This window comes from Flavobacterium selenitireducens (genome assembly GCF_014748335.1).
GTDB classification, from domain to species: Bacteria; Bacteroidota; Bacteroidia; order Flavobacteriales; family Flavobacteriaceae; genus Flavobacterium; species Flavobacterium selenitireducens.
The window spans coordinates 1-115,343 of sequence record NZ_JAAVIY010000007.1 but is presented as its reverse complement, the minus strand read 5'-3'; the positions used below and the strand labels follow the sequence as shown (position 1 = coordinate 115,343).

90 protein-coding genes and 2 tRNA genes (1 of these 92 running past the window's edge) are annotated in these 115,343 nt (G+C 48.1%); 57 read left to right on the top strand and 35 right to left on the bottom strand.

Going from position 1 to position 115,343, the window contains the following annotated elements; all coding sequences use genetic code 11:
* The 8 genes from HC229_RS11755 to HC229_RS11720 form a co-directional block, all read right to left on the bottom strand.
* On the bottom strand, window positions 1-538 hold the 5' end (the start) of the coding sequence (locus HC229_RS11755) for a zinc-dependent metalloprotease (RefSeq protein ID WP_191020686.1). Its footprint begins 2,726 nt before the window's first position; 538 of the gene's 3,264 nt are visible here — the first part of the coding sequence; its start codon is at window positions 536-538; its stop codon lies off the left edge, out of view.
* A 121-nt stretch (window positions 539-659) separates the two neighbouring features.
* A complete protein-coding gene (locus HC229_RS11750; protein ID WP_191020685.1) occupies window positions 660-3,062 on the bottom strand; it encodes a sodium-translocating pyrophosphatase in 2,403 nt (800 codons plus the stop codon).
* A 111-nt stretch (window positions 3,063-3,173) separates the two neighbouring features.
* A complete protein-coding gene (locus HC229_RS11745) occupies window positions 3,174-3,767 on the bottom strand; it encodes a DNA-3-methyladenine glycosylase family protein (RefSeq protein ID WP_191020684.1) in 594 nt (197 codons plus the stop codon).
* 122 nt (window positions 3,768-3,889) lie between these two features.
* Complete coding sequence (locus tag HC229_RS11740; RefSeq protein WP_191020683.1) at window positions 3,890-6,394, bottom strand: DUF5686 and carboxypeptidase-like regulatory domain-containing protein; 2,505 nt, start codon at window positions 6,392-6,394, stop codon at window positions 3,890-3,892.
* A gap of 54 nt (window positions 6,395-6,448) precedes the next feature.
* Window positions 6,449-7,567: a pyruvate dehydrogenase complex E1 component subunit beta gene (locus tag HC229_RS11735; RefSeq protein ID WP_255508182.1), complete on the bottom strand. Its 1,119-nt coding sequence runs from the start codon at window positions 7,565-7,567 to the stop codon at window positions 6,449-6,451.
* On the bottom strand, window positions 7,536-8,846 hold the full coding sequence (locus tag HC229_RS11730; RefSeq protein WP_191020681.1) for a GAF domain-containing sensor histidine kinase: 1,311 nt from the start codon (window positions 8,844-8,846) through the stop codon (window positions 7,536-7,538). The genes HC229_RS11735 and HC229_RS11730 overlap by 32 nt, the downstream gene beginning before the upstream one ends.
* A gap of 119 nt (window positions 8,847-8,965) precedes the next feature.
* Entirely contained in the window at window positions 8,966-9,157 is a 192-nt protein-coding gene (locus HC229_RS11725) for a cold-shock protein (protein ID WP_191020680.1), read from the bottom strand.
* A 55-nt stretch (window positions 9,158-9,212) separates the two neighbouring features.
* On the bottom strand, window positions 9,213-10,007 hold the full coding sequence (locus HC229_RS11720; RefSeq protein WP_191020679.1) for an NYN domain-containing protein: 795 nt from the start codon (window positions 10,005-10,007) through the stop codon (window positions 9,213-9,215).
* A gap of 205 nt (window positions 10,008-10,212) precedes the next feature.
* Between HC229_RS11720 and HC229_RS11715 the strand changes: the two genes are divergently transcribed.
* The 11 genes from HC229_RS11715 to HC229_RS11665 all read left to right on the top strand — a co-directional run bounded on the left by HC229_RS11715 (window position 10,213) and on the right by HC229_RS11665 (window position 18,936).
* Window positions 10,213-11,304 carry a fatty acid desaturase family protein gene (locus HC229_RS11715; RefSeq protein WP_191020678.1) on the top strand — a complete coding sequence of 364 codons (1,092 nt, stop codon included), beginning with the start codon at window positions 10,213-10,215 and terminating at the stop codon, window positions 11,302-11,304.
* A 244-nt stretch (window positions 11,305-11,548) separates the two neighbouring features.
* Window positions 11,549-12,295: an electron transfer flavoprotein subunit beta/FixA family protein gene (locus HC229_RS11710; protein ID WP_191020677.1), complete on the top strand. Its 747-nt coding sequence runs from the start codon at window positions 11,549-11,551 to the stop codon at window positions 12,293-12,295.
* Window positions 12,296-12,424: 129 nt separating this feature from the next.
* On the top strand, window positions 12,425-13,393 hold the full coding sequence (locus tag HC229_RS11705) for an electron transfer flavoprotein subunit alpha/FixB family protein (RefSeq protein WP_191020676.1): 969 nt from the start codon (window positions 12,425-12,427) through the stop codon (window positions 13,391-13,393).
* 529 nt (window positions 13,394-13,922) lie between these two features.
* Window positions 13,923-14,537, top strand: a complete 615-nt coding sequence (locus tag HC229_RS11700; RefSeq protein ID WP_191020675.1) for a bifunctional nuclease domain-containing protein — start codon at window positions 13,923-13,925, stop codon at window positions 14,535-14,537.
* Window positions 14,538-14,918: 381 nt separating this feature from the next.
* Window positions 14,919-15,743 carry a thymidylate synthase gene (locus tag HC229_RS11695; protein WP_191020674.1) on the top strand — a complete coding sequence of 275 codons (825 nt, stop codon included), beginning with the start codon at window positions 14,919-14,921 and terminating at the stop codon, window positions 15,741-15,743.
* Between the two features lies 1 nt (window position 15,744).
* Window positions 15,745-16,698: an energy transducer TonB gene (locus tag HC229_RS11690; RefSeq protein WP_191020673.1), complete on the top strand. Its 954-nt coding sequence runs from the start codon at window positions 15,745-15,747 to the stop codon at window positions 16,696-16,698.
* A gap of 117 nt (window positions 16,699-16,815) precedes the next feature.
* Window positions 16,816-17,223: a VOC family protein gene (locus tag HC229_RS11685; protein ID WP_191020672.1), complete on the top strand. Its 408-nt coding sequence runs from the start codon at window positions 16,816-16,818 to the stop codon at window positions 17,221-17,223.
* 39 nt (window positions 17,224-17,262) lie between these two features.
* Window positions 17,263-17,874, top strand: a complete 612-nt coding sequence (locus tag HC229_RS11680; protein WP_223845594.1) for a VOC family protein — start codon at window positions 17,263-17,265, stop codon at window positions 17,872-17,874.
* Window positions 17,875-17,917: 43 nt separating this feature from the next.
* Window positions 17,918-18,292: a DoxX family protein gene (locus tag HC229_RS11675; protein ID WP_191020671.1), complete on the top strand. Its 375-nt coding sequence runs from the start codon at window positions 17,918-17,920 to the stop codon at window positions 18,290-18,292.
* Between the two features lies 1 nt (window position 18,293).
* Entirely contained in the window at window positions 18,294-18,503 is a 210-nt protein-coding gene (locus HC229_RS11670; protein WP_191020670.1) for a hypothetical protein, read from the top strand.
* A gap of 37 nt (window positions 18,504-18,540) precedes the next feature.
* Entirely contained in the window at window positions 18,541-18,936 is a 396-nt protein-coding gene (locus tag HC229_RS11665; RefSeq protein WP_191020669.1) for a DoxX family protein, read from the top strand.
* A 36-nt stretch (window positions 18,937-18,972) separates the two neighbouring features.
* Here HC229_RS11665 and HC229_RS11660 read toward each other — a convergent pair whose 3' ends face one another.
* Window positions 18,973-19,269 carry an isoamylase early set domain-containing protein gene (locus HC229_RS11660; protein ID WP_191020668.1) on the bottom strand — a complete coding sequence of 99 codons (297 nt, stop codon included), beginning with the start codon at window positions 19,267-19,269 and terminating at the stop codon, window positions 18,973-18,975.
* A 237-nt stretch (window positions 19,270-19,506) separates the two neighbouring features.
* On the opposite strand from HC229_RS11660, the gene HC229_RS11655 reads away from it, so the two are divergent.
* The 3 genes from HC229_RS11655 to porT all read left to right on the top strand — a co-directional run bounded on the left by HC229_RS11655 (window position 19,507) and on the right by porT (window position 22,171).
* The gene (locus tag HC229_RS11655; protein WP_191020667.1) at window positions 19,507-19,989 is read left to right on the top strand and encodes a dihydrofolate reductase; all 483 of its coding nucleotides are present in this window, start codon (window positions 19,507-19,509) and stop codon (window positions 19,987-19,989) included.
* Between the two features lie 735 nt (window positions 19,990-20,724).
* Complete coding sequence (gene ubiE, locus HC229_RS11650) at window positions 20,725-21,462, top strand: bifunctional demethylmenaquinone methyltransferase/2-methoxy-6-polyprenyl-1,4-benzoquinol methylase UbiE (protein WP_191020666.1); 738 nt, start codon at window positions 20,725-20,727, stop codon at window positions 21,460-21,462.
* 1 nt (window position 21,463) lies between these two features.
* The gene (gene porT / locus HC229_RS11645; protein WP_191020665.1) at window positions 21,464-22,171 is read left to right on the top strand and encodes a type IX secretion/gliding motility protein PorT/SprT; all 708 of its coding nucleotides are present in this window, start codon (window positions 21,464-21,466) and stop codon (window positions 22,169-22,171) included.
* Between the two features lie 419 nt (window positions 22,172-22,590).
* On the opposite strand, the gene HC229_RS11640 is transcribed toward porT, so the two are convergent.
* The gene (locus tag HC229_RS11640) at window positions 22,591-23,325 is read right to left on the bottom strand and encodes a TrmH family RNA methyltransferase (protein ID WP_191020664.1); all 735 of its coding nucleotides are present in this window, start codon (window positions 23,323-23,325) and stop codon (window positions 22,591-22,593) included.
* Window positions 23,326-23,360: 35 nt separating this feature from the next.
* Here HC229_RS11640 and tamL point away from each other — a divergent pair, with 35 nt between their 5' ends.
* The 3 genes from tamL (at window position 23,361) to accD (ending at window position 27,976) form a co-directional block, all read left to right on the top strand.
* Complete coding sequence (tamL, locus tag HC229_RS11635) at window positions 23,361-25,922, top strand: translocation and assembly module lipoprotein TamL (RefSeq protein WP_191020663.1); 2,562 nt, start codon at window positions 23,361-23,363, stop codon at window positions 25,920-25,922.
* Window positions 25,923-25,969: 47 nt separating this feature from the next.
* Window positions 25,970-27,037, top strand: coding sequence for a class II fructose-bisphosphate aldolase (gene fbaA / locus HC229_RS11630; protein WP_191020662.1), 1,068 nt, complete (start codon window positions 25,970-25,972; stop codon window positions 27,035-27,037).
* A gap of 84 nt (window positions 27,038-27,121) precedes the next feature.
* On the top strand, window positions 27,122-27,976 hold the full coding sequence (gene accD / locus HC229_RS11625; RefSeq protein WP_191020661.1) for an acetyl-CoA carboxylase, carboxyltransferase subunit beta: 855 nt from the start codon (window positions 27,122-27,124) through the stop codon (window positions 27,974-27,976).
* 553 nt (window positions 27,977-28,529) lie between these two features.
* Here accD and HC229_RS11620 read toward each other — a convergent pair.
* Window positions 28,530-29,780, bottom strand: a complete 1,251-nt coding sequence (locus HC229_RS11620; RefSeq protein WP_191020660.1) for an ABC transporter permease — start codon at window positions 29,778-29,780, stop codon at window positions 28,530-28,532.
* 276 nt (window positions 29,781-30,056) lie between these two features.
* On the opposite strand from HC229_RS11620, the gene purH reads away from it, so the two are divergent.
* The 7 genes from purH to HC229_RS11585 all read left to right on the top strand — a co-directional run bounded on the left by purH (window position 30,057) and on the right by HC229_RS11585 (window position 38,035).
* Window positions 30,057-31,583, top strand: a complete 1,527-nt coding sequence (purH, locus tag HC229_RS11615; RefSeq protein WP_191020659.1) for a bifunctional phosphoribosylaminoimidazolecarboxamide formyltransferase/IMP cyclohydrolase — start codon at window positions 30,057-30,059, stop codon at window positions 31,581-31,583.
* A 175-nt stretch (window positions 31,584-31,758) separates the two neighbouring features.
* A complete protein-coding gene (locus HC229_RS11610; protein WP_191020658.1) occupies window positions 31,759-32,787 on the top strand; it encodes a rod shape-determining protein in 1,029 nt (342 codons plus the stop codon).
* Between the two features lie 186 nt (window positions 32,788-32,973).
* Complete coding sequence (gene mreC, locus HC229_RS11605) at window positions 32,974-33,801, top strand: rod shape-determining protein MreC (protein WP_191020657.1); 828 nt, start codon at window positions 32,974-32,976, stop codon at window positions 33,799-33,801.
* Window positions 33,794-34,300 (top strand): rod shape-determining protein MreD, encoded by a 507-nt coding sequence (locus HC229_RS11600; RefSeq protein WP_191020656.1) that lies wholly within the window; start codon window positions 33,794-33,796, stop codon window positions 34,298-34,300. The genes mreC and HC229_RS11600 overlap by 8 nt, the downstream gene beginning before the upstream one ends.
* A complete protein-coding gene (mrdA, locus tag HC229_RS11595) occupies window positions 34,297-36,234 on the top strand; it encodes a penicillin-binding protein 2 (RefSeq protein ID WP_191020655.1) in 1,938 nt (645 codons plus the stop codon). Before HC229_RS11600 ends, mrdA begins: the two co-directional genes overlap by 4 nt.
* A complete protein-coding gene (gene rodA / locus HC229_RS11590; protein WP_191020654.1) occupies window positions 36,234-37,487 on the top strand; it encodes a rod shape-determining protein RodA in 1,254 nt (417 codons plus the stop codon). The genes mrdA and rodA overlap by 1 nt, the downstream gene beginning before the upstream one ends.
* Window positions 37,488-37,609: 122 nt before the next feature.
* On the top strand, window positions 37,610-38,035 hold the full coding sequence (locus tag HC229_RS11585) for a response regulator (protein ID WP_332871648.1): 426 nt from the start codon (window positions 37,610-37,612) through the stop codon (window positions 38,033-38,035).
* A gap of 53 nt (window positions 38,036-38,088) precedes the next feature.
* Here HC229_RS11585 and HC229_RS11580 read toward each other — a convergent pair whose 3' ends face one another.
* Window positions 38,089-40,323 (bottom strand): carboxy terminal-processing peptidase, encoded by a 2,235-nt coding sequence (locus tag HC229_RS11580; protein WP_191020653.1) that lies wholly within the window; start codon window positions 40,321-40,323, stop codon window positions 38,089-38,091.
* A gap of 346 nt (window positions 40,324-40,669) precedes the next feature.
* Between HC229_RS11580 and surE the strand changes: the two genes are divergently transcribed.
* The 5 genes from surE (at window position 40,670) to HC229_RS11555 (ending at window position 46,041) form a co-directional block, all read left to right on the top strand.
* The gene (gene surE, locus HC229_RS11575) at window positions 40,670-41,440 is read left to right on the top strand and encodes a 5'/3'-nucleotidase SurE (RefSeq protein WP_191020738.1); all 771 of its coding nucleotides are present in this window, start codon (window positions 40,670-40,672) and stop codon (window positions 41,438-41,440) included.
* Window positions 41,433-41,714, top strand: a complete 282-nt coding sequence (locus HC229_RS11570; RefSeq protein WP_191020652.1) for a hypothetical protein — start codon at window positions 41,433-41,435, stop codon at window positions 41,712-41,714. The genes surE and HC229_RS11570 overlap by 8 nt, the downstream gene beginning before the upstream one ends.
* On the top strand, window positions 41,711-42,838 hold the full coding sequence (gene lpxB / locus HC229_RS11565; protein WP_191020651.1) for a lipid-A-disaccharide synthase: 1,128 nt from the start codon (window positions 41,711-41,713) through the stop codon (window positions 42,836-42,838). The genes HC229_RS11570 and lpxB overlap by 4 nt, the downstream gene beginning before the upstream one ends.
* Before the next feature lie 247 nt (window positions 42,839-43,085).
* Window positions 43,086-43,826, top strand: coding sequence for a C40 family peptidase (locus HC229_RS11560; RefSeq protein ID WP_191020650.1), 741 nt, complete (start codon window positions 43,086-43,088; stop codon window positions 43,824-43,826).
* Window positions 43,827-44,034: 208 nt separating this feature from the next.
* A complete protein-coding gene (locus HC229_RS11555) occupies window positions 44,035-46,041 on the top strand; it encodes a ComEC/Rec2 family competence protein (protein ID WP_191020649.1) in 2,007 nt (668 codons plus the stop codon).
* Here HC229_RS11555 and HC229_RS11550 read toward each other — a convergent pair.
* The 5 genes from HC229_RS11550 to HC229_RS11530 are packed head-to-tail and all read right to left on the bottom strand — an operon-like array spanning window position 46,038 to window position 53,825.
* Window positions 46,038-46,502 (bottom strand): thioredoxin family protein, encoded by a 465-nt coding sequence (locus tag HC229_RS11550; protein WP_191020648.1) that lies wholly within the window; start codon window positions 46,500-46,502, stop codon window positions 46,038-46,040. The genes HC229_RS11555 and HC229_RS11550 overlap by 4 nt on opposite strands.
* Before the next feature lie 52 nt (window positions 46,503-46,554).
* Window positions 46,555-48,078: a peptide MFS transporter gene (locus HC229_RS11545; RefSeq protein WP_191020647.1), complete on the bottom strand. Its 1,524-nt coding sequence runs from the start codon at window positions 48,076-48,078 to the stop codon at window positions 46,555-46,557.
* Window positions 48,078-49,736: a peptide MFS transporter gene (locus HC229_RS11540; RefSeq protein ID WP_191020646.1), complete on the bottom strand. Its 1,659-nt coding sequence runs from the start codon at window positions 49,734-49,736 to the stop codon at window positions 48,078-48,080. The genes HC229_RS11545 and HC229_RS11540 overlap by 1 nt, the downstream gene beginning before the upstream one ends.
* 10 nt (window positions 49,737-49,746) lie before the next feature.
* A complete protein-coding gene (locus HC229_RS11535) occupies window positions 49,747-51,630 on the bottom strand; it encodes a peptide MFS transporter (protein ID WP_223845593.1) in 1,884 nt (627 codons plus the stop codon).
* Between the two features lie 23 nt (window positions 51,631-51,653).
* On the bottom strand, window positions 51,654-53,825 hold the full coding sequence (locus HC229_RS11530) for a S9 family peptidase (protein WP_191020645.1): 2,172 nt from the start codon (window positions 53,823-53,825) through the stop codon (window positions 51,654-51,656).
* 191 nt (window positions 53,826-54,016) lie between these two features.
* Between HC229_RS11530 and HC229_RS11525 the strand changes: the two genes are divergently transcribed.
* A complete protein-coding gene (locus HC229_RS11525; protein ID WP_191020644.1) occupies window positions 54,017-54,367 on the top strand; it encodes a DUF2200 domain-containing protein in 351 nt (116 codons plus the stop codon).
* 27 nt (window positions 54,368-54,394) lie between these two features.
* Here the strand turns inward: HC229_RS11525 and HC229_RS11520 are convergent, their stop codons facing one another.
* Window positions 54,395-55,477: a PA0069 family radical SAM protein gene (locus HC229_RS11520; RefSeq protein ID WP_191020643.1), complete on the bottom strand. Its 1,083-nt coding sequence runs from the start codon at window positions 55,475-55,477 to the stop codon at window positions 54,395-54,397.
* A gap of 138 nt (window positions 55,478-55,615) precedes the next feature.
* On the opposite strand from HC229_RS11520, the gene HC229_RS11515 reads away from it, so the two are divergent.
* The gene (locus tag HC229_RS11515) at window positions 55,616-56,935 is read left to right on the top strand and encodes a hydroxymethylglutaryl-CoA reductase, degradative (RefSeq protein WP_191020642.1); all 1,320 of its coding nucleotides are present in this window, start codon (window positions 55,616-55,618) and stop codon (window positions 56,933-56,935) included.
* 45 nt (window positions 56,936-56,980) lie between these two features.
* A complete protein-coding gene (locus tag HC229_RS11510) occupies window positions 56,981-57,898 on the top strand; it encodes a GYDIA family GHMP kinase (protein ID WP_191020641.1) in 918 nt (305 codons plus the stop codon).
* Window positions 57,899-57,973: 75 nt separating this feature from the next.
* Here HC229_RS11510 and HC229_RS11505 read toward each other — a convergent pair whose 3' ends face one another.
* The 7 genes from HC229_RS11505 to HC229_RS11475 form a co-directional block, all read right to left on the bottom strand.
* On the bottom strand, window positions 57,974-60,037 hold the full coding sequence (locus HC229_RS11505) for a peptidylprolyl isomerase (RefSeq protein ID WP_191020640.1): 2,064 nt from the start codon (window positions 60,035-60,037) through the stop codon (window positions 57,974-57,976).
* A gap of 399 nt (window positions 60,038-60,436) precedes the next feature.
* The gene (locus tag HC229_RS11500) at window positions 60,437-61,687 is read right to left on the bottom strand and encodes a hemolysin family protein (RefSeq protein ID WP_191020639.1); all 1,251 of its coding nucleotides are present in this window, start codon (window positions 61,685-61,687) and stop codon (window positions 60,437-60,439) included.
* A gap of 3 nt (window positions 61,688-61,690) precedes the next feature.
* On the bottom strand, window positions 61,691-61,888 hold the full coding sequence (locus HC229_RS11495; RefSeq protein WP_191020638.1) for a hypothetical protein: 198 nt from the start codon (window positions 61,886-61,888) through the stop codon (window positions 61,691-61,693).
* A 1-nt stretch (window position 61,889) separates the two neighbouring features.
* Window positions 61,890-62,444 carry an LPS export ABC transporter periplasmic protein LptC gene (gene lptC / locus HC229_RS11490; RefSeq protein WP_191020637.1) on the bottom strand — a complete coding sequence of 185 codons (555 nt, stop codon included), beginning with the start codon at window positions 62,442-62,444 and terminating at the stop codon, window positions 61,890-61,892.
* A gap of 3 nt (window positions 62,445-62,447) precedes the next feature.
* Entirely contained in the window at window positions 62,448-63,734 is a 1,287-nt protein-coding gene (locus tag HC229_RS11485) for a tetratricopeptide repeat protein (RefSeq protein WP_191020636.1), read from the bottom strand.
* Between the two features lie 19 nt (window positions 63,735-63,753).
* A complete protein-coding gene (locus HC229_RS11480) occupies window positions 63,754-65,019 on the bottom strand; it encodes a hypothetical protein (protein WP_191020635.1) in 1,266 nt (421 codons plus the stop codon).
* Window positions 65,009-65,743, bottom strand: coding sequence for a type III pantothenate kinase (locus HC229_RS11475; protein ID WP_191020634.1), 735 nt, complete (start codon window positions 65,741-65,743; stop codon window positions 65,009-65,011). The genes HC229_RS11480 and HC229_RS11475 overlap by 11 nt, the downstream gene beginning before the upstream one ends.
* A gap of 88 nt (window positions 65,744-65,831) precedes the next feature.
* On the opposite strand from HC229_RS11475, the gene HC229_RS11470 reads away from it, so the two are divergent.
* Window positions 65,832-65,904 (top strand) — tRNA-Phe (locus HC229_RS11470).
* A gap of 386 nt (window positions 65,905-66,290) precedes the next feature.
* Window positions 66,291-68,921: a hypothetical protein gene (locus tag HC229_RS11465; protein WP_191020633.1), complete on the top strand. Its 2,631-nt coding sequence runs from the start codon at window positions 66,291-66,293 to the stop codon at window positions 68,919-68,921.
* 10 nt (window positions 68,922-68,931) lie between these two features.
* Here the strand turns inward: HC229_RS11465 and HC229_RS11460 are convergent, their stop codons facing one another.
* Window positions 68,932-69,246 carry a hypothetical protein gene (locus HC229_RS11460; RefSeq protein ID WP_191020632.1) on the bottom strand — a complete coding sequence of 105 codons (315 nt, stop codon included), beginning with the start codon at window positions 69,244-69,246 and terminating at the stop codon, window positions 68,932-68,934.
* A 381-nt stretch (window positions 69,247-69,627) separates the two neighbouring features.
* Between HC229_RS11460 and HC229_RS11455 the strand changes: the two genes are divergently transcribed.
* The gene (locus HC229_RS11455; RefSeq protein WP_191020631.1) at window positions 69,628-71,196 is read left to right on the top strand and encodes a hypothetical protein; all 1,569 of its coding nucleotides are present in this window, start codon (window positions 69,628-69,630) and stop codon (window positions 71,194-71,196) included.
* Window positions 71,197-71,302: 106 nt separating this feature from the next.
* Here HC229_RS11455 and HC229_RS11450 read toward each other — a convergent pair whose 3' ends face one another.
* The 5 genes from HC229_RS11450 to HC229_RS11430 form a co-directional block, all read right to left on the bottom strand.
* Window positions 71,303-74,311 carry an AsmA family protein gene (locus tag HC229_RS11450; protein WP_191020630.1) on the bottom strand — a complete coding sequence of 1,003 codons (3,009 nt, stop codon included), beginning with the start codon at window positions 74,309-74,311 and terminating at the stop codon, window positions 71,303-71,305.
* A gap of 202 nt (window positions 74,312-74,513) precedes the next feature.
* A complete protein-coding gene (locus tag HC229_RS11445) occupies window positions 74,514-77,402 on the bottom strand; it encodes an alpha-amylase family glycosyl hydrolase (protein WP_191020629.1) in 2,889 nt (962 codons plus the stop codon).
* Between the two features lie 61 nt (window positions 77,403-77,463).
* On the bottom strand, window positions 77,464-78,570 hold the full coding sequence (locus HC229_RS11440) for a SusE domain-containing protein (protein ID WP_191020628.1): 1,107 nt from the start codon (window positions 78,568-78,570) through the stop codon (window positions 77,464-77,466).
* A gap of 29 nt (window positions 78,571-78,599) precedes the next feature.
* Window positions 78,600-80,183, bottom strand: a complete 1,584-nt coding sequence (locus HC229_RS11435) for a RagB/SusD family nutrient uptake outer membrane protein (protein WP_191020627.1) — start codon at window positions 80,181-80,183, stop codon at window positions 78,600-78,602.
* Between the two features lie 10 nt (window positions 80,184-80,193).
* The gene (locus HC229_RS11430) at window positions 80,194-83,151 is read right to left on the bottom strand and encodes a SusC/RagA family TonB-linked outer membrane protein (protein ID WP_191020626.1); all 2,958 of its coding nucleotides are present in this window, start codon (window positions 83,149-83,151) and stop codon (window positions 80,194-80,196) included.
* 227 nt (window positions 83,152-83,378) lie between these two features.
* Here HC229_RS11430 and HC229_RS11425 point away from each other — a divergent pair, with 227 nt between their 5' ends.
* The 10 genes from HC229_RS11425 to HC229_RS11380 all read left to right on the top strand — a co-directional run bounded on the left by HC229_RS11425 (window position 83,379) and on the right by HC229_RS11380 (window position 95,873).
* The gene (locus HC229_RS11425) at window positions 83,379-84,428 is read left to right on the top strand and encodes a LacI family DNA-binding transcriptional regulator (protein WP_191020625.1); all 1,050 of its coding nucleotides are present in this window, start codon (window positions 83,379-83,381) and stop codon (window positions 84,426-84,428) included.
* A 233-nt stretch (window positions 84,429-84,661) separates the two neighbouring features.
* Window positions 84,662-86,038, top strand: coding sequence for an MFS transporter (locus HC229_RS11420; protein WP_191020624.1), 1,377 nt, complete (start codon window positions 84,662-84,664; stop codon window positions 86,036-86,038).
* Window positions 86,039-86,695: a beta-phosphoglucomutase gene (gene pgmB / locus HC229_RS11415; protein ID WP_191020623.1), complete on the top strand. Its 657-nt coding sequence runs from the start codon at window positions 86,039-86,041 to the stop codon at window positions 86,693-86,695.
* 193 nt (window positions 86,696-86,888) lie between these two features.
* Window positions 86,889-89,189: a glycoside hydrolase family 65 protein gene (locus HC229_RS11410; protein WP_191020622.1), complete on the top strand. Its 2,301-nt coding sequence runs from the start codon at window positions 86,889-86,891 to the stop codon at window positions 89,187-89,189.
* A gap of 77 nt (window positions 89,190-89,266) precedes the next feature.
* Window positions 89,267-89,701, top strand: a complete 435-nt coding sequence (locus HC229_RS11405; RefSeq protein ID WP_332871647.1) for a GxxExxY protein — start codon at window positions 89,267-89,269, stop codon at window positions 89,699-89,701.
* A 143-nt stretch (window positions 89,702-89,844) separates the two neighbouring features.
* A complete protein-coding gene (locus HC229_RS11400) occupies window positions 89,845-91,674 on the top strand; it encodes a glycoside hydrolase family 13 protein (protein ID WP_191020620.1) in 1,830 nt (609 codons plus the stop codon).
* 165 nt (window positions 91,675-91,839) lie between these two features.
* Window positions 91,840-92,229, top strand: coding sequence for a DUF1398 domain-containing protein (locus HC229_RS11395; RefSeq protein WP_191020619.1), 390 nt, complete (start codon window positions 91,840-91,842; stop codon window positions 92,227-92,229).
* 114 nt (window positions 92,230-92,343) lie between these two features.
* Window positions 92,344-94,008, top strand: a complete 1,665-nt coding sequence (locus HC229_RS11390; RefSeq protein WP_191020618.1) for an alpha-amylase family glycosyl hydrolase — start codon at window positions 92,344-92,346, stop codon at window positions 94,006-94,008.
* An 11-nt stretch (window positions 94,009-94,019) separates the two neighbouring features.
* The gene (locus HC229_RS11385; protein WP_223845592.1) at window positions 94,020-95,492 is read left to right on the top strand and encodes an FAD-binding oxidoreductase; all 1,473 of its coding nucleotides are present in this window, start codon (window positions 94,020-94,022) and stop codon (window positions 95,490-95,492) included.
* Window positions 95,493-95,510: 18 nt separating this feature from the next.
* Window positions 95,511-95,873 (top strand): DUF4180 domain-containing protein, encoded by a 363-nt coding sequence (locus HC229_RS11380; RefSeq protein WP_191020616.1) that lies wholly within the window; start codon window positions 95,511-95,513, stop codon window positions 95,871-95,873.
* Between the two features lie 3 nt (window positions 95,874-95,876).
* Here HC229_RS11380 and HC229_RS11375 read toward each other — a convergent pair whose 3' ends face one another.
* Window positions 95,877-96,149 (bottom strand): hypothetical protein, encoded by a 273-nt coding sequence (locus HC229_RS11375; RefSeq protein WP_191020615.1) that lies wholly within the window; start codon window positions 96,147-96,149, stop codon window positions 95,877-95,879.
* A 159-nt stretch (window positions 96,150-96,308) separates the two neighbouring features.
* On the opposite strand from HC229_RS11375, the gene HC229_RS11370 reads away from it, so the two are divergent.
* The 4 genes from HC229_RS11370 (at window position 96,309) to HC229_RS11355 (ending at window position 104,091) form a co-directional block, all read left to right on the top strand.
* The gene (locus HC229_RS11370) at window positions 96,309-96,986 is read left to right on the top strand and encodes a glycerophosphodiester phosphodiesterase (protein ID WP_191020614.1); all 678 of its coding nucleotides are present in this window, start codon (window positions 96,309-96,311) and stop codon (window positions 96,984-96,986) included.
* Window positions 96,983-98,191 carry a BaiN/RdsA family NAD(P)/FAD-dependent oxidoreductase gene (locus tag HC229_RS11365; RefSeq protein ID WP_191020613.1) on the top strand — a complete coding sequence of 403 codons (1,209 nt, stop codon included), beginning with the start codon at window positions 96,983-96,985 and terminating at the stop codon, window positions 98,189-98,191. The genes HC229_RS11370 and HC229_RS11365 overlap by 4 nt, the downstream gene beginning before the upstream one ends.
* Before the next feature lie 46 nt (window positions 98,192-98,237).
* Entirely contained in the window at window positions 98,238-101,117 is a 2,880-nt protein-coding gene (locus tag HC229_RS11360) for a DUF7619 domain-containing protein (RefSeq protein ID WP_191020612.1), read from the top strand.
* Between the two features lie 121 nt (window positions 101,118-101,238).
* Window positions 101,239-104,091, top strand: coding sequence for a choice-of-anchor L domain-containing protein (locus HC229_RS11355; RefSeq protein ID WP_191020611.1), 2,853 nt, complete (start codon window positions 101,239-101,241; stop codon window positions 104,089-104,091).
* Window positions 104,092-104,314: 223 nt separating this feature from the next.
* Here HC229_RS11355 and HC229_RS11350 read toward each other — a convergent pair whose 3' ends face one another.
* Window positions 104,315-104,791 carry a TspO/MBR family protein gene (locus tag HC229_RS11350; protein ID WP_191020610.1) on the bottom strand — a complete coding sequence of 159 codons (477 nt, stop codon included), beginning with the start codon at window positions 104,789-104,791 and terminating at the stop codon, window positions 104,315-104,317.
* 120 nt (window positions 104,792-104,911) lie between these two features.
* Here HC229_RS11350 and HC229_RS11345 point away from each other — a divergent pair, with 120 nt between their 5' ends.
* The 7 genes from HC229_RS11345 (at window position 104,912) to HC229_RS11315 (ending at window position 112,184) form a co-directional block, all read left to right on the top strand.
* Entirely contained in the window at window positions 104,912-105,994 is a 1,083-nt protein-coding gene (locus HC229_RS11345) for a diphosphomevalonate/mevalonate 3,5-bisphosphate decarboxylase family protein (RefSeq protein WP_191020609.1), read from the top strand.
* Between the two features lie 76 nt (window positions 105,995-106,070).
* Window positions 106,071-107,009 carry a mevalonate kinase family protein gene (locus HC229_RS11340; RefSeq protein WP_191020608.1) on the top strand — a complete coding sequence of 313 codons (939 nt, stop codon included), beginning with the start codon at window positions 106,071-106,073 and terminating at the stop codon, window positions 107,007-107,009.
* Between the two features lie 54 nt (window positions 107,010-107,063).
* On the top strand, window positions 107,064-108,020 hold the full coding sequence (locus HC229_RS11335; RefSeq protein WP_191020607.1) for a geranylgeranylglycerol-phosphate geranylgeranyltransferase: 957 nt from the start codon (window positions 107,064-107,066) through the stop codon (window positions 108,018-108,020).
* Window positions 108,021-108,646: 626 nt separating this feature from the next.
* Window positions 108,647-109,552 carry a pseudouridine synthase gene (locus HC229_RS11330; RefSeq protein ID WP_191020606.1) on the top strand — a complete coding sequence of 302 codons (906 nt, stop codon included), beginning with the start codon at window positions 108,647-108,649 and terminating at the stop codon, window positions 109,550-109,552.
* A gap of 162 nt (window positions 109,553-109,714) precedes the next feature.
* Entirely contained in the window at window positions 109,715-110,017 is a 303-nt protein-coding gene (locus tag HC229_RS11325) for a GIY-YIG nuclease family protein (protein ID WP_191020605.1), read from the top strand.
* 39 nt (window positions 110,018-110,056) lie between these two features.
* A complete protein-coding gene (locus tag HC229_RS11320) occupies window positions 110,057-110,410 on the top strand; it encodes a nuclear transport factor 2 family protein (RefSeq protein WP_191020604.1) in 354 nt (117 codons plus the stop codon).
* A 1-nt stretch (window position 110,411) separates the two neighbouring features.
* Window positions 110,412-112,184, top strand: coding sequence for a DUF885 domain-containing protein (locus HC229_RS11315; RefSeq protein WP_191020603.1), 1,773 nt, complete (start codon window positions 110,412-110,414; stop codon window positions 112,182-112,184).
* A gap of 712 nt (window positions 112,185-112,896) precedes the next feature.
* Here the strand turns inward: HC229_RS11315 and HC229_RS11310 are convergent.
* Together HC229_RS11310 and HC229_RS11305 are read right to left on the bottom strand one after the other, a co-directional pair.
* Window positions 112,897-113,193 (bottom strand): hypothetical protein, encoded by a 297-nt coding sequence (locus HC229_RS11310; RefSeq protein ID WP_191020602.1) that lies wholly within the window; start codon window positions 113,191-113,193, stop codon window positions 112,897-112,899.
* Between the two features lie 340 nt (window positions 113,194-113,533).
* A tRNA-Leu gene (locus tag HC229_RS11305) sits at window positions 113,534-113,615 on the bottom strand.
* A gap of 133 nt (window positions 113,616-113,748) precedes the next feature.
* Here HC229_RS11305 and HC229_RS11300 point away from each other — a divergent pair.
* Window positions 113,749-115,137 carry a dipeptidase gene (locus HC229_RS11300; protein ID WP_191020601.1) on the top strand — a complete coding sequence of 463 codons (1,389 nt, stop codon included), beginning with the start codon at window positions 113,749-113,751 and terminating at the stop codon, window positions 115,135-115,137.
* Window positions 115,138-115,343: the final 206 nt, after the last annotated feature.

Genomic DNA, 115,343 nt, shown 5'->3' with positions numbered 1-115,343 from the left:
CCTGGTCTTCAGTTCCGCACGTCCAAGGCAAGGCACCTTTATTTCGTGAGGAATGGAAAACGGCATAAACGCTTCCATCTTCGGAATAATTTTCAAGGAATTCGGTGCGATTTCCCACGCGCATTACCATGCCGCTGAAACCGTTCGTGTCCGAACTCAACCGAAGTGTAGCCGATTTATCGTCGATTCCAGTCCCGACGTAGGCCCGGATTTCCGGGAATTGGGCCTGTAAAGCATCGTCAAAGTTGGACGCTTCCAACACCTCGAAACGCTCGACTCCGCCGTTTGCATTCGGCAGGGAAATCACAACTCCGGCGCGTCTTTGGGAAAGATCGCGTTTGGGAGCCGTCTGTAAAACCTGGCGCAGTTCCGAACCCTGAAGCTGGAAAAGCTTGAATTCCGTAGGGAAAGATTGCCGTGTAGCGTTCTTGGCTACCTTTCCGCTTAAAGTAGTAACCGCCTTCCACGACCGATCCGTTTGGGAATACCCGGAAAGGAAGCAGCCCGAGAAGATCAAGGCGAATAAAATTCTTTTCATAATTATGGTATTGGGTTAAGCCGTAAATATAAAGCAATGATAGCGATCGCAACGATGACATTTAGTTAAATAAAAAGGCGCCCATTGTCGTGGACGCCTCTATTTTTTATCGGATCGGAATTTACTTCCTGATCGAGTCCAGCTTGGCCTGGATTTCGGCTTCTGTTCCTTTGAACGTAACTTCTGAAGTTACCGGAGCCTCATCTCCTACTGAACTTGTCGTTTTCACAACAGCAGTTACCGTACCATCTACAGCTTGTGTCTTTTCGATGGAGACTTCCTTGCTTGTGTTTCCTGTAGCAGGAGCCACAACCTCGATCGCTTTGGTTTCGACGATTTCCTCAGATGTGCTGTGGCCGCCCAAAATCGGAGCGATGACAAGACCTACAAGACACGTCAATTTGATCAGGATGTTCATAGACGGTCCTGAAGTATCCTTGAATGGATCTCCAACCGTATCTCCGGTCACGGCCGCTTTGTGAGCATCCGAACCTTTATATGTCATTTCCCCGTTGATCATGACACCTGCCTCGAACGATTTCTTGGCGTTGTCCCAAGCACCACCGGCGTTATTCTGGAAAACCGCCCAAAGAACACCGGAAACGGTAACTCCGGCCATGTAGCCTCCAAGCATTTCGGCAACGAGTTGGTTGTTGTCTGAATAGATCAATTTGCCAAGCAACACGATCGCGATAGGGAAACCGATAGTCAAAACACCCGGCAACATCATTTCGCGCAAAGCGGCTTTAGTGGAAATCTCGACGCATTTTCCGTATTCAGGTTTTCCTGTTCCGGCCATAATGCCCGGGATTTCGCGGAACTGACGACGTACTTCGTACACCATGTCCATTGCGGCTTTACCTACAGAGTTCATCGCCAAAGCAGAGAAAACCACCGGGATCATACCTCCGACGAAAAGCATCGCCAAAACAGGAGCTTTAAAAATGTTGATTCCGTCGATATCTGTAAACGTAACGTAAGCGGCGAAAAGTGCCAGTGACGTCAAGGCTGCAGAAGCGATCGCAAAACCTTTTCCTGTAGCGGCCGTCGTGTTACCGACTGAATCCAAGATATCGGTTCTTGTACGTACTTCTTTCGGAAGCTCACTCATTTCGGCGATACCACCGGCGTTGTCAGAAATCGGCCCGAAAGCATCGATCGCCAACTGCATAGCCGTCGTGGCCATCATTGCAGAAGCCGCCAAAGCAACTCCGTAGAAACCTGCCAAGGCATATGATCCCCAGATCGCGCCTGCGAAAAGCAAAACGGTAGGGAAAGTTGAGATCATACCTGTCGCCAAACCAGCGATTACGTTGGTTCCTGCTCCGGTTGATGATTTTTGGACGATGGCCAAGACCGGCTTCGTCCCTAGACCTGTGTAGTATTCCGTAACCGATGAAATCACACCGCCCACGATCAAACCTACGATCGTCGCACCGAAAACACGGATAGACGAAATGTCTTTCAGTCCTTCTCCGAAGAAGCTCATCTTCATCGTTTCAGGCAACATATATTTTACAAGGAAGAAACAAGAGATCGCCGTCAACACGATAGAAACCCAGTTTCCGATGTTCAAAGCGCCTTGTACTTCTTTTTCTTTTGCGTTGTTGTCCTTGATTTTCACCAACATCGTTCCGATGATAGAAAAAAGGATTCCGAAACCGGCGATGGTCATCGGCAACAAGATCGGACCGATTCCGCCGAAAGCGTCGTCAATGTTTCCGCCCATGTCTTTGATGACATAGTTACCCAAAACCATGGCAGCCAAAACCGTCGCAACGTAAGAACCGAACAAATCGGCACCCATTCCGGCAACGTCACCCACGTTATCACCAACGTTATCGGCAATCGTGGCTGGGTTACGCGGATCGTCTTCCGGGATTCCGGCTTCTACTTTTCCGACAAGGTCAGCGCCAACATCGGCCGCTTTTGTATAGATACCACCACCAACGCGGGCGAACAACGCGATAGATTCCGCTCCAAGCGAGAATCCGGCTAGCGTTTCGAGCACGATGGTCATGTCGGCAGTGGATGTCCAGGTGCCGTGCATGAAATAGTGGAAGAAGAAGATAAAGAATGCGGTAAGACCTAAAACGGCCAAACCGGCAACGCCCAATCCCATTACGGTTCCGCCTCCGAAAGAAACTTTCAGCGCCTGCGGAAGGCTCGTACGGGCGGCTTGTGTAGTCCTTACGTTGGTTTTGGTGGCGATTTTCATACCCATGTTTCCAGCCAAAGCCGAAAAGATAGCACCAAAAATAAACGCGACCACGATCAGGATGTGTGTCGTTGGCACAATGAAAGAAATCCCTGCAAGAGCGACGCTCGCTCCGAGGACAAAAAATGCGAGTAATCTATATTCAGCTTTTAGGAAAGCAAGCGCGCCTTCGTAGATATAATCTGAAATTTCTTTCATCTTACCGTCACCGGCGTCTTGTTTCAGGACCCATGAGCGCTTTGCGGACATGAACAGGAGCCCAATCAAAGCCATGGCAATCGGCACATAAATTATAAATTCTTCCATAAATCTAGTTATTTATATCTTTTTTAACGGCTGCAAAAATAGGAAATTTTTAAGAACGGAAAGCCTACTTTACAAATTAGTGGGAAACAAATTTTAAGAAAATGGAAAAGCTTACAGCCTATTGCGTTTGGCAAGGTAATGATGCCACAGGATATAAGAGGCAAGCGTGCGGTGAGGCGCCCAGTTTTGGGCCAGTTCGGACATTTCATCGACGTCTCGGATGCCATACAATTCCTGAATGGCTTTGCGGATCGCGATGTCGCCGAACGGGATGATATCTGGCGATTGCAGGCAAAACATAAGATAAACTTCCACCGTCCACATTCCGACGCCTTTTATCGCGAGCAATTCGGAGGTGACGTCTTCTACCGTTTTCCCAGGGAACGATGCAAAATCGAGCGTGCCGGATTCTACGCGGGACGCCATGTCTTTTATATAGGACGTTTTTTGACGGGAAACGCCAAGGGCCCGAAATTCCTCGTTGGAAGCGGACAGCATCTCTGACGGAATCAGCTCCCCGAAGTGATCCTGCATTTTGCGATAAGTGGCTTTTGCCGACGAGATCGAAACCTGCTGTTCCAAAATAATGTGAACCATCGCGGCAAACCCTTGTTCGCGTAATTGTACGACAGGACTTCCGTAGGTTTCAATTACAGATTTGAGGATCGGGTCCTTGTTGCACAGCAGATTGAGAATGTCTTTCATGCCGGGGTTGGAGAGCGTTGCTAGGTTTTAAGAAAATGTACAATTTTTCTGTAAGGAGGATATGGTGTCTCGCGGTAAATTTAGGGTGGGTGGTGGGGGCTTTTTAAACCATCCACAAAAATTTAGAAATAGAAACCAAATGAACCCTTGATCGCAAACCGTCTTGCATCCGGCAAATCCAAATAATTTCCTCTCCATGAAAAATCAAGTCGGAAGACCTTGAAAATATTGCCGATACCGAAACCGTATTCGTAATAAACATTCTCCGGGGCGCGATAGATCAAACCACTGGCATTGATGGCTTTATTTTCGTCCGAAATCGTCCCGTACACCGCGCGGACACCGACGATCTCGCGCCAGTTGAGTTTGCGCAGAGCCGGAACCCGAGCGAAAAGCTTGCCCTGGAAATTGTGCTCCCAATGCATCGTCACATATTCGTCAGCGAGGAATTCGTAGAAATTAAGGTTGGCGAACGTGTTGTCGATTTGCCACCAGGTTTGGTTTCCGGGCACGACGTTCGTCAGGCCAAGCGGAACCGTTCCGTAGGTCTTCCCGACTTCGGTGGTGATGAACGAACGTCCGATGGCGCCAATAATGATAGGCTGACGATAGTACAGTTGCAGTTTCTGGTATTCGAAATCGCTGTCCAACATGCCTTCGATACCCGAACTGACTCGGAAGAAAATGCGGCTGTACGGATTGTCGACGATGTCGCGTTCGACGCCGTAACCGATGGTTTGCCGCTTTGGCGTCCAGTCGACCTCGAATTGAAGTTCGGATTGTCGCACCTCGCTCGCGACGACGCCCGGCGTGTTCTGGGTTGGCAAGGTCGTGTAATAATCGAGGCTGAATTCGTCCGAATTGTTGGCCGAGCGCAACGTGCGGTACGACATCCCGGTTTTGACACGGAAGTTTTTGACAGGTTCGAATTCTATCGCGGCCGTCGCGAGCTGGATGTTCGTGAGTTTCCCGTTGCTTCCCGATGCAAAAACCGAAGACGAAGCGTTGCTGCGGCCCAGGACGTCGTTCGTGGACGTCAAATCAGCGCCGATTTGCTCGACATCGCGACGATAACCACCCGAGACGATGACGCGGCTTTTCTTGTCGATCATCCATTTTCCGGATAAACCGAACTTGAACTTGTCGTCACCGAATCCGTAAGCCGTGTAGCCTTCGAGTCGCCACGGATCGTTCGGACCAAAATAAGTACGTCCGCCGGCGCGCAGTCGGAACTTTTCGACTTCGTTATATCCGAAAGACGAATAGATCGGGCCGTAATCGAACCAGTCGTAATTCACGTAGCCACTCGCCAGAATTTCGACGCCCGTGTACAAACGCCGGAATTTCTTGACGGTCTTCAGCGTGTCGAGCATGCTGTAAACGCCTTGTTCGTCTTTGTTAAGTTCCTCGAAGCGGTTCTTTCGCCAATATTCCTCGTCCTTCTGGTAAATCGAGGTGTCTAGGAAATTGACATCCTGTTTATAGAATTCCTCAGGCTTTTTGAGGTTGAATTTGTGATTGCGGTAATACGTCGTCCGTTTGCCGTAAACACCTTTTGACTCATCCTTTTTGCTGAAGGAAAAATCAGACATCATATAATCTTTGGTCAGCAAAAACACGGAATCGTTGACGACCTCGAATTCCTGCTCGATGTAAATATCCTTGACCCAGTTGATGTTGGCCGACTTCGTGACCGCCATATTGATCGATTTGATCGCCCACGTCGTATCGGCTACCCAAAAATCACCTTTGAACGTAAGCTCGCTCTTGCGCCTCGGATAGAACACGATGTTGTAACAGGTTTTGTTGTCGATGACGGCCGTGTCGCGCAACACATAGTTGTAAACGTCGATACCGGTGCGCGAAAGCGGGCTCGTGAAGCTCTTGTCGAAAAACAGGAGATAGTTGTCGTAGATGTTGTATTCGGCATACAAATCCTTGATAAATGCCTGGATCTGCTGGTTGCCGGTGAATCCGGAATTCTTTGTGGCCTTTACGACTTCTTTCTTTTTGCTTTTGTCGTTGTCGCCGTAAACGTCAGAAAGTTGTTCGTTGATAAAAATCGGCAGATAGGTTTTCCCGGTAATATCCGATGTATCGACGTGCTGGAAGATGAATTCCATGCCTTTCCAGATTTTGCGCTTCATGAACGCGCTGTCGATGGTGTTCATGTCGAATTCGACTTTTTCGTACTTCTCCATTTGATATTGGTCGAACATATACAAGCCGTTCTTGCGCTTGCGTTCCCATATCTTGCGGAGAATGTCGAGCGCCGGATTGTTCTTCTTGGACGTTTTCCCGGTATAGATCGTCACTTCGCTGAGTTGGTTGTCCGGAAGCAGCGTGATCGAAAAATCGTAATTGACGGACTTGGCCAATTCGACTTCCTTGGTTTTGTATCCCATAAACGAGACCACGAGCGTCTTATAAGTGTTGGGCGATTCGAGATAGAATTTCCCGTCTTCGTTCGTGACCGCAGATTGGGTCGTGCCCTTGAACTGCACGTTGGCGTAAGGAACCGGGAGTTTCGTATCGTCAATAACGATTCCGCTAACCTTGGTCTGGCCAAAGGCAGTCGTCAAAAACAGTAAAAGGAAAAGGCTGAAAACCGAATGTTTGTTGCTCATCGAAAAAAAAACTTCACCGTAAAAGGTGAAGTTCAAATATAACGGTTATTTCGTTTATTTCTTGTACAAGACTTTTTTCACGGCCTTGACCACATCCTGAGCGTTTGGCAACCATTCTTTCAACAATGTCGGAGAATATGGAGCCGGCGTATCGGCAGTCGTGATGCGTTGGATAGGCGCGTCGAGATAATCGAATGCACGTTCCTGGACAATGTACGTAATTTCAGACGCAACCGATGCGAACGGCCAGGCTTCTTCAAGCACGACCAAACGGTTGGTTTTCTTTACGGATGTAAGGATCGCCTCGTAATCCATCGGACGCACGGTGCGCAAATCGATGACTTCGATTTCGATGCCTTCTTTTGCCAATTCTTCGGCCGCAGCCAACGCTTCTTTGATGATTTTTCCGAAAGAAACGACCGTCACGTCTTTCCCTTCTCGTTTGACATCGGCAACACCAAGCGGTATCGTGTATTCTCCTTCAGGAACTTCACCTTTGTCGCCGTACATCTGTTCCGATTCCATGAAAATAACAGGATCGTTGTCACGGATGGCTGACTTCAGAAGTCCTTTCGCGTCATATGGCGTAGATGGAACGACCACTTTCAAGCCCGGCGTATTGGCGAACCAATTCTCGAATGCTTGCGAGTGCGTCGCGCCCAATTGTCCTGCCGAAGCCGTCGGGCCGCGGAAAACCATCGGCATCGGGAATTGCCCGGCCGACATTTGTCTCATTTTCGCAGCGTTGTTGATGATCTGGTCGATTCCGACAAGGGAAAAGTTGAAGGTCATGAACTCGACGATGGGACGGTTGCCGTTCATGGCCGATCCGACCGCGATACCGGCGAAACCAAGCTCCGCGATTGGCGTATCGATGACGCGCTTAGGGCCGAATTCGTCCAACATTCCTTTGGAAGCTTTATAGGCGCCGTTGTATTCGGCCACTTCCTCACCCATCAGATATACAGATTCGTCACGGCGCATTTCTTCGCTCATCGCTTCGCAAACGGCCTCACGGAATTGGATTGTTCTCATTATTTTTTTTGATTTTCGAACAGCAAAAATAGGGTTTCTTTTTGTTGTTGCAAAAGGGCAGGTGTTTTTTGTTTGGCAGGAAAAGCGGGAGATTCCGGTGAAGCTTCTAGAGTGTCGATCCAACGGGCAGGAACACATCGAATTTTGCACCGTGATCCTCATTCCCGCTGGCGAAAACCATCCCGTTGTGAATTTCGACTATTTTCTTTACGATGGCAAGCCCGACGCCGGTTCCCGAATATTCCTGCTTGCCGTGAAGCCGTTGGAAAAGCCCGAAAATCTTTTCGTTGTAGCGTGGATCAAAGCCGATGCCGTTATCTGAAATACTGATGTGGCAGTAGCGGTTTGCCGTGAGCGTCGGATTGACCAGGCTGCCATTCTCGACGATCCCGGCCTGCACGATGATTTTGGGTCGTCGTTGGTCACTTGCATATTTAACGGAATTCCCGATTATATTGTAGAACAACTGCGACATCTGGAACGGGATGACGTTGGCCGAACACATCTGCCCCACTTCAACCTCAACCGATTTTTCAGCAATTTGCTCGTGCAGATCGTCGAGAACTTCCGTCACGATCGGCCCTAAATCGGTCATTTCGGACGGAATGCGCTCCCTGTCGGTTTGGGAATACGAAAGCAGGTCGTCAATCAACAGTCGCATGCGTTCTGCAGACTGGGAAATCTTGCGCAGATAGTGGACTCCCTTATCGGATAACCCGTCGGATTCACTTTGCTGCAAACGGGAAACGAAGGTTTGTATCTTGCGCAGCGGCTCCTGTAGATCGTGACTCGATATGTAGTTGAACTCCTGAAGTTCCTGGTTGGTTTTGAGCAACATCTCGTTCTTTTGCTCCAATTGATCCGTGCGCTCCCTGATCCTATCTTCGAGTTCGGCGTTGAAACCGCGTTCGATGAGCAGGTCATTGCGGCTCGTGTCGAGTTGGTCGACGGCTTCGAGATGGAAGGAAATCAGGTCGGCGAAAAGCGTGAACATTCCCGTGATCTGTGGGTTGTTGAGTTTCCTCGGATGCGGATCTATCGCGCAAAGCGTCCCGAAAAATGTCTTGTCCTTCCGGAAAATCGGCACGGAAATATAACTTTGGAAGCCATACATCGCGGGCGTATGGTGATGGGCGAAATCAGGATCGTCGGATACGTGGTCGATCACGACAGCATTCCCGCTCTGCCGTATTTCATTGCAAATCGTGGTTTCGATCTCGAGCTCTCCGCCGGGTTCCAGTCCGAAAGCGATGTCGTCCTTTACCTGGCAAGCGATCCACTTATCTTCGGTGACGCGTGCTATAGCCGAAAATCCCATTCCGGTGGTGCGGCAAATTACGTCGAGTAACTGTGGAACGATCGCAATCTTGCTGATTTTGTCGATGTCGTGCTGCAACGCTGAATCTTCTACTTTCATTTTGAATACTTGTCAGGCTAAAGTACCGATAAAATGTCATTTTTGCGCTTACGGATTTCACGTATAAAAAAAAAGCCAACCTCATCAGGCTGGCTCTTGGTACAGGTAGCAAATATCTTTTAGATAACCGTTACATTTACTGCGTTAAGTCCCCTTTTCCCTTGTTCAACAGAATAGGTTACTTTGTCATTTTCACGTACCGGACCGTTAAGGCCGCTTACGTGAACGAACAAATCTTCACCGCCGTTTTCTTGAGTGATGAATCCGAAGCCTTTTGCTTCATTGAAAAATTTGATTGTTCCTTCTTTCATTTTGTAAAAAATATTAAGTGACAAAGGTAGTCTTAAATTAATATTAATCAGTTTTTTAGTGATTTATTTTAAAAGTTTTTAATTTTTGGGGCGACGTCCTCGAATATTTTTGATTTTTTTTCGGCTCTATATTGACTTCGCGTTGCACGACAGGATTCTGTTCGTTGCGCAAAACTTTGTAGTGCGGAAGACTTTTAAAAAGTTGCGTCAGATTCTTGAATCCGTAAGCGCGCGCATCGAAACTAGGATCCATTTTGCGCAGCGTAAGTCCTAATTTGGACACATATACTTCTTCTTCTCCTTCCGTCGACGATATGTCAAAGGCCTTATCGATAAACGATGTATCAAGTTTTTCAGGCTTCGATTGAGGCGATACCTCTACATTTTCCACATCGGCCTCGCGCAATGTAGAGGCCAGGATGTTCTCGCTGAACGTAAAAATCTCGCACGATTGCACAAAGGCTTTCGGCGTTTGTTTTTGGCCGATCCCCATCATGAAGATGCCTTGTTCGCGTATGCGTTTGGCCAGGCCGGTGTAATCGCTGTCACTTGAGATGATGCAGAATCCGTCGATATTTTTGCCGTGGAGGATGTCCATGGCATCGATGATGAGCGCGCCGTCGGTTGAATTTTTCCCGCTTGTATACGAGAATTTTTGTACCGGATTGAACGAAAACTGGTTGATGATATCCTTCCATCCGTTCATTTGATGCTGCGTCCAGTCGCCATAAATCCGTCGGATCGTCGCCTTTCCGTACTTCGACACCTCTTCGAGCATCGCCCCGAGCAGCTTCGGCTGGGCGTTATCGCCATCGATCAATACCGCTATATTGAAGTTTGGTTTTTCCATATTTAAGAAATTTCTTCAAATTACGCGCTTTTATTGGTGCCAAGTAACTTAAAAGGCCGTACTTTCCCAAAAAAAGCTCGTTTCATGTTAAATCTTTGCTCATTGCCGAACCTGACGATACTATCGAACGTATAAAAGAGTTATAATAAAAGGGATAGTTCCCAACTTTCATATTTACCGCAGTCCGCTGCATTATTTTTTCCCCATGTCATCTGCTGTCAAATTCCAGGGATCGTCAAAATCCCGATTTCTCGCTACTGCAAATTCGCGAGTCAATTCTTACTTCCGAGAAGCCAACCTGTCCAAGCAAGCCAATTCGGCCATGTGGATCAAATCTGTAATTTACCTGTTTCTGTTCTTCGGATTGTATGCGTTGATCATCTCGAACGTTTTTTCACCGTGGGCGATGTTCGGGTTATCGGTAGCTTTGGGAGTGGTAAGCGCATTCGTCGGGTTCAACGTTTGCCACGACGCCATACACGGCTCTTTTTCGGCAAACAAAACCACGAACAAAATCCTGGGCTCCATCTTTAATTTATTAGGCGCAAATCCTTATGTGTGGAGCATTTCGCACAATATGGTCCACCACAATTTCACCAACATTCCGGGGCATGACGAAGACATTGAGATCGCGCCGGGCCTGATACGCATTACGCCTGAAGAAAAAATCTACCCGGTTCAGAAATTCCAGCACTTGTATGCCTTTCCGCTTTATAGCCTGGCGTCGTTGTCGTGGCTGTTCCGAAAAGATTTCAAGAAGTTCTTCCAGGCCAATTTGGGCCCTTTTGAAAACAAACATCCCAAAATCGAGTATTTCAACCTGTTTTTTTACAAAGCGTTGTACATTTTTCTTTTCATCGTGCTGCCACTTTTGGTACTTGACGTCGCCTGGTATGAATTCCTTATCGGATTCGTCGCGCTGCATTTTGCCCAGGGACTTACGATGGGACTCGTGTTCCAGTTGGCGCATGTCGTCGAAGGCACTGATTTCCCGACTCCGAACGACTCCGGCAACATCGAAGAGAATTGGGCCGAACACCAAATGCGCACTACCGCGAATTTCTCGACCCAAAGCCGGATCGCCGCTTTCCTTTTGGGCGGGCTCAACCGACAGATCGAACACCATTTGTTTCCGACGATCTGCCACATCCACTATCCCACAATCGGGAAGATTTTGAAAGAAACCGCTGCGGAATTCAACATACCTTATATAGAGAACCGCACTTTTTTATGCGCACTCAAATCGCATTATAAGATTTTAAGGAAATTCGGGTCGGAAGCGCGCGTGGCCGCCTGACTTGCGGGTGCGACGTCACAATTGGCAATCGGGCGGGCGATCGCGGTTGCCTTGTTTAGCCGGTACGCGTTAAAGATTCGAAAAATAGCAACATTCTTTAGGCTGGGCCTGGCTATTTGACAAGGATCCTGGTTTAACGTTTACGAAATCGATATAATAGGTAAATTTATTATGCATGCATAGTACATTTTTTATTTTTATTCCTTACCTTCGGCAGCGAAAATTCTAAACTTCATCATTAAAAATGAAAATATTAGTCTGCATCAGCCACGTGCCTGATACTACTTCAAAAATCAACTTCACCAACGGTGACGCCGATTTTGACTCAAACGGCGTACAGTTCGTGATCAACCCTAATGACGAGTTCGGATTGACGCGCGCCGTGTGGTTCCAGGAGCAACAAGGCGCGAACGTCACCGTAGTGAATGTCGGTGGGCCTGAAACCGAAGCCACGCTTAGAAAAGCACTTGCCATCGGGGCGAACGAAGCGATACGTGTAAACGCCACGCCTACAGATGGCCTCTCCGTAGCCAAGCAGTTGGCGGAAATCGTCAAAACCGGCGGATACGACCTCGTGATTTGCGGGAAAGAATCGTTGGACTACAACGGCGGAATGGTTCCGGGAATGTTGGCGGCTTTGACGGGAGCGAACTTCGTGAACTCCTGCATCGGCCTGACTGTCGACGGGACGAACGTGAAAGCCACGCGTGAAATCGACGGCGGAAAAGAAACCCTTTCGACTTCGTTGCCGCTAATCGTGGGCGGGCAAAAAGGTCTTGTAGAAGAAAAAGACCTTAGGATCCCGAACATGCGCGGCATCATGACGGCACGAACCAAGGCACTCCAGGTGTTGGAAGCGGTCGGATCTGAGGCGAACACGAAAACTGTGAAGTTCGAGAAACCGGCACCTAAAAGCGCGGTCAAAATGTTCACTGTAGACAATCTCGACGAATTGGTAAGCGCTCTTCACAACGAAGCGAAAGTTATATAAGAACGGGATTGCGTGAGGGATTGAAGCGGAAATCCTTTTGTGAAGCGGAGCGGAACAAAAGATTGAAGCGGAAAGCCCGACCCGGAGGGACACGCCCAAACTTTAAACCCTAAACTTTAAACTAAAAAAATGTCAATTTTAATATACGCAGAATCATCCGAAGGAAAATTCAAGAAAGTGGCTTTCGAGCTGGCTTCCTACGGAAAAAAAGTGGCCGAGTCATTGGGAACTACCGTGACGGCCGTGACCGTGAATGCAGCCAATGTTTCCGAATTGTCGAAATATGGCGTGGACAAGGTCCTGAAAGTGACGAACGACAAATTGTCGGCATTCAACGCGAAGGCTTACGCCGACGTGATCAAGCAGGCGGCCCAGAAAGAAGGGACGAAATTGGTTTTGTTGTCGTCGACGACAGACAGTTTGTACCTCGCGCCTTTGGTGGCCGTCGGGCTTAACGCCGGTTACGCTTCGAACGTGGTCGGTTTGCCGGTAAGCACCTCGCCTTTCCAGGTAAAGCGCAACGCGTTTTCGATGAAGGCGTTCAACATTACCGAAATTGCTACCGACGTGAAAGTACTCGGGCTTGCCAAAAACTCTTACGGTGTGTTTGAGAGCGCTTCATCGGCTTCCGAAGAGGATTTTGCTCCGTCCCTGAACGATGCGGATTTCAACATCAAAACCGAATCTATAGACAAGACGGCCGGAAAACTGACGATCGCCGACGCAGAAGTCGTCGTTTCTGGAGGTCGCGGACTTAAGGGCCCGGAAAACTGGGGCTTGATCGAAAACCTGGCTTCGGCTTTGGGCGCGGCCACGGCTTGCTCGAAACCGGTCTCGGACCTGGGATGGCGTCCTCACAGCGAGCACGTCGGGCAAACCGGTAAGCCTGTTGCGACCAATCTTTATGTAGCCGTTGGAATTTCAGGTGCGATCCAGCACATTGCGGGAATCAACGCCTCGAAAGTAAAACTCGTCATCAATGCAGATCCCGAAGCTCCTTTCTTTAAAGTGGCCGATTACGGTGTCGTGGGCGATGCTTTCGAAATCGTTCCGAAACTGACCGAAAAGATCAAGGAATTCAAAGCAAATAACGCTTAGTTTACTAACCCAAACTAGCTTAGGAAGCGGCTTCGATTAATTTCGGAGCCGTTTTTTTTTAATTAGCGAATGTGAGAATTAGCGAATTAGCGAATGGGTAGTTAATGAATGTGACAATTAGCGAATAAGGCCCCGGTAACCCGACCCATAACTTGGTTGTCAAATTGACTAATTATCTAATTGACTAATCATCTAATTGACTCATCACCTCATACGCTAATTCGCTAATTCGCACATTCGCTAATTCGCTAATTATCTAATCGACTAATCATCTAATCGACTAATCACCTCATTCGCTAATTCGCTAATTATCTAATCGACTAATCATCTAATTGACTAATCACCTCATTCGCTAATTCTCTAATTGACTAATTATCTAATTGACTAATCATCTAATCGACTAATCACCTCATTCGCTAATTCGCTAATTCGCTAATTATCTAATCGACTAATCACCTAATTGACTAATTGACAAATTATCTAATTACCTAATCCTTGCGAAATCAAAACGCAATTGTATTTTTGCAACATGAGTTTAGTGAAGCTTACAATAAAAGGGATTTCGTACAGCCAGACGCAAAATGGCGCTTATGCCCTTATCTTGAATGAAGTTGACGGAGACCGCAAACTTCCAATAGTCATCGGTGCATTCGAGGCACAGTCGATCGCCATTGCGCTCGAAAAGGAAATTCGTCCGCCCCGCCCGCTAACGCACGACTTGTTCAAGAACTTTGCAGACCGTTTCGACATTGTCGTCAAGCAGGTCATCATCCACAAGCTCGTGGACGGCGTTTTTTATTCGAGCATCATCTGCGAACGCGACAAGATCGAAGAAATCATCGACGCCCGCACATCGGACGCCATCGCATTGGCGTTGCGTTTCAACGCCCCTATCTTTACCTACAAAAATATTCTCGACAAAGCCGGGATCTACCTCAAAGCCACACCGGAAAGCGAGCAGCACGACGATGTCCTGTCTGCTCCGGAGACTTTCGGCATGGGCGAGGAATCGAACCAGGCCGGAGACAGTTATGCAAAGCATAGCCTGTCCGAACTCAACGAAATGCTCGACGGCGCCGTGCGTGACGAAGACTACGAAAAAGCGGCGAAGATACGCGACGAGATTTCGAGGAGAGAATCGTGATCTAATCAGGTTTATTAAATTTTGTACCCTGGTCATATAGGGAAAGTTCGGTTTTGCCGGGCTTTTTTTTGGGGCGTGACGGCGGCACCGCTGTTCCAGCCCGGAACGACTTAGAGCGGCCGCCGTCGGGCTGTCCGCTTTATCTTTTTTGCCGTCTTCGCCCGGGTGAAACGGCAACAAAGACGAAGCAAAAAAGGATGCCGCTGCCATCCCTCACGCAAGCGCCTTTCCAAAACACCACCTTTCAACAACCGTTGTTCATTTCTTTTGAAGCGAATCGGTCACTATTAACACCCGTTATTTTACTTTTATACGCTGATTATGTTTGTCCCGAAGTATGTTTTCGGGCGAGCAAGCCCTGATAGAACCAAAACAATCACTATGAAACAATACCACGACCTCGTCAAGCACGTCCTTGAGAATGGCGTACAAAAAGGAGACAGGACAGGAACCGGGACCAAGAGCGTCTTCGGCTACCAGATGCGCTTCGACTTGTCTGAAGGTTTTCCCATGGTAACGACAAAAAAACTCCACCTGAAATCGATCATCTTCGAATTGTTGTGGTTTCTTAAAGGAGATACGAACATCCAATACCTCAACGAGAACGGCGTGAGAATTTGGGACGAATGGGCAGATCCCAACGGTGATCTCGGGCCGGTTTACGGCTACCAATGGCGCAACTGGAACGGTGAGGAAATCGACCAGATCGAGGAATTGATCGAAACGCTCAAGAAAAACCCGAACAGCCGCCGTATGCTCGTTTCGGCCTGGAACCCTTCGGTTTTGCCGGACACGTCGGTGTCGTTTGAAGAAAACGTCGCAAACGGAAAAGCCGCGCTTCCGCCTTGCCACGCATTTTTCCAATTCTATGTCGCGGACGGGAAACTGTCGTGCCAACTTTACCAACGCAGCGCCGATATCTTTTTGGGCGTTCCGTTCAACATTGCGTCCTACGCGCTATTCACCATGATGGTCGCGCAGGTCGTCGGATTGCAGCCTGGCGATTTCATCCATACATTCGGGGATGCGCACATTTACAACAATCATTTCGAGCAAGTAGAATTGCAGCTTTCACGGGAACCGCGTCCGTTGCCGAAAATGATACTGAATCCCGATGTAACGAATATCCTCGATTTCAAATTTGAAGATTTTACGCTCGTCGATTACGATCCGCACCCACACATTAAAGGAATCGTCGCTGTTTGATATGACTAAATTTCTACTGGCGTTGCTGGCCTTGTCGTTTGGCGCCAACGCACAATTGTCTAAGGTTTACCTCGATTCGACAATGACCGAAACCGAGGCTGACAAACACAGCTTTTACCGCACTTTTGCGCCAGATCCGTCCAAGCCTGAGGCGTTTTTGGCCAATACGTACTACAAATCGGGAAGATTGCTTGAAAAAGGGCGGTCGATTTCCAACGAAAAACTGATGTACCACGGCATCGTCCAAGAATTTTGGGAAAACGGCTCCAAAAAATCAGAAAAACAGTTTGAGCTGGGCGATCCCACCGGAGGCATCCAAACCTGGTACGAAAACGGCAAACCGCACTCCTTGGGCTATGTCATACAAAAGATGATTGAGGTCGAGGGCCACAAACTTATCGTCTCGCGCGCGCTGATCTCCCAGTTTTGGAACGAAGCTGGAGAGCAAACCGTCATCAACGGAGACGGCCGCTACTCAGATCGGCAGCAATGGCTGCACGAGGAAGGGCAGGTCAAAAATGAAGTGCGCACCGGGAAATGGGTCGGCGAAGATTTCAGGCGCGGGATCACCTTCGAAGAGACATATGATTCCGAAGGGGAATTGATATCGGGCGAGAGCAAAGAAAAAAGTTCCGGAAAAAGCTATCAATACACTTCGCTTTTCAATCCTCCGACTTACAAAGAAAAAACATCTGATTTCTTTCATTTCGTCTCAAAAAATTTTAAGACGCCGGAGACCACAAAAGGCGGCCGACTGCTGATTTCCTATGAGGTTACCGCAGAGGGCCGCATCGGGCAAATCAAGATCGTCAACGGAATCGACAGGGAAACGGACGAGGCAGCCCGAAAGATGCTGCGCAAGTCAGGATTGTGGACGCCTGCGAAAAGCCGCGGCAAAAATGTGCGCATCGTCTTAAACTTGCCTATCGCGGTAAAAGCCACCCAACACTATTGATGCATGGACCGCTCGTGTTCCAAACTGGCGCGATTCACCCTTTTATACGTCGCTTTCGCACATCTCCTGATTCGATGAAGTAATTTATTTTTGGATATCATCTTAAACCAAAATGTTATGCCGACTTCCATATTTGTCAACTTGCCAGTGAAAGACCTGAACCGATCGGTCGAATTTTTCACGAAACTAGGCTACACTTTCAATCCCGATTTTACCGACGACAACGCCACTTGCATGATCATCGAGGAACCGTCGATTTTTGTCATGTTGCTTGTAGAGCCTTTTTTTACTGGCTTTACGTCCAAAGCGATTTGCGACACCTCGAAATGCAACGAGTCGATCATCGCCCTCAATTGCGAAAGCCGCGAAGCCGTAGACCAAATCGTAAAAGTCGCCGTTGCCGCCGGAGCCACGACTCCGATTCCCGCGAAAGACCACGGTTTTATGTACGAATATGGCTTCACCGACCTCGATGGCCATATCTGGTCGTATTTCTATATGGACATGAACCAAGTTCCGAAATAAAAATCCGAACCCAATTTCGTTTAGTTTAAATATTTTCAGATGAAAACATACAAATTTAGATTTTTCGTAATGTTCGCAATCGCGACGCTTACGGGTTGTGGAAATGCCGAACCGAAATCCACGGACAATATCGCGACTGACACGACCGCAATAAAAACTTCAACCGAAAAAAACAATCCGATCATGCAAAAAATAACGCCATGCCTTTGGGTCGAGAAAGACGCCAAAGCAGTCGCGGACTACTATCTTTCTATTTTCAAGGACGGGAAGCTCAAAGAGTTCCGCAAATACAAGAATCCGCCGATGGAAAACGGCCAAGATGGCGGAAGTTTCGAGACGGCGACGATACAAATTGCCGGAAGCGAATTCAGCATCTTGGCCGCGGGTCCGATGTTCAAGTTCACCGAGGCGGTTTCGTTCGTCATCAATTGCAGAGATCAGGAAGAAGTGGATTATTACTGGGAAGCCTTGACCGCGAACGGAGGCGCGGAAGGCTCGTGCGGCTGGTGCAAGGACAAATACGGTTTGTCGTGGCAAGTCGTTCCCGTCGAATATTTCGAGCTCATCAACAGCGATGATCCGAAAGTGCGCGAAAAAGCGATGGTCAACACGTTCAAACAGAAAAAACTAATCCTTTCAGAGCTCAAATAATCTGGATTTCGAACCATAAATCATTAACTAAAATCGTATTAGCATGAAAACGCTCAGAATTATATTTTGGGTCACGACCGCGCTCATCGCCATTTTCGAAGGCGTAATCCCTGCGTTCACGTCTCATACCGAAATGGCGAAAGAAGGCATACGACATTTGGGCTATCCCGAATATTTTGGTACGGCGCTGGTAATTTTCAAGATCGCCGGTTGCCTGATCCTTATTGTCCCACAATTTCCGAAGCGCGTTAAGGAATGGGCCTACGCCGGTTTCGCATTCGATTTCCTGTTTGCGTCAATCAGCCATTTTTGCGTGGACGGATTCGGATTTTTCGCGATTTTCCCGTTGATATGGCTCGTCATCCTGGCGTTGTCGTACAACAGCTTCCATAAATTGAACGCCGCCAGGCCAGCCTGAAATGGTAGAGATTTTCAGAACGGACGTCACCGAACCGGCTCAGGCCGAAGCCATGATCGCGCGTCTTCGGGATTACGCCCCGGCTTCCTCGATCACGTTCGATTTGGAGGATTGCGACAAGGTGTTGCGGGTCGAATCGGCTATACTTGAAGTTAGTGCCGTGATATCCTGCATGCAAGCGCATGGTTTCGAATGCGAAATTTTAGCGTAAATTCGGATGACCAATCGTTTAACCAATCCACTAAATTATGAGAATTGCCACTATTGTCGTATCCGTGCTTGTCGGACTGATCCTATTGTTCGCCTCGGTGACGTATTTCCTTTTTATGTTTGGCGTGATTCCGCCTCCGAGCACCGACGGAATGTCTGACGCCGTGATGAAATGGAATGCCGGAGCGGAAGCCACGGTTTACCTTATGCCGCTCGTAAAAGTATTGGAATTGCTTTGCGGAATCTTTTTCGTGACGCGATCATATGTTGCCCTGGCCAATCTCGTGATCCTGCCGATATCGGTGAACGCATTCCTGTTCCACGCGTTCCTGGCCCCGGAAACCATCGCAATGGCCGCGCTGTTATTCATCGGGAATCTGTTCCTGATTTACGCCTACCGCGACCGGTATAAAGTTTTGTTTACCAGAAAATAATCCTAACTGAGAATCGGCTCCGAAAAGGCGATTTTTTTATGTATTGAGCACACTGTTGTTGGTTCCGGCGAAGTCGTTGTGGCGGAAAGCGTCGGCTTCGGGCTCGTTGCGATAATTACCGTCGACGACATATCGGAATTCAAACGATGCGTCTTTCGGAAGATCGAAAACACCTTTGAACACGCCGTTCTTTTGTTTGGTCAACAATCCGGCGTTCGCATCCCAACCGTTGAAATCACCTGCGACCGACGCCGTTTGAGCGTCTTTCGCCTCTATCGAAAACGTCACTTTGCAAACCGGCTTTGTCTTGGCAAACCGTTTCTTGATAGGCATAATTGATTCATTGTTAGCGTTATCGACACAAAGGAAAGTGTTTTTAAAGCAGGTTTCGCGCCCGACGATCGTTTTGCGATAAATTCATACGCGATTGATTTTGAAACCGTTTTTTTCAAATCGGAAGCGGAAAATTACAAGATCCGAATCAGGAAATCGATTTCATATTTTTATCCGATAAATGCGCGTTTGCAATTTTGAGCCGATGCCGTATCTTTAAACCACAAAAATCGCCTTATGATCACGCTTATCGCCGCTGCCGCCGAAAACAATGCCTTGGGTAAAGACAACCAATTGCTGTGGCATCTTCCGGACGATTTTAAACGCTTCAAGGCGCTCACGACGGGACATTACATTATAATGGGGCGCAAGACGTTCGAGAGTTTTCCCAAGCCGCTTCCCAACCGTGTACATGTAATTATTACGCGACAGCCGGATTACCGGGCAGACAATTGCATCGTCGTCGGGAGTTTGGAAGAAGCGCTCAAGGTTTGCCCGAAAAGCGAAGAAATTTACGTGATAGGCGGAGGTGAGATTTATGCGCTTGCCCTGTCGCTGGCTGACAAAATAGAACTGACACGCGTCCACACTTCGCTTGAAGCAGACGCGTATTTCCCGGATTTCTCCGATGCAGATTGGGACCTTCAGGAATCGGACCATCATCCTAAGGACGAAAGACATGCTTTTGATTTCACTTACGAAACCTACGTTCGGAAATAGCAAAAAAAAACATCCGCTTGAGCAGATGTTTCTTGTCCGGTGGAAATGTTATTGAGAAATCTTCGCCTATTCCTGGAACAGTATCTGATAACTTAAAATGAAAACCGCGATGGCGAGACTAAGGCCCGTAAGCAAAAGAATCACATTCGCGGATTTTTGAGAGAATCTCTCAAGAAAGCCCTTAATACCAAATACCACAAAGATACTAAGGACGAAAAAAACTAAAATTTCCAAAAACAAATTTAACCCTAAGAACGTATGATTGGCCTCGATCCCTGAAAACAAGGAAAGAAAGCCGTTATTCAGGCTGTCCACAAGAACTAATGAAAGGGCCAGTGCAAGGCAGATCCATTTAAGTTCAGCGAAGAAGGTTCTCGATAACATGTTTTCCATCGGTATTATTTTTTGTAAAGGTCTTCATACCGATCGGTTACCACAATCCCGTTAATGCGTGAAATTTTTTATATCCCTGATTTTAGGGAGGCGGGTTTTTTTGTTTAAAGTTTAAAGTTCAAAGTTGCCCACCCAAAACCTCCGCTGTAGTTGACCCAGCACAAACCTCAAACTTTAATCCTTAAACTTCAAACCTAAACCTCAAACTTTAAACTTCAAATCCTAAACTTTAAACTTTAAACCTTAAACTTTAAACCTTAAACTTCAAACTTTAAACCTTAAACTTTAAACTTTTAACTTCGACCTTCAAACACTAACCCTTTTCCTATCTTTGCCCCGATTATGAAACAGCCTCAAAAAGTTACGCCATATAAAGATTCCGCTCTCGGGAAAAAAGAGCAGGTCACGCAAATGTTCGACAACATTTCCGGCAATTACGACGGATTGAACCGCGTGATCTCGTTCGGGATCGATATCAAGTGGCGCAAGAAAGTGCTTCAATTGGTTTCCGATACGAATCCCGAAACCATCCTCGATATTGCAACGGGAACCGGTGACCTCGCGATCCTGATGTCCGAAACCAAAGCCAAACGCATTGTAGGCCTTGATCTCAGCGAAGGCATGCTGGAAGTCGGACGCAAAAAAGTTGCCGAGAGAAAACTCAACGGCCGCATCGAATTGGTTCAGGGCGATTCCGAAAACCTTCCGTTTGAGAACGATTCCTTTGACGCCGTTACGGTCGGTTTTGGCGTGCGCAATTTCGAGACGTTGGAAAAAGGCTTGTCGGAAATTTTGCGGGTGTTGAAACCAGGAGGGATTTTCGTGATCCTGGAATCGTCGAACCCGAAGAAATTCCCGTTCAAACAAGGTTATACGTTCTACAATAAATTCATACTGCCTACAATCGGCAAATTGTTCTCGAAAGACCGGTCGGCCTACGGATATTTGTCCGAATCGATGTCGGTGTTCCCTTTCGGCGAAGAACTAAACAATATTTTGCGTAAAATTGGGTTTATAGACGTGCGAGCGTTGCCTCAGACTTTTGGCGTCGCCACCATTTACGTCGCTTTCAAAAAATAGCATGAAGAAGATCATCGTCTTAGTTTTTGCCCTTTTCGCCATTCAGAGTTTCGGTCAAGGTCCGACAAAAATGTTCGGGCGCGACCCGATCGTCAACCTCGAGAATTTCGACAAACAACGCGTGCATTGGGGCTATTTCCTCGGATTCAACATTTACGACTTCAAGTTCGATTATGAAAATCCAGGGCAAGATATCCAGGTTGACAAAACCACGGGTTTCAATGTTGGTTTGGTCGGAAACCTAAGACTTCACGAATTTATCGACCTGCGTTTTGAGCCAGGACTTTATTACACGCAACGCGACTTGAATTTCGTAGGGTTTGAGGACGATCCGCTGAACGCCAAACGCGAAGTGCGCTCGACATACATTCACTTCCCGCTGTTGCTCAAGTTTTCTTCGATGCGCACGGGCAATATCCGACCTTATTTAACCGGCGGAGTATCGCGGACGCTTAACCTTTCGAGTAACTTCAAATCGAGGGACGACAACACTCAACAGCGTTTCCGGATGAAACAGTGGACGAACAACTACGAACTTGGCTTTGGCGTCGACCTTTACTTTGAATATTTCAAGTTTTCACCCTCGATTCGCGGCGTTTTCGGCATGGACAACGAAATCATTCCGGATGCCGACCCGAACAGTCCTTGGACGGGCAACGTAACGTCAATGAAGACCAGGGCGGTGTTCATCAATTTTACCTTCCATTAAATTGCGTAACCGGGCGAAAAAAACTAACCATTTGTATCGCTCGCGCACAGCATACGGTTTGGATAATTCTCCGATGAGTTCGGAGTTTTTTTTTTGGCGCATGAGGTGAAAGTTGATGGGATTTTGGGCTAAGTCGCGGGATGTTTTCCCAGATATAACATATTTTCAAAATATGTTATATCTAAGCTCAGCAAAACGCCGTAATATCCGATACAGAAAAACTGTAATTTTTCACAATTAACATCTGAACCGAAAAAATGGCGTCTCCGAATGGTCCATCGCCCGTTTATATCGCGCTAATCCGCGATTCGATCAGAGAAAATCGTTTGATCACATGTCTTTCAGATTCGGCCCCGGTTTAAACGGCGAAGTAACAAGCGTCGGTCTCGATGCGGCAACTGAAATCCGGCAACCGCAACTCAACCATTTCGGGTCCTCCGGAACTCACTCAACACGATAGCCGTTGCCGTGGCCACGTTCAGGCTCTCGGTTTTTTGCAGATTGCCGAACCGCGGGATCGAAATTCTTTTGTTTACCAACGTTTCTACTTCTCGTGAAATCCCGTTGGCTTCGTTGCCCATCACGATAATCCCGTTTTGGGGAAGCGCTTCCGAGTAAATATCGTCCCCGTCCATGAACGTTCCGAAAACCGGGAGTTCAGCGTTAGACAAAAATTCCGGCAAATCAAGATAGGAAACGTTGACACGCGTGAGCGAACCCATCGTCGCCTGTACGACTTTCGGGTTGTAGAGTTCTGCCGTTTCCCTGGAACAGACGACTTCAGAAATGCCAAACCAATCGCAAAGACGCACGATCGTGCCGAGATTTCCCGGATCGCGAATATCGTCGAGCGCCACGATAATCCCGGTTTTGTCGATCGGTTTCGGATTCGGGATATGAAAAACGGCCAGGCAATTGTTCGCCGTCGAAAGCGTGGTCATTTTTTTGAGGTCGGATGCCGTAGCGGATGTTTTCCGGGCATCGGCGATCTCCGGGAAAAGCGGCTCGGTTTCAAAAAGATGCTCGAGTTCAAAGTCAGACTCCAGCAATTCCGATATCACCTTTGCGCCTTCGGCAAGAAACAATCCTTCCTGTTGACGATACTTTTTTTGGTGAAGCCCCGTTATTCGCTTTATTTGGTTTTTACTGACCATAAATCTGTATTTTTGAAGTCAAATATGCCTACCCTTTGAAAAGCCTGCCAGCAAAAATAGTGTTTATTGTCCTTTTCGGATTACTGTTGACGGGTTGTAATTCGGTGAAACGCGTTCCGAAAAGCAAAAACCTGCTCACCAAGAACGAGTTCGTCGTCAACGGCAAAAAACAGAATACCGAAGAACTCGAGAATTTGATGCACCAAAAGCCAAATTCCGAACTTTTACGCTACCGGCTTCGACTCAATCTCTACAACCTGGCCAACCCGAACCCGGATTCAAGCTACCGTGCAAAATTCACCAGGAACCCAAAAAAATACGAGCGGCTGGCTAAATTGCTTTCCAAGAAACAAGTCAACCGATTGGGCAAATCCTTTTACTATTACGGTTTCCACCAAATGTTGAAACGCATCGGGGAAGCGCCCGTGATCATCGATACGACCTCGATCAGGAAGTCGCGCCTCCGCCTTAAAGGGCATTATTTCAACAAAGGTTTCTTCAATGCCAAAATTTATTCGAAAATAGATTCCGTCGCTTACAAAAAATCACGCGTCACGTACACGGTCGACACCGGCAAACCATACCTGCTCGATTCGCTTACGCAACAAATTTCGACGCCTGTTCTCGATTCCATGTTCCAGGCCACGAAAGACAAATCCGCATTGATTTCCGGGAAACAATTCAACGGCCAGGATTTCGATTTGGAGAAGGCGCGCGTGACGTCTCTTTACCGAAACAACGGTATTTATCATTTCCAGGCGAATTACGTCAAGTTCGACATCGACACGGTCGACACCGGACACAAGGCGCACAGCAACATGATCATCGACGATTACACATATCGAGAAAACGATTCGACGAAGACGACGCCGTTCCGCCAATACAGGATTTCCGAAGTCAATATCTACACAGATGCCACCGGAAGCAAGATCAAACCTGCGAAAAACGACAGCGTGACGTATAACGGCTTCAATTTGTATGCGACCGATAAACTCAAATACCGTCCGAAAGCCATTACCGATGCGGTTTTTATCAATAAAGGCAATTTGTTTTCAGATATCCGGACGACGGTCACTTCGCGCTACCTGAGCAACCTTCGCGTGTTCAATTATCCGTCGATACAGTACGAGGTCGATCCAAAGGATTCGATCGGAAATTCGCTTATCGCCAATATTTATCTGGTTCCGAGGAAGAAATACAGCTTCGGCTACAGCCTCGACGTGACCCACTCCAACATTCAGGATTTCGGGATTCAGGGTACGACTTCGGTCACGATACGAAACGTTTTCAACGGAGCCGAGACCTTGGAGATCGCCGCGCGCGGAAACATCGGCTCATCAAAGGATTTGGCCAACCCTAATGATACGTTTTTCAACGTGTCCGAATACGGAGCCGATATGAAACTCAGTTTCCCGCGCATCGTGTTCCCGTTAAAAACCGAAAAAATCATCCCGAAGAACATGATTCCGGTTACGACGATGAGCCTCGGTTATGCCAAACAGCGCAACATCGGGCTTGACAAGGAAAATTTCACGGGCGCTTTCAGTTACACCTGGTCGCCTAAACGTTTTTATTCGTCCCGATTCGACTTATTCAACATCCAATACGTCAAGAACCTCAATCCCGAGAATTATTTCAACGTGTATTCGTCTTCTTACGGCGCGCTGAACGACATCGCACAGGATTATCTCGACACGAGCAATCCAACTTATTTCAATACCAGCGGCAATCTCGCCATCGATTCGGGTACGAACCAGTTCATCACCGACGCTTTGGGCGAAAGCGACGCGATCCCGTTGACGCCCCAGGATTTGCGCACCGTCAGGAGTATTGAAGAGCGGCGCAAGCGACTTACCGAAAACAACCTGATTTTCGCCACGAATTACAGTTATTCCAAAACCACGAAGACCGATTTGCAGGACAATACGTTCTATACGTTTCGGACAAAAGTGGAATCGGCGGGGAATTTCCTGTCGCTTATCGCGCGTTTGTCGAAGCAACTCGAAAACCAAAACGGGAACAACACCATATTCGACATCGAATATTCCCAATACCTCAAAGGCGAGTTCGAATACATCAAGCATTGGGATCTGCGCCGCAAAAAGGTGTTGGCGATGCGGGCTTTCGCCGGATTGGCCGTTCCGTACGGGAATTCGAAAAGCGTTCCGTTCTCGCGAAGCTATTTCGGTGGAGGTTCGAACGACAACCGAGGCTGGCAATCGTATTCGCTTGGCCCGGGATCGTCAGGAGGAATCAACGATTTCAACGAAGCGAACATGAAACTGGCCTTCTCGACAGAATTTCGGTTCAACCTTTTCGGGGATTTGCACAGCGCGATTTTCGTCGACGTCGGAAACATCTGGAATGCGTTCGACAACGTAGAAGATACACGCTACACGTTCGAAGGCCTGAAGTCGCTCGAAGATATCGCCGTAGGTTCCGGTTTCGGACTGCGCTACGACTTCAATTTTTTCGTGGTAAGGCTCGACATCGGATTCAAGACCTACGACCCTGCCGTGTACGAAGGCAGCCGATGGTTCCGCAAGTACAATTTCTCGAACTCAGTGCTAAATATCGGGATCAACTATCCTTTCTAAAATCAGAAATACTTATTTTTGTAACCTTTAATTCAAAACAAACTGACATGGCCCACAATATCAAGCCTGGTGTGGCAACCGGGGACGAAGTTCAGGAAATCTTCCGCTTAGCCAAAGAAAAAGGATTCGCCCTTCCGGCAGTTAACGTCACGGGATCGAGCACCATCAACGGAACGCTTGAAGTCGCTGCGAAACTGAAGGCGCCGGTAATCATCCAGTTTTCTAACGGAGGCGCGGCTTTCAACGCCGGAAAAGGTTTTCCTAACGAAGGGCAAAGCGCGGCCATTGCGGGTGCGATTGCGGGTGCGAAACACATCCATGCCTTAGCGGAAGCTTACGGCGCGACTGTCATTTTGCACACCGACCATTGCGCCAAGAAATTGCTTCCTTGGATCGACGGTCTTTTGGACGCGAGCGAGAAACATTTCGCCGAAACCGGAAAACCGCTTTTCTCGTCCCACATGCTGGATTTGAGCGAGGAGCCGATGGAGGAAAACATCGATATCTGTAAACAATATCTCGAGAGAATGTCCAAAATGGGCATGACCCTCGAAATCGAATTGGGCATCACAGGCGGTGAAGAGGACGGCGTTGACAATTCCGGCGTCGATCATTCCGAATTGTATTCCACTCCTGAAGATGTCGATTATGCGTATACCGAATTGTCTAAAGTAAGCCCGCGATTTACCGTCGCTGCAGCTTTCGGAAACGTACATGGCGTCTACAAGCCTGGAAACGTGAAGCTCACGCCGACGATTTTGCGCGATTCACAGGAATACATCCAACAAAAACACAATACTGAAAAAAATCCTGTAGACTTCGTTTTCCACGGTGGTTCGGGCTCCACGCCTGAAGAAATCAAGGAAGCGATCGGATATGGCGTTATCAAGATGAACATCGACACGGACCTGCAGTTCGCTTTCACGGAAGGCATCCGCGATTATATGGTGGACAATATCGATTATCTCAAGACGCAAATCGGGAATCCGACAGGTGACGATTCTCCAAACAAGAAATATTACGATCCACGCAAATGGATACGCGAAGGCGAAATGACGTTCAACAAGCGTCTGGAAGCGGCTTTTGCAGATTTGAACAACGTAAATACTTTGTAATTTTTAGTTTGAGGTTTAAGGTCTAAAGTTGATGCGTTCAACCTCGACCTTAAACCTTAAACTTTTAAACCTTAAACAAAAAATATGGCTTGGTTTAAAAGAACGGAAAAAGGCATTCAAACCGCCACCGAAGATAAAAAAGACGTTCCGAAAGGGCTTTGGTACAAATCACCTACCGGAAAGATCGTCGATGCAGATGAACTGGCGCGCAATCTTTATGTGAGCCCTGAAGACGGTTTTCACGTAAGGATCGGAAGCAAGGAGTATTTCGAGATCTTGTTCGACGACAACGAATTCAAGGAACTCGACAAAAACATGACGTCCAAGGATACGCTTCACTTCGTTGACACCAAAAAATATTCCGACCGTTTGAAAGACGCCCAGGAGAAAACCAAGTTGAAAGACGCGGTTCGCACCGGAGTAGGAAAATCAAAAGGGAAAGACCTCGTGGTTTGCTGTATGGATTTTGCGTTTATCGGAGGTTCGATGGGCGCGGTCGTAGGTGAAAAAATTGCGCGCGGAATCGATCATTCGATCAAGAACAAAATTCCGTTCGTGATGATTTCCAAGTCCGGAGGCGCGCGTATGATGGAGGCGGCGTATTCGCTTATGCAGTTGGCCAAAACATCTGCAAAACTGGCGCAACTCGCCGACGCCAAAATCCCTTATATCTCGTTGTGTACTGATCCGACAACCGGGGGAACGACTGCTTCCTATGCGATGTTGGGCGACATCAACATTTCAGAGCCGGGCGCTTTGATCGGCTTTGCGGGCCCGCGCGTGGTCAAAGATACGACCGGTAAAGACTTGCCGGAAGGTTTTCAAACCGCTGAATTCGTTTTGGAGCACGGCTTTCTCGATTTCATCACGCACAGAAAAGAGTTGAAAAACAAGGTGAATTTATATTTGGATTTGATTTTAAACCAAACGATTCGCTAACAGATCCCGAATATTAAAACCGTTTCTTAGGAGACGGTTTTTTTTTTACAAAATGCGTTGCTCTTTAAACCTTGAGAGAGTTAAAAATGTTACGCTCGAATAGTATAGGAACAGCAGCGGCGGAGCGAAGCGGAGCCGCAAAACGTCCAAGAAAGCTTAACTACCTTAACTCTCTTAATTGTTAAAGAAAGGCCAGCGAAGCGAGCCGCAAAATACCCACTTTATTAGTTCAATTTCTGAAACGTGGCGAGCGATGCGAGCCGCAAAAACGCCCAAAAACTTAACTGCCCTTAACTTTCTTAATTGTAAAAAACGGCGAGGGAAGCGAGCCGCAAAATACCCACTTGAACTAGTTTAATTGCCGAAACGTGGCGAGCGAAGCGAGCCGCAATACGCCCAAAAAGCTTAACTACCCTCAACTTTCTCAAGCTGTTAAGTACGGCGAGCAAAGCGAGCCTCAAAAGCCCCAAAATTTAATTTGCTTACTATTGAAACATAGCGAGCGAAGCGAGCTTCCCAGTGCAAACACAGAACGGCCAACAGCAAAGTCGTATCACATCCCTGTCCTGATCGCCTCTACCGGATCCAATTTCGACGCCGAAATAGCCGGGATAATACCCGAAACCAATCCAATCGCCGCCGATAGCCCAGCGCCAAGCATGATGTTGAAGAACCCAAGCACAAACTCGAATTCGAGCATTTTGGTAAGCAGCGCCGTCAATCCCCAAACCATAAGAATCCCCACCAAACCTCCGATTATCGACAAAATCACCGCTTCGAAAAGGAATTGAAACAGGATGAACTTGTTTTTGGCCCCAAGTGATTTTTGGATTCCGATAAGGTTAGTCCGTTCCTTTACGGAAACAAACATAATGTTGGCAATCCCAAAGCCGCCTACGAGAAGCGAAAATCCCGCGATCATCCAACCGCCGGTATTCAGGATGCCGATAAAAGCGTCGAGCATTTCGGTAAATCCGGAAAGGACGTTTACGAAAAAGTTGTCCATCTCCCCTACTTTCATGCCGCGATAATTGCGTAGTTTTTGGGCAAGCTCCGCTTTAAGTTCATCCATATCGGCACCTTTCGTAGGCTTGATGATAATGACCGGCATCATGGAATCGTTATTGTCGCCGAACCGGTTCCGGATAAAATTCACGGGAATGATGATGCTGGTATCATTGCTGTTCCCGAACATGCCCGAGCCTTGTTTGGGCAACACGCCGATGACCGTAAAACGAAGCCCGTAAAGCCGGAATTGTTTGTCGATCGGGTCGACGTCGCCGAACAACCCGTTGGCAATGTCGTGCCCGATCACCGCTACCGCCTTGCCAGAATTGTCTTCGGATTCGTTATAGAAGCGGCCTTTTTCAAATTCCTGGGCCTGGATTTCATCAAATTCGTGAGAAACGGGAAGAATATTGATCGCACTGACGGTCTTGTCGTCGTATTTTGCAGATTCGGGACCGACAAAAATCTGGTATCCGACTTCATCGACGTTGTTTAATGAGGATTTGAGGAACTGGTATTCGTCGTAAGTCACGTTCGGGAACTGCTCTACCTTCCACCGCGGTACTTCCGACGGCCCGAACGATTCCTTGAGTACGTACATCGTATTTTTGTCGAGGCTGCTCAGGTCCTTCTTGATCTTCCGGTCGAGCGAATCAACCGCTGCCAGGACTGCAATGATCGAAAAAATCCCGATCGTCACACCCAATAGCGACAGTAGCGTGCGCAGTTTGTTGTTGCGCAGCGCATTCATTGCAAAGCCGAAGCTCTCGGAAAGTAGTCTGAAGTAAACAAGCATCTGAAAAGCCCGAATCCCAAATTCCAAATTCCAATCAATGTAGAAAACGGCCTGGATTCAGAAGCGTAAAATTGGAAAATTTTGGGGCAAAAACCTAATTTTTTGTTTGCCTGTATTTACTTGGTGTTGCTTGATTCGTTGATTTAGCATCGCACTGTCGAACAAAGGCGCAGGTGATGCGTTGAGCAGCGGAAATTTCACGGTTCGCATCTCACAATGATCGTTTGACTTCCGACTTATTTCGTACTTTTGCACGCTCAAACACAACTTCTAAAAATGAGCACAAACAAGACCATCAAATCAGCGTTAGTTTCGGTATTTTCAAAAGATGGGCTCGAGCCTATCGTACAAAAATTGCACGAACAGGGCGTGACGTTCTACTCTACCGGCGGAACCGAAGAATTCCTGAAAAACCTTGGCATTCCTGTCGTAGCTGTTGAAGACGTAACGTCTTATCCGTCGATCCTTGGCGGACGCGTCAAAACGCTTCATCCGAAAATCTTCGGCGGCATTCTCAACCGCCAGGACCACGAGGGAGACGTCCGGCAAATGACCGAATTCGACATTCCGCAAATTGATTTGGTGATCGTCGATTTGTATCCGTTTGAAAATACGGTCGCCTCGGGTGCATCCGAAGCAGACATCATCGAAAAAATCGACATCGGAGGCATTTCGTTGATCCGTGCGGCTGCCAAAAATTTTAGAGACACGGTCATCATTCCTTCGATGGAGCAATACGCGCCGTTCCTGGAGTTGCTTAACGAGAAAAATGGAGAGACGTCTTTGGAAGACAGAAAGCAGTTTGCAACACAAGCCTTTCACGTTTCGTCTCATTACGACGCTGCAATTTTTAACCATTTCAATGCTGACGATACGTTCTTCAAGCAATCCTATTCCAACGGACAGGTTTTGAGATACGGTGAGAATCCGCATCAAAAGGGATATTTCTTCGGGAACTTCGACGCGATGTTTACCAAAAAACACGGCAAAGAACTGTCTTACAATAATTTACTTGACGTCGACGCTGCCGTGAACCTTATCCTCGAATTCAAAGACAACGACCCTACTTTCGCAATCCTGAAACACAACAACGCTTGCGGCCTTGCAACGCGTCCGACAATGAAACAGGCGTATCTCGACGCTTTGGCGGGCGATCCTACATCGGCTTTCGGAGGCGTTTTGATCGCCAACGGAAAGATCGATGCGGAAACGGCTTCCGAGATCAATTCCCTATTTTGCGAAGTCGTGATCGCCCCGGAGTTTTCCGAAGAAGCCATTGCGATATTATCTGAAAAAAAGAACCGGATTATTTTGGTGCAACACCACGTCGAATTGCCACAACTTCAAGTGCGTACGGCTTTGAACGGTGTTTTGGTACAGGATAGAAACAACCTTACGGACAATAAAAACGGCCTTCGCACCGTTACCACTACGGCTCCGACAGCGAAAGAGATTGACGACCTGATTTTTGCGTCCAAAATTTGCAAGAACACCAAGTCGAATACGATTGTTTTCGCCAAGGACGGCCAACTGATCGCTTCCGGAACAGGCCAGACCTCACGCGTGGACGCCTTGAGACAGGCGATCGAGAAAGCACACTCATTTAATTTTGATCTGAACGGCGCGGTCATGGCCAGCGATGCGTTCTTCCCATTCCCTGATTGCGTGGAGATCGCAAAGAACGCGGGAATCACGGCCGTCATCCAACCCGGCGGATCGATCAAGGATGAACTCAGCATTGATTATTGCAACGAAAACGGACTCGCGATGGTGTTTACCGGGACACGTCATTTCAAGCACTAAAATGATGTCTGCGATTTAAATTTTTGATTTTCAAAGGCTGTCGGAAAGTACTGATTCCAACAGTTTTAAAATTATCGGATTTAAAACCAAAATAAAAAATCACAGGGCTGCAAAGTCGTTCAATTTACATAACTTTGCAGCCTACAACTAATAACTAAAACCCTTCAATTTCAGTATGGGATTTTTTGATTTCATGACTGAGGATATCGCGATAGACCTCGGCACCGCCAATACGCTCATCATACACAACGATAAAGTCGTGATCGACAGTCCTTCCATAGTGGCTCGAGACAGGGTTTCCTCGAAAATAATCGCCGTCGGGAAAGAGGCGAACATGATGCAGGGTAAAACGCATGAGAACATCAAAACGATCCGCCCGCTGAAAGACGGCGTCATCGCAGATTTCGACGCATCCGAGAAAATGATCTCGATGTTCATCAAATCCATTCCTGCGCTCAAGAAAAGAATGTTCACACCGGCGCTGCGCATGGTCGTTTGCATTCCTTCGGGAATTACAGAAGTGGAAATGCGTGCAGTAAAAGAAAGCTGCGAGCGCGTGAACGGCAAAGAAGTCTACCTGATTCACGAACCAATGGCCGCGGCTATCGGTATCGGAATCGACATCATGCAGCCCAAAGGAAACATGATCGTCGACATAGGTGGAGGAACTACGGAAATCGCAGTTATCGCTTTGGGCGGAATCGTGTGCGACAAATCGGTAAAGATCGCCGGTGACGTCTTCACGAACGACATCGTATATTACATGCGGACGCAACACAACCTTTTTGTAGGGGAAAGCACTGCCGAAAAAATCAAGATTACGATCGGTGCCGCCATCGAAGATCTCGAAACGCCACCGGATGACATGTCGGTACAGGGACGCGATTTGCTTACGGGCAAGCCGAAACAGGTAGACGTTTCCTATCGCGAGATCGCAAAAGCACTCGACAAATCGATACAGCGAATCGAAGACGCCGTCATGGAAACGCTTTCGCAGACGCCGCCTGAACTCGCCGCCGATATTTACAACACCGGTATTTACCTTGCCGGGGGCGGATCGATGTTGCGCGGGCTCGACAAAAGGATTTCATTGAAAACAGATCTTCCGGTTTACATTGCCGAAGATCCGCTTCGCGCCGTAGTACGCGGTACGGGAATGGCGTTGAAGAACATCCCGAAATTCAGAAGCATCCTAATAAAATAACAATTTTGAAATCTCAAATTCCAGATCCCAAAGTCCAATTTTCTTTGAAAAGCGATTGGAGTTTGAAATTTGGATCCGGGCGAATAAAACAGAAGGGCTCGCTAAAGCATCTATCCATTAGCGAACGGGACGCGGCGCAACGGAGTTAATTTGAACTTTTGAATTTGATTTTTACCCTCGGTTTGTATGCAGCAGATATTCCAATTCATCTTTAAGAACAGCCACCGATTGCTGTTTTTGCTGCTTTTAGGGATTTCGTTGGTCATGACGATCCAGGCACATTCATTTCACAAAAGCAAAGTGATTTCTTCTGCCAATTTCGTGACCGGTGGCGTTTACACCCAAATGAACAACGTCAACGAATATTTTCACCTCAAAACCCAAAACGACGCGCTTGCAAAGGAAAATGCAGACTTGCGCCGTATGATATTCAACGAAAAAGATTCTGCGAAGCCACCCGTCATCGACACGATTCGCGGCGTCAGGAAAGTCGACGTGATCGTTTCGAAGGTCATCCACAATTCCTATAACGTACACGAAAACTACCTCACGATCAATTCGGGATCGCTCAAAGGCGTCAAACCTGACATGGGCGTCGTCAATACGCAAGGCATCATCGGGATAGTCGACAAGGTGTCGAATAATTACGCCACCGTGATTTCGATTCTCAACGTAAAATCGCAAATAAATGCGAAAATCAAAAAATCGAACCATTTCGGGTCGTTGGTCTGGAACGGAAAAAATACGGGTTACGTACAATTGATCGACGTACCGCGACTGGCATCCGTCAGAAAAGGCGATACGATCGTGACCGGAGGACAGTCGGTGATTTTCCCGGCGAACATCAACATCGGGACCATTTCGAAAATCTACACCGACAACGAAACGAATTACTACACGCTCGACATCAAGTTGTTCAACGACATGACCAATCTCGGTTATGTTTACATCGTCAAGAGCAGGGACAAAGAGGAAATCGAAACTTTGGAAAAGCAATCGAAACCGAATGAATAGTACGGTTCTGGTCAATATCGCCCGCTTTATTTTGTTGATTTTCGCCCAGGTCGTGATCTTCAACAATTTCAATCTGTTCGGATTCATCAACCCGTATCCTTACATCTTGTTCGTCATGCTTTTCCCGGTCAACGGAAACAAGAACGTGCTGTTGCTCACGAGTTTCCTGCTTGGGATCACGATGGATATGTTCAGCAACTCCGGTGGTGTCCACGCGGCGTCTTGTCTCGTCCTGGCTTATTTCCGACCTGTGATCTTCAAATTCGCGTTCGGGTTGAGCTATGAATACCAGACCGTCCGCCTCGACGACGTATTGACACCGGAGCGTTTTTCGTTTATCCTGATAGCGGTCATCATCCATCACTTCACATTGTTTTTACTTGAAGTGTTCCGATTGGTATTCTTCTGGGACGTTTTATTGAGGACGCTCAGCAGCACGATATTTTCGATCGTGGTCTGCATCATTTTGATTTACATGTTCAAGCCGTCGAGACGATGAGGAAAGTTCTGTTGCCAACGCTGATTTTCATCGCGACGATATTGCTTTTGCTGCGCCTTTTCTACCTTCAGATCATGGACGAGACGCTCAAGCTGAAATCGGACAACAACGCGATCAAGATCCAATACGATTATCCCGAGCGCGGTTACATTTACGACCGTTTCGGCAAATTGCTCGTGGCCAACCAGCCGTCTTATGATATCATGGTCATTCCGCGCGACGTTAAAAATGTCGATGTGGACGAATTCTGCGAGTTGCTGCGCATCCCGAAATCGTTTTACGAAGAGCGCATGAAAAAGGCGATCGTGTACTCGCCTCGCCTGCCGTCGGTTTTTTTGCCGCAGTTGAACAAACGGGAATTCGCCGCGTTCCAGGAAAAGGTCAGGAAATTCGAAGGATTTTATATTCAGAAGCGTTCATTGCGCGACTACCAGGTGAATTACGGTGCGAATGTCTTCGGATTCATCACGCAGGTAAACGACGGCATCATCAAGCAAAACCCGTATTACAACAGCGGCGACCTCATCGGAAAACAGGGCGTCGAGGAAAGTTACGAGAAAGAACTTCGGGGCGTCAAGGGCGTCAAGTACATACAAAAAGACAAATACAACCGCGACATCGGCGCTTACAAAGAAGGCCGATTCGATACGATCTCCAAGCAAGGGGAAGACATTACGCTTTCGATTGACGGCGATCTCCAAAAATACGGGGAAGAGCTCATGGTCAACAAACGAGGCGGAATCGTCGCTATCGAGCCCGCGACCGGTGAAATCCTGGCATTGGTAACCGCTCCTTCTTACGATCCGGCGATTCTCGTGGGGCGCGAACGGTCCCGCAATTACACGAAACTCTATAACGATTCGATCGCAAAACCGCTTTTCGACCGCGGCCTTTTGGCCGAATATCCGCCGGGATCGCCGTTTAAGATCATCACCGGATTGGTTGCGTTGCAGGAAGGCGTCGTCGACGAGCAAACGTCGTTTATGTGCCACCACGGTTTCAGTTACGCACGCGGACGCTTCATGAAATGCCACGATTCAGGCGTTTCCCAGCTCCACAACGGAATCTACAACTCGTGCAATACCTACTTTGCGAGTGTTTACATGAAGACGCTGGGCAAGTACAAAAAAACATCGGTCGCGGTGGACATCTGGAGCAAGCACGTCAGAAGCTTCGGGCTTGGCGAATTCATGGGATACGATTTGCCGACAGGCCGCCGCGGTAAAGTTCCGACGTCCAAAACGTACAAACGCATTTATCCGGATTGGGATTACCGTCCGACGACGATCGTTTCGAATTCCATCGGACAGGGAGAAGTCACGACAACGCCGATCCAGTTGGCGAACATGATGGCAACCGTTGCCAATCGCGGTTGGTATTACACGCCTCACATCATCAAGAAGATCGAAGGCGAACAAATCGACAAAAAATTCCGCACGAAACACCATACGACGATAGACCCTAAATATTTCGAACCGGTCGTGGCGGGGCTTGCCGATGTTTACAATGTAGGAACCGCTTACGGCCTGGGTGTTGAAGGCATACAGATTTGCGGAAAGACCGGAACCGCGGAAAACTTCGCCAAAATCAACGGGAAGCGCGTGAAATTACAGGATCACTCGATTTTCGTCGCTTTTGCGCCAAAAGACAATCCGAAGATCGCAATTGCCGTTTTCGTTGAGAACGGGTATTGGGGAAAACGCTGGGCCGGCCCGATTGCGACACTCATGCTCGAAAAATACATCAAGCGCAAGATCACACGCACCGATCTTGAAAAGCGCATGCTCGAAGGAAGTCTCCAGGGCGAATACGACAAATACGTCGGCAAACACACGATCGACAGTTTGCTGCTCAAACGCCCTAAAGTGGAAGCCGTGCAGCCGAAAGAGCAGGATACGATCGAGGACATAGACGACAAAGACGCCACGAACTAATGAAGAACCAGAGCATCCGAAGCCATATCGATTGGATGAGCGTATTTATTTACGCCACGTTGGTCATTTTGGGATGGCTCAACATCTATTCGTCTTCATTGCCGCTCGAAGACAGTTCGCTGTTCGATTTCAGCCAAACGTACGGAAAACAGATGATGTTCATCTTCCTTTCCATTCCGCTGATCATCGTGATCCTGGCACTCGACGGAAAATTTTACGAAAAATATTCGGTTATCTTTTTTGGCGTCGCGCTGCTGTTGCTCGCCGGCTTGTTCGTATTCGGAAAGGTCGTCAAAGGACAGGCGAACTGGTATGCGATCGGGCCGATCAGTTTCCAGCCCGCCGAGTTTGCAAAAGTGGCGACGGCTTTGGCACTGTCAAAATATTTGAGCGACGTACAAGTCAACCTCAAAGACCAGAACCGTCAATGGCAGGCGATGGGCATCATTTTGTTGCCTGTCTTGTTGATTGTGCCTCACGATCCCGGCAGCGCGCTGATTTATTCGGCATTTTTCCTGGTACTATACCGCGAAGGCTTGCCTGCGTGGTATTTGTGGACGGGCTTCATCGCAATCGTCGTGTTCGTACTTTCATTGGTTTGGGAGTCGTGGATCATCATTGCGATTGCCGCCGTCGTGATTGCGTTTTTTTATTATCGCAGCCGCATTGTAGATCGCAACGTGATCATGAGCGCGGCAATCTTGGTCGCGATTTCGATTTTTACGTTTTCTGTTCATTACGTTTTTGACAATGTCTTCAAACAGCACCACCGCGATCGTTTCAATATTTTGCTTGGGAAAGAAGTCGATCTGAAAGGCGTCGGATATAATATCAACCAATCGAAAATCGCGATCGGATCCGGCGGATGGTTCGGAAAAGGCTATCTCGAAGGCACGCAAACCAAAGGCGGATTCGTCCCTGAACAACATACCGATTATATTTTTACCACTGTGGGCGAAGAGTGGGGATTTGTAGGTTGCATTGTCGTGCTGGCGCTTTTCGTGCTGCTTTTTGTGCGCATCATCTATCTTGCGGAGCGACAAAAAACCAAATTTTCGAGGGTTTACGGGTATTGCGTAGCCACAATTCTGTTCATTCACTTTTTCGTGAACATTGCCATGGTCGTCGGAATTTTCCCAACGATCGGCGTTCCGTTGCCGTTTTTCTCCTATGGAGGTTCAGGACTTTGGGGCTTTACCATCCTCTTGTTTATTTTTCTCAAAATGGATGCGAACAAAGTAAATGAATGGTAGCTTTTTAGCTATCTGTTTTTCGTTTTCTTACCGCTTGTCGAAACCCGGATCTGCTTTAACGGGAAACGGTGGAAAGTTTTTCCTAACTTACCGATTATTTCAATCTCGCAAACATCTTCACCGTGATAAAACCAGGATCGATCGTATTAGTAGAAGATGATCAGGACGACAAAGAAATCTTCGAAGACATCGTAAGGGAACTAGGCATCACGAATGAGATCTATTGGTTTCCCGAAACGACTGCCGCCTACCAATTCCTGGAAACCACAACAGAACCCGTTTTCCTTATTTTTTGCGACATCAATATGCCCGGACGGAACGGTTTGGAATTTAAGCGCCACATCGACTCTACTCCCGTTTTGCGCAGGAAGAGTATTCCGTTCGTTTACTTCTCCACCGTCGCGCGTCAGGAAGATATTGACGAAGCATACATCAACCTGACGATACAGGGATTTTTTACCAAAGGCACAAAGTATGACGACGTGAAATCCCTGCTCAAAAAAATATTCGATTATTGGGATTGTTGCCGCCATCCGAATTCCCAATAACCTCCAGAAGCGCAATTACAAAAAAGCCCCGGTTTCCCGAGGCTTTTCTTTTGTTATGATTTGATCTTGTCTTTCTTAAGCGACACCGCCCCTTTTGACTTCGGCTGAAGGTCGTCAAGTACCCTTACCGCTTCGTCTACATATGCGTCTTTGTTAAGCTGCTCATGCCATCTTTTACGTTTCTCTTTCAACAATTCATCTTTTGCGATTTGCTGTTGTTCGTACGGAAGCGACAGGAATTTCAAGTCGTTGTGGTACGTCGAAAGCACTTTGTATTTCTTGGCCTTTTCGTCGAGCGCGTCCTGTTCAGAACGGAACTTGTCGAGCTTGAGGCTGTAAACCGTCTCTTCGCTGCGATCGTTGATCCATTTTGCGTTTTCATCTATCAGCTTGAACTGCTCGTTGGCCTGTAAACGCTTGCGGCTGTTGGCAATTGCTTCGTTGAAATTGGCTTGCTTGTCCCAAACTTTGTAATCGGCTGCGTCGATCTTATCCCAAGGCATGGCATTGTCAATGTCGCGTTCGCCCATTTTTACATATGAATAACGATCCGGCATCACAACGTCGCTGGCCACGCCTTCCAACTGCGTAGAGCCGCCGTTGATGCGGTAGAACTTTTGGGTCGTCGTCTTGAGTGCGCCCAGATCGCCGAATTCGCTGTTTCTCACGAACTGATTCAAATCGAATACATTCTGCACAGTTCCTTTACCATACGTTTGTTTGGATCCGATGATAACTCCACGTTTGTAATCCTGGATGGCGGCGGCCAAAATTTCTGAAGCCGAAGCCGAGAAACTGTTTACCATGATCACAAGCGGGCCGTCGTACTCTACCTTGGAATCCTTATCGTACAGAACTTCTTTCTTTTTACCCGAAGATTTTACCTGGACGATTGGGCCTTGTTCGATGAACAACCCGGCGATGTCAACCACTGTTTTGAGCGATCCGCCTCCGTTGTCGCGCACGTCGAGGATGATTCCCTGCACGTTTTCTTTTTTGAGACGTTCGACTTCAAGCGCGATATCTTTTCCGGCGTCGCGCGCATTGGCGTTATCGAAATCAATATAAAATTTCGGAAGGTAAATCATGCCGTACTTCTGACCGTTTTTCTCGATGATCGTCGATTTGGCGTATGTTTCTTCAATTTCTACTTCATCGCGGATCAACGAAATGACTTTCATGGTTCCGTCGGTTTTTTTGACGGACAGGCGCACTTCGGTTCCTTTTGGCCCCTTAATTTTCTTGACGACGTCGTCAAGACGCATGCCCACTACATCAACCGCTTCTTTGTTGCCCTGCGCCACCTTCAGGATCACGTCTCCAGGTTCGAGTTCTTTTCCTCTCCAGGCCGGGCCTCCCGAAATGAGTTCGGTGATTTCGGTGTAATCGTTTTTCTTTTGCAGGCGGGCACCGATACCTTCGAGCTTACCGCTCATGCTCACATCGAAGCGTTCCTTTTCGTCTGCCGGAAAGTACGATGTATGCGGGTCGAAACGCGAGGCGATCGAATTGATGTACACCGAAAACCAGTCTTCGCGATTCAAGTCGTCGATGAAGCTGAAATATTCGTTAAGTGATTTTAGGGAATTTTCCCGCGTTTCCTTTTCAAGGACCTCGTAAGATTTTTTCTCAATTTTTACTTCTTCCTTTTTCTTTTTTTCGAGCGCTTCCTGTGCCGCATCCTGGCTTTCTTCATCCAGTGTCGCTGATGGCTTGACCGACGTCGTCTTGCCTTCCTGTAGGTCGAGCTTGTCGGCCAATGATGAAAGCGTGGACAACTTTACCTGCTTGCGCCATTTTTCCTTGAGTTCGGACGTATTCTTGGCGTACGGCAGCTTTTCGTTGTCGGTATTGAACGACTCGTCTACTTTATAATTGAACGGCTTGTCGAGGATTTCCTTATAATAGGCTTTGCTTTCTTTTATTCGCTGCATCAACCGATTGTAAGTGAGGTTGAAGAACGCGAGATCCTTATTCCGGATCTGGTCGTCGAGCTGGGTTTCGTATTTCGAGAATTCGTCAATGTCCGCCTGCAGGAAGAAGCGCTTAGACGGATCGAGGGCCGTGATGTAATCTTTGTAGATCCCTTTTGAAAAATTGTCGTCCATCGTGGCCGGTTCGTAGTGGCCGCGCTCGATGACAAATTGCAAAAGTTCGAGCAGCGCTTTGTCTTTTTCAGGATCTCCGGAGCTCTTTTTAGGCATGAAACTCCACAATGCCGCCGCCAAAACAGCAACGACCAGCAACACTTTATAATTCCTTTTCATAAATCGCACAATAGCATTCATTTGGGTTCTTAAAACGGCCAAGTTATGGAAAAATTATACCGTAGGCAGTGACTTCCGTATAATATTTTGTTAAACATGGCGAATTCAATACAGCATTAAAAATAGGTATTTTTACTTTCGCAGATACGACATTAGTACGCGTTTTTTGTATTTTGTTACGATGCCAAGCCCGGATGAAGCGGCTTAGCCTTTCGATGCCAAAAACGTGATTGGATTGCCGTTGGGCAGCGACCGCAGGAAGCTCGACCAATGGCATTTCCAAGCTGTTTTTGGAGAGGAAGCTAAAAGCGGAAGCCGGAACAGCTTCATCAAGACAAAAAGCAATACCGAACGAACAAGTGACAACGTGAAAAAAAAACCACTCATATTGATTACCAATGACGACGGTATCACCGCTCCCGGAATACGGGCGCTGATCGAGGTCATGAAAGATTTGGGCGATCTAGTCGTCGTGGCTCCCGATAGCCCGCAATCTGGGACCGGCCATGCCATTACGATCAACAATACGCTTCACCTCAATAAAATTTCCAAACCGGATGCCGCTTTCGATGAATACAGTTGCTCGGGAACTCCCGTCGATTGCGTAAAATTCGCGACAAAGGAAATCATTAAAGGCAAGCCCGATTTGTGTGTCTCGGGCATCAACCACGGGTCAAATTCGTCGATCAACGTGATCTATTCCGGCACGATGAGCGCTGCCGTCGAGGCGGGAATCGAAGGCATTCCCTCGATAGGTTTTTCGCTTTCGGATTTTGACTGGAACGCGGATTTCGAGGTCGTGAAGCCATTTGTAAAGAAAATTGCGCAACAGGTTTTAGCTAATGGTTTGCCAGAAGGTGTTATCCTGAACGTGAACTTTCCCCGGGCGAAAAGCTTCAAGGGCGTCAAAATCTGCAGGCAGGCCAAAGCGATGTGGGTAGAGGAATTCGACAAGCGCAAATCACCCCACGGACGCGATTATTACTGGCTTACCGGAAAGTTCGTGAACCTCGACAAAGGCGAAGACACAGACGAATGGGCGCTTTCCCACGGTTATGTTTCGGTAGTTCCGGTTCAATTCGACCTCACCGCCCATCATGCGATGCAAACGCTAAATTCGTGGAAGCTCGATGAATGACAACGACCTGACTTTGGGCATCCTCATTGGCATAACCGGCGTTTTTGCGGGCAGTTTCCTGTTTATCGCGCTGTTCACGCCTTACACGCTGAGCGACGGCATCCACATGATAAAATACTCAGGACAAATCTCGAAAGTGCTCTCGATCGGGGCGCTTTTGAATCTCGCGATTTTCTTCGGATTGCTCAAATTCAAAAAAGACGTTATGGCAAAAGGCGTACTTTTGTCGATGTTCGTGATCACGTTGGCCACGATAATCCTTTATTATATATGAAGTATTACATCATTGCCGGAGAAGCGTCGGGCGATTTGCACGGTTCTAACCTGATGAAAAGTTTGCTGTTTGAAGATCCAGATGCGGAAATCCGGTTTTGGGGAGGCGATTTGATGGAATCTGTCGGCGGAACATTGGTCAAACACTATCGGAGCCTTGCTTTTATGGGCTTTGCCGAAGTTGTGATGAATCTGAAAACCATTCTGGGCAATATCAAATTCTGCAAGCAGGACATCGAGCGTTTCAAACCGGACGCGTTGATCTTCATCGATTATCCCGGTTTCAACATGAGGATCGCCAAATGGGCGAAACCGCTCGGATATAGGACCTTTTATTATATTTCGCCTCAAATCTGGGCGTGGAAGGAAAACCGGATTAAGGCGATCAAGCGCGATGTCGATCAGATGTATGTCATCCTTCCGTTCGAAAAGGATTTTTACGAGAAGAAACATTCTTTTCCGGTTGAGTTTGTCGGACACCCGTTGATCGATGCCATCCACGGTCGGACAAAAGTCGACGAGGCGTCGTTCCGAAAGGAATTCAAGTTAAATGAAAAACCCGTGATCGCATTGCTTCCCGGCAGCCGCAAACAGGAAATATCCAAAATGCTCGACGTGATGTTGTCGGTTGTGCCCCAATTTCCGGATCATCAATTCGTGATTGCCGGTGCGCCGGGACAGGAGCCTGAATTCTATCGTCAGTTTACCCAATCGAAAAACATCTACTTTGTGCAGAACCGAACGTATGATCTGCTCTCGATTTCCGCGGCAGCCTTGGTAACGTCGGGAACCGCCACGCTTGAAACGGCGCTGTTTAAGGTTCCGGAAGTAGTCTGCTACCGCGGCAACTGGCTTTCCTACCAAATCGCCAAGCGCGTGATCACGCTGAAATTCATCTCGCTCGTCAACCTGATCATGGATCGGGAAGTCGTGAAGGAACTTATCCAATCTGAACTTACTACCAAAAATCTCGCGGCTGAACTCAGGAAATTACTCGATCCTAAAACGAGGCAGTCCATTCTCGAAGACTACGATTTGCTCGAAGCCAAGCTGGGTGGCGAAGGCGCGAGTGGCAAAACCGCAAAATTGATTGTTGATAACCTAAACATCCGTCAAGCCCTTTAAACAGGCGATTTAGCTTCTGAAAGTCAATTGTTTGCCAAATATTCCATCGGTTAATTTTGAAATTGTGAACAATTTAATATTTCTATTTTACAGAATTTCGCGATTTTCTTGCTATATTCGCCACCGACAGAACAATATAGCCCGTCGGCTTTGCGTTCTCGTTTAAGTTCCAAAAAATTCTACTACAGAATTTTATTTATAAATCTAAAGACGAACGCCCCTTCGCCTGAAAAATAAAAAATAAAATATGTTTGTAAAAACATTGTTCTTTCTACTGCCTGCTTTCCTACTGCTTGCCGCATCTGGCAACGCACAGGTGGTAACCTCAAAAAAAGAAGCCGTCAAAAAAGGCGTTTACAAAAAACCATCGGAAGTCTCCTCGGAAGTGCAATCGGCAGTGGCCTCATTTTCAGGAAAAGAATCCGACAAGACAGCCAAATCCAATTCGACTCCCTCAAAAAGCACTAACAGCCCGGCTGTCCAACCTTCGAAAACCGTAGCGGCTACTTCAAAGCCTGCCAAACAAACGGTTGCGAAGTCGAAAAGCAAGCGCGGACTGATCAACGAGAAAAACGAAACGGATGTCGTTCCGGAACCGGAAGAAAATTACATCGCCGTCCAGATGATCAACAATGCCATGACGTTCATCGGCACGCGTTACCTTGGAGGTGGCACGACCGCGTCGGGAATGGATTGCTCCGGAATGGTCACGGCCGTTTACAACCTGTTTGACCTGAAATTGCCGAGAAGCTCTACGGAGATGGCGAAAGTCGGGCAAAAAATCGACCGCAAAGAAGTAAAGAAAGGCGATCTTGTTTTTTTCCACACGAATGGAAGACGTACCATCAACCACGTCGGTTTGGTCGTTGAAGCATCGGACGAGGAAATCAAATTCGTACATTCCTCAACCAGCAAAGGTGTGATCATTTCTTCGACCAAAGAACCGTATTACGAACGCAACTTCGTGCAGGCCAACCGAATGCTGTAATATCACGACATCATAGACGGACATCGTCACCTAAAACAACCGGGCAACACCTGGTTGTTTTTTTTTAACATTTATTACAGATTTTCTGTAACGGCATCTGCTTTTGGCGTTGTAGTTTTACCTCACAGCCCATTAAAAGGCAATGCGGTTTCGGGAAATTTTAGTCGATGGATCTGAACACACGTATTGCCTTTACTTACTATACGCCATGCAGATTCTTCGTTTTCCACTCGTCCGTCTGAGCTTAGCTTTTGTCGTCGGGATCGCCTCCGGGCATTTCCTGCGTTTGCCTCTCGACTCACTTGCGCCAATTTGTATCGCATTGTCGGTTCTGGTTTTGCCTGGCTTTTTATGGAAGCGGTTCGAGCTGCTGCATTCGCTCCTACCGTATCCGATTATAGCCTTGCTCGGTGCCATATACCTGGAAGTTCACGCAGACCACGCCCATTCCGGACGGTTCCTGAAAATGCTGGATCCAAACGTTCCTCACAAGTTTTCGCTCACGATTCGTGAAAAACTTAAGGTTTCTGAACGGTTCAGAAAGTTCGTTTGTACAGTAGAATATATTGACGAACACGCTTCGGACGGGAGAGTTCTGCTCTATCTGAAAAAAGCCGATCATCCGGCTGACTTGCCCGTTGGCCAGAAAATTTATGTCAACTCGTACTGCACGGCATTAAAGCCGCCGTTGAATCCCCACGGATTTGATTATTCCGCTTACCTGCGCAACAAAGGTATTTATGCACAGGTGTTCGCCGATACGATCTTGCGCGGTGGAATCAGCAAGGATATCTGGTATTACTCGGACGCATTACGAAAACGAATATTGACCAACTCCGCAAAGGGTTTCGGGAAACAGGAACTCGAGGTATTTCACGCGTTGATGCTCGGCCAGCAACAGGAAATCGATGCAGAAACCGTCAGAAACTACCAGGTAACAGGCGTCGTCCACATATTGTCCGTTTCGGGGCTTCACGTCGGTTTTGTGATGCTGATCCTGTCTGCGTTTCTTAGATTCTTCCCCAACTCTCCAACCTGGAAGCCGGCGAAATTAATGATCCTTATCGTCGGTTTGTGGAGTTTTGCGTTATTGGCAGGTCTTTCACCATCTGTAATGCGGTCGGCGGCGACGTTTTCGTTTGTGGCATTCGGCCTGCACCTCAAACGAGGAAGCAACATCTACAACACGCTCGCCTCATCAATTTTGGTATTGTTGGCATTCCAGCCGAAACTACTTTTCGACGTCGGATTCCAGTTGAGTTATGTGGCGCTGTTCTTTATCGTCTACCTGAAGCCGTTATTTGACAGCTTCTTTGAGACGCGAAACCGTATTCTTCTTTACTTGCGCGACACTACGACGGTTTCGCTTTCGGCCCAAATTGGTACGCTGCCGCTGAGCCTTTACTATTTCCACCAGTTTCCGGGTCTTTTTCTTGTAGCCAATCTATTTGCAATACCGCTGTTGGGAGTTATTATGGCTTTAGGGTTGATTTCATCTGTTTGGGCATGTGTTGCGCCAATTCCACAATTTCTGGCCTGGCCGACGTCAAACGGTATTGCGCTGCTCAACTTCCTGATCGCCCAAGTAGCGAAATTCGACGGATTTGTTTTTACCGATATCTGGTTTCCGATGACGTTGATGGGTGTTAGCTATGTGCTGATTTTTTCGGTTGGAAGCCTCGCGCGCCCAAAGTTCGCAAGCGTGTTGACGCTGCTGCTTTGCGTGTTGGGAATCCAGCTGCTTTTTTTACATCACTTCAACAAAGCCGAAAATGCAAATGAATGGATCGTATTCCATGCAAGAGGCGATAACGTAATCCTTGAGCGCAACGGTAGAAACGCCTTGTTGTTTCAAAAACGCGAAGACCGCAAAAGGGACGAATTTGTACTGAATCCTTACCTGACGCATCATGGTTTGCGCGCAAGAAGCCGAAAGTGGACAGACCTGCATTTCTTCGCGGGGAAGAAAATCCTCATCCTCGATAGCATTCCGATATTTCCGCGATCCGCAAATCCACAAATCCTGCTGCTCACGAATGCCTCAAGAGTTAATCTTGATCGGATGATAATGAAATATCGTCCGGAAATTGTCGTCGCCGACGGATCGAACTACAGATCCCAAATTGAGTATTGGAAGCGCACTTGCCAAAAACGAAAAATCCCTTTTCACGCAACTGCCGAAAAGGGATTCTATTGTCTTAAAGACGATCCTTAGGATTTCTTAATGATCTTGTTCGCTCCGTCAAGCCAGGCAGAAGGGCCGCCGGCAACATATCCTGTGCTGCCCATTTGTGTAAAACTGATCTTACCGGTTTTGTCTTTTGTTGCCGTAGCAAACCAAACCGTCGGATAGCCGCGAACGCCAAAGAACTGCTGCAACTCGAAGTTCTGCTTTTTGATTTCATCAGTTTGCGGTGTCCGACGCGGGAAGTCGAGCTCGACCAGAACTACATTGTCTTTCGCCCATTTTGCAAATTCAGGCGTTTTGAGCACTTCTTTCTGCAACCGGATGCACCAGCCGCACCAGTCGCTTCCGGTAAAGAACATGAGCATCGGTTTCTTTGATTTCTCAGAGAGTTTTACCGCTTTCTGGATGTCGGTTTCCCATTGCAATTCCTGTGCTTGGACGGCTAACGATCCGACAAAGAGGAACAGAACTATAAATACTTTTTTCATGTTTGAAAATTTATGGCCCGCCTTGACAAAAACGGTGCCGAAAGGTAATAATTTATTTTACTCCCTGCATGAGTTTTTTGATCAGTGGCGAAAGTGCAATCATGACCACTCCGGCGATCAGCGCGTAAATCCCGAGTTGTTTGTAACCGTCGGCGTAGACATTGAGTTTTTCAATATTGGTCATATTGGCCGAGGCGCCTGCGATGTTCGCTCCCAAAAGCCCCGCGAAATATTGCCCGTAAGCACTCGCCAGGAACCACATTCCCATAATGACGGCCTGGGTTTTTTGAGGCGATAGTTTTGTCATGGCCGACATTCCTATTGGCGACAGACAAAGCTCCCCGAACGTAATCACGAGCCAACCTATGGTAAAGATGTCCAGCGAAGTCCTTCCGTCTGCGTCAGCAAAGAACTTGGTGTAATAAAAAAGGTAGAAGCCGCCGGCGAGAAACAAAAATGACAATCCGAATTTGACAATCGTATTCGGTTCGAGGTTTCGCTTGCTGAGCCATAACCATACGATGCCTACCAATGCAGCGAATGCGACGACAAATACCGAGTTCGCGGAATTGTTGACGCCGTTTGGATCGAGATGGACGCCCAGCACGGTGTCTTTGAGGTTCTCGGCTGCGAAGTCGCTCAATGACCCTCCGCTTTGTTCGAAAAAAGCCCAAAATACGATCGAAAACAGCATAAAAATCAGGGCCGCAACCAAGCGCTTGTTTTGGGCGGAGTCGAAGTTCCGCATCTCATAAACAAGATATACGATCGATGCCGGGCCAATGACGTACATGAAATAATCCGTGTATTCCGTATTGGAAACCATGATCATAATGATGGGGACGATCAGGATGGATCCAATGTAAGTTACCCATTCCAACATCCTTTTCCGCGCCGGACTCGCTCCAGCCAATGGCGATAAACCGATGGCTCCCAAACTTTTTTGCGTCTGTGTGAACGTCAGCAAACTGATGACCATCACGATCGCCGCCAATCCGAAAGCGACATTCCATTCCGATCCCGCCGGAATGATATTTTCGAAGATTTCTCGTTTTCCGATCGCAATACAAAAATATCCGCCAAGGATGGCCCCGAGATTCACGCCAGCATAGAACAGGGAGAAGCCGGCATCACGCCGATTGTCGTCATCGCGGTAAAGTTTCCCTACCATAGACGAAATATTCGGCTTGAAAAACCCGGTTCCTACAATCGTAAAACTCACGCCGAGGAAAAAGTAATTCTTGGGATCCATCGCCAAAATGATGCTTCCGACAATCATCAGCAAGCCGCCCCAAAACAAGGATTTGCGGAACCCGAAAATCTTGTCGGCGAATAAACCGCCGATGAATGTGAAGGCATACACCCACGCCTGGGTCGCCCCATATTGCAGGTTGGCTTCCTCTTTGTTCATCAAAAGCTGGTGCACCATGAAAAAGTAGAGCATGCCGCGCATTCCGTAAAACGAAAAACGCTCCCACATTTCGCTGAAAAACAAATACCATAACTGTTTTGGATATTTGCCCTTAAAATTCTGGATGTTCTCCAGATCGACGCTTGCCTGGGAAATCTCTGCCATTATCGTATGCCTTTTTCGGCCATTACTTTATTGAGTTGCTTCAAGACGACGAACATCAAAGCGGTAGCCGCCAACAACAGCCCGAAGTTGAGCCAGAAGAAATTCGTCTTGTCTTCATACGTGTCCCACATCGAGGCGAGAACGCCGCTGAGTTTGTTTCCGATAGAGGTCGCCAAAAACCATCCGCCCATCATGAGCGAGGTAATTTTGGCCGGACTCAGTTTTGAAACCACCGATAATCCCATCGGACTCAGGAACAACTCTCCTATCGTGATCACGCCGTAATTCGCGACGAGCCACCAAACCGAAACTTTTTCGGTTCCGTTGCTGCCCGCCTTGACCGCGGCGACCATGACCAATACGCTCAGTGCCGAGATCAAAAGCCCAAACGCGATCTTGGTTGGCGTTGTAGGCTCTTTCTGGCGGATGCGCAAAAACGAGAAAAACGCGATGACCAAAGGCGTCAAAACGATTACCCAGAACGGATTGATCGACTGGCTCAGGTTGGGCGACCAAAGCGAAACCTCGGCGTTTTCCTGAGGCAATTTCTCGGGTTCTACATTTCGGAAATAAACCGGATAATTGACTTCTTTCTGAACTTTTCCGTCCACTTTCTGGAGACGGAACTGTTCGTCGTACACGCCGACAGAATCTTTTTTATACGCGAGCTTGTCCGATAATTTCAACGTCGAAAACACGCTCTCGGTGTTTCCCGTTATCTCACGGTCGGTATAGCGGTCGCCCCAGGTGTTGAGAGCCGATCCGTTGAGTTTGAAAACGCCCCAAAACAAAATCACGACGGCGAAAATCGTCAACAGCGCGCCAATCGGGCGTTTGTCTTCGGGCTTAGCTTTAAAATAAAGAGACGAATAGAATAAAATGACCGGAATACAGGCGAAAATAAAGGCGTCCGTGCTGTCCGATCCGAAAATATAGCTGTTTGGATTCGCGTCCGAAGCCGTTCCTTTTATAAGCCATCCGATGACGCCGAAAACAATCGACGGCAACAAAATGAACATGACGATCTTCGAAAACGGCATATCGCCTTCCTGCACACCTTTTTTTTGGTCGTGAACGCCGTAGTGCTTGATGCCAATCATGAACGTGATCACGCCGATGAACATCCCGACTCCGGCCGCCATAAAGGCTTGTTGCCATCCGAAAAGGTTGTAAAGCGCGGCTCCGAAAAAGTTGCAGATGAACGCCCCGACGTTGATTCCCATGTAGAAAATGTTGTATCCTTCGTCTTTCTTGGCCTTGAATTTTTCTTCGTTATAGAAATTGCCGAGTAGCGTCGAAATGTTGGGTTTGAAGAATCCGTTTCCGAGGATCACAAGCGTCATGGCCGTGTACAAAACGGGAAGCGAATGCACGCCCATCATGAAATATCCGGCGCCCATCAAAATTCCACCGAGAATGATGGAATTTCTATAGCCGAGATAGCGGTCGGCGATCAAACCACCGATAAACGGCGTCAGGAACACCAATGCGATAAAAGTCCCGTATAAATCGGATGCTTCTTTTTCGGTCATGGCGAAACCTTTTTCCACGTCTTTCAGATAAAGCGTAAAGATTCCGATCATTAAATAATAACCGAAACGCTCCCACATTTCGGAAAGGAAAAGATATGGGAGCGCTTTAGGGTGTTTGTTCCACATAAGTCGAATATTAGCGGACGCCGTGCATCATTTTCTTGAGAACCGGAGTCAACGCGAACAGGATTACCGATGCAATTCCGCAGAGCACGACGAACACCATGAAGAAATCATAGAGGTTCGAGATCGTGAAACCGGCAAAGGTTGGATATTCCGCTTTGATGATCTGTTTTTCCTTGATCAGGTTGAGTTCGGAAGCCGTAAAAGTCGTATCGGAGGCCGTAAAACTGTCGACGAATTCCTTTTTCTCCTTAGCGGCAGTCTCGATCGCGGCTTTCTTCTCGGCTACATTCTTGATCTTCGCTTCCACGTCAATGTTGTTCGCTTTGGCCTGAGTGTTGTCGACGGATGCAAGATTGAGCTTGGCAAGCGCGAACAACTCGGCACCGTCTGCCGTTTTGGATTTGTCGAGAATAGCTTTTAGGTCGATATCGTTGTTTTCGGCCAATTGGTATTTGTCACCTGTCGGAGGCAAAATCGATCCGAGCGTTCCCGAAAGCGCGTAACCCGCAGCATTCGAGATAAAGAAAACGCCGTAAGCCAATGACGCAAAACGCTTCGGAGACAATTTCCCTACAAGCGAAAGTCCGATAGGCGAAAGGCAAAGTTCACCGAAAGTCTGGATCAGATAAAGCAGGATCAACCAGTAGATCGCAAGCAACCCGTTGCCGAGATCCTTTACGTTATGGGCGATGATAAAGTAACTCAACGCGATCAACGCCAAACCGATCGATTGTTTCACAGTAGAAATCGGCTCTTGGTTTTTGGCGCGCAACCTGTCCCAAAGCATAGAGAATGGAACGGCGAACATCACGACGAACAATCCGTTGAAGATTTGCACCATCGACGCCGGCATATCCCAGATTCCAAGGAAGTTTCTGTCGGTTTGGTTGTCGGCGATAAAGGTCAGCGAGGATCCCGCCTGTTCGAATGCGGCCCAAAAGAAGATGATGAAAAACGACATCACGTAAATCACGCAAATGCGTTGGATCTCCACTCTCGTAAGCGTTTTATCGGTAAGGATGAGCGCCGCAAGGGTGATTCCCGCTGCGTAGATCATCGGATAGATGTAGGTTTTTACGATGTTGTCGCCTTCGGTAAAGAAATTGAACGCGAAGAACAATCCGACGAACAACACCACCGCAAACAATAACGAACCTGTCGTAAAATGTGCTTTTTGTGCTTCTCCTTCTTCGTAATCAGAGGTGTCGTTTTTGGACGGAACGCCTCCGATTGGCTTGCCTTCCGGAGTAACTACATATTTATTTTTGAGGAAATAGAACGTGGCCGATCCGATCAACATCGCAAGTGCCGCCACGAGAAATCCCCATTTGAACGCGTGGATGTCGCGAACGCCGTTGGCATCTTTGACGTCGCCAAGGAATGGGCAGATGAATTGTCCGAGGAAAGCGCCAATGTTGATTCCCATGTAGAAAATCGTGAACGCCGTGTCCAGCTTCGTTTTCTCTTGTTTCGGATACAAGCTTCCCACCATCGAGGAAATGTTCGGCTTGAAGAATCCGTTTCCGAAGATGATGATTCCGAGGGCCGACCACATCAGGGTGTTCGCCAACGACAAATTCGTACCGAAAACCGAGGCGCTGAAGAACAAAAGCAATTGTCCGCACGCCATCATCAATCCGCCGAGCAAAATGCAGTTGCGGTTGCCGAAGAAACGGTCGGCGATGAAACCGCCCAAAAGCGGCGTCAGGTAACAGAGTCCGAGAAAACCGCCGTAGATAAGGGAAGCGTCCGCCTCCTTCATCATGAGTGAGTTTACGAGGAATAGCGTAAGTAGCGCGCGCATTCCGTAGAAGTTGAAACGCTCCCACATTTCGGTCCCGAATAGGACCCAAAGCCCTTTGGGATGCCCTGTTTTTGCCTGAATTTCTGCCATTTTTATATTCTGTTGTTAGTTAGTTAAAGATTCTGAAGGATGTAATCGGTCATTTTGTTGAAAAGCTGGATGCGTGTTTTGCCTCCGTAAATGCCGTGGTTTTTGTCTGGATAAATCGCCATGTCGAATTGTTTGTTGGCCTGGACCAACGCTTCGATCATCTGCATGGAATTCTGTACGTGGACGTTGTCGTCGGCCGTTCCGTGGATCAAAAGGAACTTCCCTTTTAGGTTCTGCACGAAATTGATCGGTGAATTTTCGTCGTAACCCGCAGCGTTTTCCTGAGGCGTCGTAAGGTATCTTTCGGTATAAACCGAATCGTAAAATCGCCAGTTCGTCACCGGAGCGACCGCAATGGCCATCTTGAACACGTCCGACCCTTTGAGGATGCAGTTCGAGGACATGAATCCGCCGTACGACCATCCGAAAATTCCGATGCGCGATTTGTCGACATACGGATAATTCCCGATGACTTTAGCTGCGTCGATCTGGTCTTCGACTTCGTATTTCCCGAGATTGTTCTGTGTTACTTTTTTAAATGCGGCTCCTTTAAAACCAGTGCCACGACCGTCGACGCAAACCGTGATGTAACCTTGTTGCGACAACATCATGAACCAATAATCGTTCGCGCTGAGCCAGTCGTTTGAGACTTCCTGTGATCCTGGGCCGGAATATTGGTACATGAAAACCGGATATTTTTTGGACGCATCGAAATTTTTCGGCTTGATCATCCAGGCGTTCAATTCGTGGCCTTTTTCGGTTTTGATCACGAAAAATTCCTTTGCAGGCAAATCGTACGCTTTGATCTTATCGGTCAGGGCGACGTTATCCGAGATTTTCTGGACTTCCTTGCCGGACTTGGATTCGCGCAACGTGTAGGCCGGCGCCTCGGTCGCGCTCGAAAAACTGTTGATATAAAAATCGAAGTTCGGGCTGAAAGTCGTCGCATTATTTGTTCCCGTTTGGGACGAAAGGCGCTTTTTGTTCTTTCCGTCAAGGCTAATGCTGTACACGTCGCGGTTGATCGAACCGTTCTCTACCGATTGGTAAAAAATCGTCTTGTTCTTTTCATCAAAACCATAATATTTCGTGACTTCCCATTTGCCTTTCGTGACTTGATTCTTTAGCTTTCCGTTCTTGTCGTACAGATAAATGTGGTTGAAGCCGTCCTTTTCTGACGTCCAGATAAAGCTGTTGTCCTTGAGAAACGTGAGGTTGTCGGTCACATCGACGTAGGCTTTGTCTTTTTCGTTGAGCGCGATTTTAGCCGACCCGGAATTCGCATCTACAAAAATCAAGTCAAGGTTGCTCTGGTGGCGGTTCAGAACCTGCGCACTCAAAATATTGGCGTCTTTCGTCCATTTTAGGCGGGCGATATAGAAATCGCTGTAATTCCCGAGGTTGACGTTCTTGGTCGCAGCCGAAGTCACATCGTATAAGTGAAGGCTTACCAAAGCGTTCTTTTCGCCTGCTTTCGGATACTTGAATTTTTCTTCTTTCGGATACAATTCTTTGTGAAAAACCGTCATCGTAAATTCCGGAACCTGGGTTTCGTCAAAGCGGATAAACGCGATTTTCTTAGAATCGGCACTCCAGTCGAACGCGCGAACAAACGCAAATTCTTCCTCGTAAACCCAATCCGTAATTCCGTTGATGACGCTGTTCTTCTTGCCGTCCGACGTTATTTGGACGGTTGATTTCGAGGCGACGTCGTACAGGAAAAGATTGTTTTCCTTAGCGTAGGCGATTTTGTTTCCGTCAGGCGAAAACGTAGGCTCCTGGACGGCTTCGAGCACCTTCGAAAGTTGCTTTGTCGCGATGTCGTACAGGTAGAAATCGGCCGTAAACGAGTGGCGGTAAATTGGGTTTGAGTTCGTCGCGATCAGGATTTTCTTTTCGGACGCATCGAAATAATAACTGTCAATCGACTGTAATTCCTTATGATTCTTAGTGTCGAGCACCGTCGCGACCTTTTTCAACGTAGCGAAATCGTAAAGGTCGATTTGCATGCTACGCGACGAACGGTCGAAGTTGAGAACCGTATATTGATTGGTGTTTTTCATCGAATGGAGCTCGTCCATTCCTTTGGTGCGGAAAGCACCTGTGTAGATTTCGTCGACCGTTACCTTTTTTTGGGCAAAAACCGAGGCACTGACCAACAGGAAAAGTGTGGTTACTCTAAAAATTCTCGTCATTTTTATTGTGGAATATAAAAACCGTCAATTTTAGTGAAAAAAATGCAGATACCGATTTTTTTCGGTGTTAAATACGGTTTTGGTTGATGGGAGTTTGTCTCTAAAATCGCGATTCGTTACACTATCGTCAAAATCATCGCAGCCCGCAAAATCCGTATATTTGAAGAAATGATACCATATATTTCGTTAACATGAACAATACCAGGGTTTACCGAATGTCTTTCGCGGGTGTCTATCCGCATTACGTTCAAAAAGCTGAAAAAAAAGGCCGGACGAAGCAAGAAGTCGACACCATTATTTTCTGGCTTACCGGCTACGACCAAGCGTCGTTTGCGCGCGTACTTGACAACAAGACCGATTTTGAGACGTTTTTTAACGAGGCTCCGCGGTTTCACCCGAACGCCACAAAAATTACAGGCGTTATCTGCGGCTATCGCGTCGAAGAAATCGAAGATCCGATCATGAAAAAAGTACGACAGCTCGACAAACTTATAGACGAACTCGCCAAAGGCAAAGCCATGGAAAAAATCCTTCGCGAGTAGACATCACTTCCCTGTATTTGTGCAATTCTAAAACAAGCGGAACTGTCCGTCGCGATATTGTTCGTAAAGGTTGTGGTTCAAAGCGGGAAATTCCTTTCCTGCAAAAAATTTTGTTCGCGCTAGTCTCATTTGGGCGTGAATTTGCTCGGCAAACTCTCCTTCTCCTTTCATACGTTGGCCCCATCGGCTGTCGTTTAGCGTCCCGCCGTGTACCGCCTTGATATGGTTGAGCACTTTTTCGGCCCGATCGGGCATGGCTTTATGTATCCAATCGGTAAAGATCTCCGCAATTTGCCCGTTCAACCTTACGATAGTGTGTGCGATGGAAACCGCACCGGCATCGGCGGCAGCTTTGGCCAACGGCAACACCTCGTGGCTGTTGATACCGGGAATTATCGGGGCGATCATCACATTGACGGGAACTCCTGCCTGGGACAATAGCTTTACGGTATCGAGGCGCTTCCTGATCGTTGCAGTGCGCGGTTCGACCAACATGCGCGTCTTTTCTGACAGTGACGTAATCGACACATTGACTCCGATAAGGTTGTCCGCCGCCAATTTGGAAACAATGTCCATGTCGCGACTGATCAAAGCGTTCTTCGTGATGATGGCCACAGGATGACGGTATTTTTGGAACACCTCGAGGCATTGGCGTGTGATCTGGAACTTCTTTTCGGCTGGTTGGTAACAATCTGTATTGCCGGACATCACGATGGTCTCGCATTTCCAGTTTTTACCTGAGAGCTTTTCCTCCAGCAGCTTCGGAGCGTTCTTCTTTACCAAAATTTTCCTCTCAAAATCCAATCCGGCGCTGTAGCCCCAGTATTCGTGAGAGTTTCGGGCGTAACAATAGATGCAACCATGTTCGCAGCCTTGGTATGCGTTCATCGACCAACCCATGCGCACATCCGGACTTTCCACTTTATTGACGATCGTCTTGGGGAAAACCTCGAGATATTGAGTTTTGTTTGGATCGGCATCATCGCCTTCGGCTGCGCAATAATTCAGGAAATCATCGGAAATCTCATACGATTCCGCAAAGAAACGATTCTTGACGTTTTTCTGCGCGCCCCTTCCCTTTATATACTCGTTTCCTTCTTCGCCAACCATGCCGCAAGATAAACCAAATCAAATACAATGGAAAATATCCAATGTTAAATTTGGAATATCTCCATAGTCAAATTAGTTTTGGCTAGCTAAGACGTAAATCTCTCAGAGTGCTATCTTTGTATCTCAATCTGACATTAAATGACCAAAGAGATTTCTGGATTTTCCAAATTGTCAAAAGCTGAGAAAATCGACTGGATCGCCAACCACTATTTTGAATCGCCCGAGGAGGCCAAAGCCCTTGTGAAAAGCTATTGGAATTCAGATGTGAAATTGCAGCAACTGCACGACGATTTCATCGAGAATACGGTTTCCAATTTCTACTTGCCGATGGGCATCGCGCCCAATTTCAACATCAACGGGAAAACTTACACCGTGCCGATGGTAATCGAGGAAAGCTCGGTTGTGGCCGCAGCGGCAAAATCTGCCAAATTCTGGGCGACGAAAGGCGGATTCAAAACGACTGTCCTCAACACCGAAAAAATCGGCCAGGTCCATTTTATATTTACGGGCGATAAGGAGAAGCTACAAGGCTTTTTCCAGCTGATAAAACCGAACTTTTTTTACGACACCGAACCGCTGACGGCCAATATGCAAAAGCGCGGAGGCGGCATCCTGGACATCGAACTTCGGGACAAGTCTACCGACATTCCGGGATATTTCCAACTTCACGCGACATTCGAGACGAAAGATTCCATGGGCGCGAACTTCATCAATTCCTGCCTCGAGCAGTTCGCGAAAACACTTAAGGAGGAAGCCGCTGAATACGATGGCTTTTCAGCCGAGGAAAAGAACATCAGGATCGTGATGAGCATCTTGTCCAACTTTGTTACAGGATGTGTAGTACGTGCCGAAGTTTCGTGCAAAGTCGAGGAATTGACCGATAAGAACATTCCGGATCCACACGCTTTTGCGGAAAAATTCATTACGGCGGTCAAAATTGCGGAGGTAGAACCTTATCGCGCCGTAACGCACAACAAAGGCATCATGAATGGCGTCGACGCCGTAGTGTTGGCCACAGGAAACGACTTTCGTGCTGTTGAGGCCGCCGTCCACGCGTATGCCTCCAAAGATGGTCGCTATTCGAGTCTGTCCCATGCAGAAGTCACCGACGGAATTTTCCGTTTTTGGTTGGATCTGCCGCTCGCACTGGGAACGGTAGGCGGATTGACCTCATTGCATCCGCTTGTGAAGTTCGCGTTGACAGTACTCGAAAAACCGTCCGCACCCGAATTGATGCAAATCGTGGCAGCCACCGGCCTTGCCCAGAATTTCGCTGCGTTGCGATCGTTGACTACGACAGGCATCCAGGAAGGCCACATGAAAATGCACCTGAATAATATCCTCAACCAATTCGGGGCGACGGACGTAGAACGCGAAATGGTTCGGAAACATTTCAAGAAACACGCGATCTCACACGCGGCGGCGGTGAATTATATCGAAAGTTTGAGAAAGAACTAATTGTCACAACCTCAAGGGTTTTGAAAAACTTTGAGGTTTCTCTTTATGAAAAAACACTATTACTCCAACGGAAAATTACTGCTGACCGGCGAATATGTCGTACTCGATGGCGCCAAAGCATTTGCCTTTCCGACAAAATTCGGACAGGACCTGACGATAATGCCGGCATCCGATAAAAAAATAAGCTGGAAAAGCTTCAATCACGATGGCGCGGTTTGGTTTGAGGATAAGTATGAATTCGACGAGATCTGCACGCCGGATTACGTCGAAAAGTACGATTCCGTCAAGACTACATTGCTTGAAATTCTGCACGAAGGTTATCTCAAAAATCCTGATTTCATCAACAACGCCAACGGTTACGCGATCGAAACGCGCCTGACCTTTCCGAAAAACTGGGGATTGGGTACTTCCTCCACGCTGATCAACAACATCGCCCAATGGCTCAGTATCGACGCTTTTGAATTGCTGCAAAACAGTTTCGGAGGCAGCGGCTACGACATTGCGTGCGCGCAAAACGATACCGCTGTGGAATATCAGCTGGAAAATGGATTGCCTAAAATAACACCGATTTTGTTTGCACCCGATTTTGGCGATCAATTGTACTTCGTCTATCTGAATAAAAAACAAAGCAGCAAAGCCGCGATCGCCTCTTATTACCACAATCGCACGGATGGAATCGGCCGGATCACCTCTAAAATATCAAAGATCACCGAAGCCGTTATCGCAGCCAAAGACGTCAGGACTTTCGCCCACGAACTTGAACGACATGAAAGCATCATGAGCGACGTACTCGAAATGAGAACCGTCAAGGAAGCGCTGTTTCCGGATTTTAACGGTGTCATCAAAAGTCTCGGTGCCTGGGGAGGCGATTTCGTTTTGGCCGTCAGCCGTGAAAATCCAACGCGGTATTTTGAAGAACGAGGCTATGACACCGTGCTTCCATTCTCCGAAATGATTCTTTAACCGGTATTTCGCATTGCACCTAAATAAAAAATCCCGGACGTCGAATCCGGGATTTTTTTAAGGGAACAGATGTTCTTAATAATTGAACTTCGCTCTGTTGTCTACGATTTTGGCGTCCGACTTAAGCGCAGGAATCACTCTTGAGGAATATCCCGCCGCCTGGCCTTTCAATTTGTTCACGAAATCAACGTGATCTTTCACCGCCGGCGCTTTCGCGACAGCTTTTGGCGCTACTACGTAAACACCTGAATTTCCATCGATCGGTTTCGATATTTTACCGACTCCGGTAGCGATAGCCGTTCCGACAACTTTCGGCTCCGGTCCCGCATTCGGGATCATGCTGTTTTCAAGCGTCAGATCGGTAGCAGACTGAACCGTCGAACCGGACGCCTGAGCGATTGCCGCCAAAGACGAACCTGTCATTTTCTTGCGGATCAATTCCGCCTTTTTCTTGTTCTTGAGGATTGGCTCCACCGCAGTGCGCGCTTCGTCCAACGAAAGAAGTCCTTCCGGATTGACTTTCTTCAACTTCACGATGACGTTTCCTACGTTCACGACTTCAAAACGCTTCACGTCTCCTACTTCTGTATCGCTGTTGAACGCCCACTGGACGATCTGGCGTTGTGCCCCTACGCTACCGAAATATTCGTCCATAGCTTTCACTTTAACAGACGGGACGAGCTCAAGCTTCTCGGCTTTTGCGACAGATGCGAAATCTTTGTCGGTGGCTTCCATTTCCACTTTTACCGCTTTTTGGTAAAGCGCATCGGTAGTGGCATCAGACGGCTCGATCTTTTGAGCGATTGTCGCCAATTTCACGGCGTCCTGCTTGTCGGTGACGTTAATTACGTGATATCCGAATTGCGTCTCTACCAAACCGATGGTTCCGATCGGGTTGTTGAAAACGAAATCGTTGAACGGCTTGACCATTTGGCCGGGAGCGAAATATCCGAGGTCGCCACCTTGCTGAGCTGATGAATCGTCGGAATTCGTAATGGCAAGCATCGCGAAACCAGCCGGATTTGCTTTAGCCTGGGCGAGCAACGCTTCGGCTTTCGCCTTGGCCTCCTCTTTCGTACGCTTCTCGCGCTTGTTGACTTGTGTACCTTCCCAGCTGATCAAAACGTGGCTGGCTTTGGCGTTCGCTCCGGACTTGCGGCCCAACGAACGTGTAATGGCGTAGTATTTCCCTTGCATGTAAGGGCCATAGACGGTTCCTGTCGGCAAGTTGAACAAAGCTTCTGCATGTTCCGTCGGCAAATCCTTCTTGGCGATATACGTCGTGTCGAAAGGGATGTCGGAATTTTGGTTCACGAATTCAGCAATGTTATTCGTCGTACGGAAATTCCCCGTGCTGTCAGCAGCTGTGAGCAATTTATCGATTGCCTGCTTTACTTCGGCTTCGTCCTGAGCAGATGGTTTATCTTCTACCAACACATATTCCAACTCACGGTTTTCGTCCGCTTTGTAACGCTTTTCGTGCTTCTTCATGTAGTCGGTAAGCTCCGAATCGGATACTTTAACGTCGCTGTCCTTGATCGTCGAGAACAAAACGCCAACGTAATCGAAAGTCGCTTTCGTAGTCTCCGCTTCGTATTTGTATTTTCCTTCGGCTTCGGTAACAAAAACGCCGCCTTTAACCAAAGTGTTGTATATCAGATATTTCGCGTTCAAAACAGCATCTTTCTCACGATCCTCGATTGCTTTTTTAGCCTCCGGGTTCGTTTTGATGAACTCCTGCAATTTGGCAACGTCAAATTCGCCCTTTTCGTTTTTGAACATAGGGTTCTGACCGATTTGCTGATCGTTCTTGAACGCGTCGAGTATGTGTTTCTCGCTTACGCGGATTCCCAATTTGTCGAACTCCGCCGTCAATAGCGCAATCGCCACTTCCTGATCCCAAACGCGGCTCGCGGCCTGGGAAGCGGTCATACCTTGTCCGCTTTTTTCGACGTTGTTCACTTTTACTCTAAATTCGTCGAACGTGATGTCTTTTCCATTGACGCTACCTACGTCTTTTGACGCCAGGTTGATGTTTCCGCTCGAAAAGATATCCCCGATAAGGAAGGCCAACAAGCAAAACCCGATCACACCTATAAGTAATAAGGAGCGCTGTCTGATCTTTGATAAAACTGCCATTTTACAATCTTGATTTTTAATTCAGTTTGCGAAAATACAATTATCTATTTAATAACCATATTTTGAGGGAAATATTTACTTTAAAAATTGACGTTCCGCAAATCGGCATTTGTTTGTGATTCACGCCTGTTTTCTGGAGTCGCATTCGAGGTGAGGCGCAGCGAAGCGGAGCCGCCAAATGTCCAGCAAATGCACGATGTTGAAACTGTGATCCGTAGATTTGTTGTGGAAGAGCAGCGGCGCAGCGAAGCGGAGCCGCCAAACGTCCAGCAAAAAGCACAATTTTGAAACTGTGATCCGTAAATCTTTTGTGAAGAGCAGCGGCGCAGCGAAGCGGAGCCGCCAAACGTCCAGCAAAATGCGTGGTTGAGAAATTCCAATGGCACGGATTGGTATATTTCAGTCGACCGTCAGCTTGACCAGCTCGATTTTCTTAACGGTAGCCTCTTCTATAACGAACCGAAAACGCCCGATTTCAAACTGCGCCCCTTTCTGAGGAATCTCGTTCAACGAATTCACGATGAACCCGCCAAGCGTGCTATAAGCGTCCGCTTCAGGAATTGCGAGCCCATACGTTTCATTAAGGTATTCCACATCATGTCGTGTCGAGAAAAGCCAGGTTTGCTCATCTAGTTTTTGCTCCGAAAGCGCTTCCTGCTCATCGTGTTCGTCCTCGATTTCACCAAAAAGCTCTTCGACGATATCCTCGATCGTGACGATGCCCGCGGTTCCGCCATATTCGTCAAGCACGACCGCGACGCTCTTTCGCTTTTTGGTAAGTTGTTCCATCGCGTCCTTGATCAAGATGGTCTGAGGGACAAACTCAACCGGAATCATAATCGACTTTATCGTACGCGGCTTCCGAAACAAGTCGAACGAATGCACATAACCCAAGATATCGTCGAGCGACTCTTGGTACACAAGGATCTTGGAGTATCCGGTATCGACGAAAAGATCGCGCAATTCCGATACCGGCGCAAAAATGTCAATAGCGGAAATTTCCATGCGGGGCGTCATGATCTCGCGCGCCTTGACTGCAGAGAAATCAAGCGCATTCTGGAAAATCTGGATTTCGGAATCGATTTCCTCGCTATCGTCCACACTGCTCATTTGCTCGTTAATGAAATTCCCGAGCTCTACTTTGCTGAAAAAAACCTGGACGGGATCGCTGTCGGTACCAAAAAATTTCTTCAGCACCGTGTCCGAAACCCAAAGAATAAACGCCGATATGTAGTAAAATATCTGGTAAAAAACATAAGCCGGAAGCGCGAAAAAACGAATCAGGCTGTTGGCGTAAATATGGAAAAAAACTTTTGGCAGGAATTCAGACGTAAATACGATGACCGCCGTAGCCACTGCCGCCTGTATCATCAAATTGGAAATGCCGGTAAGGTCGTAAGGCAACAGCAATCTCAGGACGAGGCGGGAAGCGAAAAAACCGTATACGACCAACGCCAGGTTGTTCCCGACGAGCATGGCCGCTATGAATTTCGACGGCTTTTGGGTGAGTTTCCTCAATATCTGGGACAAAAAACCATCTTGTTTCTTCTCAATCTCAAGATAAATCTTGTTAGAGGAGATGAATGCGATCTCCATCCCTGAAAAGAAGGCGGCCAGTATCAAGCTGGAAATGATGATACCGACTTCCATAACCTAGTTTTCGTCCTTTCTTCCGTTGAAGCGCCGTGCAAACCGCATCCTGAAAAAAAACATGAACACGCAAAGGGCCGCGATCACAAACCAGAGCCAAAATCCTTCTTCGCCTTCGCCATAGCGCACGATTCCGGAATAAATGAAAAACAAAGCAGCGGCGAGGTAAATGTACGGGATGATCTTGAGGTAACTGTTCATGTCAATATTCTTGGGATTTTTCGATCTCTCCGGAAATCTTTTGTGAGTTCACAATCTTGAAGTCCTTGCTGAAATCGACGCCTTGCCCGAAGGACACTCCTTTCGGGTCAGTAAATTTAAACTTTTTCTCGGTGAAAAACCATTCGTTTTTCTGGTCAAAATACAATTGTTCGGTCTCGAGGCGTGATCCCTCGTCATTCCATATCTGGACATTGCCCTGAAGATCGATGAGATCCGTATTCTTGAACGTGACGGCATAATTGGAGCGCACGTAGGTCTTTTTCTGGTTTTTGTCGTAAAGCGTGACGTTGATGCCTTTCGGAAATTCGGTAAACGGGTAGCGGGCTGTTGCGTAATCGAGCATTTTAGGGCTTACCAAAACCGATGTGATGCGGCCTGAATCGGTGTATTTCAGGCTGAAGTCGTCGGCTTCCCCGCTAGGCGTAAACTCAGAAAACTTGAGCTTCTGCACGTCCTTGAAATTGCCTTCGCACGATAGCATCAATCCGCAAAGGCAAATGCACCAAACTAACAAAATGGTCTTCGTGAACTGCATCGGTTATTTTTTTGGGACGATTACCGAACTTTTGATCCAACAATCGTAATAAATGGTCATTCCGCCCATCTTGGCCTGCTTGATTTCCTTATCGGATGGCGCCTGTTCCTCATACTTTCTGACGAGCTTTTCAAGACTGGTTTTCGTCTTGTCGACAGCGATCGCCTTTTTCAGCGTATTGGCCGCGAGCCAGTTCAGCGCCTTTTTCTCGAACGGGTTTTTTCCGCAATCGTTTCCTGCCCCGGCATACATCTGGGCAAGCAAGATATATGATTTTGGATGGTTCGGATTGGCTTCGAGCGCCTTGTCCAGATACTGTTTCTGTCTGCCTTTGTCGCGTCCCGAAAAAAGCGTCGAGGCGATCGTAAAATAAGTGTCGGATTTTTCTATAGGATCCTTGGAAAGCTCAGCCGATTGCACGAAATACTTCTCGGCCTCGTCAAATTTCGCCTTTTGGTAAGCCGCCGATCCTAAATTGTAAGCCGATTGGGCCGTTGGTTTCAGGTTTTGCTGATGTTGGGTAATTTCGGTAAACATCTTGCTCGTGCGGCAATGCGAATCAGACAATGCCTTGAGCGCGACACCAAGCCACAACGTATCACTTTTGCGCTTCTCGAACGCTTCCCCGTAATAGGCGTCGAGATTTTCACACGTCGAAACTTCCTTGACGGTCATCTGCAACGCCTGGATCGTACGCGTCGCGTCGTTTGCGGACGCAGGTGAAGCCGCCGCAAGTCGTTCTACATGCGCGATCAGGTCATCTCTTTTTCCGAGGATTTTGTTCGCCGTAATGGTTCTGTCTCCTGCCTTGAATTTGTCGAAATACAATTGCAGGTAAAGATAAATCGCTTTGTGGTCGGTGAATTGGGTCGGATTTTTAGCGAACGCCCTGTCGAGCATCGCATAAACTTCTGCGTCGGACGCCAGTTTGTATTGCTGTTGAAGCAGCGCTTTCTGAAGCAAAACGGGCTCCGTGTTCGCCGGGATGTTTTTGTTCAGGTCGTCGTAAATCTTGACGAGTTCATTGACAAGTGGCGCTTTGTCTTCAACTTTTGCGCGATCGATCCTTATTTTGAGCAGGTCCGCACCGGAAGTATAAACGCGCTGATCGAACGTCGGACACGTTTTGCGCAACAACGTCCAGGATTCAAATGCTTTGTCGTATTCGTTTTTTTGGACGAGACTGTCCACGACATGCTGCAATTGCTTGCACTTTTTGTCGGTTTTTTCCTGTGCCGATGCCAGTCCTAAAGAGAATAGCATCGCCAAAATCAAATACGTGCATTTCATAACCCTTGTATTGCGGGCCTTAATCGTACTTGCGCTTCACGAACCAGCGGTCGTTGAATGAAAATCCAACGGATATGTTGAAGTAATTTTCCTCAACAAGACCGTAGGCTTTGGTTCCGCGTTTTCCGTATTCCAGGCCAATGTTGATATTCGATAGCGAACCGGTGATCGGCAACCCAAACCCAATTGTTCCGGCGGCATCCCAAATGGTTTGGGAATTCAACACGAGTCCGGTGTTTTCATAACGCAGTCCTCCGCGATACACAATCCTTTCGAGATAGCTGCTGAACGAGTTGGCATTCGGAATATAATAACCTCCAACACTGTATTTTATTGCGTTCTCAAAACGAGCGTTCCTGCTGCTTTCGGAAAAACGGCTTTGAATGTCCTTCGCACCCGTAAAGGTAACTTCGGCTCCGGCCAACCACTTTTTAGGCTGCCCTATTCCGCCGCCAACGGAAAAACGGGACGGCAATTTCAGCGTGCGCTCCTTATTATAAAAAATCGTGTCCTGGTCGACGATCGCAACGCCTCCCAATTGCAAAATCTGGACGGTTGCTATATTGCGGTAACTTTTGGTGTTCAAATTGGCCGATGGCGAATAAACCAAACTACCGAACGCCTTCAATTTATTGTTGATCTTGCCTTCGTAGGAAACGCCAACGTTGGCACTAAAACCCGAAAGGTCGGTTTCATTGATTTCCCGGGTGGCGAACTGTATGCCTCTAAGCTGGGCCAATGACGTGGTTTCCACTTTTCCGAAGTTGAAATTCACATCGGCTCCGAACCTGAAATTCTTCGTGATCTCGTAACCTGCGCCGACAAAAACACGGTTAACACCGCCCGAGCCGTTAAAACGCCTCAAAATCGTATCTTCACTGGTCCCGAAAGGCAATTCACTCTGGATTTTGTAACCTACCGACGAGTACGGCACAAGCCCAAAGACCACCGCTCCTTTTTTGAACGGCAACGCCACGGCAAGATAATCCAACGTAAAGCGTTTTGCCTTTTCTTCCTGGCTTTCTGTCCTGAGATTGGCCCATGAACCTGTTCCTCCCACCGTCAACGTCGTCCATTTCAATGACGAAAACGAAGCCGGGTTGTGAAGGTTGATATGGATGGAATCCGGGAAAACCGAAACGCCTCCCATCGAACGGTTCTCTATCGTCCCCTTGAAGCGCTGGTCGCCTATCCCGAAAAAAGAGTATGGAGAATAACTGCCTTCCTGGGCGAAAGACGTGAGAGCCAACAGCAAGCACAAGCTTACCAGAATTTTATTGATCATCTAGGCCAAATTGAAATATTAGGTGCAAACTTTCCAGCAGGAAATTTGAATTGGCAAATATGGTATTTTTTAATTGCTTAGCCAAAAATTCCGAATCACCTCCCGTTAAAATTATTATAAAGTTAGGCCAGCGTTTTCGGCAGTTGTCAATGAAGCCGTCTATTTCATTTACTGCGCCGTTTACCACTCCCGAGTGTATCGCCGAGGCAGTGGAATCGCCAATTGCGTCATCGGGAATTTCTTTTTGCAACAGCGGCAGGCGGGCCGTGTAACTGTGCAACGCTTCGTAACGCAATTTGATGCCCGGGGAAATGGCGCCGCCGAGATATTGGTCGTCGGCGTCCGTATAATCGTATGTGATGCACGTTCCCGCATCGATGACCAATCGGTTTTGCTTCGGAAATTTAAGCACCGAACCTGCCGCCAAAACCATCCGATCGATTCCCAATGTGTGAGGCGTGGCGTATTTATTGACGAATGGAAATCGGTTTTCGTGGGATATAAAATGGATTTTGACGCGTCCACGGAAGATTTCAACTGCCGCTTCTTGCGTTTTTCCGACGGATGCGACGACCAAATCCTCTATTTTCGGATACTTTTCTAAAATTTCCGAAACTTTTTTTTGCCATTGCGTCTCGGTCGTCACGAAATAATCGACCATCGCATCATATTCATAGACAGCGCCTTTGGTTCTCGTATTTCCGATATCGATTGTCAGTACCATAGGGCGCGAAGTTACGAATAGATTTTTTTCAGGAAATTTCTTTTGCGTAAATTAAAAATCGTTCTATATTTGCACCCGCATCTGCAAAGGTACCTTAGCTCAGTTGGTAGAGCAATGGACTGAAAATCCATGTGTCCCTGGTTCGATTCCTGGAGGTACCACCTAAAGCCCGAAGTTCATTCTTCGGGCTTTTTTTTGTCGTTATCCGAAAGATTCGGCTAGTCTCAAACTCCGGATAAACTTCGTCTTACGTTTCAATTAGCGGATAATTCGCATATTGAAAGATCTCACGCCTCGCAATTCCGAATTGTTACTATTTTCATTACAAAATGCCTTAATTAATCGCAATTTGAATTATTACAGATCATAATTATGCGCATATTGCAAACATTTAACTTTTCTGTTTCTTTTTAATGCTTAAATTAGTAAGACACAACCCAACTCTTTCGCCTGCTGATGTTTAACCATTCTTATACACCGATTTAATAAATTCCGTTTGCCGAAGAATTATCGGGTTGTGATAACCTTTACCCTAATTCTACCGCTTATGAAAAGGATTACTTTCGGAAGCTGCCTGCTTCTATTGCTGCTCTCAAATTTAGTTCTCGCCCAGGTTGGCATCGGAACCGTCTCACCTAACGGTGCACTCGACATAACTTCCTCCAACGACGGATTATTGGTTCCCCGGGTTGCCCTTGCCGCGACCAACATTGCGACGGTAACGACTCCGACCGTTTCCGAATTGGTCTACAACACCTCGACGTCCGCCGCCGGCCCTAACCAAGTCACGCCCGGCTACTATTACTGGAACGGTAGCATTTGGGTCAGGCTGGCTACTGGCAGCAACGCCAATTGGGCACTTACGGGAAATACCGGAACCGTCGCCGGCACTAATTTTATCGGAACCATCGATGCCGTCGACCTCCGGATAAAAACAAACAACACCGATCGCTGGAACATCAGCAATGCCAACAATGGCCAATTGCAGTCCTATTCCTTGGGAAGCGCAACGGCCCCGACGTATTCTTTTCAAACCGATGCGAATACCGGGATATTCAGTCCGGGAGCCGACCAACTCGATTTCGGAACTGGCGGAAATGCAAGGCTCCGCATCCCGAATGCCGATCAACTCCACGCCTTGACGCTGGGAACGGCGGCGCTTCCGTTCTACTCTTTCGCCTCCGATGCCAATACCGGTATTTTCAGTCCTTCCGCCGACGCCCTGTCGGTTTCCACAAACGGAACTGAACGACTTCGCGTAGATGCGACCGGAAAGGTAGTGATAGGAGCTACGGTTGCAAACGCGGCCTTGGACATCAACAGCACGAACGACGGCGTTTTGATCCCGAGAGTGGCCCTGACGGCAACTAACTCGGCTTTGCCTTTGACTACGCCTACCGTTTCCGAACTGGTCTACAATACTGCCACGGCCGGAATCGCCCCGAACAATGTCGTACCTTCCTTTTATTATTGGGATGGGGCGCAATGGGTCCGCCTGGCTACGGGAAACAACTGGGCCCTTACGGGAAATGCGGGGACGGTTGCAGGAACGAATTATGTCGGGACGAGCGATGCCGTCGATCTTCGCCTGAAAACCAACAATACCGACCGCTGGAACATCAGCAACGCCAACAACGGCCAGCTCCAGGCGTATTCGCTCGGAACAGCCGCTTTGCCCGTTTTTTCGTTCCAGGCTGACCAAAATACAGGATTGTTCAGTCCGGCTGCGGACCAGATCGCATTCGCCACAAACGGAATCGAAGGCTGGAGGATGCGCGCTACGTCTAATGTCACGATAGGCGCCTGGGCATCTACGGACGCCGCCCCTGCGAACGGAATGCGGGTCCAGGGCGCGACGGTCATCGGCAAGGCCAGTGGTGAAGACAGTCGCGATGCCTTATCGGTCCACACATCGGCCTCGGCTTACAGCAATCTGACCGGCTATCCCAATGCCTCGGCGAGACGCGCATTTGCCGCTTATGCCGATGCAGGCGGAATAGGCGTTCTGGGTTATTCGAACAACACGGGCTATGGCGTCATCGGGCTTACCAAAACCGGCTCGCTATCGTCGTTTATCAGGACAGGTGAAGGTGTCGTCGGTCAAGCCGATGGAGCCAACAATGCGGTAATTCCAATCGGCACACATGGCGTGATCGATGAGACGGTCGCCGGGAATTGGAAAGCTACGGGCGTACTTGGCGAAAACAATAATCTTACGCCGGGCCTGGGATTTTCCGGCGGATCTTACAACAACGGAAATGCCGGCGCCGTCAGCGGCGTGTATGGAAATATCGGTTCGCGCGTCACGAATGCCGCCAATAATTCCTATATGTTTGGCGTCATCGGCGACGTGCTGACGATAGGTTCCGGGACTATTGCCGACGGCACGGGAGGCGTTCTCGGCTTCGGAGGCACGAACAATTACGGAATACTCGGCTATCGCGGGCTCAGCGGTATTATCTACAGCGTCTACGGAAGCGGCGGAATTGGCGGCAGCATTACCATCCTCAACAACGGAAACCGGATGGCGACCGCCCCAACTCCGAACAACCACGTGGGGATTGGGATAAAAGGCGGATTCATGGGCGGTTACGTCGCCGGTTCAGAATTCGGGCTCGTCGCTCACGGAAAGGAATTTGGCGCTTATGTCCAAGGGAACACCATCGTAAACGAACCCATCGTAAAACTCACTGAAACCGGAGCTTCCGAACGCACGGCGACCTACGTTCCTACTTCAACCGACGTCGATATCATGACAAGGGGACGCGGCCAGCTTCAAAACGGAACCGCGTTTGTGGCGTTCAAGAAAGGATTCGCGACGTCGGTTGCTGATCCCGAAACCATCAATGTTACCATCACGCCGATGCAGGAAACCAAAGGCGTATTTGTGAGCCGCGTTACGAAAGACGGATTCTATGTGACCGAGAACGCCTCGGGCGGGAGCAACGCCGTTTTCAATTGGGTGGCTGTCGGTACGCAAAAAGGCTACGAAGATGGCGTGGAAATCTCAAACACCGTACTGGCTCGGGACTTTGACCAAAAAATGGTCGATGTCATGAATGCCGAAAACAGCAAAAGCGAAGGGCAGTCCCTTTATTTTGACGGTCGACAGGTTCGTTTTGAACGCATTCCCGAATCACTCGTAAACTATGCGAGGAAAGAGGATGCGAAAAAATAATCGGAAACGGCTATGGCAACACCACATCGATTCCGTCCCCGTCCTTGTTTATGCGCTTCACCATATTCATTTTAAGCGCGGCTTTGATCACCGCAAGAGCATGTGAACTGTCGAGTTGGAGCAGGTGCTTGAATGAAAACCGTATAAAAAATTTCCCGTTCAGGTTTTCCATTATTGCTTTTGGATTCGAGTAAAGGCGTCTTCCGTTGCGGCCAAAATATTCGATATTGGGATTTTTCAGTATCGCGTCGACGCAGGCTTCAAGACGGCAAAGATCTGGTATGACCGTTCCCTGGCATTTTATGATGACGGTATGGGTATTCATGCTTAGTTTTTCTTGCAAGCTAGCAATTCAGACTACCGCGCTTTTTATCAGGAAAACATTTATCGTTACAGATAAAACCGCTCGCAAACCGCGACTTTGCTGTGACAGTAAGGCTTAGCGATGGAATGTTAATCTTTTTGGAAATTTTTTACCTTGCAGTTTATCGGATTCGGTCGCCCGAAATGAACAAATGTATCCGGTGAAGATTCCCTGGCGCCTCCACATTCCGCATATCGGTTTTGACTTCCATCTGATCTCGGCAATATCGCCATACTACAACACCGAAACGGGTGAACGAACCCGTGCAATCTGTAATTTTCAATTGTAATAATATCACAATATATCCCGTGCCACGACCGAATTTCGCTACTTTTAAGCAAGATGAAAAAATACCTGAAAAAAATCCTGGTCGGTTTTGGCGTGTTGCTTTTGCTCGTTTTAGGCTTCGGCCTTTTTTTCAATTATTATTGGATAGATGCCGAACTTCCCAAAATAATCAACGAACGCAACAAGTCGCCATATTACATCACGTATAAAAACCTGCATGTTTCCTTGCTTTCATCCAGTATCAAAGCTTCGGAAATCGTTTTAGTGCCAAAGGCTTCACTCGCGGACAGCATCCATAAAAAAGGTATTTATGCCACCGTGGAATCCGTGGAAGTCAACAACGTCAGTCTTTGGAACCTCATTTTCAGCGACCGCATCAAGGCCAGCGGGATCGTCGTGAACCGGCCGAAAGTGACGCTTTATAAAAAGGACGAAAAGAAAATCGACTATTCCAAAAGCATCGGAGCTGACGTCGTCGAACCATTCGGCAAAATCATCAGCGTCAGTAGCGTGAAACTCCGCAATGGCGACGTGACGATCTTGTATCCGAAAAACGAAAAACCAATGCTGCGCGCCAGCAACGTGAATATCGAGCTTGACGGCATCGGGATCAACGACGCCCAACTCAAGCGAAAAGTGCCGTTTTCCTACGAGACGTATGCGTTCACTTGTGACAGCGTTTTCTTCAAACCGAACATTTTCTATCACGTGAAAACCGGCAGGATCGAAACCAAAAACAATGGATTTACGCTTCACGATCTCGAGTATTTGTGCGATATGGACAGGAAGACATTCGTCCGATCGATTGCGTCCGAACGCGACCTGTACAACATAAAAGTCAAAAAACTCAGTCTTGACGACCTTTCCTGGGGCTTCCGAGAGGACGATTCGATGTTCGTACATTCTAAAACCGTCCGGCTCGACCGCGTGAATGCCAACATTTTCCGCGACAAGCGCAAAACCGACGACCTTCGCAAGAAAAAACTGTACAACGCCTTGTTGCGCGAATTGAAATTCGATTTGAGGATTGATACGCTGGCCATCCGCAATTCAATATTGGAATATGAAGAACAGGTGAACGACGTGGCGCCCGGAAAGTTGAGATGGAGTCCGTTTAACCTTACCGCGCTTCACATTTACAGCGGGTTCGAACAAAAGAAACTGCCTGACGTGCGCATTTTCATCGAGGCGAAATTTATGGACGTGGCGCCGCTGAAAGCAGATTGGCGTCTGAACGTACTCGATAAATCGGACGGTTTTCGCATCGTCGGAAGCATAAAGAATTTCCCGGTTGAGCGACTGGCTCCTTTTAGCAAGCCCTATATCAACGCGATTGGCGAAGGTGTGCTCGACGAGGTCTATTTTGACTTTCGCGGTAACGACAATGGTGCAAAAGGAACGTTTGGCGTCAACTATGACGATCTGAAGTTTACCATCTACAAAAAGAAAGACCGAAACAAAAAGAACAAATTATTGACAGCCGTAGCGGGCATTTTCGTCAAAAAAGATTCAGATGAAAAAGTCAAGAAGGCCGAAATCGAAGTCGAACGCGAAAAGGACAAATCGTTCTACAATATGTTCTGGAAGTCGATTGCAGAAGGCCTCAAGAAAATTATGATTTGAGTGCCCGGTAAAAGCAATTCGTCTATCAACAAAAAAGCCGAAAGTAGTTTACTTTCGGCTTTTCATATTATCAGGGATGTCAGTCGGATTGCGCCATAGGGCAAATTCAACCTTTACCGTTCGCTTTCTTGTCACCGGATTTTTCGCTGTCCGGGCTTTTCTCGTCTTTTTTATTTTCCGCTGCTTTCTCGTCTTTTTTCTTCTCCGCGGCCTTTTTATCGTCGTCTTCTTTTCTCGCCTCGGTTGTCTTATCGTCTTTTTTATTTTCCTTTTTTTGTTCGTCAGCTTCGGATTTTTCCTTTTTCTCGACCAACGTTTTTGCCGGAGTCGCAGCACCTTTCGCATCGTCTATCACCTTGTCGCCCTTGTATTGGGTTTCCGGAACGGCTTCCGTGGTCTTGCTGAACACTTTTATCTTGGGATCTTCGTGTGTTCCGGTGATCGCTATGGGGATCCCGACGAGCCCGAACGGCGGTAAACCAAGTCGCATCCTGAGCGCCAATTGACCGTCAAAACTGGTTTTGCCTTCGAATCTGAGCTTGAAAACCGAAACGCTCATGCGTGTCCTTTCGACTTTGATCACGTTATTTTTTATCGTCGTTTTAATGTCGACGCGTGACAAATCAGGATCGTTCAATCCGTCGGAACCGGTTTTATCGCTGATGCTTCCGAACATTTTCAACCCTCGTATCTTGATACTTTTTAGGGAAACGACACCACCGCCTTCCAACGACGGGTAAATCGGGTTCATGTTCCCATCCAGTTCGCCGTTGAGCTTGTAATCGACCGAGATGATCCCTTCCGCTTTTCCGGCAGATGTTGCGAGTTCCTTGAACATTTCTATTTCGTTGAACGCCCGCTTTACGTCGAAATTTTTGGCACGGAACCGCAAATCGAAACCGGCTTTGGTCGCCGACGCATCGTCATACATTCCGTCAAGGTTCAATGTCGCCCCGATGATATCGAGCTGGGTGCCTTTGAACAAAACCTGTCCCTTACTGATTCCGACGGTTCCTTCTACATTCTCCAGATTGAATTTGTCATATGTGACTTTGTCAATGTTCGTGGTCAGGAAAACGTCGAGGTTTGTCGGCACTACGATCACGCCCGATTGAGTCGTACCCGTTTTTTTCCCGGCTTCGACCTCCGGCTTTTTATCTTGGTTCGTGCCCGGTTCGAGCGCCATGAATTCATTGACGTTGATATATTTCGAATCGAGCCTGAAACCGCCGTGAAGTGTGCCCCGTTTCTCGAACAGGTAATTGATGGCGTTGATGAGTTTTCCGTTGAGTGCAAAGTTCGACTGGCCGTAATTGGCGTTGAATTTCCTGAAGTGCATTTTTTCGCGGTCAAAAACGAAGCTTCCTTCCTTGATCAGGAACGCTTTCGGAAACGACGCCATGGTAGCTTTTATATCGCGTATCAGCAAGGTTCCGCTGTTGTCGAGTTTAGAGTAACGCCCGCTCGTCGCATAACTTTGACGGCCTTTAAGTCGCACGTCAGATTTGATGTAGCCCGTCACGTCTATATCCTTCTGGCGGAAAACCTGGTAAATCTTGCCTACGTCGATAGTGCCTTTTGCCTTGACGTCATAATCCACGTCGTCGAGATTGCTGATTTTTGCGTCTACAAAAAACGGATTGCCTTCGAACGTAAATTTGGCCGGCTTTACGGCGATACGCGTGTCGTTGAACTGTCCGTTGTCATTGACGGCATTGATGTCAAGGTTGATATCGGTAATCGCGTTCGGATAATATTCGGTTTTCAAATACGCGTTTGTGAGCAAAACACGCCCTTTGGTTTTCGGAAATAACCGCTTTTGGGCGTTGTAGACACCGTCCGATTCGACGTTGACGGACAATTTCCCTTTCATGTCGAGGTTGCTCAAACCAAGCGATCGATCGAGCATTTCCAAATCGAGATTACCCTTTACGTTGGCTTTGACCGCCATGTTGTCCAATCCCCGGGTTTCGACGAATGCCTTGAAATATTCTTTCCCGACGCGAAACGTGAGCGAGTCGAGCTTGATGCTGAGGCTGTCCGTGTTGAGCGCCGGGAGCAGCGCCTTGAAATTCAAATTGATGTCGGACGTCGGAAAGGGAGCGTCTTTGTATTCGATGTAACCGTCCGTGATTCGCGTATCGAACGAAATCGACGGGTTGCGGTTCGTCCTGGCGTCATATCGCCCTTTGAACATAAATAGCAAATCGATGCCACCTTTAACCTTTGAACTTTCGAGCCAGGTCACATATTCAGGCGGCAAAGCGGTAAACAAATCCTGTAGGTTGCTGCCCATGCTCGAAACCTCCACATCTATATAATAGCCTTCTTTAAGAATGTTGAGCGCACCTTTGAAATTGATCGGAAGCTTATTGATCTTCAAGTCATTGCGCTGGAAGGCGAACGTAAGCGCGTTGGTATTGATGCGCGTCACGAGTTCGGCACTCACGTTTTTGCGTTGCAGATAAGGTTCGCCGTTGTAAACGAAATCCAGGTTGTTGATCTCCGCATCGGTTTCAAGATCGAATACGTCCGAATCGAGGTTGCCCTTGCCGAGATAATTGAAATCTTCGGCAGCGACCAAAATCTTAGCCGATTTGTCCTCGTATCTCAGTCGGCAATGCGAGATGTCGATGCGGTCGAGACGCAGTGACGTATTGGAAACCGTGTCTTTTATTTCTTCTTCTTTTTCTTCGGAAACATAAACGTTGTAATTGGCCTCTCCTTTTTCATTGACCATGACGTTGATGCGGGAATCGTCTACATAAATCTCGTCAATGCTGATTTGGTTGTCGAAAATCAACCGCTTGAGATTGATCCCGAATGCGACTTCCTTAGCCGAAACCAAAGTGTCGTTCGCGAACGGAGCCGATCCCATTAGCGAAAATTCGTCAAGCGTGACCGTCAACGACGGAAAGTGGTTGAAGAACGAAATATTCGCCTCTTTGAAATTCAATTCACCCGTAAGCTTCTTATTGGCGAACGCTTTGACCTGTTCGGCGAGCTGGCCGGGAAACAGGATCGGAATCAGGAAAAGCAGCAGTAAGATCGACGCGATGCCGATCCCGAGCCACTTAAGTATCTTTAAGCTGATGTTTTTGAGGCGTGGATTCATGGTTCAAAGATAGAACATATGTTAAAATGGCGGTTTTACATTATGGCATCTTTATTACAGATTATGCAGGTAATCGGCACTTTCATTTCGCAGCCGTTCAAGGTATGCTCGGGCTTGGATCGGGTTTCGGACGGTCTAAATAAAAAAAGCCTCCCCGAATCGGAAAGGCCTTTCTTAACTTAACTTAAAACTAACTCGAAATCTATTCTTTGACGAGCTTCATCGCTTTTTCGCGACTGTTCACGTCTGTAACTTTTACGATGTAAATTCCGCTGTTGAGCTCGGTGATGTCAAAGCTGGACGCGTCGGTAAAGTCGCCCTGGAAGCGTTTTACCAATTGCCCTGTCAAGGAAAACACGTCTACTTTGGAAACGTTGGCATTGATCGAAAACTGCCATCTTGTTGGGTTCGGATAGAGCGAAACGTGCTCCAGCGTGTCGAACTCATCGGTGACGAGGTTCGGAAGCTGGTTTCCGTAAATGCGGAATTGGCCCGGCGCCAGCGTAAGCGACATATTCGGATTGGTCACGTTTACCTGTGTATTGTCCATCAGGTTGTACCAAATTCCCGCGTACGGAAAGTTGGCTACGACGGCCTGGCTGGTCACGTTGAAATTGGTCAGGATCACGACGTTCTTCAACTGGGTCGCCGGCATCGTGTTGTCGTACACGTAAAGTCTAGGCGTTAACGTCGTACCGGAATTCAGGTCGTACGACGCCCTAAAAACGGGTTGTGTTGTCTTGAGCTGTATCATTTTGGTCCAATCGGCAAGGATTTGCGAACGACCTGGCGCCGTCGGATAGTTGCCCGTCCATTGCGGCTGCGGTTTGGTCGCGAGCTTACAGTCCCCGGCCGCACCGGAATCCGGAAGATTGACCGTTCCATCGGTGCATGTGAAAATTGAAAGATCCATTCCCAATTCGCCAAAATGCCAGATCATTTTCGGCCCCGGAACCAAAAGCGAAATCGCGCCGATAGCCGACATTCTCGACAACGCAACACTTAGGTTGCGCACGTTGTGAGCCGGAGTAGAATTGTTACCGTAGGCGAGATTTTTGTACATCAGGCGCTCTTCGTCATGGCTTTCCGCATAACCAATCACGCGTTTGCCGCTAAAGTTGTGAGCCGTGTGGCCCATGCGCGCAATGTCGTTATTGGAGTTGAAACCCATCGACAATTGGCCGTAAGGTCCGGTGACGTTGCCCCACATCATGACACCTTTGCTAGGCGTTTCGCCAATGCGGTGGTTGGCCCATTGCTGCTCTTCGTTATCGGGACCTAAATGCTCAAAAATGGCGTAATGCGTCGGATCGCCCGACCACATGTTTGGAGTTCCCGCCACATCGCCGTCCCACGAGTAGTTGACGTAATCTTTCAACACGTCGACCCTGTCCTGCTGGTAACTGTCCGTACAATTTCCGTTATTGTTGAGGCAGTTCTGGGTGAAGCCTTTCGTAAGATCCCATCGGAAACCGTCTATGTGAAATTCCTTGATCCAATGCTTGATGACGCGTTTCGTATAATATTTCGTAAGAGCCGACTGATGATTGAAATCACTTCCGACGTTATAAGCATGCGTCGCAAACTCGTTGAAATACGGGTTGTCCGAAGCCGGATCGCCAAAACCGTTACCGTCTGCATCTTTCATCCACATGCGCACCATCGGATTGCGTCCGAAAGCGTGGTTAAGCGCGACGTCAAGGATGACGGCGATTCCGTTTTGGTGGCAAAGGTCGACGAATTCCTTTAGTTTGTCGGCCGTCCCGTAATATTTGTCGAGTGCCATGTGAAACGAGGTATTGTAGCCCCAGCTTTCATTGCCTTCGTACTCCATGACCGGCATCAGCTGGATGGCGTTCACTTTGAGATCCTTGAAATACTGGATGCGATTGATCAACGACTGGAAGTTGCGGGCGCCGTCAAAATCCCGGATCAGCACTTCGTAGACTACCAAATCCTCTTTGGCCGGCTTCACGAAGTTGTTGACTTGCCAGTTGTAAGACGTTTGTCCCGTCTTCAACACTGTGATTTCGGTTTGCACGCCTTCTGGAAACCCATCGGGCAGACCCGGGTAGCTAGCCGCAGGGATGTCGCCGTCGTCAAAAGGCGAATACACAAGCGTCGAAAAAGGGTCGGCGGTTTTGACGAGTGCCGGCGAATTGGCCGTCGGCGTTTGGTCGACTACCCAATATTGGTAAGTTTCGGTTTGACCCGATGTCAATCCCGTGAGTTCCAGCCAGAATTTATTCGCCGTCGCGTCTTTTTTCATCGCGTAGGCCGGCGTTGGCTGATAGCCGTTGAAACTTCCGGCCACGTAAACGAAATCTTTTCCGGGCGCCGTCAAAACCAACGTGGCTTTCGTGGCGTCGGAAGGATTGTAATTGATCCCGTCTTCCAAACCGGAGGGCATAGCCGCAGTCACCGTTCCCGGATTGACCATAACCGAAAATTTACGCGTGTGCGTCGTTTGCCCTTGGGAAACCCGTAACTCGTAAAATTTGTTTACGGTAATGTTCGTGTCGGTAAACGAATAACCCGAACCAGAAAATGTGTTGATGCTGGCGCCGTTGGCCAATAATTCATAACTCGCCGCGCCTCCCGTATTGGATGCGGAAATCGTAAGGCTTCCGCCGGAATTCAGCAGCGTCGTGCTGTTCACGCCTGGGGAACTAAGCGTAAGTTGAAACTCGCCTACCGGAATTATGATGTCCGGAGACGTTTGAGGAGTACCTGTAGCGCCTCGCAAAACCAGGCAAATCGCCGAGATCGTGCTCGTCGTTGGAACACCGAAATACGTGTAGAGATTAGGCGTGATGGCCAATTGGTAATTGTTGCCGCCCACGTTGGTCAATGCAGGTTGGGTAGTGTTGTTTCCCCAAGACCCTTTCACGTTCTGCCAAACCTGTCCGTTGACGGTTACGCCGATATGGGCATAGATCGTTCCCGTGTAGGTCGCGAACGGCGTCCCTGTTTTATTGAAATTGATGGTTACCGCCTGGGTCGCTTCAAAAGCTGCAGGTGTCGTGGTAACCTGAGCCGATGAAAAAAGCGAGCCGAAAACAAGCAATAATCCGAGATAAAAATGCTTCATGTCTGAAAAAGATAAAAAAGGGCCGTCGTGTCGGACAGCCCTTTTGGTTATGCTAAGTAGCTTATTCCAGGATGAAGACGTAACGTCCATCGAGGTCATTGAAATAAATCGTGTAAGAGCCTGCGATCTCAACTCCAAGGAAATCGCCTCCGTTTACGGCAACCTGTCCGGAATTAAGCGTTCCTCCGCCCCAGTTTCCTGGCAAATCCCAGCTGTCGTTAGCGCGGAACTTGATGTTCTCAGCCGTGAGCTCTACTCCTGTAGCTTTCCAGATGTGTGGATTTTGTGCAGAGTTTACCAGGTTCTGGTCGCTGTTCCAATCGTCGATGGTCCCCGTTCCGATGATTCCCACGCTCGTAAACGTCGGAGCCGCCGAAGCATTGTATTCGTCCAATGTGTAAGTCATGGCTTCAACGTCCATGGTGAAGGTATAGTAACCCGCCGTAGAAATGTTAAAAGATCCCGGCTCGTTGCTTCCGTCTGGGTTGCTAACGCCAAGAACGCCGGCAGAAGCCGACCCGTATTGCGGGTGCCAAGACGCCAAAGCGCTCAATACCTTGAAACCTCCGGTGTTGAAATATCCGGTGTAGTGATACAGATTGAGGTTTTCGCCATCGCGGAAAAGTGCGCCGTTCGCATTGTTGTTGTTCCAGCCAAACTCCGTAGCGTCTCCGACTAAATAGAAGTTGATCAGTTCGTTGCTCGGATAAGGCGTCACTACAAATGTAAGGACGTTGGAGATTTTCGGCTCAGAACCCGTAGTACCGATTGTTGCAATGACGCGAACGTCGATGGCATTCGGTTCTTCAGGAGTGAGTTCCATTGCAAGGGCTGCGTTGTTCAACTGTGCATTGGTAATCGAATAAGAACGCAGCGTGGAGGACGACATTGTCATCGGCTCGGCGAAATCAGTGCCGTTTTTGGCGAACTGGAGTTCGTAGGTAACTTCTGTCGGTGTCGTGTATTCTACCGCATCCCATGTAAAAGTGGCTGCGATGTTGTCCTGGGGCATATCCTCGGTAAGGACGATAGCCGTTCCCACTCCAGGCGTGTTGAGTACGAAATCTCCGGCCACCGGCTCGGTAAACATCAAATTGTCATCATCCTGACAAGACCATACGCCCGTGGCGATGAAGGCCGCTAAAACTATTTTGGAAATTCTTTTCATTTTAAGTTTATTTTCGTTTAGTCAATTTTTTAGTATCCAGAATTTTGTGTCAGATTCGGGTTGGCCGCAATCGATTGTGCAGGCAACGGGAAGACACTGTAAGTAGCAGGGATTGCAACGCCGCTGAGTGCGTTTCCTTTCCATGCCCAATTGTAGGCGCCGCCAGTGTAACGCCCGAAGCGGATCAAATCCTGTCTCCTGTGCGATTCCCAATACAGCTCGCGCAAACGTTCGTCGATGATGAACGGCAAGTTCAATTCGCCGGCCGTGATCGTGCCTGCTCCTGAACGGGTACGCAATGCGTTGATGTAGGTCAGGCCGTCAAACGCACCTCCGCCTCTCAACGAAGCTTCGGTCGCCATTAGGTAAACATCCGCAAGACGGAACAACGGGAAATCCGTGTCGACGAAAACCTGGTTGCTTCCTACGACGCCACCTGATGTGATATTGGTGTACTTCGTAGTGATGAAACCTTGTCCCTGGTTGGCAATGTTGGTGATGTCGATTGGACGATCGCCCGAAATGATTTGCTTGCGCACGTCGAAATCGAAATCAGAACCATCGAATTTCTCGACCATTTGCCTTCTCAATCGCAAAGCACCGCCCCATCCCGGAGTAACGCCGAGTTGTGCACCGTTTGCCTCAACCGAACCGACTTCCCCGTTTACGATCGTCGTCGTGGCTCCGTAATTTTGGGTGCGGATACCGTCAGACTGAAGCGTGAAAATCATCTCGGGAGACGTGTGGTTGTCAGCATTGAAGTTGTTCAGGTAGTTGCCCTGAAGCGAAAACGCGCCGGAGCCGATGATGTTGTTGCACTGCGTCAGACAGTCCGAATAGCGGTTTGCCCCGATATAGACTTCCGCATTCAGGAAAATCTTAGCGAGCACCATCTGAGCGAATGCTTTGTCCAAACGGCCGTATTCGTTCGTTCCCGCATCTTTAAGGTTCGGAAGGACGGCGTTGAGTTCCGTTTCCACGAATTCGAAAAGTTCCGCGCGTTCCACCTGTGGTGCACGGAAATTGATCGGATCGTTTTCTGTAACCATCGGTGCTTTTCCGAACAAATCCATCATCACGTAGTACGAATAGGCGCGCAATGCGCGGACTTCGTTGCGATAGGTTTCGATCTCGGCGATCAGGGCTGCGTCCGTAACGCCTCTGGCACTTAGTTTTTCAGGCGTCGTTTGGCGAAGGTATTCGTTCACGTAAGCGACTTCCAACATGATACGCGAGAACATTCCCAACAAGATCGGGTTTTCTGACGTCCAGATGTTGCGCTGCAATTCACGGGTTCCCGCGTCGTTTTCGTAACTCCAGATCATTTCGTCCGAAGTGAGCGTCTGAAGATAAAGCAGGCATCGCCCGAACTGGCTCGTACCGGCGTCGATTCCCTGCAAAGGTGACGATCCCGGTCCATTTGCGCCCGTAAGGGTAAGGTTTCCGTAAATCCCCGCAAGACCTTGCTTGTAAGAATCGGGAGACGACGCGAAGAATTTTTCCGAAAGGAAAGTATCGTCGTCAAGCGGCTCCACTTCCAGATCGTTTATACACGACTGGAACGTAAAGGCGGTCATGACCAAAAACAGTAAGCTGAATTTTATTTTTTTCATAATCAATTTTTTAGAATTTGAAGTTTACGCCAAACAACCAGGTGCGTTGTCTCGGATAAATCGTCTTGTCAAGCCCGCCTGTGATCTCAGGATCAAGTCCGCTGTAATCGGTGATGATGAACGCGTTCTGGACGCCTGCCGACAGACGGACCGATCCGCCATCCTTAAGGAAGTTAGGGAACGTGTAGCCAACGGTCATGTTATCCATGCGGAGGAATGAGGCATCCTCGATGAAATAGTCAGACAGCAACACGTCTGCAGTAGTCGTGAATCCTGTCGCGATGACGTTGGTCGGCAAGTTGTAAAGCGCATCTCCGGTTTGCTGGATCGTGCCATATTGCGCCTGTGCAGCATTCACACCATTGTAGACCGAGTTGCCCAAACTTGCGCGCATATTGAACGAGAAGTCGATATTCTTGTAAATGTTCATCGTCGAGGCGAAACCAAGGGTAACGTCCGGATCAGGGTTTTTGTAGATGTATTTGTCTTTCTCGTTGCGGATTCCGTCTCCGTTCAAGTCTGCGAAAGCGCCTTCGATAGGCTGGCCCGCTTCGTTGTAGAGCTGCTTGTAAACGTAGTAGCTGAACGGCGCCATTCCTTCGCTGAACACCTGCCCAGGCGTTCCGGTTCCACCTACGTTACCTCCCACAGGAAAATCCTGGTGGTAAATAAGCTCGTCGATTTCCCGGCGGTACGTTGTCGCGTTGAAATTCACATTCCACTTAAAGTTCTCAGCGCGCACAATGTCCGCATTGATCGAGAATTCGATACCTTTTGTGGTAAAACTGCCCACGTTCTGGAAAGCGCGGTTGGAGAAGTTGGATCCATCCGCCACAGCGGCGTCTACAAGCAATTTATCGCTTACTTTGTAGAACACATCGATCGCGCCGGAAATACGGTTGTTAAAGAACCCGTAATCCAAACCTGCATTGTAGGTAGTGGTTTCTTCCCATTGAATGGATGGCGTAAGACGGTTCGGAATAGCGATCGTGATAGGCGTATTTCCGATAAAATACTGAGAGTTTCCGTCTCCAAGCGCAACCGTTCTCTGGTAAACGTCATTCGGGATGCTCTGCTGACCTGTGATTCCGTATCCGACGCGAAGCTTCAAGTCTGAGATCGTCTTGCTATCCTTGAAGAAATCTTCGCTGATACGATACGCGAGGGAAGCTGCCGGATAATTGCCCCACCAGTTTTCTTTGGCAAAGTGAGACGATCCGTCGCGGCGATAGGCCACGGTCAACAAATATTTGTCTTTCCATGTGAGGTTCGCTCTTCCGAAAAATCCGATAAGCGTATAAGGAGTATCCGTATTTTCTTCAGGGAAATTATCCGGAAGGTCAGGATTCAAAATATTTCCCGTTAGGCGGGACTGGGCGTTGAATTGCTGGTACGAGTAACCTGCCGTCGCATCGATGACGAAATCACCGATTGTCTTGTTGTAATTCAGGTACATGTCGAGCAACTTGTTACGACGGATGGACTCCGTATATTCATGTGTCCCGAAGCGGTTTGCACCGTTTTGACCGGCGGTTGCCACCACATCCGGAGCAGCATCGCGGGTACGTGTCCCTTTCGATTCGTCGAAACCAACGTTCACGACAGCGCGAAGGTCCGGGAAAAAATGCAGTTTGTAATCCAGCTCAACGTTGCCCAAAATACGGTTGTTCTCCCCCCGATCGTGTGTCTGCAAAAGTTGGGCGACAGGGTTGCGTGGCGCATTTTTAAGCGTGTATTGCGGGTTGCCGTTTCCGTCTGTTCCCGTAGTGTAATATTCAAAAAATCCCTGGAACGGAGACGTTGCGTCGTAAATCGGCTGCGTCGGATCGAAAATGATCGCGGAACCTTCGACACCATCTGCAAAACGGTTTCTCTCATTCGAGAAATTGGCGTTCACACGCACTTTCAGGTGATTGTCAAAGAACGTAGGGTTCATGGTGATGTTGGCCGTGTTCCTGTTGAAGGAATTCGTAAGGCGCAAACCTTCCTGATACGTGTTTCCGATCGTTACGCGAGTCGGAATAAAGCCAAGCAGGTTTCCTCTTACCGATACGTTGTTATCTACGAAATCTGTGCGGCGATAGATTGCATCCTGCCAATTTGTGTTCGCCGTGCCCAACATTCCAAGCACACCTGCGTTGTTGGCATAGCGCGACTGGATCATCTCGCGGTAGCGGTTAGCGTTGAAAACATCCACTTCGTTGTAGTGCTTTCCTGATCCGTATTGGAAATTGTATTCTACCGAAAGATTCTTTGATCCGCCTTTGGTCGTGATCAAGATGACGCCGTTTGAGGCGCGCGATCCGTAAATCGCCGTAGCCGATGCATCTTTGAGCACGGTAACAGATTCGATCGTGCTCGGGTTCAGTGTGGCAAGAAAGGAAGTAGATCCTGCACCGGTAGCGTTCTCGATAGGCAAGCCATCGACGACGATCAGTGGGTCGTTACTCGCATTTAGAGACGCTCCGCCGCGAATCCTGATTTCAGATCCCGAACCTGGCGCACCACTCGTATTGATCGTAAGACCCGCGACGCGACCCTGCAAAAGGTTCTCAGTAGTGACATTGGCTCCTTTGTTGAAATCTTTGGTCGTTACCGTGGTAAGCGAACCGGTAGCGTCCTTTTTCTTTACGGTACCGTAACCTACCTGGACCACGACTTCCTGAAGCTGGTTGGCATCCTCTTCCATGCCTTGATTCAAAGTAGCCTGACCGTTGTAATCGACGACGACTTCCTTAAATCCGATATAAGAAAAAACGATTTTGTCGCCTTTCTTTACGTTATTTAAGGTATAATTACCGTCGAAATCGGTAGAAGTACCATTAGTAGTTCCCTGAACCACTACGTTTACTCCAGGCAACGGTTGACCAGTTGCTTTCTCGGTCACCGTTCCCTTAATGCTCTGCGCGAGGGCACCAAAAGGTAAAAGCAGTAGGAAAATGAACAACTTTTTGTAAATTGTTTTCATACATTTTGTTTAGGTTAAAAAATCTGTTTGTTTAGCTTGTACACTACTTCGAATGTTAAAATTAAGTAAAATCTCATACGATTTCGTTCGACCCTACCAGAAAGGGTCGCGCAAACGTTTTCGTGTTGAAAACTTTCGCATAATTGCAGCATTTACAAGGGCTTATTACAGATTTCTCAATCGCCTTTACACATAATTCCGAAAATTAAAATTTCTAATAGCACGACATGAAGAGGAAGATCACCCTTAAACAAATTGCAAAAGAACTGGACGTTTCGATCTCAACGGTTTCAAAATCCCTTCGCGACAGTCCCGAGATCAGCGAAGACACCCGTCTCAAGGTGCAGGCGTTCGCCAAACTCTACAATTACAAGCCGAACAACATCGCGTTGAGCCTAAAGAATCGAAAAACCAAGACCATTGCCATCATAATTCCCGAAATCGTCCACCACTTTTTCGCTACGGTGATCAGCGGAATCGAGCAGGTTGCGGGCGAAAACGGCTATAACGTGATCATTTGCCTTTCGGACGAATCCTTCGACAAGGAAGTCATCAACATGGAAATGCTCGCCAACGGATCGATAGACGGTTTTATCATGTCGCTGTCGAAAGAAACCCAGTCCAAAGGCGACTTCCATCATATCATCGAGGTCATCAACCAGGGAATGCCGGTAGTCATGTTCGATCGCGTGACCAACGATATCCTTTGCGACAAGGTCATCATAGACGATAACCGCGCGGCTTTCGATTCGGTCGAGCGACTCATCAACAACGGATTCAAAAAAATCGCGATGATCACGACGGTAGATTACGTAAGCGTCGGAAAGTTGCGTACCGAAGGGTATCTCAGGGCATTGCGCGCCAACGACGTCGCGGTAGATGAAAATCTGATTTTGCGCATAGAAGACATCGACAATTGCGCCGAAGACATTGAGAGATTCATCGCTGCCAACAAACCTGATGCGGTCTTTGCCGTCAACGAACTGTTTGCCGTCACGGCGATAAAGGCGGCCAAGAAGGCTGGATTCGACGTCCCGTCCGATATTTCCGTCATCGGATTCACGGACGGCATCATTTCCAAATATTCGTCTCCGAGCATTACCACGGTAAGCCAGGACGGAATCGAAATGGGCGGAAAAGCGGCCAAAATGCTCATCCAACGCCTTGAAATGGAGGATGCCGAGGAAGAACAGGAAGAACATTACCGCACTGAAGTTATCGAGACGCATCTGGTCGAGCGCGAATCGACGACCTCTCTGAAAAAAGGCAATTTCTAGCGGCAATTTCGGGCGTTGCGACCTCGGGCCGACCGATGGATCGCCATTTCCGAACCCGTCAAGTTTTCAACACGAAAACGTTAACTTAACAATTTCCGTATCGTTTTTCAGGAATCCAAAAACCATTTTTTGAATTAAACGCTATATTTGATGCCATTATCAAGCTTGTTGCTACTTCGAAACCAAACAAGTTGATAAGCCTGGCGCTTGTCGTAACCATTACATTGCGATAAATGGAAAAGCGTAGATTAAGTTTCCTCGAAATCTGGAACATGAGTTTCGGCTTTTTGGGAATACAAATGGGATTCGCCCTGCAGAACGCCAACGCGAGCAGGATTCTCCAAAATTTTGGTGCTGACGTACACGAACTCTCGTGGTTCTGGATCATTGCTCCGTTGATGGGATTGATCGTCCAGCCGATAATCGGTCATTACAGCGACAATACGTGGGGACGTTTCGGTAGGCGAAAGCCTTTCTTTCTCGTGGGCGCACTGCTCGCTTCCGTCGGATTGATCCTGATGCCGCAAGCCGATATTTTCACCGCCTTTCTTCCTGCCCTTTGGGTCGGAGCCGGAATGCTCATGATCATGGACGCGTCCTTCAACGTCGCCATGGAACCGTTCCGGGCACTCGTAGGCGACAATCTGCGCAACGACCAAACGACATTGGGATTCAGCGTCCAGACTGCACTTATCGGAATCGGCGCCGTGATCGGATCGGCCTTGCCCTGGATGCTCGGCAACTGGTTCGGCATCGTCAACAAATCCGACGACGGCAGCATTCCGCCACATTTGATCTACTCTTTTGTAATCGGTGCTGGCGTACTCGTGGTATCGATCCTGGTGACCGTTCTGACGACAAAGGAATATTCGCCCGAAGAACTCTCCCGTTTTGCTGAAGAAAAAGCAAGTGCCGAAGCTTTGGCGCTTGAAAATCTCGGCAATCCGGAACCCGCAAAAGAAGCGCGACTCATCGACATTTTCGAAGATTTCAGGAAAATGCCCGTTACGATGCGCCAACTCAGTTGGGTGCAGTTTTTCTCGTGGTTCGGATTGTTCGGTATGTGGGTTTTCACGACACCTGCGATCGCCCACCATATCTATGGTTTACCGGTGACCGACACCAAAAGCGCCACCTATCAGGAAGCCGGCGACTGGGTTGGAATTTTGTTCGGCATTTACAATGGTGTCTCGGCGATATTTGCATTCGCTTTGCCGGTGATCGCCAAAAAAATCGGACGCAAACTCACCCATTCATTATCGCTTGTAATCGGCGGTATCGGACTGATCTCGATGTATTTCATGCCTGATGAGAACTGGCTTGTGCTTTCGATGGTTTTCATCGGAATCGCCTGGGCAAGCATCCTGGCAATGCCGTACGCCATTTTGGCCGGCTCGATCACGCCTAAAAAAATGGGCGTTTACATGGGCATCTTCAATTTCTTTATCGTAATCCCACAAATCATCAACGCATTGATTGGTGGTCCGCTCGTGAAATTCTTATACCACGACAACGCCATTTTCGCGCTTATGACCAGCGGTGTCAGCTTCCTGATTGCGGCATTGCTCGTTTCTAAAGTAAAAGACAAAGACCAAGCAACCCAAATCTAAATGAACAAAAAAGCATTCATTTTCGACCTTGACGGCGTGATCGTAGACACGGCAAAATATCACTTCCTGGCGTGGCGCAAAGTGGCCGATTCGCTCGGTATCGAATTTACGCCGGAACACAACGAAGCCCTGAAAGGCGTCAGTCGCGTCCGATCGCTCGAAATCATCCTCGAATTAGGCAAAGCCGAGGCCACCCAGGAAGACAAGGACAAATGGCTCAAGCAAAAAAATGACGATTATCTGGCCTACATCGAAAACATGGACCGAAGCGAAATTCTTCCCGGCGTCATGCACGTGTTGGATTACCTGCGCGAGAACGGTCAGCCTATAGCTTTGGGTTCCGCAAGTAAAAATGCGCGCATCATACTCGAAAAGACGGGCATCATCGACTATTTCGACGTGATCGTGGACGGCAACGACGTGACCAACGCCAAACCCGATCCCGAAGTTTTTGAACGCGCCTCCCGCGAGCTCGGCATTTCAAACGAAAATTCCATCGTGTTCGAGGACTCGTTTGCCGGAATCGACGCAGCGAACATTGCGGGCATGACGAGTGTCGGGATCGGAGAGGCGAAATTCCTAGGAAAGGCGCAATACATTTTCCCGGACTTCGTGACGATCGATTTGAGTTTTATCGACACGCTGGTCAAAAAGTAGTAGATATATAAAAGTCGGATCGTCGTTCACATTTGGCGTTCGGCTTTAGATAAACAACAATCATAACCAAACCGGATCTCGCTGCAATTACGGTGACTTTCGGAAACAACATCATCAATCATAACCCGAAACTCGAATTCTCAAGAACCATCGTTCGCTTATTGACTTTCGACTTTCGCCAAAAAAAGACAAAATGCACCAGGACTACATACAACCAGACAATTGGTCCATCATCGAGCAAGGATTCGAGCGCGAACGCGTGAAATCGTCCGAAAGCCTTTTCAGCATAGGAAACGGCGCGATGGGACAACGAGCGAATTTTGAGGAAAAATATACAGCGGAAACTTTTCAGGGAAGTTATATCGGCGGTGTTTACTACCCGGACAAGACCAAGGTCGGATGGTGGAAAAACGGGTATCCCGAGTATTTTGCAAAGGTGTTGAACGCCCCGAATTGGATTGGGATCGATATCGAAATCAATGGTGAAGAACTCGACCTGAATACGTGTGCCGAAGTGAGAAACTTCAAGCGCGAACTCAACATGAGGGAAGGTTGGTACAACCGTTCGTTCGAAGCGAAATTGCAGAACGGGACGGAAATTTCGGTCGATGTAAGACGCTTTCTCTGCGCAGACCTCGACGAAGTGGGTATCATCCGATATCAAATCACACCGTTGAACCAAGACGCAAAAATCGTTTTCAAACCTTATGTAGACGCCGGCGTGCACAACGAAGACGCCAATTGGGAAGAGAAGTTCTGGGAACCGATTTCAGCTGAACAACAAGGCGAAAAAGCGTTTGTGACGGCTCGCACTTTCAAGACCCATTTCACGGCGACGACTTTTATGTACAACGTCATTTCGGTAGACGGAAATGCATCCGGTTTAACCGAAAACGTTCAAAAATCAGGCGATAAAATCCAATTCCAGTATACGGTTTCGGTTGCGAAAAACCAGGTTGCTTCGATTCAAAAAGTGGGCGGTTACACGGTTTCAATGAACCACGCAGACACCATCGCGGCGGCTGATTCCGCAATCGAATCCGCGAAAGCGAAAGGTTACGACACGTTGTTGCAGGAACAGATTGCGGCCTGGGCAAAAGTCTGGGAAATGAGCGACATCACGATCGAAGGCGACGTGAAGGCACAGCAAGGCATCCGATTCAATATTTTCCAGCTCAACCAGACGTATTCCGGCAAGGATTCACGTCTGAACATCGGGCCGAAAGGTTTTACGGGAGAAAAATACGGTGGTTCGACGTATTGGGATACCGAGGCATACTGCATTCCGTTCTACATGGCCACGAAAGACCAACAAGTGGCGAAAAACCTGTTGGTTTACCGATACAACCAACTTGACAAGGCCATCGAAAACGCGGCGAAACTCGGGTTTACGAATGGTGCGGCTCTGTATCCGATGGTAACCATGAACGGGGAAGAATGCCATAACGAATGGGAAATCACGTTCGAGGAAATCCATAGGAACGGCGCCATCGCGTTCGCTATTTTCAACTATGTACGTTACACGGGCGACTACTCCTACGTCCCCGAAAAAGGGCTTGAAGTTTTGATTGCGATTGCCCGCTTTTGGCATCAACGCGCGACGTGGTCGACGGCTAAAAACCAGTTCGTCATTTTGGGCGTAACCGGGCCGAACGAATACGAGAATAACGTCAACAATAATTTTTACACGAATTACCTTGCGAAATGGTGCATCGATTACACGGTGGAGCAGCTCGAAAAAGTCAGTTCGGAATACCATTCAGATTACAACCGCATCCTGGCTAAGGCCGATTTGACATTGGGCGAAATCTCGAAGTGGAAGGATGTGGCCGATAAGATGTATTTTCCATATTCCGAAGAACACCAGGTCTATTTGCAGCAAGACGGATTTTTGGACAAAGAACTCGTCAAAGTGCACGACCTCGATAAATCCCAACGGCCGATCAATCAAAAATGGTCGTGGGACCGCATTCTCCGTTCGCCTTATATCAAACAGGCCGACACGCTTCAGGGATTTTATTTTTTCGAGGATCATTTTTCGAAAGAAGATCTCGAGCGGCATTTCGATTTTTACGAGCCGTTCACCGTTCATGAAAGTTCACTGTCGCCTTGCGTCCATTCGATACAGGCGGCGGTTTTGGGCAAAATGGACATGGCCTACACGTTCTATTTGCGAACCTCACGCCTCGATCTCGACGACTACAATAAAGAAGTCGAAGAGGGTTTGCACATCACCTCGATGGCCGGAACCTGGATGAGCATCGTGGAAGGTTTTGGCGGCATGCGTGTAAAGGACGGTCAGTTGCATTTCGAGCCTAGGATCCCGAAAGAATGGGACGGATATTCGTTCAAGATCAATTTCCGCGGGCAGATTTTGAAGATTTCGGTACAGTCGGGTAAAACGGATTTCGCTTTGGAAGGCGGAAACGAGCTTACCGTTTTCGTAAATGGTAAAAGCGTCACGGTTGAGCCCAATGGAGCAGTGACAGTTTAATATTTTAAACCATTGAGGACATTAAGTTCATTAAGATTAAGTTTTTGCATTTAAGAATTTTTACAGGAAATCTGTAAATGCCGTTACTAATTTCTTCTTTTCTTGTTGGTATGAGAAAAGAAGACGTCACAACGCTATCCTACGCAATTACTGGATGCGCGATAACGGTGCATAAGACGATTGGCCCGGGCTTATTGGAAAGTGTTTATGAAAGATGTTTGGAATACGAACTCATCAAAAATGGGTTCTCTGTAATAAGGCAGCATCCGATAAAAATTGTTTACGACAATTTAGAGTTTGATCACAATTTGAAAGTTGATTTATTCGTAAACGGGTTGATAGTCATAGAACTGAAAACCGTAGATTCTCTTTTACCGATTCACGAGGCACAAGTGTTAACATATATGAAGCTTCTAAAATGTCCGCAAGGTTTACTGATAAATTTTAACGCTGTCAATATTTCTCGCTCAATGCGGCCGTTCGTAAACAAATTTTATGAGTTTGAAATATGAGGATGTATCGTTACATGGATTTGAACGAAGTCCGAATTACAAGATTGCAACCTCAATGAGCTTAATGCGCTTAATGGTTCAAAAAAATGATTCAGGCGAAGCCTGAGCAAACAACCACTCATAACTTCTAAACAGTTCAAGAAATGAAACAATTACTATTCCTGCTGCTAACGGTAACCGCCGCCACCGCCCAGCTCCAAAAAACCGAGCCGCCTTTTTGGTACGCCAACATGAAAAACCCGGAACTACAAGTAATGTTCTACGGCAAAAACATCAACGGTTTCCAGGTGGCGGTTTCCAACGACATTCCGGTAAAAGACGTCACGAAAACAAGCAATCCCAACTATCTGTTCGTCACCATCGACACCAAAAACGCCGCGCCGGGCCAAATCACGTTTACATTTTCGGACAACGGAAAAGCCAAATTTACCAAAAAATACGAACTCAAAGCCCGCAAAAAAGATTCGGCGGCGCGACAAGGTTTCGACTCCTCAGATCTTGTCTACCTCATCATGCCGGACCGCTTCGCAAACGGCAATACCAAGAATGACAATACCAAAGACACCAAGGAAAAGTCGAACCGCACGAGCGATCACGGCCGCCACGGAGGCGACATCCAGGGCATCATCGACAACCTTGACTACATAAAAAACCTCGGCGCGACAGCCATCTGGAATACGCCACTTTGCGAAGACAACGACGAAAGAGGTTCTTATCACGGATATGCCCAATCGGATGTGTACAAGATCGATCCGCGTTACGGAACGAACGAAGATTATGTGAAACTCTCGTCTGAGCTGCACAAACGCGACATGAAACTCATTCTCGACTACGTCACCAACCATTGGGGAGCCGAGCATTGGATGATCAAGGACTTGCCGATGTACGACTGGATCCACCAGTTTCCCGGCTACGGCCAAAGCAACTATCGCATGACGACGCAGTTCGACCCGAATACTTCCGAGCGAGATAAAAAATATTGTGTCGACGGCTGGTTCGTGCGCTCAATGCCGGATCTGAACCAAGCCAATCCATTGGTCGTAAAGTACCTCACGCAAAACGCCATTTGGTGGATCGAATACGCCGACCTCGACGGTTTTCGCGTCGATACCTATTCGTATTGCGACAAAAAAGGAATCGCCGATTGGACAAAAGCCATCACAGACGAATATCCGAAGTTCAACATCGTAGGCGAAGTCTGGATGCACGACCAGGCACAAATGGCATATTGGCAAAAGGATTCCAAGATCGGGGCGATCCAAAACTACAATTCCAATCTTCCGTCTGTAATGGATTTCACGCTTCACGACGCCATCGAAGCCGCGTTTGCTGAACACGAAGGAACGTGGGACAAAGGCATGATCAGGATGTACGACAATTTCGCCAATGACTTTTTGTATCCCAACATCAATTCCATCCTGATTTTCGCCGAGAACCACGACACCCAACGCTTCAACCAGCGTTACAAAGACTTCGGATCCTACAAAATGGCGATGACGCTGCTGGCAACGGTTCGCGGCATTCCGCAAATTTACTACGGTTCAGAAATCGGAATGGCCGGCGACAAGGGAAAGGGAGACGGCGACATCAGGCGCGATTTCCCCGGCGGATGGAAAGCGGACGCATCAAACGCTTTCACAGCCGAAGGTCGTTCGGAAACCCAAAAGAAATATTTTGACTTTTCGTCCAAGTTGTTCAACTGGAGAAAAAGCAAATCGGTCATCCACACCGGCAAGACCATGCAATTCATTCCGGAGCACAATGTTTATGTGTATTTTCGATATGACGACAAAGAAACCGTCATGGTCGTCATCAACAATTCAGACAAGCCATCGATCGTTAAAACGGAGCGTTTCGCCGAAGCCTTCAGGAATTTCTCGACAGGAAAGGACGTCATTACCGGGAACAGCGTCAACCTCAAAGAAGACATCAACATTGCGCCTAAATCGTCGTGGATTCTCGAATTGAAATGATTTGAAGCTATTCCGGCTTTCGCTATTAGCTTTTTCTGCAAACGCGGTTTTGCCAAGGTTTGGGCGGCTCCCTCCGGTCGCCGCCCAAACCCAGGCCAACCGGGCGTTTGCCTTCAAAAGGCTAACACGCTGCATCCGGGCTATGTCACAAAAAAACGAAATTATATGTTCACGATCGACCAAATACAATCTGCCCATTCCAAAGTAAAGTCAGGAGCCGATTTTCCCGCTTACCTACGCGAGATCGAACAGCTCGGCGTGGCTTCCTACACGATCGCCGTCCGCGACGGAAGCGCGAACTATTTCGGAAACGACGGTTTTTCGGTTTCAGCGGGACCCAAGTATCCGAATCTTGAAATCGCAACAGTCGTCGATCGTGACCGTTTCCTATCTGACCTCAAAGCGCATCAACAGGGCCTTTCCGACTATTCGACGTTTTGCGAGCAATCGGCTCGATCGGGCGTCAGCAAATGGACGGTCGACATCGAAAAGCTGACGTGCGCGTATTTCGATAGCCACGATCGCGAAATCCTGATCGAAAAGATTCCGGGCTGAAACTTCCAAATGAGGCGACTTTCGTGGAAAATCCGTAAATTTTACCCAAAATAAACTAACGCCCTCCCGCCTCCCCTATCTTACCTTGGCCCGCGCGAGGAAACCGACACAAGCATGAATAAAATTCTGGCACACGCAATCCTCGCGACTCTTTTTATGATCCAGACCGCCGAGGCGCAAACATCCGCCACACCATCCGCGACCAAACAAAAAACGCCTTTCGTTTGGGAAGGTGCCAATCTATACTTTTTGCTCGTCGACCGCTTCAACAACGGTAACCGCTCCAACGATGTGAACTTCGCACGCGATCGCGAAACCGGAAAATTGCGCGGTTTCGAAGGAGGCGACATCAAGGGAATTACCCAAAAAATCGAAGAAGGTTACTTTGACAGGCTCGGCATCAACGCAATCTGGCTGACGCCAATCGTGGAGCAGGTCCACGGATTCGTCGACGAAGGACAGGGCGCGACCTATGGCTTTCACGGCTACTGGACAAAAGACTGGACGAAGATCGACCCGAATTTCGGAACCGACAAAGACCTCAAAGAACTCGTTGAAGTGGCGCACAGTCACGGGATCCGGGTGTTGCTCGACGCCGTTATCAACCACACCGGCCCCGTCACGGACAAAGACCAGGTATGGCCCCAGGATTGGGTTCGTACCGGCCCTCAATGCGATTACAAAACATTCGATTCTACCACAGCCTGTACGCTTGTCAAGAATTTGCCGGACATTCTGACCGAGAGCGATGCCGAAGTGCAGCTTCCGCAACACCTCATCGACAAGTGGAAAGCCGAAGGACGATACGAACAGGAAATCAAGGAGCTCGATGAATTTTTCCGCAAGACGGGATATCCGAGGGCCCCGCGTTTCTATATCATCAAATGGCTCACGGACTATATCCGCGATTTTGGGATAGACGGTTATCGGGCCGACACAGTGAAGCACACCCAGGAAAAAGTTTGGGGCGAATTCAAGTCCCAATGCAACATCGCATTCGCCGAATGGAAGCAAAAAAATCCTGAAAAAGTATTGGATTCCAACGACTTTTTTACCGTAGGGGAAGTTTACGGATACGGGATTTCGGGCGGAAAAGACTACAATTTCGGCGATCGGAAAGTCAATTATTTCGACAACGGCTTCAATGGCCTCATCAATTTTGAGTTCCGTTGGGATGCCGAAAAAGACTACGACTTTATTTTCTCGAAATATTCCGACAAGCTCAACAACACGCTCGAAGGCTTTACCGTTCTGAATTACCTGGCGTCCCACGACGATGGCAATCCATTCGACAACAAGCGCCTCAAAAGCCAGGAGGCGGGGACGAAATTGTTGCTTTCTCCGGGGATTTCCCAGGTTTATTACGGGGACGAAACCGCACGCCCACTTATTATTGAAGGCGCCCAAGGCGATGCGACGCTGCGTTCGTTCATGAACTGGAACGAGATCCCGTCGAACAAAGACAAAGCAGATGTCTTGCAACATTGGCAAAAGCTTGGAAAATTCCGTCAGAAACATCCTGCCATCGGAGCGGGAGTCCATACGCGGATTTCGGCTAAACCTTATGTGTTCAGTCGTGGCATCGAGCGCGATGATCTCGAGGATCGCGTCGTGGTCGGTCTGGATTTGCCGATGGGCCCGAAACGCCTTAAAGTATCGTCCGTTTTTAAGGACAACACCCAATTGAGGGACGCGTATTCCGGCAAGGACGTGATCGTGAAATTTGGAGAAGTGACGCTTGATACGCCGTTTTCGGTAGTTTTGCTCGAGAGGAAATAAGTTTGATGAAAATGCGGCGCAAAAAAATCGCACTCACCGGAATCGGGATTTTGCTGTTGTTCCTGTCGTTCCCTATTGCGTTCATCGTAAGAACTGCGCTTTCAGAAGATGGCCACAAACTTTCCGTTCCAAGCGGTTACGCAAACGACGCAAGCGAGCTGAACCTTACCAAAGTCGACTCCGTCATCGATATAGCAAAATCAAAAGATAGCCTGCTGCTGCAGATCAGAAGCCTCGTTGCGTATGCAAAGGCCAAAAACAAGCCGATCTCCATAGCAGGCGCGCAACACTCGATGGGCGGGCACACGATGTTTCCCGATGGAATCGTGCTCAATATGCGCCCGTACGACCACATCGAATTCGATTCGGCAAGCAACGTGCTGACTATCGGTTCGGGCGCGCGATGGGAAGACGCGATCAATTACCTCGACAAGTTCGACAAATCGATTGCGGTGATGCAGGCTTTCAGTACGTTTTCGATAGGCGGATCGATAAGCGTCAACGGGCACGGCTGGCAAAAAGATTCGCCACCGGTCTCGTCCAGCGTCATATCTTTCACACTGCTGAAATCTGATGGAGAAATCGTCAATTGCAGCCGAAGCGAAAATGCGGAACTCTTTCGCTGCGTGGTAGGCGGATACGGGCTTTTCGGTATCATTCTCGACGTAAAATTGCGCGTCGTCGATAACGAAAACATGAGCTTTACGCGGTACAAACTCGATGCGAAGGATTATCTGACGTATTTTAAGAAATATGCTTCGGGCGATCGAAACGCCAAACTGGTCTTTGGCCGGCTTAATATATCCGACAAGGAATTCCTGCAAAATGCGACGCTGAACGTCTTCCGCTCGACGGGAAAGCCTTTAATGCGAAAACCAAAGCATGATGCATTTAAGACGACCGAGGTCAAACGGCTTGTTTTTCGCAGTTCAGTGGACAGCGAATACGGCAAACGGCTACGGTGGGATTTGGAAACCAATCTCGGGGAATTCACGGCCGACGCCAACATTTCGCGCAACGAGATCCTCAATGACGACGTGAGCCTGATCGAGAACAAGAACCTCGGTTCAACCGATATTCTACAGGAATATTTCATTCCCGAGCGTCGTTTTAACCGCTATGTGCAACAATTGAAATCGGTCCTGCCGGATTCCGATATCGACCTGATCAATATCACGATCCGGAATGTCTACCAAGACGAGGACAGTTTTATGCCGTACGCGCGAGAAAATGTGTTTGGATTCGTGTTCCTTTTTAACCAAAAGAAGACGCGGGATCAGGAAAATGCGATGCGCCGGCTTACGCAAACGCTCGTAAGGCTCGCGATCGAAAATGACGGAACGTACTACCTGCCGTATCGGCTTCACGTTGACCGAAACACGTTCCGCAAGATATATCCGCAAGCCGACGCTTTTTTTGCGCTTAAGGATAAATATGATCCCGATGGCATTTTCCGAAACACGTTCTACGCCCATTACCGTTGACCCGATAAATTCCCACATATGAACATTCACGAACATATCGTAAACAATCTCAAAGTGGCCGAAGTGCACTCCGACGGCCTGCTGATACGAAACGCCGCCGACGGCTTGGAATTACTGGTCGATTTGTATTACCAGCAATTTGACAGGATCATCGTACACGAAGCAACGATCAATCCGGATTTTTTCGACCTCAAAACCAAGATGGCCGGCGACATGCTGCAGAAATTCTCCAATTACCGCATGGGACTGACGATCGTCGGGTATTTCGCGAAATACAACAGCGACAGTCTCGACGATTTCATAAGGGAAAGCAATAAAGGGAACCTCATCAATTTTGCGCCCGACGTGGAAACAGCGTTACACCGATTCAGCCAAAGGTAACTTTCAGGCCGCGGCCAACGGCGCATTGATCCTCGTCCGGAAGTGGACGTTCCAAAAGTCTGAAAGCGCGAAGAGAATGGCACGGCTCGAACAGTTAGGATTCTCGACGCATCTGTCGATATGGCGAAAATAATGTTTCTTAAAAATTTCTCCCACGGCCGACAGATCCGTTTCGCTTTGCACCGTCTCTTTCATATATCGGGCAAGTTCCGACCGTCTCAGAAATCTCTCGGAAATCAGCAGATTCAAAGCCAATGTCGTGAGTTGATTTTTCATTTTGCATTTGTTTTGAGCAAAATTACCTGCTATAAACATTGTGCAGTTTACAGATAATGCCACGGTTGTTATACAATTTGTCACGTTTAACATTACACTATTATCGCTTTTCTGACCTGTCAAGATCCGACCGATAGTGTACCTTTGCAAAAAATAACTATGCAAGTCATCGCGCACCGCGGCGCCAAAGGCCATGTTCCTGAAAATACGATCGCGGCCTTTGAAAAGGCGTTGGAATTGGGCGTCGACGGAATAGAACTCGACGTTTTTTTATCGTCCGATGGTGAAATTGTCGTTTTTCACGACGAACACACGGAACGATTGACAGGCGTTTCCGGAAGAATTGCCGAAATGCAGTTGGCCGACATCCGGAAGCTCCGTGTCGATAAAGTGCACGGCGTTCCGACGCTTGAGGAGGTTTTGCGCTTTGTCGACGGGCGGGCGATGGTCAACATTGAGTTGAAAGTGGCCACGGCTGCGCGTCCTGTCACGGAGTTGGTGGAGCGTTTCGCTTCAGATTACCGATGGGATTACGATCGTTTCCTTATCTCGTCTTTCGACTGGGCGGCGCTAAAGGAAATCCGGTCGTGGAATCCGGGAATTCCGCTTGGTGTGCTTACCGAGACCGATCTTGATCTTGCCATCGGGTTTGCCAGGTCGATAGCCGCCGAAACGTTCCACCCGTATTTCCACTTGCTCGACGAGAATTCCGTCAAAAAAATAAAAAATGAAAATATGCGATTATACGCCTGGACAGTCAACATGCCTGAAGATATTTCGCGAATAAAATCACTCGGTGTCGACGGCATCATCACCGATTTCCCCGACCGGATATGAAACGATACGACCTCTTGATAATTGGCGGCGGTGCCTCCGGATTTTTTGCCGCGATCAATATCGCCGAATCCCATCCGAACCTTAAAATCGCCATTCTCGAACGCGGCAAAGACGTGCTTACCAAAGTACGCATCTCCGGCGGCGGCCGTTGCAATGTGACCCATGCGTGTTTCGACCCGAACGAACTCGTGAAGTTTTATCCAAGAGGCGAAAAAGAATTGCGCGGCCCGTTCCATACCTTTTGTTCAGGCGACACGATTGCGTGGTTCGAAGAACATGGCGTCGCGCTCAAAATAGAAGAAGACGGCCGCATGTTTCCCGCATCGGACTCGTCCCAAACGATAATCGATTGTTTTGTCGAGGCCGCTCGAAAAAGCAAAGTAGAAGTATTGACCGGACAAAGCGTACAGTCGATTTACAACGGTGGGGATTATTGGAAAGTCGAAACGCAGCACGAGCAATTCTCCGCTCCCAAACTGGTCATTGCCTCGGGGAGCAATCCCAAAATGTGGGAGATGTTGCAAGCCTTGGGGCATTCCATCGTCGAACCGGTGCCTTCCCTATTTACCTTCAATATCAAAGACGACAGGATTAAAAACCTGCCTGGCGTTTCGGCCCACGCATCGGTAAAAGTCAACGGCTCCAAACTCGAATCGAGAGGACCGCTGCTCGTAACGCATTGGGGCATGAGCGGACCGGCGATCCTCAAACTATCGGCATGGGGCGCACGTATCCTGGCCCAAAAAAACTATCAGTTCGGCATTACGGTGAATTGGCTTGATTCGGTAACCATTGAGGAGGCAGAACACATCCTGCGCGATCTCAAACAGCATCAGCCAAAGAAAACGGTAACGTCCAGGTCCCCTTTCGAGTTCCCGAACCGCCTTTGGGAAAGCCTCGTGCTGGCATCGGGAATCCCGCTTGAAATGAAATGGGCCGACCTTACCAAAAATCAACTGGTCAACCTGGCCAAGGAACTTACGGAATCCAAATTCAGCGTCAACGGGAAAAGCACGTTCAAGGAAGAATTCGTAACAGCCGGCGGCATCGATCTCAGGGAAGTCAATTTTAAGACGATGCAAAGCAAGTTGTTTCCGAACCTGTATTTCGCGGGTGAGATTTTGAACATCGACGCTATTACGGGAGGCTTCAATTTCCAAAATGCCTGGACCGGAGGATTTATTTTAGCTAAAGCTATCGGTTAACGTTCAACCGTTTATGTATCTGTTTACATTTGAGAAAACAACATACATGAAACGAATTCTACTTGCTTTTTTATTGCTGACGGCACTCTCGCTTCGCGCACAATTCCTCGAGAATTTCGACGAAGCGTCGGTTACGGCTCCTGTCGGCAACTCCTGGGCATTGCCGTCCGGAACCTGGAAAATCTTGAATACGGCGACGGCCCAAAAGTGGACGTTGAACACCTCCCAAGCCCCAAGCTCGACTCCAAACGCCGCTCATTTACCTGCCGAAGCGACGACGATGGGCCAATCTTCTATGGATGTTTTGGTATCTCCGCTGGTAAACCTGCCGCCTAACGCGCTGCTCAGGTTCAAGATCAAACATTCCGCGAATAGTTCGTTTGCGGTATTTACGTTGCCGGCCACTGCGGATATCGACAATCCGTCGACATTTTCCAGCGTAACCTTTTTTGACACTACGCCTTATCCGAACAATGTTTACTACGACAGAAGTTTGCAGATTGGATTGTCGGCTGAGCCGGTTTACGTGGTTTTCCGTCGGATGTATACGCAGCTCAACGGAAGTTTGGCCGGCGAGATCCTGTTGGACGACATCAGTATTTTGGAAGACTGCTGGACGATTAGCCCAAGTAGTTTCCAATATAGCGCAAACGGCTCGTTGTCGTGGCCGAATCCACAACTCGCGTCCGGCTTTGAAGTACACGTAGTAGCGGCAGGGACGACGTTCGACCCGAATGCGGGAACACCGTTCGCCGTTTCCCAAAACTCCATTTTCCTGACGCAAACCTCACAGCCTTCCGCCCAACCGTTGCAAAACGACGTTCCGTACATGGCCTATGTAAGGGGAATATGTCCTGGTTCGAACAGCGACTGGCGTGCGTTCGGGCCATTCTATAAAATGAGTTATGGTTGTGGAAATACTTGGTATGACGAAGGCGGGCCGACGGGAAATTACTTCCCCAACTCCAATTACGTCATTACGATGTGTCCTGAAAATCCAGGGGACGTAGTGTCGGCCAATTTTCTTGAGTTCGATACGGAAGTCGGATTTGACGCGCTTTACGTGTTTGACGGGAATTCCCAGGTAAGTCCCTTGATTGCAAGTACGAACAATGCCGGCAACGTTCCAGGCGGACTTCCAGGCGGTTATTGGGGAAATACGATTCCGGGCCCGTTTAGCTCTTCCAGTCCGGACGGTTGCCTCACGTTCCAGTTCCGGAGCGACGCCAACTCAAATTCACCTGGATGGAAAGCAGACATTTCGTGCGGCCCTCCAGCCAATTGCATCAAACCGACTGATCTGCAGGGCGTTGCGTCGGGCAACACCGCCTTACTCAACTGGAATGAACTGGCGTTCGCCGAAAATTGGGAGGTGTATTTCGCTCCGTGCGGCGACGTTCCACCGAGTTATTCGACGTCCGGAACAGCGACTTCTTCCCAAACGTTTGAAGTCGTAAACCTGTCGCCTCAAACCTGCTATGATTTTTATGTACGATCGGTATGTTCGAGCGAGGCCAACGGCAAAAGCATGTGGGAAGGCCCGTTGACGCTCAACACGGGGAATGCGGCTCCGACGATTGTGCTCAAAGCGTTCGTAGACGAGAATCAGAACGGCGTCTTTGACAATGGCGAAGCGTCTTTCGGACACGGAAAATTCGGGTTGGTACAATCTTCAAATGTCATCGCGGAGTTCGCGTCGCCTTCAGGCTTTGCGGCCTGGATCGCGGACGACCCGGATGCATCCTACGAAGTCCATTATTTCGTTTTACCTGAATATTTTGCTTATTTCGCTTATTTAGGAATGCCTTACGTCGACATCATACCTTCTACGTATTCCGGTATCACGACGTTGTATTTTCCGATCAGCGTCCTCGCGCCCTATACGGATTTGTCCGTGACGATTGCCAGCTCGGAAGCGCGCGTCGGGATGGCTTATCACCAGACGATAAGAGTCGCGAATTCCGGCTCGGCGCCCGCTTCGGCCACGCTGAACTATTCAAAAGCGCCGCTGACCACTGTGATGGGTGTAACGCCGTCCGGGACGATTGACAATTCGGGCTTCGAGGCTTCGGTCAACGTCGGGGCCAATTCCCATGTTGATTACATCGTGACCGCTACCATTCCGCCAATGCCGACAGTGAATTCAGGCGACCTGCTCACGACTTCCGCGACGTTATCCTCGATGTCAGGTGATATCAATGCCGATAATAACTCCTACGCGCTTTCGATGCTCGCGGTAAATTCTTACGACCCGAACGATATCATGGAAAGGCGAGGCCCGAAAATAGACATCGATACGTTTTCGGAAGATGATTACCTGTTTTACACCATTCGCTTCCAGAATACGGGAACCGCGGCGGCACTCGACATCAGGATCGACAACGCCCTCGACGGACAATTGAACTCGAACAGTTTCAGGATCGTCGGCTCGAGCCACGATTATTACGTGAAACAGGTGCACAACGAATTGTCGTTTTACTTTGACGACATCAACCTGACCTGGCAATCGGAAAATGACTTGTTGAGCCAGGGTTGGATCACCTATAAAGTGAAGGTTCACTCCGGATTTGCAGTCGGGGATGTGATTCCGAACACGGCCGAAATCTACTTCGACACGAATCCGGCGATCGTTACCGATACGTTCACGACTGAATTTGTCGAGGCGTTATCGGTTGGCGAAAACACCGCATCCGATTTTGTGCTATACCCGAATCCGGCTTCAAAATCAGTGCGCTTGAAATTTTCAGAAACCCATTCGCCTGAAAAAATAACGGTTTTTGACGTATTTGGGCATAAGATTTTGGAGGTGACCCAACCTCGAGGATATGCTGCGATAGACGTTTCCGGATGGTCGAGCGGCTTGTATGCAGTTTGTGTCCAAATGTCTAACGGCCGAAAAATTACCAAAAAGCTATCAGTCCGATAACGCTTTGACTACGCATCCAAAACTCCTCCACTCTTTTGGGGGATTTTTTAGTTATACCGAAATTAACTGTTGTTTAACAAATTGTAAATCAATAAATTTACCGCAACAAACAACTACGCGAATGAAAAAACAACTACTCTACTTGTTTTTCGTTATCCTTACCCATTCCATTTCCCAAGCCCAGTGCGGAGGGACATTTTTGGATAACGGAGAAACGTCCGATTACCTCCTGAACTCAAACGAAACGGTGACCATTTGCCCCGAAAATCCCGGCGACATGGTGACCGTGACATTTGAAACATTCGATACCGAGCCTCAATTCGACGGTCTTTATGTGTTTAACGGAGCTAACTCTACAATGCCGCAAATGGCGAGCGTCAACGGTTCGGGATTTGTTCCCGGCGGTTTGCCAGGAGCGTTCTGGGGAACCGAAATTCCGGGTCCTTTCACTTCCACTAGTGCGGACGGCTGCCTTACGTTCGTGTTCCGAAGTGACGCCTACCAAACCAGCAGCGGTTGGATCGCCAACGTCACCTGCGGGAACGTCACCTGCCTTCCTCCTTCCGATCTCAACGTTTTCGACATAACTTCCGAAAGTGCCACATTGAGCTGGACGCCTCAGGGCGATACTTCCGAATGGGTGATCGAAGTTTTGCCGGCCATCGGCGGAACCGCCATCGTGTCTGATGAAACGACCTTCACTTTGACGGGCCTTGCCGCCGACCACGCCTATACGGTAACAGTCAGGTCGGTTTGCGAAAACGGCACGACAAGCGGGGCTTCCAGCCCATTATCGTTCCATACCCTTATGCCGCCCACCCATCCGTTAGCGGTAAACACGACACTTTATACCAGCGAAGAATTGGTAAACGAAGTACTCATCGGCAACCCTTGCCTCCAGATTTCGAATGTCACCTCGGTAACGGGGACCAATTTCGGTTCTACGAACGGCATCGGTTTTTTTACCAATACCAATCCCGACTTCCCTCTGGCGTCTGGAATCGTGCTAAGCACCGGAAACGCCGCCAACGTTCCCGGCCCCAATATCAATTCGCTCAGTGACGGCGCCCAGATTTGGCCGGGTGATGCGGAACTTGAAACGATAATCAACGCCTGGGCGCCGGTCAATTCGGAATTGCAAAGCAGAAACGCCACGTCCCTGGAGTTCGACTTTGTGGCGCTTAACGAATTCATGAGTTTCAACTTTTTGTTTGCCTCAGAAGAATACGGCATGTTTCAATGCACGTATGCCGATGCTTTCGCGTTTTTATTGACCGACCAGGAAACCGGTATTACGACCAATCTCGCGGTTGTTCCGGGAACGCAGGATCCTATTTCGGTCGTGACGATACGCGATTCGGAGCACAATACTGATTGCGCTTCTGTCAACGAAGGTTATTTCGAGCATTTTTCGATAGCGCCCGATTACACGACCGCAACGAATTTCAACGGACTCACCGCGGTCATGACGGCCTCGTCTGCGTTGGTTCCCAACCGGCCCTACCACATAAAACTTGTAATTGCCGACCGCACCGACGCGGCCTTTGATTCCGCCGTGTTCATCGAAGCCGGAAGTTTTACCCTTGGCCCACCGCAGTGCACCGACAAATTGGAACTTGTGGCTTTTGTCGATTCCAATGCGAATGGGACAAAAGACGATGGGGAAACCGCATTTACCAACGGCTCGTTCAGCATAGACAAAAACAATTCCGGTGCGCCTTCGACTGTTTACAGCCCGATCGGGAATTACAGCCTGTTCGATGAAAATCCTGCGAGCTCGTACGACATCGCCTATTCGATCCAGCCGGAATTTGCCCCATATTACGCGTGTCCCGCTTCGTATGATGATTTGGCGATCGCGGTTGGAAGCGGTGCCCAAACCGTCGCTTTTCCTGTTACGCTCACGCAACCTTTCAACGATGTTTCGGTCGTGATAGCGGCAATGACGCCTCCACGTCCCGGGTTGGCTTACCAGAATAAAATAGTTTACAAAAATGATGGTGTTGCAATTGCATCGGGACAGATCACTTTTGTAAAAGACGCGCTGACGACGATAACGGAAATTTCCCAGCCCGGCGCAGTGGCGACAACTGATGGCTTTACTTATGCTTTTAACGATTTGCAGCCGAACGAGACGCGTAGCTTCGTTGTGACGCTTTCGGTTCCGGCTCCCCCGGCGGTCAATCTCGACGACATCCTGACCAATTCGGTTTTTGCATCGGCCCCTTCAGGCGACATCAATCCTGGGAATAACACGTTTTCGATGCCGCAGGTCGTGGTCAATTCCTACGATCCCAATATGGTCATTGAGTCGCATGGCGAAATGATCGACATCAATGCGTTCAGCGCCAACGAATATTTATATTATACCATTTATTTCCAGAATACGGGAACAGCAAGCGCGATACAGGTTTTGATCGAAGATTCGCTCGACTCCAAACTGGATCAAAATACCGTCGTAATGCTTAGCTCGAGCCACAATTATAGCGTGGAGCGTAAGCAAAACCTGCTGAAATGGACGTTCGACTACATCATGCTGCCCGGCCAGCTCGAAAATGACGCGTTATCGAAGGGTTATGTGTTTTTTAAAGTGAAGGTAAAACCGGGATTTGTTGCCGGCGATATCATTCCGAATACTGCGGAAATTTTCTTCGATTCTAATTTGCCGATCACGACCAATACGTTCAACACGATTTTTTATGACTCGCTTGGAGAGCCGGATTTTGACAAGTCGGATCTGGTTTTGTACCCGAACCCGGCGCGCAGCCACTTTACCGTAAAAGTGTCGGGCGGAAGTGATGCGTTGGGCTCGATCGCGGTCTATGACGTAGTAGGCAAGTTGATCTCCCGTTTCGACGCACGCCAGCGCCCACAAGCCGATGTGGACATTTCGGCGTTCGCGAAAGGCGTTTACCTCGTTGACATTACCACGCAGGACGGCAAGCGCCAGGTTCGCAAGCTCGTTGTGGAATGACGATATCGTTTTAATGTGAAAATCCTCTCCGGCTAGTCCTGGAGGGGATTTTTTATTATATGCGATTGTTGCCGCGTGAAGGATGGAAGCGGCATCCTTTTGCTAAGCCTCGAAGGTTTCGGAAACGTTAGAGATTTGCAGCAAAAGATATAGCGGACAGCCTGACGGCGCGTAAACAAAACCCGACGTGGAACTTAAAATTCCCTGGCGCCGGCACGCCACATCAACGATTCAAATACCAGATGGAAGCGTTTAGTACCGCAGCAAAACTCACCCACAAAATGTAAGGCACGAAAAGCCAGCCAGCGTACTTGTTGATTGTTTTGAACTTGTGCCAGGTTTCGTAAATCATCAGCCACAGGAGGACGATCTCGAACATGGCGATCATCGGGTTTTGCAGCCCGAAAAACAGATACGACCAAAGTGCGTTGAGCGCCAATTGGATAAAAAAGAACGTCAACGCCTTCCTGACCGCGTCTTTTTCGAAGTCGATACGCGCCCAAACGAGTCCGGCGGCTATGCCCATAAAAACGTAAAGCGTGCTCCAGACGGGAGCAAAAATCCAATTGGGAGGATTGAAGACCGGCTTTTGAAGTGTGGTATACCAAGTGTCGACACTTTCACGAGTGGTTTCTCCGGAGATGTAGCCGACACCGATGCAGGTGGCGACCATTATGGCGATTTTTAGATATTTGTTCACGAGGTTGGGTTTGAGGTTTTAAGTTTAAAGTTTAAAGTTACGGAATCCGGTTCAGTTGATGGCGTTCGGGTTTGGGTGTAATCCCTAAAACTTGTTTTATCTTTGCAAAAAAAATACTATATGTCGAAAGACACTGATTTTATTCCATCGGATTATCCGGAGACGGTTGCATCAGGAAGTTTCGAGTGGAGCGCGCCGAGCAACATCGCACTTGTCAAATACTGGGGAAAGTTCGAGCCGCAATTGCCTGCGAATCCTTCTGTCAGTTTTACATTGGATACGTGCAAGACGGTCACGAAACTCGAATACAAAAAACGACTCAACGACGGAAACTTTTCGTTCGATTTGCTTTTCGAAGGCCAGCCGAAAGAAGATTTCAAGCCTAAAATCCTCAAGTTTTTCGAACGCGTAGAAATTTATCTCCCGTTTTTGAAAGCGTACCATTTTACGATCGATACACGAAATACGTTTCCTCATTCGTCGGGGATTGCGTCATCTGCGTCTGGAATGGCGGCGTTGTCGGTGAATTTGATGAGCCTGGAGAAAGCGTTGGATCCGAAAATTTCCGACGATCATTTTTGGAAGAAAGCGTCTTTTCTGGCGCGTTTGGGTTCCGGAAGCGCGTGCCGAAGCGTAAAAGGTGAAGTCGTCGTTTGGGGAAAACACGCTGGGATTCCGGGGAGTTCGGACTTGTTCGGTGTGGAATTTCCGTTCGACGTCCATCCTGACTTTCGGAATTTCCAGGATACGATCTTGCTTGTCGAAAAAGGCCAGAAGGAAGTGTCGAGCACGGTGGGCCACGAATTGATGGCGGGGCATCCGTTCGCCGAAACCCGGTTTGAGCAGGCTCATTCCAACCTCGACAAAATCAGGAACGCGCTTGTTTCCGGCGACCTGGAGCACTTCATTTCAATCGTGGAAAGCGAAGCACTCACTTTGCACGCGATGATGATGACGTCCAACCCGTATTTCATCCTGATGAAGCCCAATACGCTCGAAATCATCAACCGCATCTGGAAATTCAGGCGGGAAACCGGTCTTCCCGTCTGCTTCACACTCGACGCCGGCGCAAACGTCCACCTGCTTTATCCTGAAAACGTTGTAGAAAAAGTTTTGCAATTTATTAAAGATGAATTGGTTGCGTATTGTAAAAATGGGGAGTACCTTTGCGATCGGATTGGCTCAGGCGCACAAAACTTTTGAAAGTTCGGTACGTTTTAATGCGTAACTTTACACCGTAAACCAATTTGTTCGCATTTTAGGCTTAAGATCAAGATAAATGAAAGGACCGCTTTTCTACTCCAAAATTCTCCTTTTCGGGGAATACGGGATCATCAAAGATTCCAAAGGACTTTCTATTCCATACAATTTTTACAACGGAGCGCTCAAGGTGTCGGATGAATTGACCGATGAGGCCAAGGCGTCCAATGCGAGTTTGAGCCGCTTTGTTTTTTATCTCGAAAATCTCCAGAAGGAACATCCGGACCTGGTTGAGTTCGAGATCGAAAAACTGCACAGCGATATAGCCGAAGGCATGTATTTCGACTCGTCGATTCCGCAAGGTTACGGCGTTGGATCCAGCGGTGCTTTGGTGGCGGCGATCTACGACAAATACGCCAAAAATAAAATTACGGTCCTCGAAAACCTGACGCGTGAAAAATTGCTCACGCTAAAGACGATTTTCGGGCATATGGAATCGTTTTTCCACGGTAAGAGTTCAGGTCTCGACCCTTTGAACTCGTATTTGAGCATTCCGATCCTCATCAATTCCAAAGACAATATTGAGGCTACCGGGATTCCTGCCCAAAAAGCCACGGGTCACGGAGCGGTATTTTTGCTCGACTCCGGAATCGTGGGCGAAACAGCGCCTATGGTCAATATTTTTATGGAGAGCCTTAAAGACAAGGGCTTCCGGGCGATGATCAAGAATCAGTTCATCAAGTATACCGACCTTTGTGTCGAAAACTTTCTCGGAGGTGACATGAAATCGCTTTTTGCCAACACCAAACAATTGTCCAAGGTGGTGCTGAACAATTTCAAACCGATGATCCCTGAGCAGTTCCACGGAATCTGGCAGCACGGCATCGATTCGAACGATTATTATCTCAAACTTTGCGGATCTGGCGGAGGCGGCTACATTCTTGGCTTTACCGAAGATCTCGAGAAAGCCAAACAAGCATTGAAAGACTACAAATTGGAGGTCGTATACCAATTCTAAAACAAGGTCGAAATCTTTTAACCTTTAAATTTTTCAATCTTTAATATAGGTAAGATGCTCAACCGAAAGAACAAATTGCTCTTCAAGAAAATCGTGAGCATGTTCTCGGTGATTCGCGGTTACAACATTCCCGTAATCGCACTGGCGCAATATCTCTCGGCCATTTTTATCCTTTCTCCGCCCGAGATGCCGGCGCTGAAGGTATTGCTCGACATCAACCTATTCCTGCTCGTCCTGGCGTCTTCCATCGCGATCGCCTCGGGTTATATCATCAACAATTTTTACGATTCAGAAAAGGATCTCATCAACCGTCCGCGCAAATCGATGCTCGACCGTCTCGTCAGCCAGAAAACGAAGCTTTACGTGTATTTTTCGGCGAATTTTGCAGCCGTTCTCGTCGGCTGGATGGTGTCCTGGCGCGTCGCGTTGTTTTATGCCGCCTATATTTTCGTGATCTGGTTTTACTCGCACAAACTCAAAAAGTATCCGATCATTGGGAATTTGACCGCTTGTTTGCTTGCAATTGCGCCGTTCTTCGGAATTTTGCTCTATTTCGGAAAACTCGATCCCAACAGCATGTTCCGGGCCAACCAGCTCGAAATCATAATTGCGCACGCCGCTTTCCTGTTTTTGCTGTTGCTGATACGGGAAATGACGAAGGATCTCGAAAACCTGAGAGGCGATTTCGCTGCCGATTACAAAACGGTTCCGGTGCTTTACGGGGAAAACACGTCTAAAAAAATCATTACTTTATTGTGCACGCTTACCGTCATTCCGGTCTATGCGCTGATTGAGATGTTCGACGTCGGTTATATGGACATTTACTTTTATTTGTGCCTGACTTTCCTGTTGTTTTTTGTTATTTTCCTTTGGCGTTCCGACAGGCGCAAGCAATTCCTGGCGCTTCACAACTGGCTGAAATTCGTGATCGTGGCCGGTATTTTCTGCATCGTGTTGATCGAGCCGAGCGTTTTGTGGCATGGCAAAAGAATGCTGTTGTCCGGACTTTAATTTCGACGTTCGTTATTCGGCATTTGTAATTCAGTATCCGTTGTTTTGAAATGATGGCTCTTGGCCTGAGATGATTCGGATCAGGAAAGGTTTTTTGAAATCATCCGTGAAAAGTTGGACTCTAAAATTGGCCGCGGATTGAGAATTCGTTTTCGGACGGTTGCGAAAGCGAGGATTCGATGTTTTGCGAACCGGGCTTGCGATTCGGTTTCGGGTTTGACGTTGGAATTAAGAAATCGTATAGAAAAACTGTAGCGGAGGTGTTGGGTTTTGGTGTAGATTTGCGATGGGTGGGCGCGATAGTGCATCAACTAAAAATTTGATTTCGGATTACAAAAAGCGACTGCCCAATCTGTTCTTCAACTTTGTCCTATCAGTCATTGATTTTGGATTTGACTGCTTTGTAGCAAAGGTCTAGCCCCGATGGAAGCGGAAATCCTTTTGAAGAAACCCGCTGTTTTTTGCCAAATGGCGGCGGCGACCGAAGGAAGCCGACCGGCGCTTGACGCAAAAACGCGCGTTTCAAGAAAGATTGCAGCGCACAGCGGGATTGGCTCCAAGCAACAAATCGCGAATCGTTGTTACCGAAACCCTTAACCTTGCGTATCTTTGCAAAAAATTACCGCATGGACAAGCCGAACCAAAACAACAAACGCTTCGCTAAAAACAGCTCAAAAGACGGGCGCACGAATTACTCCAAGCCCAAGAGCGACGCTACCCGAGCGAAAAGCGATCGTAGCGATGCCAAGCCTGCCTTGCCAAAACGCACCCAAAAGCCAAAAAAGGAGACGCCTGCGTCAAAGCCTAAGACGTCTAAAAACCCGGACGAAATCCGCTTGAACAAATACATCGCCAACTCTGGCATGTGCTCGCGTCGCGATGCGGACATCTACATCCAGTCCGGCAATGTGAAAGTCAATGGAAACGTGGTTACCGAAATGGGCTATCAGGTAAAGCCCGGCGATGTCGTCAATTTTGACGGTGTTCAGGTAACGCCCGAACGCAAAGAATACGTCTTGCTCAACAAACCTAAGAATTTCAGTACTTCGGGTGATGAGGAAAAAGGCGCGAACAACGTTTTGGATCTCGTTTACGCGAGCGGAGTCCGCAATTTGAAACCGGTCGGGCGCATGGACAAAACGACTACCGGACTTTTACTTTTTACGAACGATAGCGATATGGTCGTAAAATTTGGAAAGCCGAACCAAAAGTCATTCAAAATTTACCAGGTTTCGCTCGACCGAAATTTAAAGTTCGAAGACCTCGAGAAGATCGCGGGAGGCGTCCAGCTCGACGAACATCGTTTGTACATCGATGAAATTACCTATGTGGAAGGAAGCCCGAAGACCGAGATCGGCTTAAAGCTCCGAACTTCGAACGTCAAGGTAGTGCGTGCCATTTTTGAAAAATTCGACTATAACGTATTGAAAATAGATCGCGTCTCGTTTGCCGGATTGACGAAGAAGAACCTGCCGCGTGGAAACTGGAGGTTTTTGACCGAACAGGAAGTGATCAACTTACGCAACTCCTAAATTATCTTACCGGATATCGTCGGCCGCCTGTACCTTTTATCTTCCTGGATTTACGGGCGTCAAGACTCATATCTGCCGCGCAAAATTTTAACAAGAAGTACAGAAAATCTGTAATTGCGTCAACCTGCATGTGCGTAAATTGTTAACCTAAACATATACGCCATGCAGTTCGCTTTTCTTTACATCCTGACCAACGCCTCGCGCACTTATCTTTACGTTGGCGCCGCAGAAAACCTCACCGAAGCCCTTCAGGAGCACCGTCAAACGGCGTGTTCCGCATTTTCAAAGGATATGCAGCCGGTCCACCTGATTTATTTCGAGGCATTTCGAAATCCGGCACTTGCCAGGTCGCGTGCAGATGAAATCCTGACTTGGAAAGAGCGGCAAAAATGGCAATTGATCATGCGGGCCAATCCATGCTTATCTGAACTTTTGTGGTTGGATTCCGAATCAACTGCGGCGTGATGCCGACAAATCCGTATTTTTACGCAAAATAATACGAATATGTCCGTAGAACACATAGCCGTTGAATGGATGGATGCTTTCAACGCGAAAGATCTCGAGCGATTGCTTTCGCTGTATCACGATAAAGCGAAACATTATAGCCCTAAGTTAAAAATCCGACAACCGGAAACCAACGGATTGGTAACCGGAAAAGAGGCTATGCGGGGCTGGTGGCGCGATGCGTTCGACAGGCTGCCGACACTGTTTTACAAAATAACGTCGCTAACGGCAGATGAACGACAGGTTTTTATGGAGTACGTACGCGAGCTCGAAGGCGAAGATGACCTGCTCGTCGCGGAGGTCCTCGAGGTAGAAAACGGAAAAATCATCGCTTCGCGCGTTTATCACGGATAAAATGAAGAAATTGACCACAAAAATTGTAGCTGCAATAGCGATGACAGTACTTTTGGGAAGTTGTAAGAAATCGGAAGACAAACAGATGGACTTCACCACATTGACGAAAAACTACTTCGACGACAAAAACAAATTGAATCCGCTCGATGCGACGCTTAACGGGCAAAGCCAGTATAACGACCAGCTTGTCTTTGAAATGACGGATTCGTACCGGGCGGAGCAGAAAAAATTCTTCGAAAAGTACCAGTCCGAACTGGCGTTGACCGACACTACGTCGCTTTCGGCAGAAGAAAAAATCAGCTTCGACATCATAAAATGGGAAACCGAAATTGGTTTGGACTTATTGAAATCGCCGACGAACCTTTTGCCGATCAACCAATTTTACGGCACGCACCTGACGATGGGACAATTGGCCGGAGGCGAATCCGCACAGCCTTTTAAGACGGAGCAGGATTATCGCAACTTTCTTAAGCGCATGGAATTGTATTCGGTTTGGATGGATTCCGCATTGGTTTACATGAAAAAAGGCCTGCAACAACGCGTAGTGCTACCGAGATCGCTTACCGTCAAAGTGATTCCTCAATTTGAAGACATGATAACCGCGAAGGTCGAGGACAATCTTTTTTACACAACGATCAAAACACTTCCCAAAGACCTTTCCGAGCCGACAAAAAAAGAACTAACGGACGCTTACACCAAAACCATAAAAGAGCAACTAGAGCCGAAATTCAAACAGGTCGTCGACTTCCTCAAACAGGAATACCTGCCGGCTTCGCGCAACACCAGCGGATACGGCGCTTTGCCTTTCGGGAACGACATTTACCGGGTTTACGCCAAGCAATGGACAACCACGAAAATGACGCCGGATGAGATCCACGAACTGGGATTGAAAGAAGTTGCGCGAATTAAATCCGAAATGGAAAAGGTCAAATCCCAGGTCGGTTTTAAAGGCGACATCAAGGAATTTTTCAACCATGTACGCGAGAAAAAGGAACTGAAGCCCTTTTCGAAACCCGAAGAAGTAATTGCCAATTTCGAGCGCATCCACAATATCATCGAACCAAACGTGGACAAATTCTTTTCGCTTCAGCCGAAAACGCCTTTTGAGATCAGGCGTACGGAAGCTTTTCGCGAAAAAAGCGCTTCAGCGGAATATGTCCAAGGTGCGGCTGATGGTTCGCGGCCCGGAATATTTTATGTCCCGATTCCGGATGTCAAGAATTATAACTATTACGCAGATGAAGACCTTTTTCTTCACGAAGCCATTCCTGGTCACCACTTCCAGATTTCGCTTCAACAGGAGAATAAGGAATTGCCCGATTTTAGGAAATTTGCCTGGTTTGGGGCCGAGGGCGAAGGTTGGGCGTTGTACACCGAAAGTCTTGGAAAAGAACTTGGACTTTATAACGATCCTTACCAATATTTTGGAATGCTCGGAAGTGAAATGCTGCGCGCCACGAGGCTTGTGGTCGACACCGGATTGCATTGGAAAGGATGGACGCGTGAACAAGCCATACAGTTCAAGATGGAGAACGAAGCCGAACCAGCCGACGGTATCGTAATGGAAGTCGAGCGCTACATGGCGATGCCAGGGCAAGCTACGTCATATAAAATCGGACAACTCAAAATTATTGAGCTGCGCAAAAAAGCCGAGAAAGCGTTGGGTCAAAAATTCGACATACGCGAGTTTCACGCGAGAATCCTTGAAAGTGGCGTGATGCCTTTGGCTTTGCTCGAAAGGAAAATCGATGCCTGGATCGCGAAGAACAAATAGATAGTCCGCATTTGAAACCAGATGAAATAACCGGTCGGCAATTAGTGATTTGACTATCCGTGGACGTTAGAATGCCGGATGCGCTCGGAAGCATCGTGTTCTCATAATTGGAGGCGTCGGGCAAGATCTCAAAATACCTAACCTATTTCTATACGATTCAATGTGATAGCAAGGTTATTTGTGCTGTTGGCCGCGATTTCGGCTACCGTCCAAAAACGTTCCAACGTTACGGAAGTATTTGACGGAAGACGCTTCGCACATAATGGAACCGCCCAATATTGTGTTCAATGTCTAAACGCTTGCTTTCATGAACTATGTCTCGTCACACGTAATTTACGACAGAAAACGGTTGCATTTTGACGCGATTGAGATTCGAGAAACTTTCGATGGGAGACAAAAAACTCCCGTTTTACGTAGAGGTTTAACCGATTCGAAGCGGGATGCGAACGTGTACCGATGGCTTGAAAAGAAAAGAAAAGAAAAGAAAGGAATGATTATATGTTTTCCGAGGATCACAATTTGCATCAATTCTACATCACCTGCAATGCGGGAATAGAATGCGAACTCAATTACTTCATCGAGAAGGATTCGGTAGGTTTGGATTGCGGAATTGGGACAATACGCGTTAAACCCGGGGAGACACTAAAGCGCATCTCTACAAAAACAGCGATTTCGGAGACATAAAAAAGCCCGCTGCGTTGCGGGCTTTCAATCAGGATAGAAATATCTCGATTTCTCCCTTTTTAGAATTTATTTTTTCAATCTGACGTTTGTAGAATGCCCAGGTAACTTTTTCAAGTGCGCTTTCTTCGTCAATTTCGAATGGGTGCTTGAAATGGAAGTTCAGCAAAATCCCGTTAGACGGGCTATTTATCTTACACTCCGTTGCGGTCGTCCCGCAATAGTTCACGTTGGCATTGTCGAGCTGCCTGAAGACGAACTCGTTGAAATCCTTCTCGTTAGGCATCTGGCTCTCATTACACTTTAGGATCAAATTCTGCGTTTTCATGGTTCCTTGACTTTTAGACAAAAGTAGTTCCCAACTGTTAATTCGATTTACACAAAAACAATTCTCGGTTATACGATTTTCATTTTAACAAACTGTGGTTCCGAATATTCGCGTTAGAGATGGAAGCGATAGCCCACAGCGAAAATCCTGAAGCTGGCAGCGGAAAACATTAGATAACTTGAGTCGATCATAGGATGCAAACACGCGATTTTCGCGAGGACTTTAGCGGACAGCCCGGCGGCGCATCACCATATTTGAATATCATCGAAAAGAACAGTGCGCCGCAACGCCAAAATAAAAAGTATTGAAATAAAAAAAGCCTCCCGATTGAGAGGCTTTGTGCGGGTGATAGGACTCGAACCTACACACCTTGCGGCACCAGATCCTAAGTCTGGCGTGTCTACCAATTTCACCACACCCGCGTTGATGGCGCAACATGACTGCTGCTTTGGTGGGTGCAAATATACACATAGAATTATATTTTCAAACGGTTTTGTCAAAAAAATTCATTTAATTGTTTTTCCTAAATTTGGGGATTAACCAATTTTATCCTTCATGGACGACATACGACCTTACGTGCAGCAGCACAAGGACAGATTCATCAGCGAACTTATAGAATTACTAAAAATACCATCGGTTTCGGCCGATAGCGCTTACTCACAAGATGTTATCGACATGAGTGAAGCCGTGAAAAAAAGCCTTGAGGAGGCGGGTTGCGACAAGGTTGAGATTTGCGATACGCCGGGTTATCCGATTGTATATGGCGAAAAAATCATCGACCCAAACCTGCCGACCGTCCTGGTTTACGGACACTACGATGTGCAACCGCCAGATCCGATGGATTTGTGGACGTCCCCTCCTTTTGAGCCCGTCATCAAGAAAACGGAAATACATCCTGAAGGAGCGATCTTCGCGCGTGGCGCCTGCGACGACAAAGGCCAGATGTACATGCACGTAAAAGCCTTGGAGTACATGGTCCGGACGAACACCCTTCCTTGCAACGTAAAATTCATGATTGAAGGCGAGGAAGAAGTGGGCTCGAAAAGTTTGGGCTGGTTTGTAGAACGCAATCAGGAAAAACTAAAAAATGATGTCATCCTGATTTCCGATACGGGAATGATTTCCAACCAGCAACCGTCAATCACAACCGGTTTGCGCGGATTGAGCTACGTCGAAGTCGAAGTCACGGGCCCGAATCGCGATTTACACTCTGGGCTTTATGGTGGCGCTGTGGCGAATCCGATCAACATCCTGGCCAAGATGATTGCCTCGCTTCACGACGAAAATAATCATATCACGATTCCGGGATTTTACGACAAAGTCGGGGAATTGTCGCGCGAAGAGCGGGACGAAATGGCAAAGGCGCCGTTTTCGCTTGAGAATTACAAGAAAGCGCTCGACATAGACGATATACACGGAGAGGCGGGATACGTCACGAACGAACGCAATTCGATCCGTCCGACATTGGACGTAAACGGAATTTGGGGCGGCTACACGGGAGAAGGCGCCAAAACCGTGATCGCAAGCAAAGCATTCGCTAAAATTTCGATGCGTTTGGTCCCGAATCAGGATTGGGAAGAAATCACGGAATTGTTCACGAAACATTTCACGGCCATCGCGCCAAAATCAGTAACCGTAAAAGTCACGCCTCACCACGGCGGACAGGGTTACGTGACTCCGACAGACTCTATCGGCTATCAAGCCGCGGCAAAAGCGTATCACGAAAGTTTTGGCGTCAAGCCAATCCCGGTTCGTTCTGGCGGTTCGATTCCGATAGTGGCGCTTTTTGAGAAAGAGCTCAAAAGCAAGACGATCATGATGGGATTCGGGCTCGATTCGGACGCGATCCATTCGCCGAACGAACATTTTGGTATCTTTAATTACCTAAAAGGGATCGAAACCATTCCGTTGTTTTACAAATATTTTGTCGAACTGTCAAAATAATAGCAAATCGCAAGACAGTAAGAATCCGCTTTGCAGCGGATTTTTTTATTTTAAATCATTTAGAAAATTGAAGTTTTTTAAAGGTGTGTTTGTTTTTTTTGGGCGTTGCGTCGGCCGGGAAGCCAGGAGTTGATTGAGTTTTTTTGTGAGCCGCCGCCGGGCTGACCCGTTTCAATCTTTTAGGTTCGGGGCGGCGCAGCCGCCCC

Excerpts from the sequence above, each read along its gene's own strand:
- HC229_RS11745 (WP_191020684.1), bottom strand. The coding sequence starts at position 3,767 with ATGAAAGACATTCTCAATCTGCTGTGCAACAAGGACCCGATCCTCAAA.
- HC229_RS11530 (WP_191020645.1), bottom strand. The coding sequence starts at position 53,825 with ATGACGAGAATTTTTAGAGTAACCACACTTTTCCTGTTGGTCAGTGCC.
- HC229_RS11495 (WP_191020638.1), bottom strand. The coding sequence starts at position 61,888 with ATGAACAGTTACCTCAAGATCATCCCGTACATTTACCTCGCCGCTGCT.
- accD (WP_191020661.1), top strand. The coding sequence starts at position 27,122 with ATGGCTTGGTTTAAAAGAACGGAAAAAGGCATTCAAACCGCCACCGAA.
- HC229_RS11410 (WP_191020622.1), top strand. The coding sequence starts at position 86,889 with ATGCACCAGGACTACATACAACCAGACAATTGGTCCATCATCGAGCAA.
- lptC (WP_191020637.1), bottom strand. The coding sequence starts at position 62,444 with ATGCAGTTCACGAAGACCATTTTGTTAGTTTGGTGCATTTGCCTTTGC.
- HC229_RS11360 (WP_191020612.1), top strand. The coding sequence starts at position 98,238 with ATGAAACGAATTCTACTTGCTTTTTTATTGCTGACGGCACTCTCGCTT.
- HC229_RS11675 (WP_191020671.1), top strand. The coding sequence starts at position 17,918 with ATGAAAACGCTCAGAATTATATTTTGGGTCACGACCGCGCTCATCGCC.
- HC229_RS11560 (WP_191020650.1), top strand. The coding sequence starts at position 43,086 with ATGTTTGTAAAAACATTGTTCTTTCTACTGCCTGCTTTCCTACTGCTT.
- purH (WP_191020659.1), top strand. The coding sequence starts at position 30,057 with ATGAGCACAAACAAGACCATCAAATCAGCGTTAGTTTCGGTATTTTCA.
- porT (WP_191020665.1), top strand. The coding sequence starts at position 21,464 with ATGAAGAAGATCATCGTCTTAGTTTTTGCCCTTTTCGCCATTCAGAGT.
- HC229_RS11710 (WP_191020677.1), top strand. The coding sequence starts at position 11,549 with ATGAAAATATTAGTCTGCATCAGCCACGTGCCTGATACTACTTCAAAA.
- HC229_RS11300 (WP_191020601.1), top strand. The coding sequence starts at position 113,749 with ATGGACGACATACGACCTTACGTGCAGCAGCACAAGGACAGATTCATC.
- HC229_RS11430 (WP_191020626.1), bottom strand. The coding sequence starts at position 83,151 with ATGAAAACAATTTACAAAAAGTTGTTCATTTTCCTACTGCTTTTACCT.
- HC229_RS11340 (WP_191020608.1), top strand. The coding sequence starts at position 106,071 with ATGAAAGGACCGCTTTTCTACTCCAAAATTCTCCTTTTCGGGGAATAC.
- HC229_RS11540 (WP_191020646.1), bottom strand. The coding sequence starts at position 49,736 with ATGTGGAACAAACACCCTAAAGCGCTCCCATATCTTTTCCTTTCCGAA.
- HC229_RS11435 (WP_191020627.1), bottom strand. The coding sequence starts at position 80,183 with ATGAAAAAAATAAAATTCAGCTTACTGTTTTTGGTCATGACCGCCTTT.
- HC229_RS11405 (WP_332871647.1), top strand. The coding sequence starts at position 89,267 with ATGCCGTTACTAATTTCTTCTTTTCTTGTTGGTATGAGAAAAGAAGAC.
- HC229_RS11665 (WP_191020669.1), top strand. The coding sequence starts at position 18,541 with ATGAGAATTGCCACTATTGTCGTATCCGTGCTTGTCGGACTGATCCTA.
- HC229_RS11680 (WP_223845594.1), top strand. The coding sequence starts at position 17,263 with ATGAAAACATACAAATTTAGATTTTTCGTAATGTTCGCAATCGCGACG.
- HC229_RS11315 (WP_191020603.1), top strand. The coding sequence starts at position 110,412 with ATGAAGAAATTGACCACAAAAATTGTAGCTGCAATAGCGATGACAGTA.
- HC229_RS11735 (WP_255508182.1), bottom strand. The coding sequence starts at position 7,567 with ATGTGTTCCTGCCCGTTGGATCGACACTCTAGAAGCTTCACCGGAATC.
- HC229_RS11335 (WP_191020607.1), top strand. The coding sequence starts at position 107,064 with ATGCTCAACCGAAAGAACAAATTGCTCTTCAAGAAAATCGTGAGCATG.
- HC229_RS11550 (WP_191020648.1), bottom strand. The coding sequence starts at position 46,502 with ATGAAAAAAGTATTTATAGTTCTGTTCCTCTTTGTCGGATCGTTAGCC.
- HC229_RS11510 (WP_191020641.1), top strand. The coding sequence starts at position 56,981 with ATGAAAAAACACTATTACTCCAACGGAAAATTACTGCTGACCGGCGAA.
- HC229_RS11570 (WP_191020652.1), top strand. The coding sequence starts at position 41,433 with ATGAATGACAACGACCTGACTTTGGGCATCCTCATTGGCATAACCGGC.
- HC229_RS11370 (WP_191020614.1), top strand. The coding sequence starts at position 96,309 with ATGCAAGTCATCGCGCACCGCGGCGCCAAAGGCCATGTTCCTGAAAAT.
- HC229_RS11715 (WP_191020678.1), top strand. The coding sequence starts at position 10,213 with ATGTCATCTGCTGTCAAATTCCAGGGATCGTCAAAATCCCGATTTCTC.
- HC229_RS11445 (WP_191020629.1), bottom strand. The coding sequence starts at position 77,402 with ATGAAGCATTTTTATCTCGGATTATTGCTTGTTTTCGGCTCGCTTTTT.
- HC229_RS11450 (WP_191020630.1), bottom strand. The coding sequence starts at position 74,311 with ATGAATCCACGCCTCAAAAACATCAGCTTAAAGATACTTAAGTGGCTC.
- HC229_RS11465 (WP_191020633.1), top strand. The coding sequence starts at position 66,291 with ATGAAAAGGATTACTTTCGGAAGCTGCCTGCTTCTATTGCTGCTCTCA.
- HC229_RS11690 (WP_191020673.1), top strand. The coding sequence starts at position 15,745 with ATGACTAAATTTCTACTGGCGTTGCTGGCCTTGTCGTTTGGCGCCAAC.
- HC229_RS11460 (WP_191020632.1), bottom strand. The coding sequence starts at position 69,246 with ATGAATACCCATACCGTCATCATAAAATGCCAGGGAACGGTCATACCA.
- HC229_RS11330 (WP_191020606.1), top strand. The coding sequence starts at position 108,647 with ATGGACAAGCCGAACCAAAACAACAAACGCTTCGCTAAAAACAGCTCA.
- HC229_RS11740 (WP_191020683.1), bottom strand. The coding sequence starts at position 6,394 with ATGAGCAACAAACATTCGGTTTTCAGCCTTTTCCTTTTACTGTTTTTG.
- HC229_RS11375 (WP_191020615.1), bottom strand. The coding sequence starts at position 96,149 with ATGAAAAATCAACTCACGACATTGGCTTTGAATCTGCTGATTTCCGAG.
- HC229_RS11520 (WP_191020643.1), bottom strand. The coding sequence starts at position 55,477 with ATGGTTGGCGAAGAAGGAAACGAGTATATAAAGGGAAGGGGCGCGCAG.
- HC229_RS11325 (WP_191020605.1), top strand. The coding sequence starts at position 109,715 with ATGCAGTTCGCTTTTCTTTACATCCTGACCAACGCCTCGCGCACTTAT.
- HC229_RS11395 (WP_191020619.1), top strand. The coding sequence starts at position 91,840 with ATGTTCACGATCGACCAAATACAATCTGCCCATTCCAAAGTAAAGTCA.
- HC229_RS11600 (WP_191020656.1), top strand. The coding sequence starts at position 33,794 with ATGAATAGTACGGTTCTGGTCAATATCGCCCGCTTTATTTTGTTGATT.
- HC229_RS11620 (WP_191020660.1), bottom strand. The coding sequence starts at position 29,780 with ATGCTTGTTTACTTCAGACTACTTTCCGAGAGCTTCGGCTTTGCAATG.
- HC229_RS11425 (WP_191020625.1), top strand. The coding sequence starts at position 83,379 with ATGAAGAGGAAGATCACCCTTAAACAAATTGCAAAAGAACTGGACGTT.
- HC229_RS11390 (WP_191020618.1), top strand. The coding sequence starts at position 92,344 with ATGAATAAAATTCTGGCACACGCAATCCTCGCGACTCTTTTTATGATC.
- HC229_RS11355 (WP_191020611.1), top strand. The coding sequence starts at position 101,239 with ATGAAAAAACAACTACTCTACTTGTTTTTCGTTATCCTTACCCATTCC.
- HC229_RS11695 (WP_191020674.1), top strand. The coding sequence starts at position 14,919 with ATGAAACAATACCACGACCTCGTCAAGCACGTCCTTGAGAATGGCGTA.
- HC229_RS11705 (WP_191020676.1), top strand. The coding sequence starts at position 12,425 with ATGTCAATTTTAATATACGCAGAATCATCCGAAGGAAAATTCAAGAAA.
- HC229_RS11365 (WP_191020613.1), top strand. The coding sequence starts at position 96,983 with ATGAAACGATACGACCTCTTGATAATTGGCGGCGGTGCCTCCGGATTT.
- HC229_RS11655 (WP_191020667.1), top strand. The coding sequence starts at position 19,507 with ATGATCACGCTTATCGCCGCTGCCGCCGAAAACAATGCCTTGGGTAAA.
- HC229_RS11420 (WP_191020624.1), top strand. The coding sequence starts at position 84,662 with ATGGAAAAGCGTAGATTAAGTTTCCTCGAAATCTGGAACATGAGTTTC.
- HC229_RS11515 (WP_191020642.1), top strand. The coding sequence starts at position 55,616 with ATGACCAAAGAGATTTCTGGATTTTCCAAATTGTCAAAAGCTGAGAAA.
- rodA (WP_191020654.1), top strand. The coding sequence starts at position 36,234 with ATGAAGAACCAGAGCATCCGAAGCCATATCGATTGGATGAGCGTATTT.
- HC229_RS11580 (WP_191020653.1), bottom strand. The coding sequence starts at position 40,323 with ATGAATGCTATTGTGCGATTTATGAAAAGGAATTATAAAGTGTTGCTG.
- HC229_RS11660 (WP_191020668.1), bottom strand. The coding sequence starts at position 19,269 with ATGCCTATCAAGAAACGGTTTGCCAAGACAAAGCCGGTTTGCAAAGTG.
- HC229_RS11480 (WP_191020635.1), bottom strand. The coding sequence starts at position 65,019 with ATGATCAATAAAATTCTGGTAAGCTTGTGCTTGCTGTTGGCTCTCACG.
- HC229_RS11750 (WP_191020685.1), bottom strand. The coding sequence starts at position 3,062 with ATGGAAGAATTTATAATTTATGTGCCGATTGCCATGGCTTTGATTGGG.
- HC229_RS11555 (WP_191020649.1), top strand. The coding sequence starts at position 44,035 with ATGCAGATTCTTCGTTTTCCACTCGTCCGTCTGAGCTTAGCTTTTGTC.
- HC229_RS11535 (WP_223845593.1), bottom strand. The coding sequence starts at position 51,630 with ATGGCAGAAATTCAGGCAAAAACAGGGCATCCCAAAGGGCTTTGGGTC.
- HC229_RS11345 (WP_191020609.1), top strand. The coding sequence starts at position 104,912 with ATGTCGAAAGACACTGATTTTATTCCATCGGATTATCCGGAGACGGTT.
- HC229_RS11400 (WP_191020620.1), top strand. The coding sequence starts at position 89,845 with ATGAAACAATTACTATTCCTGCTGCTAACGGTAACCGCCGCCACCGCC.
- fbaA (WP_191020662.1), top strand. The coding sequence starts at position 25,970 with ATGGCCCACAATATCAAGCCTGGTGTGGCAACCGGGGACGAAGTTCAG.
- HC229_RS11380 (WP_191020616.1), top strand. The coding sequence starts at position 95,511 with ATGAACATTCACGAACATATCGTAAACAATCTCAAAGTGGCCGAAGTG.
- HC229_RS11475 (WP_191020634.1), bottom strand. The coding sequence starts at position 65,743 with ATGGTACTGACAATCGATATCGGAAATACGAGAACCAAAGGCGCTGTC.
- mreC (WP_191020657.1), top strand. The coding sequence starts at position 32,974 with ATGCAGCAGATATTCCAATTCATCTTTAAGAACAGCCACCGATTGCTG.
- HC229_RS11685 (WP_191020672.1), top strand. The coding sequence starts at position 16,816 with ATGCCGACTTCCATATTTGTCAACTTGCCAGTGAAAGACCTGAACCGA.
- HC229_RS11385 (WP_223845592.1), top strand. The coding sequence starts at position 94,020 with ATGCGGCGCAAAAAAATCGCACTCACCGGAATCGGGATTTTGCTGTTG.
- HC229_RS11700 (WP_191020675.1), top strand. The coding sequence starts at position 13,923 with ATGAGTTTAGTGAAGCTTACAATAAAAGGGATTTCGTACAGCCAGACG.
- HC229_RS11545 (WP_191020647.1), bottom strand. The coding sequence starts at position 48,078 with ATGGCAGAGATTTCCCAGGCAAGCGTCGATCTGGAGAACATCCAGAAT.
- HC229_RS11525 (WP_191020644.1), top strand. The coding sequence starts at position 54,017 with ATGAACAATACCAGGGTTTACCGAATGTCTTTCGCGGGTGTCTATCCG.
- HC229_RS11505 (WP_191020640.1), bottom strand. The coding sequence starts at position 60,037 with ATGGCAGTTTTATCAAAGATCAGACAGCGCTCCTTATTACTTATAGGT.
- HC229_RS11640 (WP_191020664.1), bottom strand. The coding sequence starts at position 23,325 with ATGGTCAGTAAAAACCAAATAAAGCGAATAACGGGGCTTCACCAAAAA.
- HC229_RS11440 (WP_191020628.1), bottom strand. The coding sequence starts at position 78,570 with ATGAAAAGAATTTCCAAAATAGTTTTAGCGGCCTTCATCGCCACGGGC.
- HC229_RS11725 (WP_191020680.1), bottom strand. The coding sequence starts at position 9,157 with ATGAAAGAAGGAACAATCAAATTTTTCAATGAAGCAAAAGGCTTCGGA.
- mrdA (WP_191020655.1), top strand. The coding sequence starts at position 34,297 with ATGAGGAAAGTTCTGTTGCCAACGCTGATTTTCATCGCGACGATATTG.
- pgmB (WP_191020623.1), top strand. The coding sequence starts at position 86,039 with ATGAACAAAAAAGCATTCATTTTCGACCTTGACGGCGTGATCGTAGAC.
- HC229_RS11310 (WP_191020602.1), bottom strand. The coding sequence starts at position 113,193 with ATGAAAACGCAGAATTTGATCCTAAAGTGTAATGAGAGCCAGATGCCT.
- HC229_RS11670 (WP_191020670.1), top strand. The coding sequence starts at position 18,294 with ATGGTAGAGATTTTCAGAACGGACGTCACCGAACCGGCTCAGGCCGAA.
- HC229_RS11485 (WP_191020636.1), bottom strand. The coding sequence starts at position 63,734 with ATGAAATGCACGTATTTGATTTTGGCGATGCTATTCTCTTTAGGACTG.
- HC229_RS11610 (WP_191020658.1), top strand. The coding sequence starts at position 31,759 with ATGGGATTTTTTGATTTCATGACTGAGGATATCGCGATAGACCTCGGC.
- ubiE (WP_191020666.1), top strand. The coding sequence starts at position 20,725 with ATGAAACAGCCTCAAAAAGTTACGCCATATAAAGATTCCGCTCTCGGG.
- HC229_RS11500 (WP_191020639.1), bottom strand. The coding sequence starts at position 61,687 with ATGGAAGTCGGTATCATCATTTCCAGCTTGATACTGGCCGCCTTCTTT.
- HC229_RS11455 (WP_191020631.1), top strand. The coding sequence starts at position 69,628 with ATGAAAAAATACCTGAAAAAAATCCTGGTCGGTTTTGGCGTGTTGCTT.
- HC229_RS11730 (WP_191020681.1), bottom strand. The coding sequence starts at position 8,846 with ATGAAAGTAGAAGATTCAGCGTTGCAGCACGACATCGACAAAATCAGC.
- HC229_RS11320 (WP_191020604.1), top strand. The coding sequence starts at position 110,057 with ATGTCCGTAGAACACATAGCCGTTGAATGGATGGATGCTTTCAACGCG.
- HC229_RS11720 (WP_191020679.1), bottom strand. The coding sequence starts at position 10,007 with ATGGAAAAACCAAACTTCAATATAGCGGTATTGATCGATGGCGATAAC.
- lpxB (WP_191020651.1), top strand. The coding sequence starts at position 41,711 with ATGAAGTATTACATCATTGCCGGAGAAGCGTCGGGCGATTTGCACGGT.